Origin of the sequence: Bradyrhizobium sp. CB3481 (genome assembly GCF_029714305.1) — a bacterium.
In the GTDB taxonomy this organism is placed as follows: Bacteria; Pseudomonadota; Alphaproteobacteria; order Rhizobiales; family Xanthobacteraceae; genus Bradyrhizobium.
On sequence record NZ_CP121647.1, the window covers coordinates 1,239,920 to 1,349,449 of the forward strand.

General features: G+C 64.1%; 117 protein-coding genes, 2 pseudogenes and 1 riboswitch (1 of these 120 running past the window's edge). Of the genes and pseudogenes, 49 read left to right on the forward strand and 70 right to left on the reverse strand.

The annotated features are described in order from the left end of the window. The 7 genes from QA643_RS05895 to QA643_RS05925 all read right to left on the reverse strand — a co-directional run. Nucleotides 1–199 carry the beginning of a hypothetical protein gene (locus QA643_RS05895; protein WP_283032260.1) on the reverse strand. It extends 587 nt beyond the left edge of the window, so 199 of the gene's 786 nt are visible here — the first part of the coding sequence; its start codon is at nt 197–199; its stop codon lies off the left edge, out of view. Then, nucleotides 190–1,380, reverse strand: a complete 1,191-nt coding sequence (locus tag QA643_RS05900) for a hypothetical protein (protein WP_283034722.1) — start codon at nt 1,378–1,380, stop codon at nt 190–192. Before QA643_RS05900 ends, QA643_RS05895 begins: the two co-directional genes overlap by 10 nt. Nucleotides 1,381–1,508: 128 nt before the next feature. Further along, on the reverse strand, nt 1,509–1,877 hold the full coding sequence (locus QA643_RS05905; RefSeq protein ID WP_283032261.1) for a hypothetical protein: 369 nt from the start codon (nt 1,875–1,877) through the stop codon (nt 1,509–1,511). 34 nt (nt 1,878–1,911) lie between these two features. Continuing rightward, nucleotides 1,912–2,130, reverse strand: coding sequence for a hypothetical protein (locus QA643_RS05910; RefSeq protein WP_283032262.1), 219 nt, complete (start codon nt 2,128–2,130; stop codon nt 1,912–1,914). Between the two features lie 138 nt (nt 2,131–2,268). After that, complete coding sequence (groL, locus tag QA643_RS05915; RefSeq protein ID WP_283032263.1) at nt 2,269–3,915, reverse strand: chaperonin GroEL; 1,647 nt, start codon at nt 3,913–3,915, stop codon at nt 2,269–2,271. Nucleotides 3,916–4,047: 132 nt separating this feature from the next. Continuing rightward, complete coding sequence (locus tag QA643_RS05920; protein ID WP_283032264.1) at nt 4,048–4,344, reverse strand: co-chaperone GroES; 297 nt, start codon at nt 4,342–4,344, stop codon at nt 4,048–4,050. 175 nt (nt 4,345–4,519) lie between these two features. After that, a complete protein-coding gene (locus QA643_RS05925; RefSeq protein ID WP_283035114.1) occupies nt 4,520–4,792 on the reverse strand; it encodes a hypothetical protein in 273 nt (90 codons plus the stop codon). Here QA643_RS05925 and QA643_RS05930 point away from each other — a divergent pair. After that, complete coding sequence (locus tag QA643_RS05930; RefSeq protein WP_283032265.1) at nt 4,683–5,198, forward strand: hypothetical protein; 516 nt, start codon at nt 4,683–4,685, stop codon at nt 5,196–5,198. The genes QA643_RS05925 and QA643_RS05930 overlap by 110 nt on opposite strands. A 202-nt stretch (nt 5,199–5,400) precedes the next feature. Here QA643_RS05930 and QA643_RS05935 read toward each other — a convergent pair whose 3' ends face one another. Next, complete coding sequence (locus QA643_RS05935; protein WP_283032266.1) at nt 5,401–6,171, reverse strand: protein phosphatase CheZ; 771 nt, start codon at nt 6,169–6,171, stop codon at nt 5,401–5,403. 296 nt (nt 6,172–6,467) lie between these two features. Here QA643_RS05935 and QA643_RS05940 point away from each other — a divergent pair, with 296 nt between their 5' ends. Then, nucleotides 6,468–7,259 (forward strand): L,D-transpeptidase, encoded by a 792-nt coding sequence (locus tag QA643_RS05940; RefSeq protein WP_283032267.1) that lies wholly within the window; start codon nt 6,468–6,470, stop codon nt 7,257–7,259. A 73-nt stretch (nt 7,260–7,332) separates the two neighbouring features. Here the strand turns inward: QA643_RS05940 and QA643_RS05945 are convergent, their stop codons facing one another. The 6 genes from QA643_RS05945 to QA643_RS05970 form a co-directional block, all read right to left on the reverse strand. After that, nucleotides 7,333–8,163, reverse strand: a complete 831-nt coding sequence (locus QA643_RS05945; protein WP_283032268.1) for a DUF2076 domain-containing protein — start codon at nt 8,161–8,163, stop codon at nt 7,333–7,335. Between the two features lie 127 nt (nt 8,164–8,290). Beyond that, a complete protein-coding gene (locus tag QA643_RS05950; RefSeq protein ID WP_283032269.1) occupies nt 8,291–9,133 on the reverse strand; it encodes a ChbG/HpnK family deacetylase in 843 nt (280 codons plus the stop codon). Continuing rightward, nucleotides 9,130–10,170: a glycosyltransferase family 2 protein gene (locus QA643_RS05955; RefSeq protein WP_283032270.1), complete on the reverse strand. Its 1,041-nt coding sequence runs from the start codon at nt 10,168–10,170 to the stop codon at nt 9,130–9,132. The genes QA643_RS05950 and QA643_RS05955 overlap by 4 nt, the downstream gene beginning before the upstream one ends. A 75-nt stretch (nt 10,171–10,245) precedes the next feature. Then, nucleotides 10,246–11,223 (reverse strand): ATP phosphoribosyltransferase, encoded by a 978-nt coding sequence (hisG, locus tag QA643_RS05960; RefSeq protein WP_283032271.1) that lies wholly within the window; start codon nt 11,221–11,223, stop codon nt 10,246–10,248. Beyond that, nucleotides 11,220–12,392, reverse strand: a complete 1,173-nt coding sequence (locus QA643_RS05965) for an ATP phosphoribosyltransferase regulatory subunit (protein ID WP_283032272.1) — start codon at nt 12,390–12,392, stop codon at nt 11,220–11,222. The genes hisG and QA643_RS05965 overlap by 4 nt, the downstream gene beginning before the upstream one ends. Nucleotides 12,393–12,571: 179 nt before the next feature. After that, complete coding sequence (locus QA643_RS05970; RefSeq protein WP_283032273.1) at nt 12,572–13,315, reverse strand: 16S rRNA (uracil(1498)-N(3))-methyltransferase; 744 nt, start codon at nt 13,313–13,315, stop codon at nt 12,572–12,574. Between the two features lie 206 nt (nt 13,316–13,521). Between QA643_RS05970 and QA643_RS05975 the strand changes: the two genes are divergently transcribed. The 3 genes from QA643_RS05975 (at nt 13,522) to QA643_RS05985 (ending at nt 16,543) form a co-directional block, all read left to right on the forward strand. Continuing rightward, entirely contained in the window at nt 13,522–14,166 is a 645-nt protein-coding gene (locus QA643_RS05975; protein ID WP_283032274.1) for a hypothetical protein, read from the forward strand. A gap of 10 nt (nt 14,167–14,176) precedes the next feature. After that, nucleotides 14,177–15,106, forward strand: a complete 930-nt coding sequence (ubiA, locus tag QA643_RS05980) for a 4-hydroxybenzoate octaprenyltransferase (RefSeq protein WP_283032275.1) — start codon at nt 14,177–14,179, stop codon at nt 15,104–15,106. A gap of 324 nt (nt 15,107–15,430) precedes the next feature. Continuing rightward, nucleotides 15,431–16,543, forward strand: a complete 1,113-nt coding sequence (locus QA643_RS05985) for an IS30 family transposase (protein ID WP_283032276.1) — start codon at nt 15,431–15,433, stop codon at nt 16,541–16,543. Between the two features lie 111 nt (nt 16,544–16,654). Here the strand turns inward: QA643_RS05985 and QA643_RS05990 are convergent, their stop codons facing one another. Beyond that, nucleotides 16,655–17,179 carry a DUF6101 family protein gene (locus QA643_RS05990; RefSeq protein ID WP_283032277.1) on the reverse strand — a complete coding sequence of 175 codons (525 nt, stop codon included), beginning with the start codon at nt 17,177–17,179 and terminating at the stop codon, nt 16,655–16,657. A 286-nt stretch (nt 17,180–17,465) separates the two neighbouring features. Here QA643_RS05990 and QA643_RS05995 point away from each other — a divergent pair, with 286 nt between their 5' ends. The 6 genes from QA643_RS05995 (at nt 17,466) to lpxK (ending at nt 23,006) form a co-directional block, all read left to right on the forward strand. Next, entirely contained in the window at nt 17,466–18,866 is a 1,401-nt protein-coding gene (locus QA643_RS05995; protein WP_283032278.1) for a TldD/PmbA family protein, read from the forward strand. Next, complete coding sequence (locus tag QA643_RS06000; RefSeq protein WP_283032279.1) at nt 18,853–19,662, forward strand: 3'(2'),5'-bisphosphate nucleotidase CysQ; 810 nt, start codon at nt 18,853–18,855, stop codon at nt 19,660–19,662. The genes QA643_RS05995 and QA643_RS06000 overlap by 14 nt, the downstream gene beginning before the upstream one ends. Nucleotides 19,663–19,756: 94 nt before the next feature. After that, the gene (locus QA643_RS06005; protein WP_283032280.1) at nt 19,757–19,996 is read left to right on the forward strand and encodes a DUF4170 domain-containing protein; all 240 of its coding nucleotides are present in this window, start codon (nt 19,757–19,759) and stop codon (nt 19,994–19,996) included. Between the two features lie 5 nt (nt 19,997–20,001). Next, nucleotides 20,002–20,715 (forward strand): lysophospholipid acyltransferase family protein, encoded by a 714-nt coding sequence (locus QA643_RS06010; protein WP_283032281.1) that lies wholly within the window; start codon nt 20,002–20,004, stop codon nt 20,713–20,715. Then, nucleotides 20,678–22,012, forward strand: a complete 1,335-nt coding sequence (locus QA643_RS06015) for a 3-deoxy-D-manno-octulosonic acid transferase (protein WP_283032282.1) — start codon at nt 20,678–20,680, stop codon at nt 22,010–22,012. The genes QA643_RS06010 and QA643_RS06015 overlap by 38 nt, the downstream gene beginning before the upstream one ends. Then, nucleotides 22,005–23,006 carry a tetraacyldisaccharide 4'-kinase gene (gene lpxK / locus QA643_RS06020; protein ID WP_283032283.1) on the forward strand — a complete coding sequence of 334 codons (1,002 nt, stop codon included), beginning with the start codon at nt 22,005–22,007 and terminating at the stop codon, nt 23,004–23,006. Before QA643_RS06015 ends, lpxK begins: the two co-directional genes overlap by 8 nt. Here lpxK and QA643_RS06025 read toward each other — a convergent pair. Beyond that, a complete protein-coding gene (locus QA643_RS06025; protein WP_283032284.1) occupies nt 23,003–23,224 on the reverse strand; it encodes a DUF2093 domain-containing protein in 222 nt (73 codons plus the stop codon). The genes lpxK and QA643_RS06025 overlap by 4 nt on opposite strands. Before the next feature lie 187 nt (nt 23,225–23,411). Between QA643_RS06025 and QA643_RS06030 the strand changes: the two genes are divergently transcribed. Next, on the forward strand, nt 23,412–24,251 hold the full coding sequence (locus QA643_RS06030; protein WP_283032285.1) for a dienelactone hydrolase family protein: 840 nt from the start codon (nt 23,412–23,414) through the stop codon (nt 24,249–24,251). Here the strand turns inward: QA643_RS06030 and xseA are convergent, their stop codons facing one another. Continuing rightward, nucleotides 24,252–25,862: an exodeoxyribonuclease VII large subunit gene (xseA, locus tag QA643_RS06035; protein WP_283032286.1), complete on the reverse strand. Its 1,611-nt coding sequence runs from the start codon at nt 25,860–25,862 to the stop codon at nt 24,252–24,254. A 134-nt stretch (nt 25,863–25,996) separates the two neighbouring features. On the opposite strand from xseA, the gene QA643_RS06040 reads away from it, so the two are divergent. The 5 genes from QA643_RS06040 (at nt 25,997) to purD (ending at nt 29,784) form a co-directional block, all read left to right on the forward strand. Then, entirely contained in the window at nt 25,997–27,001 is a 1,005-nt protein-coding gene (locus QA643_RS06040) for an alpha/beta hydrolase (protein ID WP_283032287.1), read from the forward strand. A 2-nt stretch (nt 27,002–27,003) separates the two neighbouring features. Next, on the forward strand, nt 27,004–27,528 hold the full coding sequence (locus tag QA643_RS06045) for a DUF2306 domain-containing protein (protein WP_283032288.1): 525 nt from the start codon (nt 27,004–27,006) through the stop codon (nt 27,526–27,528). Beyond that, nucleotides 27,525–28,076 (forward strand): hypothetical protein, encoded by a 552-nt coding sequence (locus tag QA643_RS06050; RefSeq protein ID WP_283032289.1) that lies wholly within the window; start codon nt 27,525–27,527, stop codon nt 28,074–28,076. The genes QA643_RS06045 and QA643_RS06050 overlap by 4 nt, the downstream gene beginning before the upstream one ends. A gap of 4 nt (nt 28,077–28,080) precedes the next feature. Continuing rightward, the gene (locus tag QA643_RS06055) at nt 28,081–28,383 is read left to right on the forward strand and encodes a transcriptional regulator (protein ID WP_283032290.1); all 303 of its coding nucleotides are present in this window, start codon (nt 28,081–28,083) and stop codon (nt 28,381–28,383) included. A gap of 123 nt (nt 28,384–28,506) precedes the next feature. After that, entirely contained in the window at nt 28,507–29,784 is a 1,278-nt protein-coding gene (gene purD / locus QA643_RS06060; RefSeq protein WP_283032291.1) for a phosphoribosylamine--glycine ligase, read from the forward strand. 126 nt (nt 29,785–29,910) lie between these two features. On the opposite strand, the gene QA643_RS06065 is transcribed toward purD, so the two are convergent. Continuing rightward, nucleotides 29,911–31,143: an acyl-CoA dehydrogenase family protein gene (locus tag QA643_RS06065; protein ID WP_283032292.1), complete on the reverse strand. Its 1,233-nt coding sequence runs from the start codon at nt 31,141–31,143 to the stop codon at nt 29,911–29,913. A gap of 247 nt (nt 31,144–31,390) precedes the next feature. On the opposite strand from QA643_RS06065, the gene QA643_RS06070 reads away from it, so the two are divergent. Next, a complete protein-coding gene (locus QA643_RS06070; RefSeq protein ID WP_283032293.1) occupies nt 31,391–32,296 on the forward strand; it encodes an alpha/beta hydrolase in 906 nt (301 codons plus the stop codon). A 931-nt stretch (nt 32,297–33,227) separates the two neighbouring features. Here the strand turns inward: QA643_RS06070 and QA643_RS06075 are convergent. Continuing rightward, a complete protein-coding gene (locus QA643_RS06075) occupies nt 33,228–33,800 on the reverse strand; it encodes a hypothetical protein (RefSeq protein ID WP_283032294.1) in 573 nt (190 codons plus the stop codon). Nucleotides 33,801–34,077: 277 nt separating this feature from the next. On the opposite strand from QA643_RS06075, the gene QA643_RS06080 reads away from it, so the two are divergent. Then, complete coding sequence (locus QA643_RS06080) at nt 34,078–34,248, forward strand: DUF2934 domain-containing protein (protein WP_283032295.1); 171 nt, start codon at nt 34,078–34,080, stop codon at nt 34,246–34,248. A 215-nt stretch (nt 34,249–34,463) separates the two neighbouring features. Here the strand turns inward: QA643_RS06080 and QA643_RS06085 are convergent, their stop codons facing one another. Continuing rightward, entirely contained in the window at nt 34,464–34,910 is a 447-nt protein-coding gene (locus QA643_RS06085; RefSeq protein ID WP_283032296.1) for a nucleoside deaminase, read from the reverse strand. 165 nt (nt 34,911–35,075) lie between these two features. Here QA643_RS06085 and QA643_RS06090 point away from each other — a divergent pair, with 165 nt between their 5' ends. Both QA643_RS06090 and rsmD read left to right on the forward strand, forming a co-directional pair. Further along, on the forward strand, nt 35,076–37,175 hold the full coding sequence (locus QA643_RS06090) for a pseudouridine synthase (protein ID WP_283032297.1): 2,100 nt from the start codon (nt 35,076–35,078) through the stop codon (nt 37,173–37,175). Nucleotides 37,176–37,182: 7 nt separating this feature from the next. Next, nucleotides 37,183–37,752 (forward strand): 16S rRNA (guanine(966)-N(2))-methyltransferase RsmD, encoded by a 570-nt coding sequence (gene rsmD / locus QA643_RS06095; protein WP_283032298.1) that lies wholly within the window; start codon nt 37,183–37,185, stop codon nt 37,750–37,752. Between the two features lie 132 nt (nt 37,753–37,884). On the opposite strand, the gene mutL is transcribed toward rsmD, so the two are convergent. Then, the gene (gene mutL / locus QA643_RS06100; protein ID WP_283032299.1) at nt 37,885–39,696 is read right to left on the reverse strand and encodes a DNA mismatch repair endonuclease MutL; all 1,812 of its coding nucleotides are present in this window, start codon (nt 39,694–39,696) and stop codon (nt 37,885–37,887) included. Nucleotides 39,697–40,004: 308 nt separating this feature from the next. Between mutL and QA643_RS06105 the strand changes: the two genes are divergently transcribed. From QA643_RS06105 to QA643_RS06115, 3 genes are all read left to right on the forward strand, one after another. Further along, nucleotides 40,005–40,301, forward strand: a complete 297-nt coding sequence (locus QA643_RS06105; protein ID WP_283032300.1) for a hypothetical protein — start codon at nt 40,005–40,007, stop codon at nt 40,299–40,301. Between the two features lie 180 nt (nt 40,302–40,481). After that, complete coding sequence (locus QA643_RS06110) at nt 40,482–40,688, forward strand: DUF2892 domain-containing protein (RefSeq protein WP_283032301.1); 207 nt, start codon at nt 40,482–40,484, stop codon at nt 40,686–40,688. Beyond that, complete coding sequence (locus QA643_RS06115; protein WP_283032302.1) at nt 40,685–41,218, forward strand: RNA polymerase sigma factor; 534 nt, start codon at nt 40,685–40,687, stop codon at nt 41,216–41,218. Before QA643_RS06110 ends, QA643_RS06115 begins: the two co-directional genes overlap by 4 nt. Before the next feature lie 18 nt (nt 41,219–41,236). Here QA643_RS06115 and arfB read toward each other — a convergent pair whose 3' ends face one another. The 3 genes from arfB to QA643_RS06130 form a co-directional block, all read right to left on the reverse strand. Further along, nucleotides 41,237–41,653, reverse strand: a complete 417-nt coding sequence (gene arfB / locus QA643_RS06120) for an alternative ribosome rescue aminoacyl-tRNA hydrolase ArfB (protein ID WP_283032303.1) — start codon at nt 41,651–41,653, stop codon at nt 41,237–41,239. A gap of 140 nt (nt 41,654–41,793) precedes the next feature. Beyond that, nucleotides 41,794–43,098 carry a pitrilysin family protein gene (locus tag QA643_RS06125; RefSeq protein WP_283034723.1) on the reverse strand — a complete coding sequence of 435 codons (1,305 nt, stop codon included), beginning with the start codon at nt 43,096–43,098 and terminating at the stop codon, nt 41,794–41,796. Nucleotides 43,099–43,160: 62 nt separating this feature from the next. Continuing rightward, nucleotides 43,161–44,549, reverse strand: a complete 1,389-nt coding sequence (locus QA643_RS06130) for a pitrilysin family protein (RefSeq protein ID WP_283034724.1) — start codon at nt 44,547–44,549, stop codon at nt 43,161–43,163. Between the two features lies 1 nt (nt 44,550). On the opposite strand from QA643_RS06130, the gene QA643_RS06135 reads away from it, so the two are divergent. Further along, nucleotides 44,551–44,715, forward strand: coding sequence for a hypothetical protein (locus QA643_RS06135; RefSeq protein ID WP_283032304.1), 165 nt, complete (start codon nt 44,551–44,553; stop codon nt 44,713–44,715). Between the two features lie 17 nt (nt 44,716–44,732). Here QA643_RS06135 and QA643_RS06140 read toward each other — a convergent pair whose 3' ends face one another. From QA643_RS06140 to QA643_RS06160, 5 genes and pseudogenes are all read right to left on the reverse strand, one after another. Then, entirely contained in the window at nt 44,733–45,446 is a 714-nt protein-coding gene (locus QA643_RS06140) for a hypothetical protein (RefSeq protein WP_283032305.1), read from the reverse strand. 90 nt (nt 45,447–45,536) lie between these two features. Continuing rightward, nucleotides 45,537–46,055: a signal peptidase II gene (gene lspA, locus QA643_RS06145; RefSeq protein WP_283032306.1), complete on the reverse strand. Its 519-nt coding sequence runs from the start codon at nt 46,053–46,055 to the stop codon at nt 45,537–45,539. Between the two features lie 519 nt (nt 46,056–46,574). Next, nucleotides 46,575–49,559: pseudogene (ileS, locus tag QA643_RS06150) on the reverse strand (isoleucine--tRNA ligase); the annotation flags it as partial. Nucleotides 49,560–49,752: 193 nt separating this feature from the next. Continuing rightward, nucleotides 49,753–50,307: a sugar O-acetyltransferase gene (locus QA643_RS06155; protein WP_283034725.1), complete on the reverse strand. Its 555-nt coding sequence runs from the start codon at nt 50,305–50,307 to the stop codon at nt 49,753–49,755. Beyond that, complete coding sequence (locus QA643_RS06160; protein ID WP_283032307.1) at nt 50,304–51,272, reverse strand: bifunctional riboflavin kinase/FAD synthetase; 969 nt, start codon at nt 51,270–51,272, stop codon at nt 50,304–50,306. The genes QA643_RS06155 and QA643_RS06160 overlap by 4 nt, the downstream gene beginning before the upstream one ends. A 220-nt stretch (nt 51,273–51,492) precedes the next feature. Here QA643_RS06160 and QA643_RS06165 point away from each other — a divergent pair, with 220 nt between their 5' ends. Next, nucleotides 51,493–51,888 (forward strand): response regulator, encoded by a 396-nt coding sequence (locus QA643_RS06165; RefSeq protein ID WP_283032308.1) that lies wholly within the window; start codon nt 51,493–51,495, stop codon nt 51,886–51,888. 151 nt (nt 51,889–52,039) lie between these two features. On the opposite strand, the gene QA643_RS06170 is transcribed toward QA643_RS06165, so the two are convergent. The 8 genes from QA643_RS06170 to uvrC all read right to left on the reverse strand — a co-directional run bounded on the left by QA643_RS06170 (nt 52,040) and on the right by uvrC (nt 60,568). Beyond that, nucleotides 52,040–52,894 carry a TIGR01459 family HAD-type hydrolase gene (locus QA643_RS06170; RefSeq protein ID WP_283032309.1) on the reverse strand — a complete coding sequence of 285 codons (855 nt, stop codon included), beginning with the start codon at nt 52,892–52,894 and terminating at the stop codon, nt 52,040–52,042. Between the two features lie 15 nt (nt 52,895–52,909). After that, nucleotides 52,910–54,349 (reverse strand): EAL domain-containing protein, encoded by a 1,440-nt coding sequence (locus QA643_RS06175; RefSeq protein WP_283032310.1) that lies wholly within the window; start codon nt 54,347–54,349, stop codon nt 52,910–52,912. 258 nt (nt 54,350–54,607) lie between these two features. After that, nucleotides 54,608–55,954, reverse strand: a complete 1,347-nt coding sequence (locus QA643_RS06180) for an aspartate aminotransferase family protein (RefSeq protein ID WP_283032311.1) — start codon at nt 55,952–55,954, stop codon at nt 54,608–54,610. A 108-nt stretch (nt 55,955–56,062) separates the two neighbouring features. After that, nucleotides 56,063–57,028 carry a 50S ribosomal protein L3 N(5)-glutamine methyltransferase gene (gene prmB, locus QA643_RS06185; RefSeq protein ID WP_283032312.1) on the reverse strand — a complete coding sequence of 322 codons (966 nt, stop codon included), beginning with the start codon at nt 57,026–57,028 and terminating at the stop codon, nt 56,063–56,065. Continuing rightward, nucleotides 57,028–57,495, reverse strand: coding sequence for a molybdenum cofactor biosynthesis protein MoaE (locus QA643_RS06190; RefSeq protein ID WP_283032313.1), 468 nt, complete (start codon nt 57,493–57,495; stop codon nt 57,028–57,030). The genes prmB and QA643_RS06190 overlap by 1 nt, the downstream gene beginning before the upstream one ends. A gap of 8 nt (nt 57,496–57,503) precedes the next feature. After that, complete coding sequence (gene moaD, locus QA643_RS06195; protein WP_283032314.1) at nt 57,504–57,755, reverse strand: molybdopterin converting factor subunit 1; 252 nt, start codon at nt 57,753–57,755, stop codon at nt 57,504–57,506. Beyond that, entirely contained in the window at nt 57,752–58,366 is a 615-nt protein-coding gene (gene pgsA, locus QA643_RS06200; protein WP_283032315.1) for a CDP-diacylglycerol--glycerol-3-phosphate 3-phosphatidyltransferase, read from the reverse strand. Before pgsA ends, moaD begins: the two co-directional genes overlap by 4 nt. Before the next feature lie 135 nt (nt 58,367–58,501). Then, on the reverse strand, nt 58,502–60,568 hold the full coding sequence (gene uvrC, locus QA643_RS06205; protein WP_283032316.1) for an excinuclease ABC subunit UvrC: 2,067 nt from the start codon (nt 60,566–60,568) through the stop codon (nt 58,502–58,504). A gap of 228 nt (nt 60,569–60,796) precedes the next feature. On the opposite strand from uvrC, the gene QA643_RS06210 reads away from it, so the two are divergent. Beyond that, nucleotides 60,797–61,420, forward strand: a complete 624-nt coding sequence (locus QA643_RS06210; RefSeq protein ID WP_283032317.1) for an outer membrane protein — start codon at nt 60,797–60,799, stop codon at nt 61,418–61,420. 175 nt (nt 61,421–61,595) lie between these two features. On the opposite strand, the gene QA643_RS06215 is transcribed toward QA643_RS06210, so the two are convergent. The 4 genes from QA643_RS06215 to QA643_RS06230 form a co-directional block, all read right to left on the reverse strand. Beyond that, complete coding sequence (locus QA643_RS06215; RefSeq protein ID WP_028350729.1) at nt 61,596–61,811, reverse strand: cold-shock protein; 216 nt, start codon at nt 61,809–61,811, stop codon at nt 61,596–61,598. A 255-nt stretch (nt 61,812–62,066) separates the two neighbouring features. Next, a complete protein-coding gene (rlmJ, locus tag QA643_RS06220) occupies nt 62,067–62,927 on the reverse strand; it encodes a 23S rRNA (adenine(2030)-N(6))-methyltransferase RlmJ (protein ID WP_283032318.1) in 861 nt (286 codons plus the stop codon). 238 nt (nt 62,928–63,165) lie between these two features. Further along, entirely contained in the window at nt 63,166–63,846 is a 681-nt protein-coding gene (locus QA643_RS06225; RefSeq protein WP_283032319.1) for a ribonuclease T2, read from the reverse strand. 122 nt (nt 63,847–63,968) lie between these two features. Then, complete coding sequence (locus QA643_RS06230) at nt 63,969–64,430, reverse strand: hypothetical protein (RefSeq protein ID WP_283032320.1); 462 nt, start codon at nt 64,428–64,430, stop codon at nt 63,969–63,971. Between the two features lie 167 nt (nt 64,431–64,597). On the opposite strand from QA643_RS06230, the gene QA643_RS06235 reads away from it, so the two are divergent. Then, nucleotides 64,598–64,927 carry a hypothetical protein gene (locus tag QA643_RS06235; RefSeq protein ID WP_283032321.1) on the forward strand — a complete coding sequence of 110 codons (330 nt, stop codon included), beginning with the start codon at nt 64,598–64,600 and terminating at the stop codon, nt 64,925–64,927. Between the two features lie 104 nt (nt 64,928–65,031). Next, complete coding sequence (locus QA643_RS06240) at nt 65,032–65,559, forward strand: DUF3617 family protein (protein ID WP_283032322.1); 528 nt, start codon at nt 65,032–65,034, stop codon at nt 65,557–65,559. 141 nt (nt 65,560–65,700) lie between these two features. On the opposite strand, the gene QA643_RS06245 is transcribed toward QA643_RS06240, so the two are convergent. Genes QA643_RS06245 through QA643_RS06255 form a run of 3 tightly spaced genes read right to left on the reverse strand, consistent with a single transcriptional unit; the run spans nt 65,701 to nt 68,383 of the window. Beyond that, nucleotides 65,701–67,089 (reverse strand): ATP-binding protein, encoded by a 1,389-nt coding sequence (locus QA643_RS06245; RefSeq protein WP_283032323.1) that lies wholly within the window; start codon nt 67,087–67,089, stop codon nt 65,701–65,703. An 8-nt stretch (nt 67,090–67,097) separates the two neighbouring features. Continuing rightward, nucleotides 67,098–67,835: a response regulator transcription factor gene (locus QA643_RS06250; RefSeq protein ID WP_283034726.1), complete on the reverse strand. Its 738-nt coding sequence runs from the start codon at nt 67,833–67,835 to the stop codon at nt 67,098–67,100. Then, nucleotides 67,835–68,383, reverse strand: coding sequence for a MarR family transcriptional regulator (locus tag QA643_RS06255; RefSeq protein WP_283034727.1), 549 nt, complete (start codon nt 68,381–68,383; stop codon nt 67,835–67,837). Before QA643_RS06255 ends, QA643_RS06250 begins: the two co-directional genes overlap by 1 nt. Nucleotides 68,384–68,715: 332 nt before the next feature. Here QA643_RS06255 and QA643_RS06260 point away from each other — a divergent pair, with 332 nt between their 5' ends. The 5 genes from QA643_RS06260 to QA643_RS06280 all read left to right on the forward strand — a co-directional run bounded on the left by QA643_RS06260 (nt 68,716) and on the right by QA643_RS06280 (nt 73,325). Further along, entirely contained in the window at nt 68,716–69,792 is a 1,077-nt protein-coding gene (locus tag QA643_RS06260; RefSeq protein ID WP_283032324.1) for a branched-chain amino acid aminotransferase, read from the forward strand. 121 nt (nt 69,793–69,913) lie between these two features. Next, entirely contained in the window at nt 69,914–70,804 is an 891-nt protein-coding gene (locus QA643_RS06265; RefSeq protein ID WP_283032325.1) for a branched-chain amino acid aminotransferase, read from the forward strand. Between the two features lie 167 nt (nt 70,805–70,971). Further along, a complete protein-coding gene (gene hisS, locus QA643_RS06270) occupies nt 70,972–72,444 on the forward strand; it encodes a histidine--tRNA ligase (RefSeq protein WP_283032326.1) in 1,473 nt (490 codons plus the stop codon). Nucleotides 72,445–72,567: 123 nt separating this feature from the next. Next, nucleotides 72,568–72,771, forward strand: coding sequence for a tautomerase family protein (locus QA643_RS06275; RefSeq protein ID WP_171710092.1), 204 nt, complete (start codon nt 72,568–72,570; stop codon nt 72,769–72,771). Between the two features lie 158 nt (nt 72,772–72,929). Next, the gene (locus QA643_RS06280; protein ID WP_283032327.1) at nt 72,930–73,325 is read left to right on the forward strand and encodes a thioesterase family protein; all 396 of its coding nucleotides are present in this window, start codon (nt 72,930–72,932) and stop codon (nt 73,323–73,325) included. 125 nt (nt 73,326–73,450) lie between these two features. On the opposite strand, the gene proC is transcribed toward QA643_RS06280, so the two are convergent. The 4 genes from proC to QA643_RS06300 all read right to left on the reverse strand — a co-directional run bounded on the left by proC (nt 73,451) and on the right by QA643_RS06300 (nt 78,054). Beyond that, on the reverse strand, nt 73,451–74,272 hold the full coding sequence (gene proC / locus QA643_RS06285; RefSeq protein WP_283032328.1) for a pyrroline-5-carboxylate reductase: 822 nt from the start codon (nt 74,270–74,272) through the stop codon (nt 73,451–73,453). Nucleotides 74,273–74,452: 180 nt separating this feature from the next. Beyond that, nucleotides 74,453–74,953 carry a YbjN domain-containing protein gene (locus QA643_RS06290; protein WP_283032329.1) on the reverse strand — a complete coding sequence of 167 codons (501 nt, stop codon included), beginning with the start codon at nt 74,951–74,953 and terminating at the stop codon, nt 74,453–74,455. A 355-nt stretch (nt 74,954–75,308) separates the two neighbouring features. After that, complete coding sequence (locus tag QA643_RS06295) at nt 75,309–76,856, reverse strand: glycosyltransferase family 87 protein (RefSeq protein WP_283032330.1); 1,548 nt, start codon at nt 76,854–76,856, stop codon at nt 75,309–75,311. Between the two features lie 220 nt (nt 76,857–77,076). Then, the gene (locus tag QA643_RS06300; RefSeq protein WP_283032331.1) at nt 77,077–78,054 is read right to left on the reverse strand and encodes a tripartite tricarboxylate transporter substrate binding protein; all 978 of its coding nucleotides are present in this window, start codon (nt 78,052–78,054) and stop codon (nt 77,077–77,079) included. Nucleotides 78,055–78,239: 185 nt separating this feature from the next. Further along, nucleotides 78,240–78,392: riboswitch (FMN riboswitch) on the forward strand. A gap of 78 nt (nt 78,393–78,470) precedes the next feature. Between QA643_RS06300 and QA643_RS06305 the strand changes: the two genes are divergently transcribed. After that, nucleotides 78,471–79,055: a 6,7-dimethyl-8-ribityllumazine synthase gene (locus tag QA643_RS06305; RefSeq protein WP_283032332.1), complete on the forward strand. Its 585-nt coding sequence runs from the start codon at nt 78,471–78,473 to the stop codon at nt 79,053–79,055. A gap of 121 nt (nt 79,056–79,176) precedes the next feature. Then, entirely contained in the window at nt 79,177–79,992 is an 816-nt protein-coding gene (locus QA643_RS06310; RefSeq protein ID WP_283032333.1) for an SDR family oxidoreductase, read from the forward strand. Nucleotides 79,993–80,115: 123 nt separating this feature from the next. On the opposite strand, the gene QA643_RS06315 is transcribed toward QA643_RS06310, so the two are convergent. From QA643_RS06315 to QA643_RS06340, 6 genes are all read right to left on the reverse strand, one after another. Then, nucleotides 80,116–81,069 carry a ribose-phosphate pyrophosphokinase gene (locus QA643_RS06315; protein ID WP_283032334.1) on the reverse strand — a complete coding sequence of 318 codons (954 nt, stop codon included), beginning with the start codon at nt 81,067–81,069 and terminating at the stop codon, nt 80,116–80,118. A 171-nt stretch (nt 81,070–81,240) separates the two neighbouring features. Continuing rightward, nucleotides 81,241–81,852 (reverse strand): hypothetical protein, encoded by a 612-nt coding sequence (locus QA643_RS06320; protein ID WP_283032335.1) that lies wholly within the window; start codon nt 81,850–81,852, stop codon nt 81,241–81,243. 204 nt (nt 81,853–82,056) lie between these two features. Continuing rightward, nucleotides 82,057–82,824 carry a peptidoglycan editing factor PgeF gene (gene pgeF, locus QA643_RS06325; protein ID WP_283032336.1) on the reverse strand — a complete coding sequence of 256 codons (768 nt, stop codon included), beginning with the start codon at nt 82,822–82,824 and terminating at the stop codon, nt 82,057–82,059. After that, nucleotides 82,821–83,948, reverse strand: a complete 1,128-nt coding sequence (locus QA643_RS06330) for a class I SAM-dependent methyltransferase (RefSeq protein WP_283032337.1) — start codon at nt 83,946–83,948, stop codon at nt 82,821–82,823. Before QA643_RS06330 ends, pgeF begins: the two co-directional genes overlap by 4 nt. Beyond that, complete coding sequence (gene lgt / locus QA643_RS06335; RefSeq protein ID WP_283032338.1) at nt 83,945–84,802, reverse strand: prolipoprotein diacylglyceryl transferase; 858 nt, start codon at nt 84,800–84,802, stop codon at nt 83,945–83,947. The genes QA643_RS06330 and lgt overlap by 4 nt, the downstream gene beginning before the upstream one ends. Nucleotides 84,803–84,809: 7 nt before the next feature. Beyond that, on the reverse strand, nt 84,810–85,544 hold the full coding sequence (locus QA643_RS06340; protein WP_283032339.1) for a dienelactone hydrolase family protein: 735 nt from the start codon (nt 85,542–85,544) through the stop codon (nt 84,810–84,812). Nucleotides 85,545–85,723: 179 nt separating this feature from the next. Here QA643_RS06340 and QA643_RS06345 point away from each other — a divergent pair, with 179 nt between their 5' ends. The 4 genes from QA643_RS06345 (at nt 85,724) to ychF (ending at nt 88,850) form a co-directional block, all read left to right on the forward strand. Next, nucleotides 85,724–86,017 (forward strand): accessory factor UbiK family protein, encoded by a 294-nt coding sequence (locus QA643_RS06345; RefSeq protein ID WP_283032340.1) that lies wholly within the window; start codon nt 85,724–85,726, stop codon nt 86,015–86,017. Nucleotides 86,018–86,363: 346 nt separating this feature from the next. Then, nucleotides 86,364–87,086, forward strand: a complete 723-nt coding sequence (locus QA643_RS06350) for a 50S ribosomal protein L25/general stress protein Ctc (protein WP_283032341.1) — start codon at nt 86,364–86,366, stop codon at nt 87,084–87,086. A 21-nt stretch (nt 87,087–87,107) separates the two neighbouring features. Continuing rightward, nucleotides 87,108–87,713: an aminoacyl-tRNA hydrolase gene (pth, locus tag QA643_RS06355; protein ID WP_283032342.1), complete on the forward strand. Its 606-nt coding sequence runs from the start codon at nt 87,108–87,110 to the stop codon at nt 87,711–87,713. Between the two features lie 39 nt (nt 87,714–87,752). Continuing rightward, nucleotides 87,753–88,850 (forward strand): redox-regulated ATPase YchF, encoded by a 1,098-nt coding sequence (gene ychF / locus QA643_RS06360; protein ID WP_283032343.1) that lies wholly within the window; start codon nt 87,753–87,755, stop codon nt 88,848–88,850. Nucleotides 88,851–88,982: 132 nt separating this feature from the next. On the opposite strand, the gene QA643_RS06365 is transcribed toward ychF, so the two are convergent. Further along, nucleotides 88,983–89,276 (reverse strand): DUF4282 domain-containing protein, encoded by a 294-nt coding sequence (locus QA643_RS06365; RefSeq protein WP_283032344.1) that lies wholly within the window; start codon nt 89,274–89,276, stop codon nt 88,983–88,985. Nucleotides 89,277–89,476: 200 nt separating this feature from the next. Here QA643_RS06365 and QA643_RS06370 point away from each other — a divergent pair, with 200 nt between their 5' ends. The 3 genes from QA643_RS06370 to QA643_RS06380 all read left to right on the forward strand — a co-directional run bounded on the left by QA643_RS06370 (nt 89,477) and on the right by QA643_RS06380 (nt 90,732). Beyond that, the gene (locus tag QA643_RS06370) at nt 89,477–89,938 is read left to right on the forward strand and encodes a MaoC family dehydratase (protein ID WP_283032345.1); all 462 of its coding nucleotides are present in this window, start codon (nt 89,477–89,479) and stop codon (nt 89,936–89,938) included. 2 nt (nt 89,939–89,940) lie between these two features. Then, nucleotides 89,941–90,423, forward strand: coding sequence for a MaoC family dehydratase (locus tag QA643_RS06375; protein ID WP_283032346.1), 483 nt, complete (start codon nt 89,941–89,943; stop codon nt 90,421–90,423). A gap of 165 nt (nt 90,424–90,588) precedes the next feature. Beyond that, a complete protein-coding gene (locus tag QA643_RS06380; protein ID WP_283032347.1) occupies nt 90,589–90,732 on the forward strand; it encodes a hypothetical protein in 144 nt (47 codons plus the stop codon). A 343-nt stretch (nt 90,733–91,075) separates the two neighbouring features. On the opposite strand, the gene QA643_RS06385 is transcribed toward QA643_RS06380, so the two are convergent. The 6 genes from QA643_RS06385 to QA643_RS06410 form a co-directional block, all read right to left on the reverse strand. Further along, nucleotides 91,076–91,492 carry a hypothetical protein gene (locus QA643_RS06385; protein WP_283032348.1) on the reverse strand — a complete coding sequence of 139 codons (417 nt, stop codon included), beginning with the start codon at nt 91,490–91,492 and terminating at the stop codon, nt 91,076–91,078. 190 nt (nt 91,493–91,682) lie between these two features. Continuing rightward, nucleotides 91,683–92,606: a hypothetical protein gene (locus QA643_RS06390; RefSeq protein WP_283032349.1), complete on the reverse strand. Its 924-nt coding sequence runs from the start codon at nt 92,604–92,606 to the stop codon at nt 91,683–91,685. Between the two features lie 242 nt (nt 92,607–92,848). Then, a complete protein-coding gene (locus tag QA643_RS06395; protein WP_283032350.1) occupies nt 92,849–93,283 on the reverse strand; it encodes a nuclear transport factor 2 family protein in 435 nt (144 codons plus the stop codon). A 189-nt stretch (nt 93,284–93,472) separates the two neighbouring features. Further along, entirely contained in the window at nt 93,473–93,739 is a 267-nt protein-coding gene (locus tag QA643_RS06400; RefSeq protein WP_283034728.1) for a hypothetical protein, read from the reverse strand. A gap of 241 nt (nt 93,740–93,980) precedes the next feature. After that, nucleotides 93,981–94,430 carry a nuclear transport factor 2 family protein gene (locus QA643_RS06405; RefSeq protein WP_283032351.1) on the reverse strand — a complete coding sequence of 150 codons (450 nt, stop codon included), beginning with the start codon at nt 94,428–94,430 and terminating at the stop codon, nt 93,981–93,983. Between the two features lie 145 nt (nt 94,431–94,575). Next, the gene (locus QA643_RS06410; RefSeq protein ID WP_283032352.1) at nt 94,576–95,400 is read right to left on the reverse strand and encodes a hypothetical protein; all 825 of its coding nucleotides are present in this window, start codon (nt 95,398–95,400) and stop codon (nt 94,576–94,578) included. Nucleotides 95,401–95,717: 317 nt separating this feature from the next. Between QA643_RS06410 and QA643_RS06415 the strand changes: the two genes are divergently transcribed. Together QA643_RS06415 and QA643_RS06420 are read left to right on the forward strand one after the other, a co-directional pair. Continuing rightward, entirely contained in the window at nt 95,718–96,146 is a 429-nt protein-coding gene (locus QA643_RS06415) for a hypothetical protein (RefSeq protein WP_283034729.1), read from the forward strand. A 366-nt stretch (nt 96,147–96,512) separates the two neighbouring features. Next, nucleotides 96,513–97,484, forward strand: coding sequence for a tripartite tricarboxylate transporter substrate binding protein (locus QA643_RS06420; RefSeq protein ID WP_283032353.1), 972 nt, complete (start codon nt 96,513–96,515; stop codon nt 97,482–97,484). Between the two features lie 9 nt (nt 97,485–97,493). On the opposite strand, the gene QA643_RS06425 is transcribed toward QA643_RS06420, so the two are convergent. Together QA643_RS06425 and QA643_RS06430 are read right to left on the reverse strand one after the other, a co-directional pair. Further along, nucleotides 97,494–98,522, reverse strand: coding sequence for an ATP-grasp domain-containing protein (locus tag QA643_RS06425; protein ID WP_283032354.1), 1,029 nt, complete (start codon nt 98,520–98,522; stop codon nt 97,494–97,496). Then, nucleotides 98,519–99,604 (reverse strand): putative zinc-binding metallopeptidase, encoded by a 1,086-nt coding sequence (locus tag QA643_RS06430; RefSeq protein WP_283032355.1) that lies wholly within the window; start codon nt 99,602–99,604, stop codon nt 98,519–98,521. The genes QA643_RS06425 and QA643_RS06430 overlap by 4 nt, the downstream gene beginning before the upstream one ends. Before the next feature lie 55 nt (nt 99,605–99,659). On the opposite strand from QA643_RS06430, the gene QA643_RS06435 reads away from it, so the two are divergent. After that, nucleotides 99,660–99,905: an SEC-C metal-binding domain-containing protein gene (locus tag QA643_RS06435; protein ID WP_283032356.1), complete on the forward strand. Its 246-nt coding sequence runs from the start codon at nt 99,660–99,662 to the stop codon at nt 99,903–99,905. A 135-nt stretch (nt 99,906–100,040) separates the two neighbouring features. On the opposite strand, the gene QA643_RS06440 is transcribed toward QA643_RS06435, so the two are convergent. The 7 genes from QA643_RS06440 to QA643_RS06470 form a co-directional block, all read right to left on the reverse strand. Further along, complete coding sequence (locus QA643_RS06440) at nt 100,041–100,322, reverse strand: hypothetical protein (RefSeq protein WP_283032357.1); 282 nt, start codon at nt 100,320–100,322, stop codon at nt 100,041–100,043. Between the two features lie 9 nt (nt 100,323–100,331). Further along, entirely contained in the window at nt 100,332–101,099 is a 768-nt protein-coding gene (locus QA643_RS06445; protein ID WP_283032358.1) for a DpnI domain-containing protein, read from the reverse strand. Nucleotides 101,100–101,276: 177 nt separating this feature from the next. Continuing rightward, nucleotides 101,277–104,264, reverse strand: a complete 2,988-nt coding sequence (gene uvrB / locus QA643_RS06450) for an excinuclease ABC subunit UvrB (protein WP_283032359.1) — start codon at nt 104,262–104,264, stop codon at nt 101,277–101,279. Nucleotides 104,265–104,370: 106 nt separating this feature from the next. Continuing rightward, nucleotides 104,371–104,571, reverse strand: coding sequence for a hypothetical protein (locus QA643_RS06455; RefSeq protein WP_283034730.1), 201 nt, complete (start codon nt 104,569–104,571; stop codon nt 104,371–104,373). Nucleotides 104,572–104,603: 32 nt separating this feature from the next. Next, complete coding sequence (locus tag QA643_RS06460; RefSeq protein ID WP_283032360.1) at nt 104,604–104,816, reverse strand: hypothetical protein; 213 nt, start codon at nt 104,814–104,816, stop codon at nt 104,604–104,606. A gap of 299 nt (nt 104,817–105,115) precedes the next feature. Next, on the reverse strand, nt 105,116–106,336 hold the full coding sequence (locus QA643_RS06465; protein ID WP_283032361.1) for an NAD(P)-binding domain-containing protein: 1,221 nt from the start codon (nt 106,334–106,336) through the stop codon (nt 105,116–105,118). A gap of 3 nt (nt 106,337–106,339) precedes the next feature. Beyond that, nucleotides 106,340–107,245 (reverse strand): LysR substrate-binding domain-containing protein, encoded by a 906-nt coding sequence (locus QA643_RS06470; protein ID WP_283032362.1) that lies wholly within the window; start codon nt 107,243–107,245, stop codon nt 106,340–106,342. A gap of 335 nt (nt 107,246–107,580) precedes the next feature. Here QA643_RS06470 and QA643_RS06475 point away from each other — a divergent pair, with 335 nt between their 5' ends. From QA643_RS06475 to QA643_RS06485, 3 genes and pseudogenes are all read left to right on the forward strand, one after another. Beyond that, nucleotides 107,581–108,342: a sulfite exporter TauE/SafE family protein gene (locus QA643_RS06475; RefSeq protein ID WP_283032363.1), complete on the forward strand. Its 762-nt coding sequence runs from the start codon at nt 107,581–107,583 to the stop codon at nt 108,340–108,342. 29 nt (nt 108,343–108,371) lie between these two features. Further along, nucleotides 108,372–108,605 carry a hypothetical protein gene (locus tag QA643_RS06480; RefSeq protein WP_283032364.1) on the forward strand — a complete coding sequence of 78 codons (234 nt, stop codon included), beginning with the start codon at nt 108,372–108,374 and terminating at the stop codon, nt 108,603–108,605. Nucleotides 108,606–108,742: 137 nt separating this feature from the next. Continuing rightward, a pseudogene (locus QA643_RS06485) lies at nt 108,743–109,449 on the forward strand (glutathione S-transferase N-terminal domain-containing protein). Nucleotides 109,450–109,530 lie beyond the last annotated feature (81 nt).

A 109,530-nucleotide genomic window follows, 5' to 3' on the forward strand; every position in this document is an offset into this window, starting at 1 on the left:
GCAGGGCCGCCGGCCCCAGCGCGCTGGACACATTCCCCGACAAGATGCTTTCAACGGTACTCGGCTCACGCTCGTACATCGGCCTAATCCAAATTTTGGTTAGCCAATGATGTTCCTCTAAGCTGAATCGAATCTTAATTTTCGAGGCGAGCGCACGGTAATTGCGTGACGTGCGGTAATTCTGCCGCGCTACTTCCACACACTCCTGTCGGCGTCCCAGCGCTGGCCCTTGAATTCCTTAGCCAGCGCATCGAGCGCGCCATTGTCATCCTTCGGCTCGCCACCTTCCTCGTCGCCGGTCGAGTCTTCCGACACATGCAGTTTTGCACCGGTGCCTTCGTCGGCAGTCGTGATCACCGGGCTCGAGATCCACAGCATCAGGCGATCGGTAGCGCCGGGCTTGTCCGGCGAGACCAGCGCCGTGATCTCGAGCGTTTCGGTGAGCGCGAGCGGCGGATAGATCGGGCTCGGCCGCTTGAAGGTCAGTTTTGCTTTTCCGGTATTGGCGTTCCAGCTGGCCTCCGCCGGCTTCGCGGACAGCGTTTTGGCGAGGACGCCCGAGATTGCGGATGCGATCTTGTCCTTGTTGATCTTTTCGCCGTCGCGCCATTCATTCGCGGCAAAGCGGATGGTGCGGTCCATCTCGATGGCGCCGCTGGTCCATCCCGCCGCGACCACGCCCGGCATCGATTTGGTTTTGGCGATCAGCGCGGCGGCCCGCTCCGGATCGGCCGTGAGGTTGATGGTCTGCTCGCCGGCGCGCAGCGCATCGCAGGAGATCGACAGGCTGGAGAGCCCGACCTCAACGGCCTCACCCTTCAGGCTTTTCAGGAACTCGAGCGCCGCGTCGAGCTTGACCCGCACGCCGATCGCTTCCGGCGAGACCTCGGTAAAATCCTTCGGCGATGGCGTAATGCCGTCATCGCTGGTCTGGTTCTCGAGGAATTCCTTCTCGCTGAGATCGGAATTATCCGTCGAGGTGACTTCAGTGACGGCCTGGCCGATCGAGATCTGGCCGCGGAATTCGAAGGTGTCGCCGGTCGGCTTGCGCGTCAGCTTGATGGTCACCGGCTGCTTGTCACCGACGCTCTGCGTCGTGCCTGTGAGGGTCTGGCCATTCACGGCGAGATTGGCGACAAAACGGTCCTTGCGGTCGGAACCCTTGGCGGCGGGATAGCAGACGTCGAGGGTCGCCGCGGTGACGGTTTTGCCCTGGCGGGTTTCCTTCAGCACGACGTCGGCATTGCCGTCCATCAGGCCGTCGATTGCGGTGAAATAGCGCGTCTCCGCAGCGCCGGGTGCTGTCTTGGAGGGCAGTTTCATTTGGGCGAGGGCGGGAGCCGCAGGGATCACCGTCAAAGCGGCAGTCGGCAGCAGCATCAGCGCGGCACCAAGGAAAAATCGCATGCGGGCGGCCTCGTCGTCGATACAGGATTTGGAGATAGCTTAGGCCACCGTCCAGATGCCAGGAAGAATCGCGACCGGATTATTAGCGCATGCCGGATGGGTCAGCCACCGGGCTTACTGGATGCCGATTTTTCGCCAAAATAGAAGCCCGTGACCGCTCCAACGAGGCCAATCAGCGGCGTGAGGACAAGTTCAATCACGGCCCGGATCGATTTCAGGTCCATAGTTTCCACATTGCAGGCGCCGCCACCGTGACAGGCGTACATCGTGACGAGACCCGTCAAGACCACGGCCCCGATGACCCCAACCAAAGCCCAGACCAGTGCCAGCGCGATAGTGCCACGAATGGTTTCCCGATCGGCCGTCGGATCGTAGGGTTTCTCCACGATTTGACCAGCGGTGGCAGGTATGGCGCCGCCGCCCGCTGTAGTTGTAACGCCTATCGTGGTGAGATCTTGCTCGACCGGCATCGGCATTTCCCCCAAAAGCCGCGTTATGAGGTGGTTATCCGCGAAGGACCTTCTTGAAGGTCTTGTTCTTTTCTTCGATCAGGATCGATGCGCCGCTGGCTTCCTTGTCGGAAAAATACTTTTCGCGAGCGATCGCCTCCTGCAAGACGGTATTCGCCGAGACGCCGCGCTTGTTCGCTAGTTCGACCAGCGCGTCGAACAGCTCTTTGGGAAGATCGGCGGAAATCTTTACGGGCGCGTTTGCATCGGCCATCGGAAAACTCCGGTTTCCTCAAATATAGGCTGCTTGCCGGGAGGCGTGAAGTAGGACGGCAAAATATCGGCACCAATGGAAAGGCCCGCCACCTCGGTGGCGGGCCTCCCGCTGGAAATAATTGTAGGCAGAATAGGCTCAGAAGCCCATGCCGCCCATTCCACCCATGCCGCCGCCACCGCCGGGCATCGCCGGGGCCGGCTCCTTCGGCAGTTCGGCGACCATGGCTTCGGTGGTCACCAAGAGGCCGGCCACGGAGGAGGCGTCCTGCAGGGCGGTGCGCACCACCTTGGCGGGGTCGATGATACCCTTCTCGACCATGTCGACATATTGCTCGGTCTGGGCATCGAAGCCGAAAGTCTCCGACTTGTTCTCGAGGATCTTGCCGACCACGAGCGAGCCTTCGACGCCGGCGTTTTCCGAGATCTGGCGCACCGGAGCTTCCAGCGCCTTCAGCACGATGTTGATACCGGCCTGGACGTCGGAATTGTCGTTGTTGATGCGGCCGACGGCCTTCTTAGCGCGCAGCAGCGCCACGCCGCCGCCCGGCACGATGCCTTCCTGCACGGCCGCGCGGGTCGCGTTGAGGGCGTCCTCGACGCGGTCCTTTTTCTCCTTGACCTCGACCTCGGTCGCGCCGCCGACCTTGATCACCGCAACGCCGCCGGCGAGCTTGGCCAGCCGCTCCTGCAGCTTCTCGCGGTCGTAATCCGAGGTGGTCTCCTCGATCTGCGCCTTGATCTGGGTGACGCGGGCCTCGATGTCCTTCTTCTTGCCGGCGCCCTTGACGATGGTCGTGTTCTCCTTGTCGATCACGACCTTGCCTGCGCGCCCCAGCATGTTGATGGTGACGCTTTCGAGCTTCATGCCGAGTTCCTCGGAGATCAGCTGACCGCCGGTCAGGATCGCGATGTCTTCCAGCATGGCCTTGCGGCGGTCGCCGAAGCCCGGCGCCTTGACGGCGGCGACCTTCAAGCCGCCGCGCAGGCGGTTGACTACCAGCGTCGCCAGCGCCTCGCCCTCGACGTCCTCGGCGATGATCAAGAGCGGACGGCCGGACTGCACCACGGCTTCCAGCACCGGCAGCATCGCCTGCAGGCCGGACAGTTTCTTCTCGTGCAGCAGCACGAAGACGTCTTCCAGCTCGGCGGTCATCTTCTCGGCATTCGTAATGAAGTAGGGCGACAGATAGCCGCGGTCGAACTTCATGCCCTCGACGATGTCGACCTCGGTCTCGAGCGACTTGTTCTCCTCGACGGTGATCACGCCTTCATTGCCGACCTTCTGCATCGCCTGGGCGATCATCTTGCCGATCGCGGTGTCGCCATTGGCCGAGATGGTGCCGACCTGGGCAACCTCGGACGAGGCGGCGACCGGCTTGGCGCGCTTCTCGAGATCCTTGACCACGGCGTGCACCGCGATGTCGATGCCGCGCTTGAGGTCCATCGGGTTCATGCCGGCCGCGACCGCCTTGCCGCCTTCGCGCACGATGGCCTGCGCCAGCACGGTTGCGGTGGTGGTACCGTCGCCGGCGGTGTCGTTGGTCTTGGAGGCGACTTCGCGCAGCATCTGCGCGCCCATGTTCTCGAACTTGTCCTCGAGCTCGATCTCCTTGGCGACGGTGACGCCGTCCTTGGTGATGCGGGGTGCGCCAAAACTCTTCTCGATCACGACGTTGCGGCCCTTGGGACCGAGCGTCACCTTCACCGCGTTGGCGAGAACGTCGACGCCGCGCAGCATGCGGTCGCGGGCGTCGCCGGAAAATTTAACGTCTTTGGCAGCCATTGAATTTGCTCCTGGAATGGTCCTCATCCTGAGGAGCGGCCGTTTTGCCGCGTCTCGAAGGATGAGTTGTGGAACGAAGGGCCCTTCGAGACGGCAGCTTCGCTGTCTCCTCAGGGTGAGGGGGAGCGCGTGTTACGTCAGCACGCCCATGATGTCGGACTCCTTCATGATCAGGAGTTCCTCGCCGTCGAGCTTGACCTCGGTGCCCGACCACTTGCCGAACAGCACACGGTCGCCGACCTTGACGTCGATCGGGATCAGCTTGCCGGTTTCGTCACGGCCGCCCGGGCCGACGGCGGTCACTTCGCCCTGCGACGGCTTTTCCTTGGCGGTGTCGGGAATGATGATGCCACCCTTGGTCTTCTCTTCGGCATCGATGCGCTTGACCACGACACGATCATGCAGCGGGCGGAATTTGGTTTTGGCCATGACGTCTCCTCTTGAAGTTCCTCTGGGAAAGGCTCGGTTTCAGGTCTGCGCCATTGAAAATGGCGGATATGCCGGGTATTCGAAGCCGCCCCCGGGCGGGACAGCGCGCCCTTAGCAATCTTCGCGGTTGAGTGCTAAACGTGGGGCCGGGAAATATGGCTTGGCGCTGATCCTGTCAAGCAAACAAGGGGGTTAAGGCCTTCTTGAGGCCGGTATAGGATGCTCCCACGGAAACCAAATCGGTGCAGCGGCGTAATTCGACCGACGTCATTGCTCCGGCAGGCTTTTTACGGTTGGCTGCTTGACGGGAGCGGCCAAGGAATTGTCGGGGGAATGCGATGATCAGCTCACGTAATGCGCGTACGGTTGCCAATCTGGCGGCCGCGTCGGCGCTGACGGTCTTGCTCGCAGCATGCGGCAGCATGAGCTTGCCTTCGCTGTCGTCCAATCCGGCGCCCGAGGCCGAGCCCGGCGTCGCGCCCGAAATGCCGGCGACTATCCGCGCCGACGAGATCGTCGGCCGGTGGGGTCTTGCCTCGTTCCAGAATCCGAACGATCGCGCCCGCACCGAGGCGGCGGCGCGCGGCCAGTGCAAGCAGCCCTATGTGATCGGCGCCGGCACCTCCGGCGGTGTCGTCATGCATCTGGCCGACCAGGCCACCCCGCAGGAGCTGCGCCTCAAGGGCTCACCGGGCGGCAAGAACTATATCGGCCCGGCCGGTCCCGCCGGGGGGGAACAGGACCGCGAGATCATCTCGTTCGATGGCCGCGTGCTGATCACCCGCTTCATCGACAAGGATGCCGCGGTCCGCTACGGCAACATGGTCTATGTCCGCTGCGCCCCGCGGGCGTGAGGCTGGCGCGACACGGGTGTTTGTCATGCCCGCGAAGGCGGGCATTCAGTACGCTGCGGCCCCTCAGATGAATCGCTGACGTCTCTGCAATACTGGATCGTCCGCCTTCGCCTTCGCGGACGATGATAGCGGGGAAGGGGTCAGAAACAAAAAACGCCGGCATCGCTGCCCGCGTTTTGTTTGGGCTGCGTTAACCAGCCGATCAATTGAACATGGCGTCGATGTCGTCCTGCGAGGCGTGACCGATGTCGCCATCGAGCTTCGGACCGTTGAGCAGCTTGGCATCGCCCTCGCGGGTGTCGACGACCGGAATGGCATGGGCCTTGATCGCGTCGACGCCGCCCCAGATGTCCATCATGGTGTAGATGTGCTGCTCGATGAACTTCATCGTGGTCATCACCTTGCTGATGCGCTGACCGGTGAGGTCCTGGAAGTTGCAGGCCTCGAAGATCGAGACGACGCGTTCCTGGATTTCTTCTGAGAGCAGCTTCTGCTGGTCGGGCGAGATGTTCTTGGAGAGCGCGGTCGCCGCCTGGTCGATCGCTTCGGTAGCTTCCAGAATCTGCTGGGTGGCCTGTTCAGTGCCGCCGACGACGGCGCCGAGTTCGCCGTTGACCTTGGCCATTTCCTGGCCGTCAAAGCTCTTGCCGTGCAGGGTGGCGATTTCGCGCTTGGTGCGGTTGATCGCGTCGTGGATCAGGTCGAGCTCGACCTTCAGCTTCTCGCACTGCTCGATCTGGGCGCGATAGGTTTCAAGCAGCGCATGCGCATCGGCGGTCTCGCGTGCGATTTCCGACTGTACGCTGGTGGGGGCGCCGGCATGGCCGAAGCTTGCCATCTGGGCGCGGATCGCGCGCAGCTCGGCCATGATCTCTTTGTGCATCGGGCCGATCTCGCCGCCTTCTTCATGCATGACAATTGGCGCGTCGCCCAAAATGGATTCGATACGAAAACGTTTGCGATTGACCGACATGAGATTTTCCCGCCCCTTCCAGTTCGAAGGTGTTGTAGACCAAGGCGATTTAACGTGAGGTTCACGCGCGAAACTTGCATATCGGCGCACGAATACCATCGATTAACCATGAGGGCCGTGCGTTCACGCAAAATAAACGCTACCGGGCAAATTCGCGCGCCATTGCCGGGATGGTGAATCGAAACGCCTGTTACGTTTACCAAACCGATTAGGTTTTGATTTGTATTGTTCGCATGCAGCGGCGTTTGTCGCGCCGCCTGCGTTCCCACAAGTGACGAACAGTACAGAGTACGTCGATGTCCGGAAAAATCTCTTTGGCGCTCCTGGCGAGCGCGTCTTGTCTTTGCTTTGCCGGTGAGGCCGCGGCGATCGACGCCTCATCATCACCCGAGCCCACCGTGATCTACGCGCGGCAGCCCGCGCCGCCGCCGGTGCGCGTGGCCGCCGCCGAGCGCTCCAACATGGGCGGCGGCTTCATCGAATTCCTGTTCGGCGACGCGCCGCAGGGCGGGCGCTATCAGCGCGAGCAGGTCTATCAGCAGATGCCGGAATATGGCGGGCGGCGCATGCTGCTGCCTCCGATGGATCCGCAGCAATCGATGCAGCGCGAGGAGCAGGTGCTCGATCCGGCGCAGCACCGGCTCGATCCGAAATATGAAAAGCAGCTGGTCGAGTATCACGGCAAAGAGAGCCCGGGCACCATCGTGATCGATACGCCGAACAAGTTCCTGTTCCTGGTGCAGGGCGACGGCAAGGCGCTGCGCTACGGCGTCGGCGTCGGCCGGCCCGGCTTCACCTGGTCGGGCGTCAAGACGATCTCGGCGAAGAAGGAATGGCCGGCCTGGACACCGCCGCCGGAAATGCTGGCGCGCCGTCCCGACCTGCCGCGGTACATGGAAGGCGGCCCAGACAATCCGCTCGGTGCGCGCGCGATGTATCTCGGCTCCTCGCTCTATCGCATCCACGGCTCCAACGAGCCCTGGACCATCGGCACCAACGTCTCAAGCGGCTGCATCCGGATGCGCAACGAGGACGTGATCGATCTCTACGGCCGCGTCGGTGTCGGCGCCAAGGTGGTGGTGATTTGATCTACGGTGATGTGATTTGAAATGAAACGGCCGCCCAGTGGGGCGGCCGTTTGATTTTCAACTCTCGCAGGCTTTACGCGTAATCGCTGCCGCTGTCGCCATCGTCGCCGTCAAAGCCGTCGCCATCGTGATCCATATCGTCGTCATCGTCATGCGAAGCCTGGTCGAAGAAGCCCTGGCGAGAGCCGTAATCATTGTCGCCGCCGCTATCGGCGCGCCGGCTCGACGAGCCGATGTCGTTGATGCCGGCATCGCGCGCGAGGTCGCCGCCGGACTGATCGCCCCACGGCCTGCGGTCTTCGACGCCGCCGCTATGGCCGGCGGTATCGCCGAACGCCTGGTGATTGCCGCCGCCCATCATCGAGCGGATGCTGCTGGCCAGCAGCGAGCCACCGACCACGCCGGCCGCGGCCGCCGCCGCCGTGCCGAGGAACGAGCCGCCACCGCCGAATGCCGACGGCTGCTGCTGGGCGCCGCCATAGGGCTGGCCGTAAGCCGGCTGATTGTACGGTCCGCCGCCTTGCGTCTGCTGCAGCACCTGGCCACTATTCCATGTCGGCCGGTTGCCCATCTCGGGCGCACGAACGTTCGGCACCGAGCCATGCGAACCTTGCCCCTGGCTCTGTCCGAAGATCGCGTCGCGCATCGAATCGAGGAAGCCGCCAGGTTGGGTTTGCTGGCCTTGCTGGCCCGCCGCCGCTTCCAGTTCCTGGATGCGCATATCGGCGCGCTTCAACGCCTCGTCCTGCACCAGCGTCGTCTGCACCAGCGCATAGACCGCGTTTGGCGCGTTGCGCAGGCCCTGCATGATCGCCGACATCGCCTCGGGATCGCGCTTGGCGCTTTCCAGCTTGGCGAGCCGGTCGAAAAGATCGTCAATCAGTTGGCGTTCTTGCGGTGTCATGGCCCTCTCCCTCGCGTCGTCGTCGACGCGCCGGCAAGATGTAGGGCGGGCTTTATGTCGCAAGTAGTGGGCGGCCGGATTAAATTTTGGTATGCGACAAAACGCCGGGCGCATTTGTCGCGTCTTGTCAGCTCAATGTAACTTTATTCGCCGCCAGCAATGCCGGAAATTGGTCACCGGCGAGATAGGCGTGTTCCGCCTCGCGCTGGGTGGTGAGAGGATCGAGGCTTTGTAGCGTCTCGTCGACAAAGCCGGGATGGCACATCACGAGCCCGTCATCCGGCAGCCCTTCCAGAAACTCGGACATCAGCGCGCCGAAATTGGACTGCTTTGAAAAATCATAAGCCCCGTCGAAAGCGGGATTGAATGCGATGCCGGCATCGGCGGCGCGCTTGCGGAATTGCGCGCTGAGCATGTCGAGCACCAGCGCCTTGGGCGCGCCGAGCCGTTTGGCGAGCGGCCTGCCGCGGCCGCACTGGCGTATCCAGGCGGCGGGCGCCGCCTCTTTCACCGCGCGTAAAAAGCCGTCGCGGACCTGCGGGAAGAGCTGCGCGTGCTGGTGGCCATCGACAAAATCGGGCGCGCGGCCGAACAGCTCCTTGAACGCCGCAAGCTGCGCCAGCACTTCGTCTTCGATCATTTCAGGCTCGAGCCGGCGCAGCAGGCCCGACCGCAACAGGTTCGGAAACGGCAGAAACAGGCCGCCATCGAGCGGGCGGAAATGCATTGTCAGCGGACGAAACGGCGCGGTCAGCGTCGTGTGCAATCCGATGGCGCAGCGCGGGCTCGCCGCCGCCGCCTCCTGCAAGGCCGTGATCTCGGCGCGGCCGATCGCCGGGCCCACCACCATGACAGAGGTGGCGTTGAGGCGGCCTCGCGAAATCAGCTCGCGGATCGCGCGGTTGACGCCCTCGGCCAGCCCGTAATCGTCGGCGCACAGCCAGATCCGGCGCAGTGCGTCGTCCTTCATTCGGCGGCGGTCCGTTCGCTGGCCGCAGCCTCGCCGTCGGCGCGCTTTTCGGTATGCTCGGCGACAAAGTAGATCGGCCGCGCCTTCAATTCGGAGAGGATCTTGCCGATATATTCGCCGACGATGCCGATCATGATGAGCTGCACGCCGCCGATCGTCATCAACCCGATCATCAGCGAGGGATAGCCGGGGACCTGCTTGCCGGTGGTCAAGACCTCCCAGAGAATGGTCAGGCCGAAGATGAAAGCGGTGAGCGCGAGCAGCACGCCGAGCAGGCTGGCAAAGCGCAGCGGCGCCACCGAGAACGACGTCAGTCCCTCGATCGACAGGCCGATCAGCCGGCCCGGGCTGAAGGTGGTGACGCCATGCGCGCGCGGCGCCGGCTCGTAGTCGACGCGGATCTGGCGGAAGCCGATCCAGTTCGACAGGCCCTTGAAGAAGCGGTTGCGCTCGGGAAGCTGGCGCAGCGCGGTCGCCGCGCGCGGCGACAACAGGCGGAAGTCGCCGGCGTCTTCCGGGATCTTCTGCCGTGCGCCCCAGTTGATCAGCGCGTAGAAGCTGTGCACCGCAAGCCGGCGCGTGGCCGATTCATTGTCGCGATGCGCCTTCGCCGTGTAGACGACGTCGTAGCCGTCATCGATCCAGTGCGAGACCAGCTTTTCGACCAGGCTCGGCGGATGCTGGCCGTCGCCGTCCATGAACAGCACCGCGCCGCGGCGGGCGTGGTCGAGCCCGGCCATCAGCGCCGCTTCCTTGCCGAAATTGCGTGACAGCGATACCACCTGGACGTCGAGCCCGTCGGCCTTGAGCGTGCGTGCGATCGCCAGCGTGTTGTCGGCGCTGCCGTCGTCGATATAGACGACCTCGGTCGCAAGCCCGTAGCGCGCCATCAGCGTGCGGGCGAGGCCGATCAGCCGCTCGTGCAGCATGGCGAGGCCCGCCGCCTCATTGTAGACCGGCACGACAATCGACAGGCCTTTCGCCGCGGCGCTGGCTGCGGCCGTCGTGAGGCGGGAAACGTCAGAGCCAAGCGTCATCGAACAGGTCCCAGATTATCCAACCGTATATGCTACCTGCTGGAGGCTGTCGCAACGATGAACGAAACGGCAGCCTTATTGCCGCAAGAACGCCTCGAGCTTGGCAAATAACGGGTTTTCGCGGTCGAACACGTAGTCCAGCGAGGCGATCGAGACCGTGTCGGCGCCGTGCTCGCGCAGGAAGCTGCCGAGCGCGTAGAGGTGCATCGGCGGGCAGTGCAGCGTGAGCATGCCCGACGAGGTCGGCCCGCCGAACGGCGCCACCACGCCGAAGCGGTTGTGCGCCTCCGCCAACAGCTTGTCGTTGCAGCCGGCAAAGCGGGTGCGGACTTCGCGGAATTTGGCGGCGCGAGCCCTTGCTGCGATGTGGTCGAGGATGACGCGCGCGGTCTCGCGCGCCTCCGTCGACCAATCAGCGTCGCGCGAGGCGACGAGGTTGGCCTGGCTGCGCAGGATGACGCCATCGTCGAGCACTTTTAGCCCGTTGGCAGCGAGCGTTGCGCCGGTCGTGGTGATGTCGACGATCAGCTCGGCGGTGCCGACGGCGGGCGCGCCTTCGGTGGCGCCGGCGCTCTCCACGATGCGGTAATCGACCACGCCGTGGGAGGCAAAGAAGCTCCGCGTCAGGTTGATGTATTTGGTCGCGACCCGCATCCGCCGGTTATGCTGGGCGCGGAAGCCGGTGGTGACGTCGTCGAGATCGGCCATGGTGCGGACGTCGATCCAGGCCTGCGGCACCGCGACCACGACATTGGCGCTGCCGAAGCCGAGATTGTCGATCAAGAGCACGCGCTTGTCGGCGTCGACGATGCTTTCGCGCAAGAGATCCTCGCCGGTGACGCCGAGATGCACCATCCCGCGCGCGAGCTGCGAAGCGATCTCGCTCGCCGAGAGATAGGCGATCTCGACATTATCGACGCCGGCAATGGTGCCGCGATAGTCGCGCGCACCGCGCGGCTTGGCCAGCGTGAGCCCGGCGCGGGAGAAGAACGCCTCGGCATTTTCCTGCAGGCGGCCTTTTGAGGGAACGGCGAGAACGAAGGGAGCGGTCATGCGGCGCTCCCTTGCGCGCTGGACTGGCCAAGCTCTGTCAGCGCCTCGATCCACACCGAGAAGCCGACCGCCGGAATCGGCGTCGGCGAGCCGAGCTGCGTCATCAGTCCGTCGTAGCGCCCGCCGCCCATCAGCGGCTCGGCGCCGTTGCCTTTACCCTTGCCATGCAGCTCGAATTCGAAGCCGGTGTAGTAATCGAGGCCGCGGCCGAACGAGGTGGAGAACCGCGTCATCTTGGTGTCGACGCCGCGCGCGGCCATCAAGCCGATGCGGCTTTCGAGCTGATCGATCGCGGCGTCGAGATCGAGCTTGGCGTCGGAAGCCAGCGCGCGCAGTTGTTTGGCCGATTCGTTGGGATCGCCGGCGATGGCGAGGAAGCGCTTGATGATGTCGAGCGCATCGCGCGGCAGCGCGCCCGCCTTCAGCGTCGATTGTTCGAGGAAGCGATCGGCGATTTCGGCAACCGTTCGTCCGCCGACATTGGTGGTGCCGGCGATCGACATCAGGTCGGCGACCAGCGCCAGTGCCGCCTTGCGGTCGGAGCCGGCGAGCGCGGCCAGCACGCCCTCATATTCGTTGCGGCCGGGCGCGGTTGCGAGCGTCAGCCGCTCGATGTCCTCAGTGAGGCTGACCTTGCGGTTGAAATCCTTGATCAGCCGCCGCCGCCATACCGGATAGAGATCGAGCGCATCGATCAGCGCATTGAACAGCGCGACGTCGCCGGTGCGGACTTCGACGTCCCTGACGCCAAAGGCGGCGGTCGCCTCCAGCGCCAACGCCAGCATTTCGGCATCCGCCGCGGCGCGGTCCTGCCGGCCGAACGATTCGATGCCGGCCTGCAAAAATTCGCTGGGGCGGCCGCCGCGATAGCGGAACACCGGCCCGAGATAGGAAAAGCCGGCCGGCTTCCCCGCGCTGGGCGAGGCCAGATAGTCGCGCGCCACCGGAATGGTGAGGTCCGGCCGCAGGCACAGCTCCTCGCCGGAGGCGTCGGTGGTCAGGTAAAGGCTCTTGCGGATGTCCTCGCCGGAGAGATCGAGGAACGGCTCCGCCGGCTGCAGGATGGCCGGGTGCGCCTGCACATAACCGCCTTGGGCAAACGACAATAGCAGCGCGTCCGCCCAGGCGGCGGACCCGGCAGCACCAGGGGAGGCGGCGGTCGCAGTCATCTTTGGTCCAAAATCCGGAAAAACCGGGTTCTTAAGGGTTGGTTTTGGGTTCCCCCGGTAGTTCCGGGGGGCCGCTGGCGCAGCCCTTAGCATGGCCCGGCCAGCGTTTCGACAGGGATCGGGCAACTGAATTAATGGCGGGTGGCCGGGCCCGGACGCCCGGGCGGTCGCTCCGCGCACTACCTACGCCAATCTCCCAGGGCCGCCTGCACCAGCGCCAGCGCGGCGACGCCGGCGGTGTCGGCGCGCAGGATGCGGGGGCCGAGGGACAGCCGCAGCGTGTTCGGCTGTCGCAACAGCAACGCCCGTTCTTCCTCCGCAAACCCGCCTTCCGGGCCGATCAAGACATCGATCCCCGCGGCCGCCTGCGCCGCCTGCAGCGCCGGCACGGGGGCGGCCACGTCGCCCGTCTCGTCGCAGAACACCAGCAGCCGCGCGGCCCCGCGCTGGCCGAGAAAGCGGTCGAGCGCGATCGGCTCATCGACCTCGGCAAGGCTGAGGATGCCGCATTGCTCGGCGGCCTCGATGACATTGGCGCGCATCCGCTCGCTGTTGACCCGCGAGACCTGGGTGTGCCGCGTCAGCACCGGCTGCAGGCGTGAGGCGCCCATCTCGACCGCCTTCTGCACCATGTAGTCGAGCCGGGCGTGCTTCAGCGGCGCGAAGACATAGGCAATGTCGGGCAGGCGATCCTGCGGCCGCGTCTGTGCGATGATCACAAGGCCATCCGCGCGCTTGCGGCCCTCGATCGCCGCGCGCCATTCGCCATCGCGGCCGTTGAACACCAGGACGTGATCGCCGGCCGAGAGCCGCAGCACGTTGCCGAGATAGTTGCTCTGGTTGCGCTCCAGCGCGATTTTCGCTCCCTCGTTCAAGGGGGCATCGACGAACAGGCGAGCGGCGTTAAAATCGAACTCGGGCATGGCTTTAGTTCCGTTTCCGGGGCGCTTTTAGCCTAAAGCGCTCGAATCCGAGCGCTATTTTTGACTTTCCGGGGGCGCTGCGCCGTGCTCCCGCCCCAATCAACGGGTTGTTAACGGGCGGCAGGAATCGTAAAAAGCCCTCCGCAAATCTGCTTCGTTTTTTGAAGACGTTGGGCTTGCCTGGACCTCGCTGGAGAAAACCTTTGATGATCCGCCGCCTGATTGTGCCGCTGACCGCTGCCGCCATGATCGTTTCCGCGGGCCACGTATTTGCACAAGGTGCGTTTCCGGCGCCGTTGCCCAACCAGCAGAGCGCCTCGCCGTTTCCGCCGGTGAATGGCGCAGCGCCGTCGGCCACGGTCGGCGCGCCGTCGGCGTTCCCCTCACAAGGCGCTGCCCCGGTTTCCCAGGGATTCAGCGGACCGCCGCCGCAGGCCAGCGGTGCAGCCGACGCCTGCATGAAGGGCTTCGTCCCGCTGCGCGAGGAAGCCGAAAAACGCGGCAAGCTGATCAAGGCCGCGAGCGATCGCAAGGCGCCGCCGGATGAAGCCTGCAAGCTGATCAAGAATTTCGGCGCGGCCGAAATGAAGATGATCAAATATGTCGAGACCAACTCGGCCAAATGCGGAATTCCGCCACAGATCGCCGACCAGCTCCGGAACGGCCACAAGAACACCGAGAAGATGCAAACCCAGGTGTGTAACGTGGCGCAGCAGGCCGCTGCGCGCGGTCCGGCCGGACCCAGCCTCAGCGAAGTGCTCGGCTCGTCGGCGGCGATGCCCGAGGCGCAGACGGTCAAGAAGGGCGGCAGCACCTTCGATACGCTGAACGGCAACGTTCTCCAGCGATGATCCCCCTCCGATGAGCGACGTGACCGCCCGCGTTGCCGATGCGACCGGCAACTGGGTCGACACGCACGCGCCGGCCTGGTCGCGGCCTTACCTGCGGCTTTCCCGTTTCGATCGCCCGATCGGATCGTGGCTGCTGTTGATGCCGTGCTGGTGGTCGGCGGCGCTGGCCGCCGGTATCGCGCGCGACGTCTCGTCATTGCCGCTCGTCGTCGCGCTGTTCTTCATCGGCGCCTTCGTCATGCGCGGCGCCGGCTGCACCTGGAACGACATCACCGACCGCGATCTCGACGCCAAGGTCGAGCGCACGCGCTCGCGGCCGCTGCCGGCCGGGCAGGTGACCGTAACGCAGGCCTTCGTCTTCCTGGTGCTGCAGGCGCTGATCGGCCTTGCCGTACTCCTGCAGTTCAACCGCTTCGCCATCCTGACCGGCATCGCCTCGCTCGTCATCGTCGCGATCTATCCCTTCATGAAGCGCATCACCTGGTGGCCGCAGGTCGTGCTGGGCCTTGCCTTCTCGTGGGGCGCGCTGATGGGATTTGCCGTCACGCTCGGGCGCATCGACCTGACCGCGCTCGTGCTCTATGCCGGCTCGATCGCCTGGGTCATCGGGTATGATACGATCTACGCGCATCAGGACGCCGAGGACGACGCGCTGATCGGCGTCAAGTCGACCGCGCGCCTGTTCGGCGAGCGTACGCATCTCGCGCTTTCGGTGTTTTATCCGCTCGCGGTGGCGCTGATCGGCGCAGCATTCGTGCTCGGCGGCGTGCGCTGGCCGGCCTGGATCGGGCTGGTGGCGTTCGCCGCGCATCTCGTCTGGCAGATCAAGCGATTGGATATCAGCAATCCCGCGCTGTGCCTGCGCCTGTTCAGGTCCAACCGCGATGCCGGGCTGCTGCTGTTTGCAGGGCTATTGGTTGATGCGGTGATGCGCGCGTAGCTCGCAGGTCTGGTAGGGTGGGCAAAGGAGCGCAAGCGACGTGCCCACCATCGCTCAACGAGCACGAGCCTTGATGGTGGGCACGCTTGCGCTTTGCCCACCCTACAACACCGTCAATGTGACTGCCCGACGGGCAAATCACTTCCGATCTTCGGAAATGCCGTCAAAGCCAATAATTGCTGAAAATCAGAAATATTCCGCTTCCATTCTGAAGAGGGCGGGAAAGTTTCAGCGAGCCTCGGGCAATCCATGTCGCGAGATTGCCGCCTCATACCCAGTTGTCGTCACCCGCGCAGGCGGGTGACCAGTATTCCAGAGACGGCAGTGGTTCAACCGAGAAGCCGCGGCGTACTGGATCCCCTGGGTTCACAGAACAAGTGCAACACCTGCTATGGTGTTGCTGCGATGGGACAATGTTACGGCCAGCTCAGCCTTGAAGAGCGGATCGAGATTTATCGGCTATGTGCAGCCGGAGAATCGATGCAAATGATAGCCCGCACCCTGGGACGGGCCGTGTCGACAATCAGCCGGGAGATCGGGCGTAACAGCTTGGCCACCAAAGCGTGGTCGGGCGGATATGACCCTGTGAGGGCCCAGAAACTGGCCGAACGCCGAAGGCGCTGGGATGGCCGCTTCAAGCTGGCGCGCCAGCCGGCCCTGCAAGATCTGGTGAAAGACCGCCTTGCGATGGGACACTCTCCCGAACAGATCGCTGGCCGGCTGACGCGCCAACACGGTCACACCGTCGTCAGCCACGAGTCAATCTACCGCTTCGTCTATCATCGCTCGGCACAAAAGGATTACTGGCATCGCTTGCTGCCTCAACGCAAATCCCGGCGCGGACGCCTCGGCAAACGCGGCGGCAGCGCCGCCAGTGCCATCAAGTTCCGCCGCTCCATCAGTGAGCGAGCCTGCGATGCCGCCGATCGCGCCACGCCGGGCCATTGGGAAGCCGACTTCATGCTGTTCGCCAAATACGGTCAGGGCCTGCTTGTCACCCACGAGCGTCAGTCACGCTACACCATCCTCGATCACCCACCCGACCGCAAAGCCGAACGGACATCCAAGCGTCTTGCCAAGCTGCTTGAGCCAATCCCCTCGGCGCTGCGCAAAACCCTCACCATCGACAATGGAACGGAGTTTGCGCTCCATTATCGGCTGACCGAGCACCTCGACTTGCAGACCTACTTCTGCGACCCCCACTCACCCTGGCAGAAGGGCGGCGTCGAAAACGCCATCGGCAGACTCAGACGACGATTGCCTCGAAAGACCAACCTTGCCGATCTCTCAAGGCGCCAGATCGCTAGATCGTCCAGGCTTACAATGAAACTCCGCGAAAATGCCTCGACTTCAGAACGCCAGCCGAGGCATTCTCGCTCCTCAAATCAACCGTTGCACTTCAAACGTGAATCCATCTCCCCGCTTTCGCGGGGATGACAATAGAGTGTGCGGCGCTCTCCACGTCATTGCGAGCGCCGCGAAGCAATCCATTCATCCCCGAGCCGAGACGTGGATTTGCTTCGCTGCGCTCGCAATGACGAGGCAAACCTAATCTCGCGCGATGATCTCGCGTTCGTCGCGGTGAACGGTCTCGGTATTGTCGAAATTGCCGAGCCGGCGGCGCATCAGGAATTTCGAGCGGCGGGCGCGGATCGCGTTGTGGCGGCGGCGGCGGGCGGCCGGTTCGTGGTCGTCGCTTTCGGTCAGCAGCGGCAGCGCGAGGATGTCGCTCCACATCTGCCAGGCGGTGGCGATCTCCTCGTGATCGGAGCTCACGCACAGGGGAATGTTCAGCGAGGGGTCGCGATGCGCCAGCACCAGCATCTGCGCCTCGTCGAGACCGCGGAGGGCGACGCCGAGAAAGTCGCTGACGCGGACGTTGATCGCCATCCGCATGCCGAGCACGGCACGGTGCAGCACCACGCGTTCGCGATGAAGCTCGATCTTCCGCACGCCACCGTCTGCGCGGGTGTCGTGCGCATGGAAGCTGAGCGGCAGAGAAAGAGGGTCGAGCCGCAGTGCGCGGCTCGACCCGGCGGGATTGATCCCGCTTGTTGCTGTTTGACGCCTCACGGCTCTCATCTCCCCGCCGGGATTATGTTCCCGGTCGATACGCGAGACCTTAGCGGAAGCGTTTCCGTTCCGCCTTAAAAAGCCTGGTTAAGGAGACGTCACCCGCCCTCCATCTGCCCGCATGATTGACAAGACCTTGGCGCGCATGATTGACGAGACCTTGCGCAAATGCCGAAATTGTTTGGCATTTGGCGGCGCAAAATGCTTGAACTCCCTGTGAATCAGGCACATCTGATGGCCTTGTCGATTTGCGTTCCCGCTCCCCTCAATGTCAGGGACTTTGTTTGTGAACTCTTCACCATCCACGACGTCATCGCCTTCAAAGGCACCTGACACCTCCGCCCTGTTCGATCAATCGGCGCTGTCGACGTTGGCGCAGCGCCTGGTCGAGGCTGCCCGGCGCGCCGGCGCGGATGCCGCCGATGCGGTTGCGGTGCGCGGCGTCTCGCAAGGGGTCGAGGTGCGGGACGGCCGGGTCGAGGAATCCGAGCGATCGGAGGGCGACGATGTCGGCCTGCGGGTGCTGGTCGGCCAGCGCCAGGCGGTGGTCTCGACCAATGACATTTCCGGTGATGGCATCGCCAAGCTCGCCGAGCGGGCAGTCGCGATGGCCCGCGTCGCGCCTGACGACAAATATGTCGGCCTCGCCGATCCATCGCTGCTGGCGCGTGAGTTCGCCGATCTCGACCTGCTCGACCGTACTGTTCCTGATACGGCCGAACTGGAGCGCCGCGCCTGCGAGGCGGAGGCCGCGGGCCTGGCGGTCAAGGGTGTGACCAAGTCGGGCGGCGCGTCCGCATCGAGCGGTATCGGCGGCATGGTGCTGGTGACCTCGACCGGCTTCCATGGTTCCTATCTGCGCTCCAGCCACGGCATCTCGATGACCGCGATATCAGGCGAAGGCACCGGCATGGAGCGCGATTACGATTTCACTTCCGCGCCGCACGCCTCCGACCTCGATTCGCCCGAAAGCGTCGGCCGCCGGGCAGGGGAGCGCACCGTGGCACGCGCCAATCCGCGCAAGGTAGAAACCTGCAAGGTGCCTGTCGTATACGACCCCCGCGTCGCGGGGTCGATCGTCGGCCATCTCGTCGGCGCCATCAACGGCGCCTCGATCGCGCGCAAGACGAGCTTTCTGAAGGACCGGATGGGCGAGCAGCTATTCGCCAAGGACATCCGCATTATCGACGATCCGCTTCGCGTGCGCGGCCTGCGCTCGCAGACCTTCGATGCCGAGGGCGTCAAGGTGAAGAAGCACGCACTGATCGACGAAGGCGTGCTGACCACGTGGCTGCTCGATTGCGCCACCGCGCGCGAGCTCGGGCTGGTCACGACCGGCCACGCCCATCGCGGCGTCTCGTCTTCGCCCTCGCCGGGGTCGTATAATCTGCATCTCGAACCCGGTGCGATGACGCCGAAGGAACTGATCTCCGACATCAAGCAGGGCTTTTACGTCACCGACCTGATCGGTTCCGGTGTTAACGGCGTCACCGGCGACTACAGCCGCGGCGCCTCCGGCTTCTGGATCGAGAATGGCGAGATCACCTATCCCGTCAGCGAGGTGACCATCGCTGGACATTTGCTGGCGATGTTCAAATCGCTGGTTCCTGCCAACGACCTGGAGTTCCGCTACGGCGTCAATGCGCCGACGCTGCGTATCGAGGGCCTAACGCTTGGCGGACGTTAATACTGCCGAAAAGCTCTGGCTGCGCGACGCGGCACTGCTGCGCGATACCGTGCGCGAGGCCGGCGCGCTGGCGCTGTCGCTGTTTCGCACTGACCTAAAGAACTGGACCAAAGGCGCTTCATCGCCGGTCTCCGAGGCCGACATCGCCGTCAACAATCTCGTGGAACGGCGGCTGCGCGCGGCGACGCCGGATTATGGCTGGTTGTCGGAGGAGAGCGTCGACGACGATTCCCGCCTCGGCAAGAAGCTATGCTGGATCGTCGATCCGATCGACGGCACCCGGGCCTATCTCGCCCATCGCGAGGACTGGTGCGTGAGCGTGGCGCTGGTTGCGGGGTCGACGCCGGTGCTCGCGGCCGTGTTCGCCCCGGTCAGCGACGAATTCTTCTTCGCGGTGCGCGGGCAGGGCACCACGCATAACGAAAAGCCGGTGCGTGCCACCGCGGGAACGGAGCTCGATTTTTCCCGCATGGCCGGGCCGAAGCCGCTGGTGCAGCGGCTGAGCACCTCGCCGGGCGACATCACGCTGCATCCGCGAATCGGATCGCTGGCGCTTAGGCTGTGCCGGGTCGCGGATGGCAGCCTCGATGCTGCTTTTGCGGGCGGCCAGAGCCGCGATTGGGATCTTGCCGCGGCGAATTTGATCGTGCAGGAAGCGAATGGTAGAATGACCGCGCTCTCGGGGGATACGATTGAGTACAATCGCCGGGAGGTGATGCACGGGGTACTGGTGGCGGCGGGGCACGATCGGCATGCACGTATTGTCGAGCATTTCCGGGATCATCGGTTGCCCTGATTAGGTCGAAATCCGTGCCACAAATCCATCCCGTTCATACCGCGATTCATCGTATCGCTCCTGCTTGCCGGGCATTTCGTTAGGAAAGACCACCATGCCAGATAATGCCCCGCAGCAATTGCTGCATCTCGTCATCGGCGGCGAGCTGACCGATCTCGAACACGTCACGTTCAAGGACCTCGACCAGGTCGACATCGTCGGCGTCTATCCCAATTACGCATCCGCCCTCGCGGCCTGGAAGGCGAAGGCGCAGCAGACCGTGGACAACGCCCACATGCGCTATTTCGTGGTCCACCTCCACCGGCTGCTCGATCCAGGTCAAGACGCGAAGTAATCCAGTTGAAACGTCTCCTTCGCGATTTGCTGCGCAGCACGTTCGTTCAGCGCGCGCTGGGTGTGCTTGCGGCCGAGTATCTGCGGCTGGTCTGGCTGACCAGTCGCTTCAGCTATGAGCCGGCCGACATCTATGAGCAGGTCGAGCCGGAAATGCCGGCGATCTTCGCGTTCTGGCACGGCCAGCACTTCATGACGCCGTTCATCAAGACCAAGGACAGCTACCGCGCCAAGGTCCTGATATCGCGGCACCGCGACGGCGAATTCAATGCGATTGCCGCCGAGCGGCTTGGCATTGGAACCATCCGAGGCTCCGGCGATCATGGCGGCGCGTTTCACCGCAAGGGCGGCGTCGGCGCCTTCCGCGAGATGGTGCAGGCGCTGGAGGACGGCTGGAACGTCGCGACCACGGCCGACGTGCCGAAGCGCGCGCGGGTGGTGGGGCTCGGCGTCATCATGCTGGCGCGCGAATCAGGCCGGCCGATCATGCCTTTTGCGATGGTCACAAGCCGGTTCATCCGGTTGAAGAACTGGGACTCTACCACCATCAATTTGCCATTTGGGCGCGGTGCGCTGGTTGGCATTGAGCATATATTTGTACCGCCCGACGCCGACGCCGAAACTATGGAAAAGCTGCGGCTTAAGGTAGAAGCTTTACTGAACGAAGCGACTCGCCGCGCCTATGCGGCGGTCGGTCGTCCGGAGGCCGCTCTTGGCTAACACGCTGCCGATGACGCTGCGCGTCTACCGGAAACTGTCGTCCGCGATGGTGCCGTTGTCGCCTGCGGTGATCAGTCGGCGGCTGAAACTCGGCAAGGAAGATCCCGCAAGGATCGGCGAACGCCGCGGCCTGAGCACCGATGCGCGCCCCGCGGGGCCCCTGGTGTGGATCCACGGCGCCAGTGTCGGCGAGGTGCTGGCGGCGGCGGCGCTGATCGAGCGGCTGCGCGCGCTCAATCTGCGCATCCTGTTGACCTCGGGTACGGTGACGTCGGCGGCGATCGTCGCCAAGCGCTTTCCACCTGATGTCATCCATCAATACGTGCCCTACGACTCGCCGCGTTACGTCGCGCGCTTCCTCGATCACTGGCGGCCTTCGCTCGCATTGTTCATCGAATCCGACCTGTGGCCGAACCTGATCCTGTCGAGCGCGGCGCGGCGGCTGCCGATGGTGCTGATCAACGGGCGGATGTCGCAGCGCTCGTTTCCGCGTTGGCAGCGGGTGCAGGGCACCATCTCGGCGCTGCTCGACAAGTTCGACGTTTGCCTGGCGCAGTCGCAGACCGATGCGGACCGCTTCAGGACGCTCGGCTGTGCCAACGTAGTTGTCACGGGAAACCTCAAGCTCGATGTTCCCGCCCCGCCGGCCGACGGCAACAAGCTCGATATGCTGATGTCGATGACGCGCGGCCGTCCGGTCGTGGTCGCGGCCTCGACGCATCCCGGCGAGGAAGAGATCCTGACCGAGACCCACCGGACGCTCTCCGGATTCTTTCCGGGGCTGCTGACCGTGATCGTGCCGCGGCATCCCGACCGCGGCGAGGCCATCGCCCGCATGATCGCCGCCTCCGGCCTTAATCCCAGCCTGCGCTCGCGCGAGGAACTGCCGACCGCCACGACCGACATCTATGTCGCCGACACCATGGGCGAACTCGGGCTGTTCTACCGGCTCGCGCCGATCGTGTTCATGGGCGGCTCGCTGGTCGAGCATGGCGGGCAGAACCCGATCGAGGCGATCAAGCTCGGCGCCTCTGTCGTGCACGGGCCGCACGTTTTCAACTTCACCGACGTCTATGACGCGCTCGACCAGGCCGGCGGCGCGCGGCGGGCCGATACGCCGGACGCGCTGGTGAAGCAGTTTGGGCAGATGCTCGCCGATCCCAGGGCGCGCGAGGCCGTACTCGCCGCCTCCGAACGCGTGGTCGGGCAGCTCGGCGGCGCGCTGGAGCGGACGCTCTCCGCGCTGGAGCCGTATCTGTTGCAATTGCGGATCGAGATGGGAGCCGCCAATGCGTGAGCCGGGCTTCTGGCACGGCCCCGCTTCGCTCAACTCGCATCTATTGAAGCCGCTCGGTGCGCTCTACGGCGTCATCGCCGCGAGACGCCTGCAGCACCGGGGATTGAACGCCGGCATTCCCGTGCTCTGCGTCGGCAATTATCATGTCGGCGGCGCCGGCAAGACCCCGACCGTGCTGGCGCTGGCAAAACTGCTGCGCGAGCTCGGCGAGACGCCGGTCGTGCTGAGCCGTGGCTATGGCGGCGAATTGCGCGGGCCGGTCAGGGTCGATCCGGGCAGGCATAGGGCTTCCGATGTCGGCGATGAACCCTTGATGCTGGCGGTCCATTTGCCGGTGGTCGTCTCGCGCAAGCGCGCGGACGGCGTGCCGCTGGCGCGGTCGCGAGGCGCGACGGTGATCCTGATGGACGATGGCTTCCAGAACCCGTCGATTGTCAAGGACGCCTCCCTGATCGTGATCGACAGCGAGCGCGGCATTGGCAATGGGCAAATATTCCCGGCAGGCCCGCTGCGCGCGCCGCTGCGGCCGCAACTCGCGCGTACCGATGCACTGATCATCGTCGGCGATGGCACCGCCGCCGCCGCGGTGGCGGCCGAGATTGCAGCTCAAGGCAAGCCGGTGCTCCGCGCGCATCTGGTGCCGGATCAGGCCGTGGTGGCGCAGCTTCGCGGCCGGCGTGTGCTCGCCTTCGCCGGCATCGGCGATCCCACACGATTCTTCAATACGCTACGCGCCAGCAAAATCGACGTCGCCAGGGAGCAGGCTTTCGCCGATCATCATCCGTATTCGCAAGTCGAAATCGAAAGCCTGATCGCCGAGGCCAAACGCGACGGACTGACGCTGGTGACGACCGAAAAGGATCTGGCGCGGCTGCGCGATGTGGCGGAGCCAATCGTGCCGTTTGCGGTGACGCTAGAGTTTGACGAGCCAGTGCAGTTACGGAAGTTCGTTGCCGACCGATTGTTCAAGGCGCGCGAGAGGAAGGAGCCCTAGCCCTTCAGCGCACCGGGAAAATGCCGCTGCAGCACCGCGCTCGGGACCGAATAGGCCTCCTGCAGGTCGACGCTCCAGTATTTCAATTCGTCGAGCGGAATCCGCACGTCGGTGATCGCGCAACGCACATAGGTTCCGGGCGAGATCACGCGAAAATCGCCATCGAGATACTGCACCTGCGCTTCGCCATGGCCCGAGGGACCGAACTTGTTGAGCACCGTCAAACTCTCCGATCGGCCGCCCCGCGCGGGTTGGCCTTAAGGTGTATTTTCAAAAATGCGATCTATCATAAATAGGTCGTGCTGTCCGCCCTGGAAACCCACCGACTTGTGATGATTTTGTGCTGGGGTGCATGATAGCCTCAAATTCACTGTGCCCGCGGTGCCACAACAATCCGGCCCAAACATGCGTTTCTCGTCGGTAGCGCTATCCCTGACGCTCCTCGCGGTGCCCTGCACGGCAGGTGCCGCGCCTTTGCCGGCGCCCCAGCAGGTCGATATTCCCGCGGTCAGCCTGACCTTGCACGCGCAGCTCTACAAACCTGACGGCCTGGGACCGTTTCCCACCGTGATCGCGCTCCACGGCTGCGGGGGTCTGGGAGCGCAGTCGGAGCCGGTGCTGCCGCGCTATCGTGACTGGGCGGAGCAGTTGCTAAAGACCGGCCATGCCGTGCTGCTGCCGGACAGCTATGGCTCGCGTGAGCTCGGCCCGCAATGCCGCGTGAACATGAAGGAGCGCCGCGTGCTGGCCCGCCGCGAGCGGGTGGCCGACGTCAATGCGTCGCGGCAATGGCTGCTGCAGCAGCCCTGGGTCGCGCGGGACCGCATCAGCCTGATCGGATGGGCCAATGGCGCCAGCGCGGTGTTGTGGGCGGTGCGCCCGCAGTCGCTGGTGCGCAGCACTGAGCCGGACTTCCGCTCGGCGATCGCATTCTATCCGGATTGCCGGATCTCATCCGGCCTAGGCTGGAGCACGCGCGTGCCGACGCTGCTGCTGATCGGCGCCAAGGACGACGTCAGTTCGCCGTCGGCCTGCCGCCAGGTGGTGGACGGAGCAAGAGGCCGCAGCGCGCTGGCGCGGATCATCGTCTATCCCGGCGCAGCCCATGATTTCGACCGTGCCAACCTTCCGCTGCGGGCGATCGCAGGCGCAGACGCCTCACTGCCCGAACGCGGTCACATCGGCACCGATGCAGAGGCGCGCAAGGACGCGCAGGAGCGCGTCACCGAGTGGCTGGCGCGCTGATCAAAAAAGGCTGCCCTGATCGACCGGCTTCGATACGCGCTTCGGCGCCGCCGGCTTGGCCTCGCGCGTCGCTGATTTGGCGGGACTTGCCGTTGCGGCCGGGCGGTCCGCATCGGCGGTAGCGCCGACATTGCCGTCGGCGAATTCGATCGACAGACGTTCGCTCGGTCCGACCGCGGCGGCGGCATGGACGGCGCGGCCGTGCTCGTCGCGGACCAGCGCAAAGCCGCGGGCTAGCACGCCGCGATAGGACAGCGCCGACAACAACTGGCCGCAATGGGTGACGCGTGCGTCGAACCGCTGCAGGGTGGTCAGAAGCGCGCGGCGGGCACGCTCAGCCAGCCGCTGGGTTCGTTCGCGCTCGCGCGCAATGGTGTTGCGCTGCGCCTGGGCGTTGGAGAGCTTCGAGGCCTTGAGCCTGACCTCGAGCCCCATGAAGCGTTCGCGCCGGTGGCGCAGCAGGGCGCGGGCGGAGAGGCGGATGCGTTCGCCAGCTACGGTGAGGCGGTGGTTGGCCTGCGCGACCTGCCCATGCAGCACCCTCAGCGTCAGCCCGGCGCTTACTTGCGAGAACCGGCGGTGATGGGCGTGGGTATTGGCCTTCAGACCGCGGGGCAGGGCGGCGCCGAGGTGGTCGAGCCGCTGCCGGGGGATCGCGAGCAGTTCGCTCAGGCTCGGCAGCGCACGGGCGGCGGCGCGCAATTCATTGCGACGGCTCTCCTGGCCGCGCTGCCAGCACAGCATCGTGCGTCGTGCGAGGCTCTCGACCTCGGCGAACAATTCGCTGCGCACCGGAACGGCCATTTCGGCGGCGGCCGTCGGCGTCGGCGCGCGCTTGTCGGCGGCGAAATCGATCAACGTGATGTCGGTCTCATGGCCGACGGCGGAGATCAGCGGGATCACGCTGTCCGCGGCAGCGCGAACCACGATTTCCTCGTTGAACGACCATAGATCTTCCAGCGAGCCGCCGCCGCGCGCGACGATCAACAGATCGGGCCGCGGGATGCGCCCGCCTTCCGGCAGCGCATTGAAGCCGCGGATGGCGGCGGCGACCTGCTCGGCCGAGCCTTCGCCCTGCACCTTCACCGGCCACACCAGCACGCGGCGGGGAAACCGGTCCCGCAGGCGGTGCAGGATGTCGCGAATCACCGCGCCGGTCGGCGAGGTAACCACGCCGATCACTTCCGGCAGCCAGGGCAGCAGCTGCTTGCGCGCCTCGTCGAACAGGCCCTCGGCAGCGAGCTTCTTCTTACGCTCCTCCATCAGCGCCATCAGCGCGCCGATGCCGGCCGGCTCGAGCTGGTCGATGACGATCTGGTATTTTGAAGAGTTCGGATAGGTCGTGAGCTTGCCGGTAGCGATGACCTCGAGCCCTTCCTGCGGCTTGAAGCGCATCCGGGCGTGGACGAATTTCCAGACCACCGCCTCGATCTTGGCGCTCTCGTCCTTGAGCGCGAAATAGCAGTGCCCCGAGGAGTGCGGACCCCGGAAGCCGGAGATCTCGCCGCGGACGCGGACATGACCAAAGCGGTCCTCCACCGTCCGCTTCAAGGCGGAGGAGAGCTCCGAGACGGTGAATTCGGGCGCGTTGGCAAGCGGTTCAGCGGGCATCACAAATCGATTCGGGTGTTTGGGCTGTGTTCGCAAATTAAGGATTTCAGCCGCCTGCGCCAGCCCGGCTTGCTTTGCCGAGAACTCTGTATTATAGAGTTCTCTGTGCCGAGGCGAAGCTGAGGGAATTGGCCATGTTGGAACGGCTGGTGCGGGGCGGCCTGAGGGCCCTGAAATGGGCGCTGTGCCTGATCGGCGGGCTGGCGCTGGTCGTGCTCGCGATGCTGGCCTGGCCGCTCCAGCGACCGCCGGAACTGCAGTCAATCTCGCAGACCGTGCGCGCCGTCGACCGCAGCACTATGCCGGCCCTGCAACGCTTCTCCGCCCGCGATGGTACCGAACTCGCCTATCGCCACTATCCGGCGCGCGGGCCGGCCAGCGGGCGTATCGCCATCCTCGTGCACGGCTCGTCCGGGTCGAGCGTCGCGGTCCACGCGCTGGCGGATGCGCTCGCCGCGCGCGGCGTTGCGACCTGGGCACCTGACATTCGCGGCCATGGCGGCTCCGGCACGCGCGGCGATATCGGCTATTTCGGTCAGCTCGACGACGATCTCGCTGACCTTGTGGCGCACGTCCGCAAGACCGCGCCATCAGAGCCGCTGACGCTGCTCGGCCATTCCTCCGGCGGCGCCTTCGCGCTGCGCGCGGCGGGTTCGCCGATGCAGAGTCTGTTCGCGCGCACCGTGCTGATCGCGCCCTATCTCGGCTATGACGCGCCGGTCAATCGTCCGAATGCCGGCGGCTGGGTCAATGTCGACATTCCGCGTCTTATCGCGCTCGCGGCGCTGCGGCGGCTTGGGGTTGATTGCTGCGAGGCCCTGCCGGTACTGGCCTTCGCCGTGCCGCCGAATTCCGAGCGATTCGTGGCGACGACCTATTCGTTCCGCCTGATGCGCAATTTCACGACGCGCGGCTACCGCACCGATCTCGCGACTGCGACGCGGCCGGTCACCATCTTCGCTGGCGCGGACGACGAATTGATGCTCGCGGGCAAATATGCCGAAGCCGTCCACGCGGTGGCGCCCTCGGTCGACGTCAAGTTGATCGACGGCATCAACCACATGGCCATCGTCTCGGCGCCGAAGGCAATCGCAGCGATTGCCGATGATGTCGCCACGCGCGGCGCAGCGGGGAGCTGATCATGATCGGGCATTTGACGCTTCCAGGCGCAATCCACGCCGCACTGGCGCTGCTGTGCATTGCGGCGGGGTTGGTCCAGTTCCTGCGTCCCAAGCGCGGCGCGGGCCACCGGGCGCGCGGCTACTTCTATGTCTACGCCATGCTGGTCGCCGACGGCGCGGCGATGCTGGTCTACCGGTTCAGCGGCCACTTCAGCCCGTTCCACGTCGCCGCGATCGTGAACTTCGTCTTGATCGTGCTGGCGATCGTTCCGCTGTTGCGCACACCGCGCCCGGCGAATTGGCGGATGACCCATTATAATTTCATCGCATGGTCCTATGTTTCGCCGATATCTGCACTGGCGATCAACATCGCGGTGCGGGTGCTGCCGGCGACCACGCGGGAGCAGATCGGATTGACAGCGCTGATCTTGTCGGTTGTGACGATGACGATCGCGTACATTCTGATCGGGAAGTATCGCCCGCTGCCGGAAGCGCCACCGCTTTCCGCTGAACTGGCCGGGCAGAGCGGGGCGCCATCATCATGATCGACAGTAAGCAGGCAAGCGCCGCACTGGACGATATCAACGACGTGGTTCAGCGAGTCCGCCAGTCGCGGATCTATCAGATCGCAAGCCTCATCATTGTCACCTGGGGCGTGGTGCTGTTTGCGGCGTACATCGCCGTCTACACCTGGCCGCGTCAGGGCTACGCGATCTGGACGGTCTTCAATCTCCTGGGTGTCGTGATCACCACCGTCATGGGCATCTTCATCAATCGGCGTTCCGGCACGCCTCGTTTTCCGATCCGTTCATTGGCCACCTTCCTGCTGATCGTCGCATTTGGCGTCTTCTGCTCGATGGTGCTCGGTCATTTCGGCTCGCGCCAAATGACCGTGTTCTGGGCGCTTTATGGGATGCTGTTTTATGCAATCGCTGGCCTATGGTTCGGTTACGCCTTCATCGTGATTGCGATCTGCACGAGCGCGTTGGCATTGCTCGGCTACTACTATGCCGGCGCCGCGTACCTGTTGTGGATGGCAGTAGTGCATGGCGGCGGGTTGATCGCGGGCGGCCTCTGGATGCGTCGGATCTGAAGCGATGGCAGAACTCGACGACATCATTCATCAGCCGCTGCGGCTGAAGATCATGGCGGCGCTCAACGCCCTGCCGGGTACGATCGGGCTGGAATTCGCCCGGCTGAAGAAGCTGACCGGGGCCACCGACGGCAATCTCGGCGCCCATATCGAGACCCTGTCGAAGGCGGGCTATGTTGCCGTGGAAAAGGCCTTTGTCGGCAAGAAGCCGCAGACCACGGTAACCGCGACCGCCGCCGGGCGGGCTGCTTTCGCCCGCCATGTTGCGACGCTGCAGGAGATCATCGCCGCTTCCGGCGCCAAATAGCGACCGCCATTCCGGGGCGATGCGGAGCATCGAACCCGGGATGACGGCTGTTGATATCCCCTTGCGGCGAGGGGGCGTTTTGTGCGACCGAAGCCGAATCTCACCCCACATCTGGCTCCTATCATGAACATTCTCTTGCTCGGTTCCGGCGGCCGCGAACACGCTCTCGCATGGAAGATCGCCGCTTCCCCGCTGCTCACCAAATTGTGGTGCGCCCCCGGCAATGCCGGCATCGCGCGCGAGGCCGAATGCGTCGCGCTCGATGCCGCCGATCATCCTGCGGTGATTGAGTTCTGCAAGAACAACGCCGTCGATCTCGTCGTGGTCGGCCCCGAGACGCCGCTGGTGGCGGGCATTGTCGATGATCTCGCCGCGGCCGGCATCAAGGCATTCGGGCCTCGCAAGGCGGCGGCGCAGCTCGAGGGTTCGAAGGGATTTACCAAGGATCTCTGCAGCGAGTTCAATATTCCGACGGGAGCCTACCGGCGCTTCGATAATGCCGCCGGCGCGCTGGCTTACGTGCGCACGCAGGGCGCGCCGATTGTTGTCAAGGCGGACGGCCTGGCCGCGGGCAAGGGCGTCGTCGTGGCGAATACGCTGGCCGAAGCCGAAGCGGCAATCGCCATGATATTCGACGGCAAGTTCGGCGCGGCGGGCACCGAGGTCGTGATCGAGGAATGTCTCGTCGGCCGCGAGATCAGCTTTTTCGCGTTGTGCGACGGCGAGACGGCGATCCAGCTCGCCACGGCGCAGGACCACAAGCGCGTGTTCGATCATGACGAGGGCCCGAACACCGGCGGTATGGGCGCCTATTCGCCGACGCCGTTCGTGACGCCTGATATTCACGATCAGATCATGTCGCGGATCATCCTGCCGACGGTCGCGGGGATGAAGCAGCGCGGCACGCCGTTCAAGGGCGTGCTCTATGCCGGCGTGATGCTGACGGAGCAGGGGCCAAAACTGTTCGAATACAACGTCCGCTTCGGCGATCCGGAGTGCCAGGTGCACATGCTGCGGATGATGTCGGACATCGTGCCGGCGTTTCTGGCGGCCTGCGACGGGGAGTTGAAGCACTTTGATCTGCGCTGGTTTCCCGACCCGGCGCTGACCGTGGTGATGGCGGCGAAGGGCTATCCCGGCGACTACAACAAGGGCACGCAGATCGAGGGCCTGGATGAAGCTGGAAAGATTGAGGGCGTTGAAATCTTCCATGCCGGCACGGCGGCGAAGGACGGCGGCATCGTCGCCAATGGCGGCCGCGTACTGAACGTCTGCGCGATGGGCAAGACTGTGACGGAAGCGAGAGAGCGGGCCTATCAGGCTGTCGATCGCATTAAGTGGGCCGATGGTTTTTGCCGCCGTGACATCGCCTGGCAGGCGGTGGAGGCGGAGAAGGGTTGACCGTCATTCCGGACGACGCGCCATGCGCGTCGATCCGGAATCTCGATATTGTTTAGCGCCTGCGGGCCTCATATCGAGATTCCGGGTTCGGCGCTTGTGCGCCGCCCCGAAATGACGGGTGTGGACCTACAGCAAATCCCCGCCCGCCGCGCTCGCGGTCGTGCCGTGTTCGCGGAACGCCTTGATGACGTTCTTGCCGATCTTCCACTTGTGCACTTCATCCGGACCGTCGACCAGCCGCTGCGAGCGCACCTGGGTGTACCACTTCGCCAGCGGCGTATCCTGGCTGAAGCCGAGCGCGCCGTGGAGCTGGATCGCAGTGTCGATCACCTTGTGCACCATATGGGCGTGGAAGATCTTGGCGATCGAGTTCTCCTGGCGGATGTCGAGGCCCTTTTCCGCCTTGTAGGCGATGTGCAGCAGCATCAGCCGGCCGATATAGAGTTCGCTGGCGCAATCGGCGAGCATGAACTGCACCGCCTGGCGGTCGGCGAGCAGTTGGCCGAAGGTCGAACGCTTGGTGACATGGGCCGCGGCCATGTCGAGCGCGCGCTGCGCCTTGGCGACGTTGTGCATGCCGTGGCGCAGGCGGCCATAGGCGAGGCGGTGCTGGCCCATCGCAAAGCCGTTGCCTTCGCCGCCGACCAGATTGTCGGCCGGCACGACGAGATCCTTGATCTCGATCTCGGAGTGGCCGCCGTGCAGGACATCGTCATGCGGCCCCTCGATCGCCATGTTGGCGACGTTGCGCTTGATCCTGTAGCCGGGGTTCGGCAGCTCGACGATGAAGGTGGAATACTGCTTGTGGCGCGGCGCGTTGGGATCGGTCTTGGCCATCACCAGCGCCATGTCGGCGACGCTGGCGGAGGAGGAGAACCACTTCTCGCCGTTCAGGACGTAGTTCTCATTGCCGTCTTTCACGGCCGTGGTCTGCATGCCCGTGGCGTCGGCGCCCGCCGCCTTCTCCGTCATCGAGAAGCAGATACGCTTGTCGCCGTTGAGCAGGGGCTTTAGGAACTTCTCCTTCTGATATTCCGTGCCGTGGGCGAGGATCGTCATCATCGAGGCATCGTCCGGCCCCTGTGTATTCATCGAGAGCGCACCCAGCATGCTCTCGCCGAGTTCCATCTGCACCAGCGCGTTGGCGAGCGGGCCAAGGCCCATGCCGCCATACTCCTTCGGCACCCACGGGCACCACAGGCCCCGTGCCCGCGCCTTGGCCCGCAGCGGTCCCAGCACATCCGCGAGCGGCTTGCTATCGAGTTCCTTCTCCGCGGGAATGCATTCCTCATGCACCCATTTGCGGACTTTTTCGCGGATCGCCTTGGCTTCGGCGGGGATTTCGAAATCGATCGGCATCGCTGGCTTCCTCTGGTTCCTGTTGGTCGGACTTGAGGGATGGCATAAACCTGCGGTCTGCTAGCGGCAACGACGAACAAAGTTTGAAGCAAGCAAGACTGTCATACCCCGCGCAGGCGGGGTATCCAGTACGCTGCGGCGGCTGCTGTTGATTGCAGCGCTGGTGTTTACTGCATCATCCGCCGGAGCCTGTCATCGGGCGGCCATTTGGCCGACCCGGTGGCGGATGATGACAAGAGAGGAAACCATGCCCGACCTTGCCGATCTGTTTCCGGGATATGCGTCCGAATGGATCAATACCTCGTCAGGGCGCATCTTCGCGCGCGTCGGCGGCAAGGGACCGCCGCTATTGCTGCTGCACGGCTTCTCCTCGACGCATGTGATGTGGCACCCGGTCGCGCCACAGCTCGCGGACCAGTTCACGCTGATCATTGCCGACCTGCCGGGCTATGGCTGGTCGGACATGCCGCGCAGCGACGACAATCACACGCCCTACACCAAGCGCGCGATGGCGAAAGCGATGGTGGAGGCGATGGAGCGGCTCGGCCATGTGCATTTCGCGCTTGCCGGGCATGATCGCGGCGGCCGCGTGTCCTATCGGCTGGCGCTCGATCATCCCGGCCGGCTGTCAAAACTCGCCGTGCTCGATATCGCGCCGACCTATGATTATTGGGAGAAGCTGAACCGGCTTTCCGCGCTGAAGATCTATCACTGGGCATTCCTGGCGCAGCCGCATCCGCTGCCGGAAACACTGATCGCGAACAATGGTGAATTTTTCCTGCGCTACAAGATGGCGAGCCAGACCAAGTCGAAGACGCTTGACGCCATCGATCCGCGCGCGCTGGAGCACTATCTCGCGCCGTTCCGCGATCCCGCCCGCATCCACGCGATGTGCGAGGACTACCGCGCCGGCGCCTATGCCGATTACGAGATCGATAAGGCCGATTTCGAAGCCGGCAAGAAGATCACGATGCCGATGCTGGCGCTGTGGGGTGATGTAGGCGTCGCCTCCGCCGCAACAACGCCGCTCGATACGTGGAAGAAATGGGCGACGAATGTGCGCGGTGCGCCGGTGGATTCGGGGCACTTTCTCCCGGAGGAGAATCCGGAGGCGACGGCGAAGCTGCTGCGGGAGTTTTTTCTGGCGACGTGAGACGAAATCTCGCCGCATACTCAGCCGTCGTCCCCGCCACCGGGTCGCGCGAACGCGCGCCCGATGACAGGCTCCGGCGGGGATCCAGTACGCCGCGGCCTCTCGGTCGATCACGACCGTCAACACTGCTGGAAGCCTTACAGGGGCGCGCACCCCCTCGTCGGGGATATCCTGACACAAGCGGAGGACAAGGTCGGCTACAACACGGAACGATTCGATTGGTGTGATCTCGGGACAGGGCGATCGAATGGAAGAATGCGCGAGAAAGGCGTGGGTCGTAAGCATCGGCCGGCGCCAAAGAGGTGGTGTATTTTTTGAGTTCTGCTTTTTCTACGTGGGGCATCCGACTAGGCAATCAGCAGTGGACGCAGTGCGCCGCAGCCTGAGCTCGCAAATCGATCTTCGGCGGGTGAAAGCAGAGCGGGAGTTGAGTTCAGACGAAATCGCCAAGGAAGGCCTGCGATACCGGCAAGTGAAGTATGCTGCGAAACGCTCCGCCCCGCGGTGAAGAAGCTTGGAGGATCGATTCCTCTCTTCCGGCCGGAGCGGCCATGGTTCCTCGTTTAGCCCCTTTTTCGGCAGCCGTGGTCGCGTCTGGTCGCGGCTCGCTGCAAGCAGGTCTTATGTGAAAAGAAAAGCGGTACTAAGGATAATCGCGCCGTTCCTCACCCCAACTTCTCCGCAGACTGCGGCCAAGCGATATCGCGATTGTGTCGGCTCTTGATCGTCTCACGCGGGGCGGCCACGCGATGTGATCTCGGCGAAGACGCCCAGAAGGGTGGTGCGACAAATCGCCGGCGGAGCCGTGGGCGGACACCCCGCACGAATTGGACGAAGTGCTGGGCGCATAGGCCAGATTACATCGCGCCATAGACACGAAAGGACATTTTACGCGGACGTGGCGACGGGACGGCGGCTCCCCCGGCAAAGATCACTCGGCCGAGTTCACGCGGATTTCGGATTGGACGAGCCTGCATCCCTTAGCTTCGGCGCAGCTGCCCATGGGAACAACAAGCATCTCCCTCAACCTGCGTTGCTTCTCTCCTTGGGAAAAAGGCGGCGCTAGCTGGTCGGCTCTTCTTCGAATCTCACTTTCCAAAGCGGCTCGCTGGTCGGGAGTAAGAGCCTTCTCAGCAGTCATTAAGAGGAAATCAACCAGGTCATGCCGCCGCAAGTCCAAATCCAGAATGATGAGCCCGAAAAGTCCATCGGGGATACTCACCCGCTTGAAAGTGCAATTATAGCTGTTCTGGCAAAGCGAATATTGCTTCAAGTTCACATATTGCATGCTGCATTCCGGAGGCGTTTCCAAACGAACGACGCAGACCGCCAGATCCGGCGGCGCATTTTTGTTGAGGATGGTCGTTGGACCGCGCCCCCCGCCAAGGCCTCGAATGCCGTCCCAGGGTTCTCCGTTGGCCTTCGTATGGTCGGCCACCACGGTGATGCTGATGGGTTTCCCTTCACCGGCTAAGCAGTAGACGGGGAACAGCGAAATGAACAAAATGGCCCACAAAGTCCGTCGGCTTATGCGCGAATGCCAAGTGGCGACTTTGTAAGAGCGCCTGAAGAAGCACAATTGATGTATTTGCATGTTGCCATCCGACAGGTTTTTCCTGACGCGGGCTCGCGATTTATTGACGATCCTTTTGTGAGATCAACGTATTCTGGCAAGCGGCGTACGGATGCGTCAACGCCCAAACGCCACGCTCTATGGCAGAGCGCCTAACAGCGGTATCCATCTTTCGTTTCTTCACGAGCGCTTCGGAAGGAGAGATAACATGGATGATGGCCAACTAATGAGGATTACACGGCGAGCTTACGAGCTGTGGCAGCAAGCAGGCGAGCCGAAAGGTAGAGACGAAGAGTTTTATCGTCAGGCCTCGCGAGAACTCAACGAAGGTGCCAACAAAGCCAATGAGGGCAACAGCTCAGGTGAAGAAGTTCGCTAACTCTGCGATTTCCGGGCGGCCGTCACTCCGCACGACTCAAACGATCTCGTCGTCCATGCGACGCGCTGGCGGATCAAAGCCGCAGTACCAGCCCCATTGATCGAGGTTCGTCCGCGGACGTCGCCAAAATAGATTCATCCAGCGATCAGGGCTCTGGGATACTGGGTTACCCGCCTTCACGGGTGACGACAACGGTATGTGTGAGGCGTAATGCCCTACCGCCGCTCCCTGAAAAAATCCCGCAGCAGCGTCGCCGCCTTGACCTCGCCGACCGCCGAATAAACCTCCGGCACGTGGTGGCAGGTCGGCTGGGCGAAGAACCGCACGCCGGAATCCACCGCGCCGCCCTTGGGATCGGCGGCGCCGTAATAGAGCCGCCTGATCCGAGCGAACGAGATCGCGCCGGCGCACATGGTGCAGGGCTCAAGCGTGACATAGAGGTCGCAATCGACCAGCCGTTCGGTGCCGATCGCCTCGGCGGCCTGCCGGATCGCCAGGATTTCGGCGTGCGCGGTCGGGTCACGGTCGGTCAGGGTCCGGTTGCCGGCGGTGGCGATCACCTCGTAATCCCTGACGATGACGCAGCCGATCGGAACTTCGCCGGCTTTTCCGGCATTTTCGGCGGTTTTCAGCGCCAAATCCATGAAAGAAGGGGCAGTCATGCCTCGTATCATCAGAATAAACCTGCTATGAGGGCCGCCTTCAGCAAACGTGGATGCCGGTTTTGCGTGAGAATGCGCCCTGCGCGAAGTGCGCGCGCGTTACCGCTTTGACAGCCCATCCTGATCCGCCTGATGGCCATTTTATTCGGACCCAAGAGAACATTCATGCCCCGCGATAACGACAAAAACAACGATTCCCGCGGCCGGCGTGACCGTCCCGGAGGCGGCAAGGGCCGCGCCGGCGGTGGCAAGGGCCGTTCGGGGGCGGCGAGGGGCCCCGAGAAGAAATTCGCCAAGCGGGGATTTGGCACCCGCGATGACAGCGAGCGGCGTCCCTATGCCGGCAAGTCCGAAGGCGCGAAGCCGTTTGGCAAAAAGCCCTACGCCGGCAAGCGCGACAGCGATGATCGTCCGCCGCGCCGGGACTTTGGCGATCGGCCGCAGCGCTTCAACCGGGACGACCGCCCCCGCGGCGACTTCGGGGATCGCAAGCGCGACTCCGGGGATCGCAAGCGCGACTCCGGGGATCGCAAGCGCGATTCCGGAGATCGTGGCCCGCGCAAGGATTTTCGTCCGCGTGAGGATCGCGATGGCGAGAAGCGTTCGTTCAAGCCGCGCAGCGACCGGCCGAACTTTGATCGAGATCGTGACGCGCGCCCGCCGCGACGTGATCGCGACGACGCACGCCCGGCCGGGCGGTTTTCTGAAAAGAAGTTCGGCGACAAGCGCCCCTACGCGCCGCGCGGCGAAGGTTTCCGGAAAGACGGCGACCGTCCGCGCGGCGATCGGCCCTATGGTGATCGCCCGTCGCGCGACGGCGAGAAGCGGTTTTCGCGCGGGCCGCGCAAGGATTATGGCGACCGGCCCGAGCGCGGTGAGGACAAGCCGTGGCAGAAGCGGGACGACCGCGGCGGACGCGATTCCCGTCCCGCGCGCGATGGTGCAGGCAATTTCGACCGGCCGCGCTTTGGCCGCGCGCGTGACGATGGGGCGGGCGAGGAGCGTCCGCGGTTTTCGCGTTCGCGCGAGGATCGTCCGAAATTCGATCGTCCCCGCGAGCGCCGTGATCATGATGGAAGTCGCGGGCGACCTGAGGGGCGCACCGATTGGCAGGAGCATCCGCGCAGCGAGGGTCGCTACGGCGATCGTCCGCGCCGTGACAACGAGAACGACAGCCGAATCTTTGCAAAGCGTCCCGCCTTTGGCGGTCGCGGCGCCTATCGCGAGCGCACGCCGGATGCCGACAGGCGTGCGCCGCGCGCAGAGCCGAAGCCGAAAAAGGCCGGCGAGCGCATCGCCAAGGTGGTGGCGCGCGCAGGCCTTGCCTCGCGCCGCGATGCCGAGGAGCTGATCACGGCGGGCCGCGTCACGGTCAACGGCCGTGTCATCAATTCGCCGGCGCTCGACGTCACCGCCAACGATGTGATCGCCGTCGACGGCAAGGTGCTGCCGCCGCGCGAGCGCACGCGGCTGTTCCTGTATCACAAGCCGCGCGGGCTGATGACGACGCATGACGATCCCGAGGGGCGGCCGACGGTGTTCGACAATCTGCCCGAAGGCCTGCCGCGACTGATCTCGGTCGGCCGGCTCGATTTCAACACGGAAGGGCTGTTGCTCTTGACCAATGACGGTGGGCTCGCCCGGGCGCTCGAACTGCCGGATACCGGCTGGCTGCGACGCTACCGCGTCCGCGCCCATGGCGAGGTCACGCAGGCGCAGCTCGACGAGTTGAAGAAGGGCGTCGAGGTCGACGGCGTCAAATACGGCCCGATCGATGCGCAGCTTGAACGCGACCAGGGCGCCAATGTCTGGGTCGTGTTCGCGATCCGCGAGGGCAAGAACCGCGAGGTGCGCAACGTGATGGCGCATCTCGGCCTCGAGGTGAACCGGCTGATCCGTGTCTCCTACGGGCCGTTCCAGCTCGGTGAGCTTGCGGAAGGGCAGGTCGAGGAGGTCAAGACGCGGGTGCTGCGCGAGCAGCTCGGCGAGAAGATCGCCGCGCTTGCCGGCGCCGATTTCAACCGTCCGGCGCAGGACGACAAATCCGAGGGTGACGACGACGCGCCGCGCGGCAAAAAGTCGTTCAAGCCGGCCGGCAAGAGCGCGCTGATCGCCGATCGCAAGGGCCGTCGCGTGCTGGTGCAGCGGACCGGCAGCGAGGAGGCGCGGGCGCGCAACGAGGACGAAGCCAACGGCTACGGCCCGCCGCGCCGCCCGAAGCGCGGCTATCACGGCAAGCGCGATCTGAAGCCGCGGGACGAGTAGCTCTGCGATGCGCGTCGTCGGCGGAAGACTGAAGGGCCGCAACCTGGCCTCGCCCTCGACGCAGGCGATCCGTCCGACGGCGGACCGCCTGCGCGAGTCCGTGTTCAACATCCTGATCCACGCCTATGACGACCCGATCGAAGGCGCGCGGGTGCTCGACCTGTTCGCCGGCACGGGCGCGCTTGGCATCGAGGCGGTGTCGCGCGGGGCGGCATTCACGCTGTTCGTCGACAATGGCGCGGAAGCGCGCGCCTTGTTGCGGAATAATGTCGAGTCGCTCGGCCTCGGCGGCGTGACAAAAGTCTATCGCCGCGACGCCACCAATCTGGGACCCGCGCATCCGGTCGAGCCGTTTTCGCTGGTGTTCCTCGATCCGCCCTACGGCAAGGGGCTTGCGGAAAAGGCGCTGGCCTCGCTGCGCGACGGCGGCTGGTTGACGCGCGAGGCGCTGGTTGTGGTGGAGGAGGCGAAGGCTGCAGCGTTCGCCGCGCCTGAAGGGTTCGAGGAACTGGAGCGGCGGGCGTATGACGATACGGAGTTCGTGTTTCTGAGATTTGGCAAGCCCGCTGCCAAATAGTGACTCGTCATGCCCCGCGAAGGCGGGGCATCCAGTACGCCGGGACGCCAGCGACTCACTCGAACGCCGCGGCGTACTGGGTCGCCCGGTCAAGCCGGGCGATGACAGCGGAAAAAATGGCGGCACATCGTCCTAACGCCGCCCAAACAGCTTCTCTATATCCGCGAGCTTGAGTTCGACATAGGTCGGGCGGCCGTGGTTGCACTGGCCGGAATTCGGCGTGTCTTCCATCTCGCGCAAGAGCGCGTTCATCTCTTCCGGCTTGAGACGGCGGCCGGCGCGGACCGAGCCGTGGCAGGCCATGGTGGCGGCGACGTGCATCAGGCGGCGCTCCAGCGGCAGCGCCTCATCCCATTCGGCCATGTGTTCGGCGAGGTCGCGCAATAATCCCGCTGCATTGGCCTTGCCGAGCAGCGACGGGGTTTCGCGCACCGCCACCGCGCCGGGGCCGAAGGAGTCGATGGCGAGGCCGAAGGAAGCCAGCTCTTCGGAGCGATCGAGCAGTTTTTCGACGGTGGCTTCGTCGAGTTCGACGATTTCCGGGATCAGAAGAATCTGCCGCTGCACACCGTTCTTCGCCAGCGACGCCTTGAGCCTCTCGTAGACGATGCGCTCATGCGCGGCGTGCTGGTCCACCACGATGAGGCCGTCGCGAGTCTGCGACACGATATAGGTCTCATGAATCTGCGTGCGCGCCGCGCCGAGCGGGCGGTCGAGCAGGTCGGCGGCGGGCTGTGCCTCGAAGCGCACGTCGGCGGTCGGCGCGCCGACATCGAAGGCGGCCTGTCCGGCTTCAGCGAGCGCCGTTGCCGCCGCGCCTTCGAACGACGGTGCAGGCCTGACTGGGTAGGCCGGCGAGCTGCGCCAGTCCCAGTTGATCGGGCGCGGCGCAAAGGAGGGACGGAACGCCGATAGCGCCGCGCCGTCGGTATTGGCCGCGGTGCGCCTTCCCTCGCGGGCGAGGCCCTCCTTCAATGCATGCACGATCAGCGCGCGCACGAGGCCGGCGTTGCGGAAGCGCACCTCGGTCTTGGCCGGATGCACATTGGCGTCGACCTCCTGCGGTGGCAGCGTCACAAACAGCGCCACCACGGGATGACGGTCGCGCGGCAGATAATCCGAATAGGCGGCGCGCACCGCGCCGAGAATCAGCTTGTCGCGAACGGGGCGGCCGTTGACGAACAGATATTGCCCCAGCGCATTGGCGCGCGTCAGCGACGGCGCGGCAGCAAAGCCTTCGACCGCGACGCCCTCGCGCTCGGCGCGCACGTCGATGGCGCAGGCGCGAAAATCGCTGCCCAGGATATCGCCGAGCCGGGTCAGTCGGCCGGGGGCGCCGGGCAGCGCCGCCGCCCAGGTCACCGGCGCGCGCTCCTCGCCGGCGAGGGTGAAGGCGATGTCGGGCCGCGCCATGGCGAGGCGCCGCACCACTTCGCGGATCGCCTCGGCCTCGGTGCGGTCGGTCTTGAGAAATTTCAGCCGGGCGGGTGTGGCGAAGAAGAGATCGCTGACCTCGACGCGGGTGCCCTGCGACAGCGCCGCCGGCATGATCTCTGATTTCACCCCGCCTTCGACCGAGAGCGACCAGGCATGCGGTTCGCTGGCGTGGCGCGTGGTGATGCCGAGCCTGGCCACCGCGCCGATCGAAGGCAGCGCCTCGCCGCGAAACCCCAGCGTGCGAATGCGCAGGAGATCCTCGTCATCGAGCTTGGAGGTCGCATGACGGTCGACGGCAAGCGCGAGGTCGCCATGGGTCATGCCGCTGCCATCGTCGGTGATGCCGATCCGACGCCGGCCGCCGCCATCGCTGAAGATGTCGATCCGGCTCGCGCCGGCGTCGATGGCGTTTTCGACGAGCTCCTTCACCACGCTCGCGGGACGTTCGACCACTTCGCCGGCGGCGATGCGGTTGACGACCTGTTCGGGAAGCTGGCGGACGGGCATGAATTCCTGGGGGCTCGATTCGAAGGGCTGGCGGGTGCGATTTTACGCAACCCACCGGTCAAATGCATGCGTTCAAAATATTTTTACGGAACTTTTCAGGCGCCGCTGAGGCGCCGAATATGCGGTTCGCATGTGGCCAAGGATTCGCAAAATGACCCTGAAATCCCTGCACGATCACCACATCGCGCGGCTTGCATGGCGCGCGCGCCGTTCACCACACGACCGATCCGGCGACGGAACATGTTCGGGCCACGAGCGGCGCCTGAATCACCGAACGGTTCTTCGCCAACCAAACCTGGGAGTAATGGATGAAGCTAGTGAAAACCTCGGCGATCGCGGTTGCAATGTCGGCCCTGCTTGCTGGTCCGGTATTGGCGCAAGGCGCCTCATCCGACACGCAGATCCGCGGCGGTGCAAAGGGCACGACCCAAATGCAAGGTGGAGCGTCGGGCAGCATGGACGAAGATACGCCCGGCGGCGCTGCCGGCCAACGTGCCGGCGCGAAGACCGGCATGAAGGGCACCGTCGGAGCCGGCAGCGGCGCGCCGCACGCCGCGCCCAAGACCACGGGCGGTGCGGCTACCCCTCCCGCCAGCAGCCGATAAGACGCCGGGAGAAACCGGTCTCCTCCGCCGGGTCGTTCTCCAAGCGAACTCCGGCCGCCTCGACGCGGCCGGAGTTTTTTTGTGCTTTGGGCTCCAACCCGCGAACCGAAAGCCTGCCTGCGCGGCTCTATGGGACGAGAACGCACTGAGGTTCTCGCGCTGAAAGCAAAAGGAGCTGCTATGTTCTATCGCAAGAATTTACCGGGCTGGGAGCGGGCGATGCGGACGATCGGGGGCGCTCTGATGATCGCGTACGGGCTTTTCGGCATGCCCGGCACGATGGCCGGCTACCTGATCGCCGGCACCGGGGCGATTGCCATTCTGACCGGCTCTTTCGGCTTTTGCCCGATGTGCGCCATGGTCGGCCGCAGGCTGCCCGCGCCATGACGGCGCTGGCCGGAGCAGGGCGCTGCGATCCCTCGCTGGTCGAGGCAGCCCGCCGCGGCGACACCGAAGCGCTGGTGTCGCTGATCGCAGCCGCCCAGCCGGACGTTCGCCGCTACGCCGCGCGCAATTGCCGCGCCGCCGACATTGACGATGCGGTGCAGGAAACGCTGCTGCTGCTGTACCGACGGGTCGGCACGCTGCGCGCGGTCACGTCGTTTTCGGCGTGGCTGTTTGCGGTGGCTCGCCGCGCCTGCCTGCGTCTGCTGCGCCGGGCGGCGGGCACAGCGGAAGCGCCGGCCGGGGAGGCGGAGGCGCGGCTGGCGCTGCTCGCGCCGGAGGACATCCGCATCGACCTGTCGCGCGCCATCCAGTCGCTGCCCGATCACTATCGCGAAGTGATCCTGCTGCGCGACATCGAGGAATTGTCGATCGACGAGATCGCTGCAGTGCTCGGCCTGACGCGCGAAAGCGTCAAGGCGCGCATTCACCGCGCGCGGCTGATGATCCGGGAATATCTCATCCGCGATTGAGATGTGGCGAGAAGAAGCTCAATCGTCGAAGCGGATGTTGCGCTTGGCCTTGACGTCGCTGCGGCGCTTCTTGCCTTCCAGCCGCCGCTGCTTCGAGCCGAAGGTCGGCTTGGTCGGCCGCCGCGGCGTCGGGCGTATCAAGGCTTCGCGGAGCAGTTCGAGCAGGCGGTCGATCGCGTCGGCCCGGTTGCGTTCCTGGGTGCGGAAGCGCTGGGCGTGGATCACGATCACACCCTCCTTGGTCATGCGCTGGCCGGCAAGCCGCATGAGCCGCGCGGCCGCATCCTCCGGCAGCGCGATCTTGCGCGTGTCGAAGCGGAGCTGGGCTGCGGTGGCGAGCTTGTTGACGTTCTGCCCGCCCGGCCCGGAGGCGCGGACAAAGCCGATCTCGATATCGTTGTCGTCGATCGTGAGATCGCGGGAAACCCGCAGCATGGCGGCACCAAAAGTCGTCATGCCCGGGCAATAGCGCGAAGCGCGTCTTCGCCCCCGATTCCCGAGCATCCACGTCTTATCAGTGTCCACCAGGAAAAACACGTCAAGGCCGCGAGTGGCCATGACGGGAAATCGCAAGCTCAGTTCGCCTTTGGCGCTACCGCGGCGGGCTGGGCGGCGGCCTGCGGGGCGCGGCCGACGATGACCGTGAGCAGGCCCTGCGCCCACAGCTTCTTTGCGGCCTTCCTGGCGTCCTCGAGCGTCACGGCATCGACGATGGCATTGCGCTTTTCGATGTAGTCGATCGGCAGCTTGTCGAGCTGGTATTGCAGCAACGCCTGCGCCAGTTTCGAGGAGGTATCGAGCGCCAGCATCTGCGAGCCCTTCAGATACGACTTGGCCTCGTCGAGCTCCTTCTGGGTCGGGCCTTCCTCGGCGATGCGGCGGATCTCCTTCTCGATCGCATCGACCGTCTCGCCGGCGCGGTCGGCACGGGTGCCGGTGTTGCCGATAAACAGGGCCGAGCGATCCATCCACAGGAGCGATTCGTAGACGGAATAGGCAAGGCCGCGTTTTTCGCGGACCTCCTTGTAGAGCCGCGACGACAGGCCGCCGCCACCGAGGATGTGGTTCACGACATAGGCGGCCATGAAATCCGGATCATGGCGGCGGAAGCCGGGACCGCCAAAAGTCACCACGGTCTGCGGCACGTCGAGCGGCACGAAGGCGCGCTGCGGCGGCTTGGTGGCCTCGACCTCGGCGACCGGCGTCAGGCTGGCCTTGGCCGGAAGGGTGCCGAACGTCTTGTCCAGGAGCTTGCCGAGCGTGTCGGCATCGACGTCGCCGACCACGGCGATGCGAAGCGTATCCTTGGCGATGACGCGGCGGACGTAGTCCTTCATGTCCGATACGTCGATCTTCGGCACGCTCTCGAGCGTTCCATTGCCCGGCCGGCCATAGGGATGATCGCCGAAGGCAACCTCGAGGAATTTGCGGCTCGCCAGCGAGGTCGGATTGGTGGTGTCGCGGCGCAGCCCGGAGAGCACCTGCGCGCGAATGCGCTCGACGTCCGCGGCATCGAAATGCGGCGAGGTCAGCGCCAGATGGAGCAGGCCGAAGGCCTCATCCTTGTTGTCCTTGAGCATGCGCAGCGAGCCACGGAAATAGTCCCGGGTCGAGGAAAAGCTGAGCTCGATTGCGCGCCGCTCCAGGCGCTCGTGGAAGGTCTTGGAGTCGAGATCGCCGGAGCCCTCGTCGAGCAGGCCGGCGACCATGTTGCCGATGCCGGGCTTGCCCTCCGCGTCCTGGGCCGCGCCGCCGGCGAAGGCGTATTCCATGGCGATCAGCGGCACGGTGGCGTCCTGCACGAACCATGCTTCGATGCCGCCGGGGGAGACCAGCCGCTGGATCTTCGCTGCGGCATGCGACGGGCTCACCGCCAGCATCAGCAGCACGGCGCCGGCGATCAGGCCGGTTGCGAGGCGCTGCGCGCCAAACGAAAAACGGGTCACGAGCGCTTCTCCTCGCGTTTTTGCGCGGTATCCTTGATCAGATAACCGGTCACCGAGCGTTTCTTGTCGAGCCATTTCTGCGCGGCGTCGCGCACCTGCTCGGCGGTGACGGCGCGAATCCGGTCCGGCCAGCTCCTGATGTCATCGATCGAGAGTCCTGTCGTCAGCGCACCGCCATACCAGCGCGCCAGCGTGGCTTGATTGTCCTGGGCGTAGATCGCTTCCGCGATCAATTGGGTCTTGACCCGTTCGAGGTCCTCGGCGCGGGCGGGATTCTGGATCACTTCCGCAATCACACCGTCGATCACCTGCTCAATTTGCGAAAATTCGACGCCGGGCTTCGGTGAAACCGAGATCGAGAACTGGGTGGGATCGAGCGCCGTGCCTTGATAGCCGGCGCTGGCGCTGGTCGCGAGCTGGCGGTCGATCACCAGCGCGCGATAGAGATAGGAGTTGGAGCCGCCGCCCATCAGCTGCGCGAGCACGTCGAGCGCCGGGCCTTCGCCGGCCGCCGCGGTCGTAGATGAGGGCACGAGATAAGAGCGCCGCAGGCCGGGCTGTTCGACGCGCGGATCGGCCAGCGTCACCGTCCGCGGCGCCGCCGGCACCGGCTCCTGCGGGCGGACGCGGTGCGCTGATATCGCCGGCTGGGCCGGAATGCCGCCATAGGCCTTTTCCACCAGCGGGCGGATTTCCTTAGGCTCGACGTCGCCTGCAATCACCAGGATGGCGTTGTTCGGCGCGTAGAAGCGTTTGTAGAACGCCAGCGCATCCTCGCGGTCCAGTTTCTCGATCTCCTGGCGCCAGCCGATCACCGGCCGGCCATAGGGATGATTGAGATAGAGCGCGGCCATGATCTGCTCGCTCAGCCGCGCCTCCGGATTATTGGCGACGCGCATGTTGAATTCCTCGAGCACGACATCGCGCTCGGGCAGCACGTTCTCATCCTTGAGGATCAGACCTGTCATGCGGTCGGCCTCGAACTCCATCATCTTCGCCAGTTGTTCGCGCGGCACGCGCTGGAAATAGCCGGTGTAGTCGAGCGAGGTGAAAGCGTTCTCGTTGCCGCCGATCCGCAGCACGGTCTGGGAAAATTCACCTGCGGGGTGCTTTGCCGTGCCCTTGAACATCAGGTGTTCGAGAAAATGCGCGAGGCCCGACTTGCCCGGCGTCTCGTCGGCGGAGCCGACCTTGTACCAGATCATCTGCGTGACGACGGGCGTGCGGTGATCCGGGATCACCACGACTTGCAGGCCGTTGTCGAGGGTGAAGCTGGCGGGTCGTTCCGATGTGACCGTGGTCTGGGCCAATGCGCCGCCGGCGGAGAAAGCGAACGTCGAGATGAAAGCGGCAACGAGAGAAACAGCAAAACGGTGTGAGGACATCATGACCTATCTGGCGCTTGTTCCGCAAAACTGGTTACCAGTCCTGCGGCAGGAATCCGCCCAAATGTTAGAAGCAACAACCCGGCAAAACCGCTCGGGATCAAGCCGCGGCATCGTACACCGCACCGCTACCGGCAATCGTCACGAAGGCGAGAGATCGGCTTAACTATTCGCCATACTTAACTATTCGCCATACTTGCCGGCGGCCGGATTGTATTCCTTGTTCAGCGATTCCTTCGGTCCGGTGCCGTAGGCGAAGTTCGACGACGGCGTCTGATAGCCGGGCGGCGGCTGGGTCAGCGACTCGCGCGTCGGCTCGCCCTTGAACGGCGCCGTCTCGGTCTTGTTGCCGCCGAACAGGCCGCCGAAGCCGCCGCTATAGCCGAGCTGCGACGGGCTCAGGATCGGATTGGGGTTCGTGGTGCCCGGCGTCAATGGATCATTGTTGGTGCGCGAGGGCGCAGCGGTCTTGCCTACCGCGAGCTCGGCCGGCGTCAGGATGCGAGACGCTTCGCGCGGGTCCTTGTTTTCCTTCTTTCGCGCGGCGGCCGCAGCCTTGCGGCGCTGCTCGTCGTGATCCTTTGGCCAGTTCGGCGCCTTGCTTTCGGCCGCGGTCGTGGACGGCGGCGGCAAATCCAGCTTCGGGGGAACCACCAGCGGGGAGCGTTCGCGGTATTCGATGCCGCGGTTTTCCATGTTGGTGCCGCCGATGCCGCGCATGATGCCTTCGATGATCTTTTCCTCGAAGGTCTTGTCGTCCTCGTCTTCGTCGTCGTCGGCGCGTACCGGACCAGCTGCCATCACCAAGCCGATGCCGAGGGCAATGGCGGCCAAGCGCAGCGCTCGGCTCAACGAGGGGATCTGAATCATCCAGAAGCGGGCTTCGGTCTCGCGCATCGCGCTGTTCCCATTCACAATTTCTGCAACATAGGGGGCTGGCCTGAGGGCCGTACTGGCGTCATACCCTAAGGGTCCTTTCGGCCGGGATCAGGGCGCTTTTGCGGCGGGTACCCCCAGGAACGAGTCATACAATAGGCCCGCTACCCCGGCAACAATGGCCACGTCTGCGAGGTTAAACACGTACCAATTGAAGGTTTTTCCCCCGATCTCAATATGGAACAGGGCGAAATCGACCACCGCACCATGCAGGAAGCGATCGATGCCATTGCCCACCGCACCGCCGATGATCAGGCCCAGCGCCAGCGTCGCCAGCAGCGTGCTGGAGCGCGCCATCCAGATCCCCAGCACGATCACGGCGATTGCCTTGATCGCCATCAGCGCGAGCTGGGCGAGCTGATTGTCGCTCTGGAACCAGCCAAAGCTGATCCCGACATTCCAGGCCAGCACGAGGTCGAAGAACGGTGTGACCTTCACCGCGCCGCGCTTGGCGATGTCGAACGCGTAGAGTAGCCATAGCTTCGAGGCCTGGTCGACCACCAGCGTCGCCACCGCCGCAATGGCGCCGGCGCGGAGGTGAGGCGTGCGCGCGTGCTCGAGGCCAGACACTTATCTGGCCTTCTTTTTCTTCTTCTTGGCCTTGGTCGCTGGCAGCTTCTTTGCTGCTTTCTTGGCCGTTTTCTTCTTTGCCTTTTTGGCCGCGGTCTTTGCCGCCGCCTTCTTGGTCCCCTTTGCTACCGAAGAAGCCTTTTTGGATTTCGCTGCTTTCTTGGCCTTGGCTTTCTTCGCTACCGGCTTCTTCGCCTTGGCTTTCTGTGCCTTCGCCTTCTTCGTGCTGGCCTTCGTAGCTTTGGGTTTCCTGGCGTCTTCGGCCTTGTCGGCTTCGATAGCCTTCCTGGCCGCTGCGACCTTCTTGGCCTTCGGTTTGCTCGGCTCCTCGGCCGCCACGCTTGCCGAAGTCTTCTTGGCCCTGGCCTTCTTCTCCGGCTTGGCAGGTGTCACGCTTTCCGGACCGGCTGGCTCCGGCGCTTCCTCAGGCTGCTGCACCTGTTCGACGGCCGTCGTCTCGACCAATGCAATGGGCTTGGCCATTTGTTCGATGGCACCGGCCGGCTGCTCGCCTGCGGCAAGCGCCTTCCATTCCCGCAATGCCTGCGCGTCGCGCGGTGAGACATCGGGATATTCGGCGTCTTCGCCGACCGTGGGGAGAATCTTCCACGACCGCGCGCATTTGGTGCCCACGGCCTTTTCAACGACGACGGCAACGTCAGGCACATCGGCGAGAGTGAATGCGGTCGCTGGTGCGTCATCATTGGTCACCATCGCATTCGAGGTGATGCAGACTTCCGCCATGTCGACATCGAACAGCGTGTCGAAGATGTTCTTGTCCGACACATAGACCAGCGGCGAGGCCTCCAGCGAGGAGCCGATGTTCTTGGCCGCGCGCTCGAGCTCGAGCGCACCGGTGACGACACGGCGGACGTCGCGGATGGTCTCCCACTTGGCGGCGAGGTCGTCGTCGCGGAACTGGTCGAAGCCTTCCGGGAACAGCGTCAGATGCACCGAGGCTTCCGCATTCGGCTTGTACATCCGCCACGCCTCTTCGGTCGTGAAGCTCAGCACCGGCGCCAGCCAGCGCAGGATTGCATCGCAGATGATGTCGATTGCGGTCAACGCTGCCTTGCGCGTCGTCGACGACGGCGGATCGCAGTAGAGCGTGTCCTTGCGGATATCGAAATAGAACGCCGACAATTCGGTGTTCATGAAGGCGGCGAGCGTTGCGACCACCGTCTTGTAGTCGAACTCGGCATAGGCATTGCGCACGATCGTGGCGCGTTTCGCCAGCTCGTGCAGCATCAGCTGCTCCAGCTCGGGCATGTCGCCATGGGCGATCGCGTCGGCGGGATCGAAGTGATGCAGCGTGCCGAGCATCCAGCGGATCGAGTTGCGCAGCTTGCGGTAGGTCTCGATGGTGTTCTTGAGGATCTCGGGCCCGATGCGCTGGTCGTCAGCGTAGTCAGTGGCGCAGACCCAGAGGCGGAGAATATCCGCGCCGGAATCCTTCATCACCTTCTGCGGCTCGACGGTGTTGCCGAGCGACTTCGACATCTTGCGGCCGTTCTCGTCCAGCGTGAAGCCGTGGGTCAGCACGACGTCATATGGCGCGCGGCCGCGGGTGCCGGCGCTTTCCAAGAGCGAGGAGTGAAACCAGCCGCGATGCTGGTCGCTGCCTTCGAGATACATCACGGTATCCTCGCCGCCATCGACTTTGCGGACGATGTTACCGAGATTGGGAAAGTTCTGGCGGTCTTCCAGCACGAAGGCGTGCGTCGAGCCGGAATCGAACCAGACGTCGAGGATGTCGTCGATCTTCTTCCAGTCTTCGCCGGCGCGATCCCCGAGGAAACGTTCGCGCGCGCCGTCCATGTACCAGGCGTCCGCGCCTTCCTCCATGAAGGCTTCGACGATGCGCTGGTTGACGATTTCGTCCTGCAGGATCTCGGCCGAGCCATCGCCGTTCTCGCGGACGAACACGGCGATCGGCACGCCCCAGGCGCGCTGGCGCGAGATCACCCAGTCCGGGCGGCCGGCGATCATGCCGTTGATGCGGTTCTGCCCGGACGGCGGCACCCATTGCGTCACCGAGATCGCATGCAGCGCGCGGGCGCGCAGCGTGTCGCCGGGCTTGGTTTTGCCGTCGACCGCAATGTCCTTGTCCATCGCGATGAACCATTGCGGCGTGTTGCGGAAGATCACCGGCTTCTTGGAACGCCAGGAATGCGGATATTGGTGCTTGAGCCGACCCCGCGCCAGAAGCTTGCCGGCCTCGACCAGCGCCTTGATCACGGCGTCGTTGGCGTCGCCCTTTTCGCCCTTGTCGTTGATCACGCGTTTGCCGGTGAAGCCGGGCGCATGGTCGGTGTAGGCGCCGTTCTCGTCGACAGTGTAGGGGATCACGGGGTGGATGCCGCGGGCCTCCAGCTCGCGCACGTTCGCGATCCAGGCATCGAAGTCTTCGCGGCCGTGACCGGGTGCAGTATGGACGAAGCCGGTGCCGGTGTCGTCGGTGACGTGGTCACCGGGTAACAGCGGCACGGTGAACTCATATCCGCCGCTGAAGCCTCGCAACGGATGGGCACATTCCACTGCGTCGAGCGTATCGCTCGGCAGGTCGCGCACCTTCTCATAGGCGGTGACGCGCGCCTGCTTGAGCACTTCGCCCGCAAGCGCGTCGGCGAGGATCAGCAGATCGCCGGTCTTTGCCCAATTATCAGCCGGCGCGTCGGTGACCTTGTAGAGGCCGTAGGCGATCTTCGGCGAGAACGAGATGGCGCGGTTGCCGGGCAGCGTCCATGGCGTCGTGGTCCAGATCACGACCGACGCCTCGGCGAGCACGCCATGCGCCGGCGAAGTGACCGGAAACTTCACCCACACCATGTCGGAGGTGTAATCCTCGTATTCGACCTCGGCTTCCGCCAGCGCGGTCTTCTCAACCACGCTCCACATGACAGGCTTGGAGCCGCGGTAGAGCGTGCCGTTGGCGGCGAACTTCATCAGTTCGCGCGCGATCTGCGCTTCGGCCGGATAGCTCATGGTGGCGTAGGGGTGATCCCAGTCGCCGATGATGCCGAGCCGCTTGAATTCCTCGCGCTGCACGTTGAGCCAGTGCGTCGCATAGGCGCGGCACTCTTTCCGGAATTCCACCATCGCGGTGGAGTCGCGGAAATCAGGCTTCGGCTTGCCCTTGGAGCGGTAGTTTTCTTCCTCGATCTTCCATTCGATCGGCAGGCCGTGACAGTCCCAGCCCGGCACATAGTTGGAATCGAAGCCGAGCATCTGCTGGCTCTTGGTCACCACGTCCTTGAGGATCTTGTTCAGGGCGTGGCCGATATGGATGTTGCCGTTGGCGTAGGGCGGTCCGTCATGCAGCACGAACTTGGCGCGGCCGCGCCCGTCGTCGCGCAGCTTTCCGTAGAGGTCGATCTCGTTCCAGTATTTGAGGATCTCCGGCTCGCGCTGCGGCAGGCCGGCGCGCATCGGGAATTCCGTCTGCGGCAGGAATAGGGTTTTCGAATAGTCTGTGACGTCGGACTTTTGCGGCTGTTGGGACATGAATGCTCTGGTTTGGCTCGAAGACGGCGCGGAAACGCGGGGAAGGAGCGGCTGAAAGGCGAATCCCGGTCTTGCGCCGAGCGGACGCTCAGGCGGAAGCCGGGCCCCTAATGCTGATGGTGCGCCGCGCAAACATGCGGCATTCCATAGCAGGGGGCCGCGAAAATCGCAAAGGCTGCGGGGAGGCGCGGAATCAGGCCCGACGCGGCCGGGCCGGATTTCCCGCAACCGTGACGCCGGGGGCGACGTCCCGCGTCACCACGCTGCCGGCGCCGATTACGGCGCCGTCGCCGATCGTGACGCCGGGCAGGATGATGGCGGCGCCGCCGATCCAGACATCGCTGCCGATCCGCACCGGGCGGCCGAATTCAAGGCCGGTTCGCCTGATGTCGGCATCGCGCGGGTGGTCGGCGGCGTAGATCTGGGTTGCCGGTCCGATTTGGGTGCGGTCGCCGATCACGACTTCCACCACGTCGAGGATGACGCAGTTGAAGTTGAGAAACACCTCGTCGCCGAGGCGGATATTGTAGCCGTAATCGCAAAAGAACGGCGGACGGATCACGGCGGCCCGGCCGACATGGCCGAAATGGGCCGACAGCAGGGCGTGACGCTCGGCCACGGGCGCCGCGAGCGCCGCGTTATAGCGCGCCAGCCACGCCTTGTTGGCGGCGGCATCCGCCTGCAGTTCGCCATCGCCGGGGCGATAGAGTTCGCCCGCCAGCATTTTTTGCTTTTCAGTCTTACTCAGCCGACCACTCCAAGTTTCGGAAACGCGTCGGGCGCGGCGGCCAGCCGCTCGCGCGCCTTGGCGCTGTCGTCGTCCATCTGCCTGATGAGCGCGTCGATTGAGTCAAACTTAAGTTCGTCGCGGATGAAAGCGATAAAGGCGACGTCGAGCACGCTGCCATAGAGGTCGCCCTTGAAGTCGAACAGGAACACTTCGAGCAGCGGCGCGCCATTGTCGAAGGTCGGACGGCGGCCGAAGCTCGCGACCCCATCGAACCGTTCCGCCCCACGCCCGACCCGCACCGCATAGATGCCGTGCTTGAGGCTGCAATTCTTGTCGAGGCGGATATTGGCGGTGGGATAGCCGAGATTGCGGCCGCGCTTCTCGCCGTGGATCACCTCGCCGCTGACGAACCATGGCCCGCCCAGCATGGCGGCGGCTTCGTCGATCTGGCCCTCCGCCAGCGCCATCCGGATCGCGCTGGAAGACACCGGCCGTTCCTCGATATCGACATGGGCCTGGACGTCGATCTCGATGCCGAGCCGCGGCCCCTCGCTGACCAGAAGGCTCGGCGAGCCGGCGCGGCCCTTGCCGAAGTGAAAGTCGTAGCCAACGGCAATGCCGCTGACGCCGAGCCGTCCGATCAGATCATGGTGAATGAAATCTTGCGCCGAGGTTCCGGCCCGGGACTTGTCGAAGGTCATCACAACAGCGCCGGCAAGCCCGGTACCGGCGAGTAGCCGCAGCTTGTTGGCCTCGTCGGAGAGGCGGAACTGGGGACTGTTCGGGCTGAAAAAGGTGCGCGGATGCGGCTCGAAGGTGAGGGCGAATGCCGGCTTGCCGTGGGCGCGGCCCATTCGCAGGGCGGCATCGATCACGGCCCGGTGGCCGAGATGGACGCCGTCGAAATTGCCCATGGCCACCACCGCCCCGCGGGGGATCTCGGCGGCGGGGGTGGTGTCTCGGATAACGGTGAAACCGGTCATTTCAGGGATTCTTAAGGCTTTCAGCTGGGTGAACGCGGCCGGACCGTGGCGCGGCGCCCCCATCGAAGTCAAGCGGGGAGGGGTGGCCGTAAAACGAATGCAATCCGTCTCGGGCCGTTTACGGGCTGTTTAATGGCTGATGCTAGAGGTTGGAGGGAGGACTGCGGGTCGCGCAGGGCCTGCCGATAGTTTGTGGCGTCAGCGTTGAGTGGGGGAAAAGATGGCGGTTGATTTGTCCATGCCGGTTCTGGTGGTTGATGATTACAGCACCATGATCCGCATCATCCGAAATCTTTTGAAGCAGCTCGGCTTCGACAACATCGATGACGCCAGCGACGGCTCGGCCGCGCTCGACAAGATGCGCAGCAAGAAATACGGGCTCGTGATCTCGGACTGGAACATGGAGCCGATGACCGGCTACGACCTGCTCAAGGAAGTCCGCGCCGACCCCAACCTGGCCACCACGCCCTTCATCATGATCACCGCTGAATCCAAGACCGAGAACGTGATCGCCGCCAAGAAGGCCGGCGTGAACAACTACATCGTCAAGCCGTTCAACGCGGCGACGCTGAAGACCAAGATCGAAGCGGTCTTCCCGGATATGGCAACGGCGTAAGGCGTCTCGTTTTCGACTGGCTCCAATTTTGGGCAAGCCGGGCTCTGACAGTCCAGGCCATACAAGGTCTTGCGTTTCGAAATGACGCAAGGCCTATTCCTACTGTGCATGGGGTTGTTTTCGCAATTTTGAGTCCGGTGCAGCGATGCACCTACCACCGCAGCTCGCGCATCAGCGCGCGGGGCGGATGACCGAACAGCTCCTTCACCGAGGCCGGGTCGAGCTGTTCGATGCCCTCGAATTCCTCGGAATGGATGCCGCGGGTCAGGAAGAGGCAATCGATCCCGAAGCCGTGTGCGCCGGTGAGATCGGTCCGCACCGAATCGCCGATCGCCAGCACGCGGTCGAGCGCGGTGGGCCGGCCGCGGCGTTCGGCGGCAAGCGCCATGGCGCGTTCATAGATCGGCCGGTGCGGCTTGCCGTAGAAGATCGCCTCGCCGCCGAGCTCGCGATAGAGCTCGGCGATCGCGCCCGCGCAATAGATCAGCCGGTCGCCGCGCTCGACGACGATATCGGGGTTGGCGCAGATCAGCGGCAGCTTGTGCTCGCGCGCCTGCAGCATCATGGCGCGATAGTCTTCGGCCGATTCGGTTTCGTCGTCGAACAGCCCGGTGCAGACGATGTAGTCGGCTTGTTCCAGCGGCGCCATCACGGCGTCGAGGCCGCGGTGGATCGAGGAGTCGCGCTCGGGACCGATCCAGAACATCTTCTTGCCGGGGTGGTCGGCGACGAAATTCCGCGTCAGGTCGCCTGAACTGACGATGGCGTCGTAGGTTTCATCGGCGACGCCGAGCTTGCGCAACTGGCGCTGCACGGAATCGGCCGGCCGCGGCGCGTTGGTGATCAGGATGACGGTCGCGCCGCGCTGGCGGCAGGTGTGCAGCGCCTCGCAGGCTTCGGGAAAGGATTCCAGCCCGTTATGCACCACGCCCCAGATGTCGGAGAGGACGACCTCGACGCCATCAACGAGGTCGCGCAGCCGCTCAACGAACCGCAAGGAGGTCATGATTTCCGGAACCCGTTAGCCCGGTCCTGCGGCACGGCGCGCCAGGGCGGCATTGCCGCTCGCCCGCACCGGGGGCTGTGCAGGCTGGCTTGCCATGGAAACGGGGGTACTGGAGGCATTGGGAGTGCCGGGTTCCTTGTTCGCTGTCGCCCCGCCGGTAGCAGATGCCCCTTCCGGCCGCAACGGCCGCGGCGGCGCAAACAGAAAACCCTGGCCGAAGCGTACGTCGTAATCGAGCAGGTCCACCACCGCGCGCTCGCCCTCGATCTTCTCGGCGATCAGGTCGATGCCGAAGCGGCCGAGCAGATCGGAAAGGTCTGAGGGGTGAATGTCCGAGGCCGAGCTCTGCTTGGGATCGAGCAGCAAGGCCGCCGGCACCTTGATGAAACGGACGCCGCGATCGGCCAGCTCGCGCGGCTCGATCCTGAGGTCGGTGACATGATCGATCGAGAAGCGGTAGCCGCGCTGCGACAGGGCGGCGAGGTGCTCGACCTCGATCGGACCGAGCCGGCGGAACATCGCCTGCTTGAATTCGAGCACGAAGGACGGCGCCAGCGCCCGATTGGCTTCGAGGAAGTCCAGGCACTGGGCGAAATTGGCGGGGTTGGCGAGCGTTGCCGCCGAGACGTTGCAGAACACGCCGACATCCTTGTTGCGCACCATCAGGCGGCGCAGCACCTGCACGCAGCGCAGCATCACCGCATGGTCGATCTTGCCGATCAGCCCGCCGGCCTCGGCGGTGGCAATGAAATCGTCGGCGGCGATGATCTGGTCCTTGTCGTCGCGCAGCCGCGTCACCGCCTCATAGAAGCGGACCTTGCGCTGCGGCAGCGTCACCATCGGCTGCAGGTAGATGTCGAGCCGGCTTTCCTCGAGGGCGTTCTTCACGGCGGCGAGCAGTTGGGGCTGGCCCCGTGAAGCGGCTTCCGGGGCAGCCGCTGCCGGGGTCGGCCTGACGGCAGGCGCAGGCTGCACCACGGCTGGGGCAGGCTCGTACTGCGGTTCGGGCTCCGGTTTAGCCGCAGGGGCTGCAGCCGCCGCCGCGGCGCCGGCGGCGATGAGATCCTCGTGGCTCGCCACCGAGACCGCCAGTTGCTTGACCAGCACGCCAAGCTCGCTGATTTCGCCGACAACCGCCTGGATACGATCGGAGCTGGCAGAGTTCGCCGATACAATCCGTCCCTCGACGGCGGCGAGCCGGCGGCCGAACTCGGCGACCTGCCGGGCGAGGTCAGCCGTGCCGCGGGAAAGATCGGCGATCTGGCCGCCGACGTCGGAGCGGTCGCGCAGCCGCATCGACACGGCGTTGTAGAGGATCAGGAAGGTCAGCGCGGTGAGCGCCACGATCGCCGATTCCATGCCGTTGAAGCCCGCCAGCGCATGCAGGGCGAGCCCGAGTGAGGCTGCAACCAGCACCATGCAGATGGCGATGAAAATCGTCGAAATGCGAATCATGTCGCGCGCTACGCCTTGAGGTCCGAACTGTCTTCACCCGGGAAAACACGGAAGTTACAGGCACGGTCCGTCTGCGCTCCCAAGCGCAGCAACCTTAGCATCAATGTTGATTCGCCAAGCAGTGTTCTTTGGACACGGTTGGAACTGGAAATGCGTTCCAACGTGTTCGCGTCCCGGCCTTGAGCCGGGACCCATGTCGAAGCACCGGGACCGTGGAGATGTGGGCCCCGGCTCGAGGCCGGGGCACGGCGGAGGCGTCTACGTGACCGCCCGGATCACCTTGCCGACCTTGTCCACGATCTCGCCGATCTGGTCCTCGGTGACGATCAGCGGCGGGGTCAGCGCCAGCGTGTCGCCGACGGCGCGGAGCATGATGTCGTTGTCGTGGAAGGCGCTGTTGAGCCCGGCAAAGCCGCGCTTGCCCACTCCGTCCGCCGATGGCGCAAGGTCGATACCGGCGGTCAAACCGATGGTACGGATATCGACCACGTTGGGCAGACCCTTCAGCGACATCACGGCGTCGGCGAATTTCGGCTCGAGCTGGTTGGCGCGCTCGAACAGCTTTTCGTCGCGGTAGATGTCGAGCGTGGCAAGGCTGGCGGCGCAGGCCAGCGGATGCGCCGAATAGGTGTAGCCATGGGCGAGCTCGGCCACGTGCTCGGGGCCGGTCATGAAGGCGTCATGGATGGTGTCGCGCACCAGCACGCCGCCCATCGGGGCGGCGCCATTGGTGACGCCCTTGGCAAAGGTGATCATGTCAGGCAGCACGCCGTAGCGCTCGGCGGCAAAGGCAAAGCCGAGCCGGCCGAAGCCGGTGATCACCTCGTCGAAGATCAGGAGGATGCCGTGCTTCTGGGTGATCTCGCGCAGCCGCTTGAGATAGCCCTTCGGCGCAGCCAGCACGCCGGTCGACCCGGCCATCGGCTCGACGATCACGGCGGCGATGGTGTTGGCGCCATGCAGGTTGACGAGATCCTCCAGCGCGTCGGCGAAATGCGCGCCATATTCCGGCTCGTCCTTGGTGAAGGCCTGCTTCTCGCGGTCATAGGTCGCCGGCAGGTGGTCGACGCCCGACAACAGCGAGCCGAAGATCTTGCGGTTGCCGACGATGCCGCCGACCGCCGTGCCGCCGAAGCCGACGCCGTGATAGCCGCGCACCCGGCCGATCAGGCGCGAGCGGCCGCCCTGGCCGCTGATCTGCTGATAAGCGAGCGCGATCTTCAGCGCGGTATCGGCTGCCTCCGAGCCGGAGTTGCAGAAGAAGACGTGGTCGAGGCCTTTCGGTGCCAGCTCGGCGATGCGGCTGGCGAGTTCGAACGCCTGCGGAATGCCGAATTGGAACGGCGGGGCGTAGTCCAGCGTCGCGGCCATCTTGGCAATGGCGTCCGAAATTTGCGTGCGGCCGTGGCCGGCATTGGTGCACCACATCCCGGCGGCGGCATCGATCAGCTTGCGGCCGTCGGCGGTGAAGTAATGCATGTCCTTGGCGCCGGTGAGCAGCCGCGGGTTTTTCTTGAACGCCCGGTTCGCGGTGAACGGCATCCAGTGCGCGGCGAGATCGTTCGGAACATTGACCGGGGTCGGGCGGGGGCTCTTGTCCAGCATGGGGCGGCCTCTTTGATGTTTGGAACGTTGGGTTCGTGCCAAACTACCAGTTTCACCGCTCAACGGGAACGCCGCCGCGCCGTGATATTTCCGCGCAACTTCTACACTTCAGAGATCCGCCCCGGCGATCCAGAATACTTCGCCCTCGGAATCCTCGGTGTCGAGCCAGAGCAGCGGCAGCTGCGGATAGGCGGCATCGATCTGCGGGCGGCAGCGGCCGACTTCGCATAATAGCCCGCCCTGCGGCGTCAAATGCGCGGCGGCCTCGTCGAGGATACGGCGGACAATATCGATCCCGTCGGCGCCGCCGTCGAAGGCCAGCTTCGGCTCGGCGCGGCATTCGCGCGGCAGGCTGGCCATGCCCTCGGCGTCGACATAGGGTGGGTTGGAGATGATCAGGTCGTAGCGCTTGCCATCGAGCGGCTTGAACAGATCGCCGCGATACAGCGTAAGGCGGTCCTGCAGCCCGTAATCCCCGACATTGCGCGCGGCGACCTCGAGCGCATCCTTTGAAATATCGACCGCGTCGATTTCGGCGTTGGGAAAATTCCGGCTCGCCAGAATGGCAAGGCAGCCGGAGCCGGTGCAGAGATCGAGCACGCGCTCCACCGCGTGCGGATCCGAAATCAGCGAGCCGGCCTCATCGTCGCCGTCGCCGCCGAAATGCTGGTCGAGCAATTCGCCGATGAAGGAGCGCGGCACGATGGTACGCTCGTCCACATAGAAGGGCAGGCCGCGCATGTAGATCTTGTTGACGAGATAGGCGGCCGGCTTTCGCGTCGTGACGCGGCGCGCGATCAGGTCGAGAATCTTCTTGCCTTCGGCCGATGTGACGCGCGCGGTCGCAAACGCCTCGAACTGGTCGGGGTGCAGGTGCAGCGCCTCGCAGACGATGAACGCGGCCTCGGCCACCGGATCGGTGGTGCCGTGCGCGAATACCAGCTTGGCCTCGGTGAAGCGGCTGATCGCGTAGCGGACGAAGTCGAGCAGCGTCAGCAATTCGCCCGCGCCGACCTTGGGCAATTTGGCTGGGCTGGCGCCTCGCCTCGCTGCCGCTTTCTTGGGCTTGGCCATCAGGATTTGGCCCAGCGCGCGGCGGCCGCGTCGTCGTGGTCGCGCGCCTCGACCCAGGCCGCGCCGTTCTCGCTTTCCTCGCGCTTCCAGAACGGTGCGCTGGTCTTGAGGTAGTCCATCAGGAATTCCGCGGCTTCAAAGGCGGCCTGACGATGCGCCGACGCGGTCACGACCAGCACGATGTTCTCGCCCGGCGCGATGCGGCCGAACCGGTGAATGACGGTGAGGCCCTGCAACGGCCAGCGCGCCAGCGCCTCCTCGGCGTGTCGGGCGATCTCGGCCTCCACCATGCCGGGATAATGCTCGAGGGTCAATGCCGCGATCGGCGCGCCGTTCTCGCTGCCGCGGCAGATGCCGCTGAAGGTCACGACTGCGCCGATATCGGTGCGGCCACGGGTGAGCGCCGCAATCTCCTGCGCAGGCTCGAAATCGCCTTCCTGAATGCGAATGGTCGCGGTGACGGACATGGTTGAAGTCAACCGCCGGTCATTGGCGGGAAGAACGCAATCTCGCGCGCGCCCGATATCACCGCATCCGGTTTGACATGCGCATGATCGATCGCCGCGCGGATCACCTTCGGCTTCTCGAAAGCGTAGGCGTAGGCGTCGCCGCGGCTGGAGAGCCAGCCGATCAGATCGTTCACCGTGCGCACGTCGGCCGGCGGCTCGATGGTTTCCTCCGCCACGCCGATTCGTTCACGCACCCACGCGAAATATTTGACTTTCATCCCTCATCCTCCTTGATGAGGTGATGGATGCCGGCGCGGAAATAATCCCAGCCGGTATAGATCGTGAAGAGCGCCGACATCCACAGCAGGATGATGCCGATCAGGGTGGTGGCGGGCAGGATCTGCTCGCCGGCCTCGCCCGCGATCAGAAAGCCGATCGCGACCAGCTGGATCGTGGTCTTCCACTTCGCCAGCTTGGTCACGGGCACGCTGACCCGCAGCGCCGCCAGATATTCCCGCAAGCCCGAGACCAGGATTTCGCGGCATAGGATCACGATGGCAGCCCACAGCGTCCAGCCATGGATGCTGCTGTCGGCTGCCAGCATCAAGAGGCAGGACGCGACCAGGAGCTTGTCGGCGATTGGGTCGAGCATCCGGCCAAAGGCAGACTGCTGGTCCCAAATTCGCGCATAGTAACCATCGAGGTAGTCTGTCACTGCGGCGGCAATGAAGACAGCCAGGGCCACCCAGCGCAGCCATAGCGGACCGTCCAGGATGGACTGGGCAAAGACGCAGCCGACTACCACCGGAATGGCGGCAATGCGGGCGTAAGTCAGGATATTCGGTATGGACAGGGTTTTGCCCTGTCCTCTGGTTGTTGCGATGTTCATCCGTCTTACCAATACCGCTGGAACGTGAAGGTCAACCTTGCGGACTTAGATCATCTGTCGCAGGCGACGCCCCAATGACATGCTTTCCGGCTCCAAGGGCTTTTCGGCTCCAAGGCATGCCTTAACAAAGTGCCCTTAACCCGGCTGTGCATGAAAAAACTCGAAGATCTTGCGGGCGCTTTCGGCGCTAACGCCCGGAACCTTGCCGAGGTCCGCGATCGAGGCCCGCTCGATCTCCTTCAGCGTTCCGAAGTGGTGCAGCAAGGCACGTTTGCGTGACGGGCCGATCCCCGGGATTTCCTGTAGGCCGGCCTCCCTTATGTCCTTTTTCCGCAGTTTTCGGTGCGATCCGATTACGAAGCGATGCGCCTCGTCGCGCAGCCGCTGGATGAAATACAGCACGGGATCGCGCGGTTCGAGCTTGATGGCTTCGCGGTCCGGCATGAACAGGGTTTCCCGTCCGGCATCGCGGTCCGGACCCTTCGCCACCGCCATGAGCGAGACCTGGGTGAGTCCGAGGCCGGCGAAAATTTCCCTGATAGCGTTGAGCTGACCGCGGCCGCCGTCGATGATGACGAGGTCCGGCCATTGCGGAAACGAATCATCGTCCGCCTTGGCCTTGGCGGCTTCGCCCTCCGGCGGCTTCAACAGGCGCTTGAAGCGCCGCTCCAGCACCTCGCGCATCATCGCGTAGTCGTCGCCCGGTGTCAGTCCCTCGGACTTGATGTTGAACTTGCGGTACTGGTTCTTGATGAAGCCATCCGGCCCCGCCACGATCATGGCGCCGACCGCGTTGGTGCCCTGGATGTGGCTGTTGTCGTAGACCTCGATGCGCTTGGGCGTTTGCGGCAGGCCGAGCGTCGCGGCCATCGATTCCAGGAGCCGGCTCTGCGTTGCCGTGTCGGCGAGCTTGCGGCCGAGCGCCTCGCGCGCATTGATCAGCGCGTGCGTGACCAATTCCTTTTTCTCGCCGCGCTTCGGCACGGAGATTTCGACCTTGTAGCCGGCCTTCACGCAGAGGGCATCGGCCAGCAGGGCACATTCCTCGATCTCATGCGACAGCAGGATGAGCTTTGGCGGCGGCTTGTCGTCGTAGAATTGCGCGAGGAACGAGGCCAGCACTTCCTCCGGTGTGAATGATTTCTCGGCGCGCGGGAAGTAGGCGCGGTTGCCCCAGTTCTGGCCGGTGCGGAAGAAGAACACTTCCACGCAGGAATAGCCGCCTTCCTGATGGATGGCGAACACGTCGGCCTCTTCGACGGTGCGCGGATTGATGCCCTGTTGCGACTGGATCGCCGACAGCGCGGCGAGGCGGTCGCGGTACAGCGCGGCGGTCTCGAATTCGAGGTCGTTCGAGGCCTTCTCCATCTCGGCGGCGAGCAGCTCCTTCACCGCATGGCTGCGGCCGGAAAGGAAATCCGTCGCCTCGCGCACCAGCTCGGTATAGCCGGGGAAGTCGATCTCGCGGGTGCAGGGGCCCGAGCAGCGGCGGATCTGGTAGAGCAGGCACGGCCGCGTGCGGCTTTCGAAAAAGCCGTCGGTGCAGGAGCGGATCAGGAAGGCGCGCTGCAGGGCCGTGATCGTGCGGTTGACCGCGCCGGCGGATGCGAACGGCCCGAAATATCGCCCGGGCCTGCTCTGCGCGCCGCGATGCTTGAGGATCTGCGGCGCCCAGTGGTCGCCGGTGAGCAGGATATAGGGAAACGACTTGTCGTCGCGCAGTTGCACGTTGAAGCGCGGCCTGAGCTGCTTGATCAGGTTGGCTTCGAGCAGCAGCGCCTCGGTCTCGGTCGAGGTGGAGACGATTTCGACGGTCACGGTCGCCGCGATCATCCGCAGGATGCGCGCCGGCAGCGGGGCGTTGGCGCGGGCGTAGGAGGAGAGCCGCTTGCGGACGCTCTTCGCCTTGCCGACGTAGAGCACGTCGCCGGCGGCATTGAGCATGCGGTAGACGCCGGGCGAGGTCGGGGCCAGCCGCACCGCGTTTTCGATCGCCGCGTGACCGACCGCCAGCGGGCCCTCGGCAATCGCCTCGACGGGCTCCTCGGCGGCTTCCGGGAGGCGTGCCTCCTCATCCTCCTCGGCGGCTGACGTCGCGGGATCGACGTCGGCGGCGGTCAGGTCCTGTGGCGGCACATCCGGCTGGGAACCCTTCCGCTCTTTCCGCGGGGGTTTTGGGTGGTCGGTGGAATCGTGATCCATGGGCCTAAATTAGGCGGTGCAAGGCTGCATCGCCAGCGCCTGGAGCGTACTCCGCGCTGGATGAAGGAAGCCTGCTAACCCGTTGTTAAGAATGATGAGCCGGCAGGTAACCCGGCTTAACAACCCTTTAACTTAAAACTCTCGATAAATCCTATCGAAATAGAGTGGAGTTCCGTAACCAGGCCGGCTTGTTGCCCGGCGGTTGTGGCAGTTGCGTGGAGTTGCGTGATGAGCAGGTTCGCCGTGGCCGCGCTGGCGCTGAGCGCTGCGGGCTTGACGACGTCGGCACAGGCGGCCGACTTCTACGGCTCGGGTGCCCCCCTAACCGTCAACGACACGCTGTACCGTTCCGATAGCTGGGCCCGTCCCTATCTCGGCGTCAACCTCGGCTATGCCTGGGGCTCGGTCGCCAACAATCCGACCAAGCCGTCCGGTTTCGTCGGAGGTGTCCAGGCCGGCTACAACTGGCAGAACGGATCGTTCGTGTTCGGCCTCGAAGGTGACATCCAGGCCACCGCCGCCGAAGAAACCTTCGCGCCGTGGAAATTCTCCAATCCCTGGTTCGGCACGGTCCGCGGCCGGGTCGGCTACGCGTTCAACAATGTCATGTTCTTCGGCACGGGCGGTCTGGCTTTCGGCGAACTGCGCGCCACGACATTCGGCCTGACCGAATCGCACACCAATGCGGGCTGGACGCTCGGCGCCGGCGCCGAGATGGGCCTTGATCGTAACTGGAGCGCCAAGATCGAATATCTCTATGTCGATCTGGCCAACAGCAACTTCGTCATTACAGGTGGGTCGAACGGCTACCGGTTCGGCTTGATCCGGGCCGGCGTGAACTATCGCTTCTGAGAACAAAGAAACTGTCGGTCACAATCTCCCGGCGGCAGTAAGTCGCCGGGATTTTTTTTGCCTCTTGGCTAAACGGGCAGGCGAACGCCGCGTGCCTTTGACGCTCGGGGCGATACCGCGCCCGGCGCAGTCTTTCGCAGCAAGAACTCAGTCGGCGTCCAACGCGAGCATCAACTCACGACGAAATCACGAGGTTGACCGCTTTGGGCCCCTTGCCCTTCTTGTCCGGTTCAACCTCGAACGTGATGCGCTGTCCTTCTGTCAGATCCTTCAATCCGGCCCGCTCGACGGCGGTGATGTGCACGAACACATCGCGGCCGCCATCATCGGGCTTGATGAAGCCGTAGCCGCGTTCTCCGTTGAAGAACTTGACTGTTCCAGTCATGGCCATCGGGAAACTCCTCCCCCGTATTGCTCCGCCGCTCCGCGCAACCCGCGTAGCGGCTGACCGGACATTCGCTGCCGGAAGCTTGGCCACCTCGGCCGATCGGGCTCATGCCGCCGACCAGCCTGGATTTTTTATTCGGCCTTGATCACTCCGCCGCAACCATTCGCGGAAGCGGAACGTAAAGCCAGTCCCAATGGCCTGAGCATAATACGGTTTTGTTCCAGTTGCCTACGGCGATTCGCAATATTCACCGCCTCGTCAGGGCTTGGGTACCTCCAGCCTGAAGCGGCCGGCGCCGCCCTGGCCGAGCGGTTTTTCGAGTTCGGGTAGAATTGTCTTCAATTCACCCGCGAGTGTCCACGGCGGATTGACGATCAGGAGGCCGGTGGAGGCGAGGGGGCCGCCGGCCTCTTGGGGCGCGACGCTGAATTCGAGCCGCAGGCATTTTCCAGCCGGCCGGCTCGCCGCGGCGGCGCCCGCGACGGCGTGCGCCAAGGTGTCGGTGATGCGCCGGCTCTTCACCGGATACCAGATCAGGTAGCTGCCGGTCGGCCATTTCGCATAGGCCTCGGCGAATGTGCCGGCCAGCCGTTCGAATTCGTCTTTTTGTTCGAACGCGGGATCGATCAGCACCAGCCCGCGCCGTTCGTTGGGCGGCACGAAAGCCGGCAATGCCGTCCAGCCGTCGAGATCGACCACCCGCGCCTGACTGTCGCGGCGCAGCGCATCGATCAGTTGCTTGCGGGCGCCCGGCTCGATTTCGCAGGCGGTAAGGCGGTCCTGCGGCCGCAGCAGCGCCCGAGCAATCAGGGGCGAGCCGGGATAGGCCTCGAGCTTGCCCGGTGTGTTGAAGGCCCTGACGATATCGAGATAGGGGCCGACCAGCGGCAGCACGCTGTCCGAAAACCGCGCCTGCATCATCCGGGCGATGCCGGTCAGCCATTCGCCGCCGCGGCGCGCCTCTTCACCCGTGAGATCGTAGCGCCCGGCGCCGGCATGGGTATCGATGACGCGAAATGCGGCCGGCTTTTCCTGCAGATAGGTCAGCATGCGCACCAGCACGATGTGCTTGATGACATCGGCAAAGCCGCCGGCGTGAAAGGCGTGTCGGTAGTTCATGGCAGTGGCGACCAATCGGAAAAAACTTAACCCGTCTTCTACCCGTCGCCGGCAGCCTTGTCCTCTCTGTCAACGCAAACGCGATCGTGGCACCGATGAAGCTGGAACGCGCTTCGCAGAGGTAGATCCCGGCCATCCACGTGTCTTGCAGATGACGATAAAGGCGTGAATGGCCGGGAACGCAGACGAGTTGTCTGCGCAAAGAAGCCGCCATGCGCCGGCATGGCGAAAGGGATAACTAACCGCCTCGCACCGGCGGCATCACGACCTCGTCACGCCGGCAGGCGCGGCGGTCGATTTCCTCGCAGGTGTGGAATTGCATGTCCTTGCTCAGGCAGATCCGCACCTCGCTGAGGCGCCGGCTCGAGCAGGTCACCGAAATCGCCGCAGGGCTAAGGCCCGGGTTGATCTTGATGAAGGCGGCCTCGAGATCGCCGGGGGCGATGGTCTTCTCTTCGGATAGTTGCAGGAATTCCTCGGGGATCTTCACCGCCGCGCGCGCTTTGCGGATGTTTTCGAAGTACCCGCGTGCGCCAAGGCCTGAACAGGTGCCGTGCTTGTCCCACTCGTTGAAGATCAGGCCGGGTGCCGGCATCAGGTCCAGCATCGAGGTCATGATGTTGCGGTCGAGCCGCGGCGCGGGCCGCTGGCAATATTCCGGAAAGCCGCGCTCATATTGCGGCCAGAGGCCATGGACCACGAAGGAATACGGGCGGCTGCACTGGACCTGCGAGCGCCCGCTATTGCCGCGCTCGGCCGCCGCCTCACAGAACGAGGGCGACCAGGAAAGAGCCAGGACGTAAAAATCGAACTCACCCGGCGTGTTCTGCCGGCTATCCTGGGCGGCCGCCATCCCGACCGAGACGACGACGAGCGCCAATGAAATCAGAAATCGTGAAATGATACCGGATCGGTGCATCGGGCGCCCCTCTACTCGACTACCGGGAGCCTAGCAGGGAACCGGAACATTTCAAGAACAAAATTTGGGAATTCGTCCGCTCGCTCCGCAAGCGGAGCCGTTCAAAGGTGGCGAACCAGCAATCAGGGTCGGGCGGCGCGGCAGCCGGGGCCGTAGGCCCAGTTGCGGTCGAGACCGGTCACGCACCATTCGACACCCTGGCCATAGCCGGCAAAGCCGCCGTCCTCGATGATCGAGTAGTGCACGGTGCGCATCTTGCCGTCGCTCAGCATCACGTCGCCGCTGCAATAACGGCGCGGAACGTTGTCGGACTGCCAGGGCCGGAATGCGGTCTCATGGATCCGGCCGAAGCCGGTGATGACAAGCGCCGAATTCCAGAACTTGCCTTCCTTCTCGCGAAATTGCGTCGCGATGGTCGGCAGCGCCCGCTCGCATTCGGCGACCCGGCCCTCATAGTCCGGCCCGAACAGGCCGAAATTCAGCTGCAGCGGATTGGCGGCCTGTGCAGCATGGCTGGAAACAAAGAGGGCAAGCGCCGCCGTGATCGGGCCGAGAGCTCGCAAGGATGTGAACAGGTTGCGCATGGGAATCCGTCGCTAAAGCCAACGCACGGGACGGTGCCGCGAAGGCCTGACAAGGTCAAGTGCAGCGAGGCAACACCTGACGGCCAAGTCCGCCCCGTGCTCCAACCCATTCTTTTCACGGCCATCGGCGCACACTATGGTGGGCTTCGAGCGAAATGGAGTCTGCGATGCGAAGAATTCTGGCCGCGAGCCTGATTGCCATGGGTGGGGTCTTGGGCGGAGTCTTGGGCGGAATGCTGGCCAGCGCGCCGGCGCAGGCGCAGTGGATCGATATCGACACGGTGCCGCCGATGAAGGGCAACGACACCGGCGGCATCATCGCCTATTCGCTCGCGACGCAGGCCGATGCCCGCCAGCTCGCCGTCGACCACTGCGCCCGCTACGGCAAGGTGGTGAAATTCCTCGGCGTGCAGCCCAATTACGGCGGCTACGTTTCCTTTGCTTGCCGCTGGGTGCCCTATGGCGCCGCCGAGCGGCCGCTGCGCACGCTCTACTGAGCTCGGCCCGCCAGCTTTCCCCGGCCGGACATGTTTTCGCCACGCAAAGCGTGTGTTCACTTTCGCGCGCACGATAGCGTTGAAGACTTCAGGGGAATACACGCATGAGACGATTCCTTGTTGCGGCTGGTTCGGCCGCTATTTTGCTTGCCCTAGCGCCAATGGGCGCCGGTGCGGTGGAGCTGCCGGTACGCAAAGCCGGCCTGTGGGAGATGAAGGTGCTGAGCGGCGGATCTGTGCCGGAGATGACCATGCAGCAGTGCACTGACGAGACCACCGACAAGGACATGAGCACCGCCATGTCGCCGGTGGCCAAGGACATCTGCTCCAAGCAGGACATCCAGAAGACGGCGACCGGCTATGTCACCGATTCCGTTTGCGGCGTCGCCGGGGTGACGGTGAAGTCGCACGCCGAGATCACCGGCGACTTCAATTCCGCCTATACCGTGAAATCGACCTCGCATAGCGAGGGCGGGCGGGTCGGCCCGCACGATTCCACCACCACGATCGAGGCCAAATGGCTCGGCGCCTGCAAGACCGACCAGAAGGCCGGTGACATCATGATGCCCGGCGGCATGAAGATGAACATCAAGGACATGGAAAAGCTGAAGGCGCTGATCCCGAAGAAGTAGGGGGGCGCGATTGCAGTCGGTGGCCTCATGGTTCGAGACGCGCGGCATAGCCGCGCTCCTCACCATGAGGAGATAGATCGTCGTCCTGAGGAACGCGGCTTCGCGCGTCTCGAAGGATGAAGGCCCGGATATCTCGAGAAGCTACACCGGCACCCTGACCGCCGCCCGCAATCCGCCCATCGGGCTGTCGCTGAGCGTGATGTCGCCGCCATGCGACCGGGCGATGTCGCGGGCGATCGCGAGCCCGAGGCCGGTGCCGCCCTCATCCTGGTTGCGGGCATCGTCGAGCCGCAGGAACGGCTTGAACACTTCCTCGCGCATGTTGACGGGAATGCCCGGCCCGTCGTCGTCGACCGTCACCGTCAGATAGCGGTGGTCGCGGTGTCCGGTGATCGCGACCGTCTTGGCGTAGCGCGCCGCGTTGGAGACGAGATTGGCGATGCAGCGCTTGAACGAGGCTGGTTTCACCGTCACGACGGGCAGGCCGTGGAACGTTACCGTCGCGGTATGGCCGTGGCGTTCGGCGTCGCTGCGCAGCTCTTCCAGTGCCATCGCCATGTCGGTCGGCTGCGCGACCTCGCCGCTGTCGCCGCGGGCGAAAGCGAGATAGGCCTCCAGCATCCCCGACATCTCGTCGACATCCTTGCGCATGCCGTCGACTTCGGGGCTGTCGCCGATCAGCGCCAGCTCAAGCTTGAAGCGGGTCAGGATGGTGCGCAGGTCATGGCTGACGCCGGCCAGCATCGCGGTGCGCTGGTCGATCGAGCGCTCGACGCGGGCTTTCATTTCCAGGAAGGCCTGCGCCGCCTGCCGCACCTCCCGCGCGCCGCGCGCGCGGAAATTCGGCACCTCGCGGCCCTTGCCGAAGCTTTCGGCGGCCTCTGCCAGCCGCAGGATCGGCCTGATCTGGTTGCGCAGGAACAACACCGCGACGATCAGGAGGATCGAGGAAGTGCCGAGCATCCAGAAGATGAAGATTTCCGAATTGGAGGCGTAGGCCCGGCTTCGCTGCGCGAACACCCGCATCACGGCATCATCGAGCTGGATGCGGATCTCGACCAGGTTGGAATTGCCGACAGTGTCGATCCAGAACGGGCGGCTGATCTGGCGGCTGATCTGCCCCGAGAGCGACTGGTCGAGCAGCGAGAAGAACGGCTTTGGCCCCGGCGTGGGCATGTCGCCCCTGGGAAGGAAATCGACCACCAATCCCAGCCGTTCTTGCGCGATGCGCTTGAGTTGCGCGCGATCCTTGTCCTGAGGATAGGTCTTGTAAATGTCGATCAGGCCCGCGATGTCCTGCACCACGGCGGCCGACAGATGCCGTGTCACCGTGTTCCAGTGGCGCTCCATGAACACGAATGCGACCACCGTCTGCAGCATCACCATCGGCACGATCATGATCAGCAACGCGCGGGCGTAGAGGCCGGTCGGCATCCAGCCCTTGAACGCGTTGCCCATCCAGCCATTGGCCTTGGAGACGCGCTGCGAGGCATTGCGGATGAATGTCAGGCCGGTGTCGAGCGTGCTCATGAGCTGGCTCAGGGCGACGCGACCAGGCGGTAGCCGATGCCACGCACCGCCTGCAGGAACAGCGGATTGGCGGGATCCTGTTCGATCTTGCGGCGCAGGCGGTTGATCTGCACGTCGACCGCGCGCTCGTTCACCGTGCCGCCGCTGGTCAGCGCTGCACGCGGCACGGTTTCACCGGGGCTGGCGGCGAGAATGCGCAGCATTTCACGCTCGCGATCGGTCAGGTGAATGATCTCCTCGCCCTGGCGCAGCTCGCCGCGATCGAGATGAAAGACGTAAGGGCCGAACGCGATCTGCTCCAGCGCCTCTACCGGCGGCGGCGCGGAGCGCTTGAGGATGTTGCCGATCCGCAAGACCAGCTCGCGCGGCTCGAACGGTTTTGCGACGTAATCGTCGGCGCCAATCTGCAGCCCCTCGATCCGCGCCTCCGCCTCGTGGCGCGCCGTCAGCATGATGATCGGCACCGAGGAGGAGGTGCGGATGAACCGCGCCAGGTCGAAGCCGGTTTCGCCAGGCATCATGACGTCGAGGATCAGGAGATCGAAATGCAGGCCGAGCAGCTTTGCCCGCGCATCGGTCGCGCTCGAGGCGGTGGTGACGCGATAGCCTTCGCCGGACAGGAACCGCGACAACAGATCGCGAATGCGGCGATCGTCGTCGACCAGGAGCAGATGCGGGGCGTCGTCGGCCAGTTGCCGCGGCGCGCGCGCGGTGGCCGTCGCGATGGTTGCTGCTTGCGCCACGATCACTCCCTTGGCTTCTTGCTGCCGGTCCCGAAGATCGCTTCTAACACCTTGTCGGGGTCGTCGCGATCGATCATCGCGCGCAGGAACTGGTTGATAACAGCGGCGCCTTCGGGGTTGATGTCCCGCAGCGCGCGGGTGATGCGGTCGGTCTGCAACCCTGCGAGCTTTGCCACCAAGGCTTCGCCCTTCGGGGTGGCGTAAAGAAGGCGCTGCCGGCGGTCGTTATTGCCGGTCTTCTGGATGATGTAGCCCTCGTCGAGCAGCTGCTTGAGCACCCGCCCGAGCGACTGCTTGGTGATCCGCAGGACGTCCAGCAGGTCGGCGACCTTGAGGCCGGGGTAGCGGTAGACGAAATGCATCACCCGGTGATGGGCACGGCCGAATCCGAACGCCTCGAGCTCATGGTCGGCGTCGCCGACAAAGTCGCGATAGGCGAAAAAAAGCAGCTCGATAATGTCCCAGCGCATTTCGCCCAGGCGTGGGGATGTGCCCGCGCTTGCTTGCGAATCGGGGCTGGCAGGGCCCCTTGAGAAATTTATGTCAGTCATGTTGACATATCTTGGGTTCAATGTTACAAAACTGCCAGCCACGACGAAACTTTAAGTCGTTTCGAACTTGGTGACGTGTCAGGCATCCGGAAAAGGCCAACGATGGCGGCAACGGCGGCAAATTGAACTACCGTGCGATTGTCGAGCGGCATTTCGGCAAACATACTGGACTTCAGCATCCCGCAAAAGCATGTCCTGACGGACATGACGGCGCAGGAAACCGCCCGCAAGGCCGGCGGTGGCGAAGTCCAGACCTGTTAAGGCCGATAGGCCCGGGCGCGGCATGCCGGGAGCCAGAAATTGCGCCGGGTTCGGCAACGGGAAGCAAGAAAATGAGTTTGAATTTCGAAATCCAGCCTGCGGCCAACCCGACCCCGGAAAAGGAGCGCGCGGCAAAGCTCGCCGATCCCGGTTTCGGCCGGGTCTTCACCGATCACATGGCGATTATCCGCTATAGCCAGGCCAAGGGCTGGCATGATGCGCGCATCGAAGCCCGCGCCAATTTCGCGCTCGATCCGGCCACGGCCGTGCTGCACTACGCCCAGGAGATTTTCGAAGGCCTCAAGGCCTACAAACGCGACAATGGCGTGAACCTGTTCCGCCCCGATGCCAATGCCCGCCGCTTCAAGGATTCGGCCGAGCGCATGGCGATGGCGCCGCTGCCCGAGGCGCTGTTCATCGAGGCGGTCGAGCAGGTCGTGCGGATCGACAGCGCCTGGATTCCGGGCGGCGAGGGCAGTCTTTACCTGCGGCCCTTCATGATCGCGAACGAGGTGTTTCTCGGCGTCAAGCCTTCGGCCGAATACATCTTCGCGGTGATCGCTTCCCCCGTCGGCTCCTATTTCAAGGGCGGACCGGCGCCGGTCTCGATCTGGGTGTCGGAGAAGTACACGCGCGCCGCGGTCGGCGGCACTGGTGCGGTGAAATGCGGCGGCAATTACGCCGCGAGCCTGCGCGCGCAGGCCGAGGCCATCGAGCGCGGCTGCGATCAGGTCGTGTTCCTCGATGCGATCGAGCGCCGCTATATCGAGGAGCTCGGCGGCATGAACGTGTTCTTCGTGTTCGACGACGGCTCGCTCTCGACACCGCCGCTCGGCACGATCCTGCCGGGGATCACCCGCGATTCGATCATCGCGCTGGCGAAGGATGCCGGCACGGTCGTGCGCGAGGAGCCCTATACGATCGAGCAGTGGCGCAAGGATGCCGCCAGCGGAAAACTGAAAGAGGCGTTCGCCTGCGGCACGGCAGCCGTCATCTCGCCGATCGGCAAGGTGTGCTCGGCGAGCGGCGATTTCCAGATCAGTGGCGGCGTCGCCGGCCCTGTCGCCATGGGGCTGCGCAAGAAGCTCGTCGACATCCAGTATGGCCGCGCGGAAGACCCGCACGACTGGATTCGAAAAGTCATGTGACCGGCGGCGGATAGTCCCGCCGCTCAAGCGATAGATCACCTCAAGCGCTCGGTAGCGCGCGCCTCGTCTGGGCGCGCGAGGCTGGCGCGCGGCTCATTGCAATCAAGTCGGGAGAGAAGCCATGGGAGTTTCGTTCGACAAGATCGATGGCGTCATCTGGTATGACGGCAGGCTGGTGCCGTGGGCCGACGCCAGTGTCCACGTCCTGACCCACGGGCTGCATTATGCGAGCTGCGTGTTCGAGGGCGAGCGCGCCTATGGCGGCAAAGTCTTCAAGAGCACCGCGCATTCCGAACGGCTGAAGGCCTCGGCCAACATCCTCGATTTCGAGATTCCCTGGTCGGTCGCCGAGATCGACGCGGCAAAGCAGCTCGTGATCGACAACAACAACCTGCCCGATGCCTATCTGCGCCCGATCGCCTGGCGCGGCTCGGAGATGATGGGCGTCTCGGCGCCGTCAAATACCATCCATCTCGCCATCGCCGCCTGGAACTGGCCGAGCTATTTCGATCCGGCCGAGAAGCTGAAGGGCATCCGCATGTGCATGGCCGAATACCGGCGGCCTGATCCGGCGACAATCCCCGCGCTGGCGAAGGCGTCCGGCCTCTACATGATCTGCACCATCAGTAAGCATAAGGCGGAACGTCAGGGTTATGCGGATGCGATGATGCTGGACTGGCAGGGCCGCGTCGCCGAATGTACCGGCGCCAACATCTTCTTCGTCAAGAGCGGCAAGATCCATACACCGATCGCCGACTGCTTCCTTGCCGGCATCACCCGCGCCACCGTGATCGACCTCGCGCAGCGCCGCGGCATCGAGGTGATCGAGCGCCGCATCATGCCCGAGGAGCTCGCCGGCTTCACCGAGTGCTTCATTACCGGCACCGCGGCAGAGGTGACCCCGGTCGCCGAGATCGCGGAATGGAAGTTCACGCCCGGCAGGATCTGTGAGCAGTTGATGGCAGACTATGCGGCGGAAGTGCAGCCGAAGGGCACGGCGGCTGCGGCGTAAGGCCGGGCAGGGATAATCGCCGTTTCTTCGTCATGCCCGGGCTTGTCCGGGGCATCCACGTCTTGGCGACAAAGAAAAGTCGTGGATGGCCGGGCCAAGCCCGGCCATGACGACCTGATTGCGTGACACGGTTGCCCTGCCGCGCCCCGGCTGGTACCTAGCCGCCCATGGCCGAGAAACCCAAAAAACCCCAGAAGTTGAAGGCGCGGCTGCCCCGCGGCTTGGAAGATCGTGGCCCGGCCGCGATCGCGGCCACGCGCCAGATGGTCGAGAAGATCCGCGAAGTCTATGAGCGCTACGGCTTCGAGCCGGTGGAAACCCCGGCGATGGAGTTCACCGATGCGCTCGGCAAATTCCTGCCCGACCAGGACCGACCGAACGAGGGCGTGTTCTCGTTCCAGGACGACGATGAACAGTGGATTTCGCTGCGCTACGACCTGACCGCGCCGCTGGCGCGCTATGTCGCGGAAAATTTCGACGCGCTGCCAAAACCCTATCGCAGCTACCGTTTCGGCTACGTGTTCCGCAACGAGAAGCCTGGCCCCGGCCGCTTTCGCCAGTTCATGCAGTTCGACGCCGACACGGTAGGCTCGGCCTCGCCGGCCGCCGACGCCGAGATGTGCATGATGGCGGCGGACACGATGGAAGCGCTCGGCATTCCCCGCGGCGCCTATGTGGTGAAGGTGAATAACCGCAAGGTGCTGGATGGCGTGCGCGATGCGCTCGGCATTGCTGATGACGGGCAATGGCTGACGGTGATGCGCGCGATCGACAAGCTCGATCGGCTCGGCATTTCCGGCGTGCAGCAACTGCTCGGCGAGGGCCGCAAGGATGAGTCGGGCGACTTCACCAAGGGCGCCGGCCTGAAGCCAGATGACATCGCGTTGGTCCTGAGCGCGATCGAACAGGGCGCGCAGCTCGATGCGCGGCTGCGCGACAGCAAGATCGGTCAGGAAGGCCGTGACGAACTCGATGCGATCAGCAAGCTGGTCGCCGCATCAGGCTACGGATCGGATCGAATTGCGATCGACCCGTCCGTCGTGCGCGGTCTCGAATATTACACGGGCCCTGTCTACGAGGTCGAACTCCTGCTCGAGACCAAGGACGAAAAGGGCCGCCCCGTGCGCTTCGGCTCGGTCGGCGGCGGTGGCCGTTACGACGGCCTTGTCTCGCGTTTCCGCGGCGAGCCGGTGCCGGCGACCGGGTTTTCGATCGGCGTGTCGCGCCTGCAGGCCGCGCTGACCATGATCGGCAAGCTCGACACGCGCGCCGATTTCGGCCCCGTCGTGGTCACCGTGTTCGACCGCGACCGTGTCGCCGATTATCAGAAGATGGTCGCGGAGCTCCGTAACGCGAATATCCGCGCCGAACTCTATCTCGGCAATCCCAAGAACATGGGCAACCAGCTCAAATATGCCGACCGCCGTAATTCGCCGTGCGTGATCATCCAGGGATCGGATGAAAAGGCGCGCGGCGAGATTCAAATCAAGGATCTGATCGAGGGCGCGAAAGCTGCCGCCGCCATCGCCTCGAACCAAGAATGGCGCGAGACCCGCCCGGCGCAGTTCTCCTGCGCCGAGGGCGAGATCGTTGCAAAGGTGCGCGAAGTGCTGGCACGCCATGACGTGAAGTGGGGATAGCCATTCGCTCCAGGCGTCATGCCCGGGCTTGTCCCGGGCATCCACGTCTTGTTTGATAGAAGAAGTCGTGCATGGCCGGAACAAGTCCGGCCATGACGAAAAGCAAAAAAGGGAGAGACGAGAATGCCCGAGATCACCATCAGCATGGCCGCCGGCCGTACCGAGGAACAGAAAGTCGGCATGATGCGCGACATCACCCAGGCGCTGGTGAAAAATCTTGGCGTCGATGCGGAAGCGGTGGTGATCCAGATCAACGAGGCGCCGCTCACCCACAAGATGAAGGGCGGCAAGACGTTCGTCGAACGCGCGGCCGCGGCGAAGAAGTAAGCTCCTCGTCGTCCCTGCGAACGCAGGGACCCATAACCACCGATGTTAGTTGTTGGACAAAGCTGGGGCTCCGGCGTGCTGCAACAATCGCGATTTGTGGTTATGGGTCCCGGCTCAAGGCCGGGACGACGCTGAGGCATTGTGCCTCGAGACATTCCATGGACGCACGCGATTTCATCAAGATCGGTATGAGTGCCGAGCGCACGCTGGTGGTGCCGGCGGAGCGCACGGTCGGGCATTTCGTGCCTGATATGCCGATGGTCTATGCGACACCGATGATGATCCTGGAAATGGAGATGGCTTCGAGCGACGCCATCAGACCCTATCTCCAACCGGGCTGGATCACCGTTGGCACCGAGGTCGATATCCGCCATCTCGGCGCGTCGCTGGTCGGCGCGACGGTGCGCGTTACGGGAAAAGTGATCGCCGTCGCGCGCCGCGTGATCCGCTTCGAGGTCGAAGCCTTCGAGGGTGAGCGCAAGATCGGCGACGGCCGCCATGCCCGTGGCCTTGTCAATGCCGAGAGTTTTGCCAAGCGGCTTGCGGGGAAGTAGCGGCGTTGCCGGTGCCGTAGGGTGGGCAGAGCGCAGCGTGCCCACCACTCATGTTGCCAATGCGGATAGATGGTGGGCACAGCGCTAGCGCGCCTTTGCCCACCCTACGGCACCTGCGATTCGTTTTACTTCGCCAGTTCCTTCGAGCGCTTCGTCGCCGCGGCGATGGCGCGGATCATCAGTGGTTGCAGGCCGTCGTTCGCCATCAGCACTTCCAGCGCTGCGGCCGTGGTGCCGCCGGGCGAGGTGACGTTCTGGCGCAGCGTTGCCGAAGCAAGCTCGGAGCGATGCAGCAATTCGCCGGAGCCGGCGACGGTTTCGCGCGCGAGCTTCGTCGCCAGTTCCGCCGGCAGGCCGGCCTCGACACCGGCGCGGGCAAGCTCTTCGGCGAGCAGGAACACATAGGCGGGGCCCGAGCCGGACACAGCTGTCACCGCATCCATCAGCGCTTCGTCGTCGACCCATTCGACCGAGCCGGTGGCGCGCAGCAGCGCATCGGCGGTGGCGCGTTGCGCCGCGCTGACATTCTTTGCGGGCACCGCCACGGTGATGCCGCGGCCAATCGCGGCTGGCGTGTTCGGCATGGCGCGAACCACCATGCCGCCGCAGACTTCTTCGAGCGCCGCGATCGTCGTGCCCGCCATGATCGAGACGACGAGCGTCGACGGCCCCACCAGACGCTTCAGCGCTGGGCCCGCCTCGCGGAAGGTCTGCGGCTTCACCGCCACCACCAGCGTGTCGGCCGTGGCCGCGTCGTTCGGATTGAGACGAATGCCCCTGGCGGCGAGCGCCTTGATTTCGTCTGACAGGGACGGTTCGACCACGGTCACGCGGCTTGCGTCGAGGCCGCCGGCCAGCCATCCCGTCAGCATCGCGCCACCCATCTTGCCGGCGCCGGCCAGTGCGATGGTGCCCTGGAGGTTTTGAAGTGCGTTATTGCTTGCCATAGGTGCCGCCACAAATGCATCCGTCGTCCCCGCGAACGCGGGGACCCATAACCACAGGCGGTTCTAGTGAAGCACGAGACCGGCCACAAGCAGTTTGCTTGAGCCCAGAGGTCACGGAGTATGGATCCCTGCGTTCGCAGGGACGACGCTGATGGTGTGGAAGCGCTGCAGCGAACTAACTTACGCCTCGCCCTCGGTATCGAACATCGCCGCGGCCATCGCCTCGCTGGCGCTCTTGCCGGCCCAGACCACGAACTGGAACGCGGGGTAGTAGCGCTCGCAGGCATGGATGGCGCCGGCCAGCATGACCTCGCATTGCGAGGTCGAGGCGGTCAGCCCGCCCGGCAGCACCAGCGCCTGCCGGTACATGATCATGCCGGTATGGGTCCAGATGTCGAAATGGCCGACCCACAATTGCTCGTTGATCGCAGCGATCAGCCGCTGCACTTCCGCGCGCCGCGCCGGCGGAATTTTCATGTCGAAGGCGGAGGCCAGGTGCAGCGCCTCGATCCCCGGCATCCAGGTGAAGGAGAGCTGATAGTCGGTCCAGTTGCCCTTGGAGACAATGGTGACCTCGTCCTCGCCGGAGCGCTCGAACGGCCAGTTGTTCTCAGCGGCTATGTCCTCGACCGCCGCGAGCGGGTTGTTGTGGGAATCGAAAATGCCTTCGAGGAGGGACATGCCGTCTCGACCCTTGTTTTTGAATTCTCTTGATACGCACGCGGAGCACGGCGCGCGTCGAACTCAGGGGGCGCCGCCGACTGCAGTCCCCGATCGCTGCTCGTTCTCGGGGCCTGCTGACGCTCAAGTGATGTGATTTGCGGAATCCGCGCAACTCGCCCCTGAGTCCGTCCACAGGCCAAAGCGGCGTCGTCCACAGCAGATCGCGGCCACAGTTATTAATTTGAGAACAAACCGGAATCGGATTCGAGCGCGACGGAGTCCATGGCGCCCGGGAAATTGGGCGGGTCCGCCATAATAGTTAATGGATGGTTAATTTTGCCAGACCGTGACGGCTTCACGCCCGGAGCAGCAGCTAGTTCTCGCGCGCGGCCAACGGGCACGCCTCGATCGCCGTTCCGAGTTGCGCGCCTTCGATTTCGACGCACGGCCTCGAAGCATCGATGCGCAGGCCGTATCGCTCGAGCAAGGATTCGCGAACCGGTTTGCCCCGCATGTGCAGTTCCCATGTGCCACCCGGCAGTGGCGATTTCAGGGCGGCACGGATACGGCGGTCGAATCTACCATCAGCCTTGATGGGCAGCGCAATGTCGGCGATCTGATGGAAGCGCGACTGTGGCGGCAGCAGCGGAGCGATGTAGGCGATCGGCTTGTCGAGAAGGAAATAGTCCGCCGGCTGGTGAAGCGGTTCCGCAATGGCAGGATTAAATGGATTGGACCAGGGACGGCGGAACCAGTCTCCGGGCTGCGACCACAATGCGATCGACACCGCTATGGCCGCCGTGATGGCATTGACGCGCAGCGACGACACGCCCAATGCCGAGCCTGCCGCACAGCGGGCGATCAACAGCACGATCAGCGGCGCGCACAATAGCTCGAGCACAATGGCGTAGCGCTGAATCGAAAATACCGCGAGCCAGGCCGCGTAGGAAACGATGCAGAACAGCAGGAACTGGATATCGCGTTGCGTGAAGATCTTCACGCGGGCGAGGAGAGACCTGCTTGCGCCGAGCAGGAGCAGCAGGGTTGCCACCGCAAACCGCGCATCGCGGAACGGATATTCCGAGCTCCTGTTGTCGCCAACCAGCCAATAGAAAGGATAGGCAAGCGCATCGAGGAACCCCCTCGGCATGAACTGCCAGTCCATGATGTTGATCGGGACCAGTTCGGGCGATTGGAAGACTGCGTTGAACAGCGGAAAAATAGGATTGCCCATCTCGCGCCAGAGCATGACGCTCCATGCGCCGCCGGTCACGATCGCACCGACCGCGCCGCCGAGGCCGAGACATAGCGTGGCCAGCAATGGCCGGTTGGCGGCGAGCACGGCGGCCGCGGCGCCGAGCGCATAGACCATATTGGTCAGCTTCAGCCCGACGGCCGCGCCGATCAAAAGCCCTGCGAGCACATAACGTCCGTGATGCTTTTCATCCGCCGACACGATCAGGATGCAGCCTGCAACGATCGGCAGCGCGGTGAGGATATCGGAGAAGCTCGTGCCGACTTCCGAAAGCGTCATCGGTCCGACCGCTGCGATCAGGATCGACGCCCCGATTGCGGTCGCCGTCGCCGCTTGGCGCAGCAGCACGCGGATCAGGAAATAGATCAGCAGCAGATTGAGACCGTGCACCGCGCCGATGATCATCAGCCCGTAGGGCAGCGGCAGCAGGTGGCGCAGGTAGTAGATCGGGAAATAGACCGTCGGATTGAAATAGGTCTGGAAGCCGGCGGGCAGGGCGTCGATGCCATAGCGGCCGGTGACGACGGCCCAGACGTTGTACTCGTGATAGTTCTGCCAATCCCAGTTGACGTCCTCGCCGGCGAACCAGGTATAGGCCGCGCCGGCCAGCAGCGAGCCGAGTGCGATGGCGATCGGCACCAGGACGCTGGTGCGAAGCTGGGGCATCGGCCAGGTTCGATCCGCAGGCCTTCCCGTATCCGTGCCGGCAACGTCAGCGGCCTGTGTCACGCTGGCTCCATGTGCGTCGCCCGGGCGATCCGGGGAGCAACAGTCACCTCTAGGCCGCCGGCTTTAAGGATTGGTGAACGTTTTCAGCCGGCATCGAATGGCCCCGAGACCGTTCGAAGATCTTGCGTCCCGCCCGCAAAGGCCAGGCTGCGCGCTGTTACTCCGGTTTGAGGCCGCCGGCGCGGACCACCTTGCTCCACTTCTCGGTTTCGTCCGCGATCAGTCTGCCAAAGTCAGCCGGCGTGCCCGGCATCGGATCGCCGCCGATGGCGGCAAGCCGCGCCTTCATGCCGGGATCGGCGATTGCCGCGTTGATCTCCTTGTTGAGCTTATCGACGATCTCGGTTGGCGTGTTCTTCGGCGCGGCGAAGCCGTACCACTGGCTGGCCTCATAGCCCGTCACGACGTCGCCGACGGTCGGAACCTCCGGCATTTCAGGCATGCGTGTCGCCGTCGTCACCGCGAGCGCGCGCAGCTTGCCGGTCTTGATGTGATCGGCGGTGCCGGGCGCAGCCGCGAACAGGATCTGCACCTGGCCGCCGATCAGGTCGGTCATCGCCGGGCCCTGGCCGCGATAGGGGACATGCACCATGTCGACGCCGCTCATCATCTTGAAGAGCTCGCCCGCCATGTGCGGCGCGCTGCCGCTGCCGGCCGAGGCCATGTTGACCTTGCCCGGATTAGCCTTGGCGTAGGCGATGAATTCGGCGAGCGTCTGCGCCGGCACCGAAGGGTGGACCAGCACCACCATCGGCACGCGAATGACGCCGGCAACCGGCGCGATATCGCGCACGAAATTGAAGTTGAGCTTTTCGTAGAGCGACGCGTTCACCGCATTCGGTACCGTCGCCAGTAGCAGCGTGTAGCCATCGGGCGCCGCATTCACGACGGCCTCGGTGCCGATATTGCCGCCGGCGCCGGTCCGATTCTCGACCACAAAGGGTTGTCCGAGATGGTCGGCCAGCCACTGGCCGATCAGGCGCGCGGTGATATCGACGCCGCCGCCGGCGGCAAAGCCGGCCACGATTTTCGTCGGCCGCGTCGGATAATCGAGCGCGGACGCCAGGCGTGGCATCATCGGGGCAGCGATGAGCGCGCCGGTTAGCCTGAGAAAATGACGGCGAAGAAGGTTCATGCTGAGCGTCCCCCTGTTTCGGCAAACTTATCCCAACTGAAGGTGCCCGCGTAAGCCGCGTCCGCGGTGACGCTCATGCGCCCTGTTCGGGCAGCATGGGGACATGCTGTTTCCCCATGTCAAAGGCGCTTGCTGCCGCCCCGGCCTTGGTCATATTCTTTGGCAGGTCGTCCATTCCGGGCGGCCGATGTTCTCAGGGCGGGGTGAAAATCCCCACCGGCGGTAAGGGTGACGTAGCCCAAGCCCGCGAGCGCCTTCCTCTCTCCCGAGAAGAAGGGTCAGCAGATTCGGTGTGAATCCGAAGCCGACGGTTACAGTCCGGATGAAAGAGAACGGTTTGCGGTGGTCTTCGCACGCTTGTGCGCGGGCCGACGTCGTTCCGTATGCCCTGATTCTGGTCCTGAAAGAGGAAAGCCATGAATCAGACGTTGCTAGAACCTGAAGTCCAATCCCACTCCCAGACAGCCGAAACCAGTGGCGCTCCTGACGTGCCCGAGCGTCCGCCGGCGCCGGTGCATCCGCGCTTCGTCAAGCCACAGCGCGTCGCCTTCGTGCAGTCGTCCTGGCACCGCGACGTCGTCGAGGAATGCCGCATCGCGTTTCTCGAAGAGATCGAGGCGCGCCACATCACGCGGGCGCAGGTCGATCTGTTCGAGGTGCCGGGCTCGTTCGAGATCCCGCTGCATGCGCAGCTGCTCGCCAAGACGCGGCGCTACACCGCGATCGTGGCCGCAGGCCTCGTGGTCGACGGCGGCATCTACCGCCACGAATTCGTCGCCGACACCGTGATCAAAGCGTTGATGGACGTGCAGCTCAAAACCGAGGTGCCGGTATTCTCCGCGGTGTTGACGCCGCAGCAATTCCATGAGAGCGCCGTGCACCACGAATTCTTCCGCAAGCACTTCGTCATCAAGGGCATCGAGGTCGCGGAAGCCTGCGCCAACACGCTGCACAGCCTGGAACGGCTGCGCGGACAGGTGGCGGCGGGGATTGTGGGGTAGAGGTAGCCAGTCGTCATTGCGAGCGAAGCGACCTAATGCATGCCTCGGTTAGCGGAAGATGGATTGCTTCGTCGCTTCGCTTCTCGCAATGACGGCAAACCTCGTCAAAACGGAGTCGTGAATGGCCAAAACCGAACAAGACTCTCCCGATTGGCTCGGCCTGTCGGGCCGCGTTTGCGTCGTGACGGGTGGCGGCGGCGGGATCGGCCGCTCAACGGCCCTCAGTTTTGCCCAAGCCGGCGCCCGCGTCGCCGCCATCGATCTCGATGAGCGCGGTCTCGAGTTGACGCGCGTCGAACTCGATAAGCTCGGCGCCGGTCACGTCGTCGCACGCTGCGATACGACCGACGTTGCAAGCGTCACCGCAGCGGCCGCGACCATCGAGAAATCCCTGGGACCATGCGACGTGCTGGTCAACACCGCGGCCATCCTGCGTCCCGGCGCGCTCGATACGTTGACGCTTGCCGAATGGAATGCGGTTCTCTCCGTCAACCTGACCGGCTATTTCGTCTGCGCGCAGGTGTTCGGCAAGCAGATGCGCACGCTTGGCCGCGGCAGCCTGATCCACGTGGCCTCGATCGCCGGCAGCAATGCGCAGGGGCAGAGCGGCGCCTACAGCGCCAGCAAGGCCGGTGCGATCATGCTGTCGCGCCAACTCGCCAACGAATGGGGGCCGCACGGTATCCGCAGCAATGTCGTCAGTCCCGGCATGGTGATTACGCCGATGAGCCAGGCCTTCTACGATACGCCGGGAGTGACCGAGCGGCGCTCCGCCGTGGTGCCGCTGCGCCGCGTCGGCATGCCCCAGGATATGGCCGATGCGATCCTGTTCCTGGCGAGCGACCGCGCGGCCTACATCAATGATGAGGAGATATTGGTCGACGGCGGCTATGCCAATATGCTGATGAACCTGGTGCCGCGGCCGGGATTTGAATGAGGCGCGGTGTAAGTGAGATGCCGTAGGGGGGCAAAGCGAAGCGTGCCCACCGCTTAAGACCTTGCTCGTGGAGAGGCGGTGGGCGCGGCGCAAGCGCGCCTTTGCCCACCCTACGTGACTGTCCTAATCGAACAGGCTCGACACCGATTCTTCGGCGGCGGTGCGGCTGATCGCTTCTGCGATCAGCGGCGCGATCGACAGCGTGCGGATGTTGGGGGTCTTGATGATCGCGTCGGTCGGCAGGATCGAGTCGGTGATGACGAGCTCTTTCAGCCTCGAGCCGCCGATGCGCGCCGCGGCGCCGCCGGACAGCACGCCGTGCGAGATATAGGCGTAGACGTCCTTGGCGCCGTTGGCGAGCAGCGCGTCGGCCGCGTTCACCAGCGTACCGCCGGAATCGACGATGTCGTCGACCAGGATGCAGGTGAATCCGGCGACATCGCCGATCACGTTCATGACCTCGGATTCGCCGGCGCGCTCACGGCGCTTGTCGATGATGGCGAGCGAGGTGTTGATGCGTTTCGCCAGCCCGCGCGCGCGCACCACACCGCCGACGTCGGGTGACACCACCATGACGTTGGCGAGGTCGAAGCGCTCCTTGATGTCGCGTACCATCACCGGCGAGGCGAAGAGGTTGTCGGTCGGAATGTCGAAGAAGCCCTGGATCTGGGCGGCGTGCAAATCGAGCGTCATGACGCGGTCGATGCCGGCATGGGTGATCAGGTTGGCCACCAGCTTGGCCGATATCGGCGCGCGCGAGCCGACCTTGCGGTCTTGCCGGGCGTAGCCGAAATAGGGGATGACAGCGGTGATGCGGCGCGCGGACGATCGGCGCAGCGCATCGGTGATGATCAAGAGTTCCATCAGGTGGTCGTTGGCCGGAAACGACGTCGACTGGATGATGTAGACGTCCGAGCCGCGCACGTTCTCCAAAACTTCAACGAAAATCTCGTTGTCGGCAAACCGGCGGACGCTGGCCTTGGTCAACGGCATATGCAGCCAGCTCGCGATTGCCTGGGCCAGCGCGGGGTTGGAATTGCCGGCGACCAGCTTGATTGAGCCGTTCTTGGCCGCCATTAATTCTTCTCCTCGCGCCTTGCTGGATACGACGTTCAGCATATCGAGAAATCCTCGGGAACCGGCGCTTTTCGATGAGCGAGGGAATATCAGGCAGGCGGCTCGGCTGGCAACCCGCCTGCGTCGTTTTCCCGGTCAAAAATCGGCCAATACGGGACTTTCCCGAGCCCTTTATTGGGCGCTGAAGCCCAGCGCGGTGACGGTGGCCGCATCCTGAGCGGGTACCGTCGTTTCCACACTCGCCACCGCGGGGCCGCGCCGCTCGGGGACCGGCGCAGGGGCCGCATCCGGCGTGCCGTTAATCATACTCGAAAGACCGCTGAGCCCGGCCTGCGCGATTTTCCGCAACACGAGGTCGTCGGCCGCCGTCCAGGCGTCGCGTCCGGCTTTGCCGGCGGGCTCTTCGCCGGAAAGCCGCAGGGCGCGCTGCTGGTTGTTGTCATAGACGTCCCAGACCCAGGCGATCACGGTCTTGCCGCGCACCACCTGCGCCGAGAGGTAGCTGCGGACGCGGTAGGAGGCGCCGCCCTCGCGCGAGACGATCGACAGGTTGCGCAGCTTGGATTCGCTGTCGAGCACGCTGACCATGCGGTCGAACACCTGCGGCGGCGGGCCGTCGATCGATTCGAACGTTACGGTCTGGCCACCGCCGGCGCTCGGTGCCATGGCGTATGAGTTGCTGCCCGTCGCGCAGCCGCCAAGCGCCGAGGCGACAACAAGCAGCGCCGCCGCAATCATGGCGCGGGGCGCCTGCAGGCGCGAAGCGGTCAGGGTATTCCTCATGGTTCCCTGCGATATCGTTAAAATGTGTTAAGGTCTAGGGCAGCGGACCAGCCTGCTCACCAAAAAGATTGCGTGGCGCTCGCCCCGCTTCACCTTGTTGTTGCCAGAATTCTGCAACCCCGCCCCTTCGAGCAGTTGCCGGCGCTCGGCCGCCTCGAAACGGGAAGGGCGCGGCAAGGTGGTGCTGAAGGTGAGGTAGCGCGCTTACTCGCTCGCCAGCGCGATCGCGTGGACGTGGCGGCCGTAGTCGGGCTCCTTGCGGTGCACCGAGCGGCGGTAGCTGTAGAAGCGCTCGTCGGAATAGGTGTCGATGCCGATGTCGTCGATCATCAGGATGCCGGCGTTCTCCAGCCGCATGCGGATGAAGCCGGGGAGATCGAACATCGAATGACCTGCGCGCTCCGACGGAATGAAGAACACGCCATTCTCTGCGTCGGCATCCATGAAGCGCTCGACGAATTCGCTGCTCACTTCGTAGGAGTGCTGGCGGATCAAGGGGCCGATCGCGGCGACGATGCCGCTGCGCTCGGCGCCGAGCTTTTCCATCGCCTCGATGGTGGATTCCAGCACGCCGGTCAGTGCGCCTTTCCAGCCGGCATGCGCCGCTCCGATCACGCGCGCGGCGGGATCGGCGAACAGGACCGGGCCGCAATCGGCGGCCGTGACGCCGATCGCGATGCCTTCGGTGCGGGTCACGAGCGCGTCGGCGCGCGGTTTGTCGCCTTGCCAAGGTCCGGTCACCACCACCGCGTCGGGCGAATGGATCTGGTGCGCGCTGAGAAGACATTCGGGTGCGACGCCCATCTGTTCGGCCATCCGACGGCGGTTTTCCGTGACGCTGGCCGGATCGTCCTTCGATCCGAGCCCGCCATTCAGGCCTTCATAGATTCCACTCGACACCCCGCCCTCGCGGGTGAAGAAGGCGTGGCGCAGCCCGGGAATGGCTGCGAGCAGCGACGATCCGAACGTCATTCTGTTTCCTCTTCCGCCGTCGGCGGTTCGTCGCTGAGCCCGGCGACCATCGTGAGATCCGGTTTGGTGACCGCAAGCACCTTGAACATCGATCCCATGCCGCCGCGGCCGCTATCGGTCAGGCGTTTCAGCGCCGCGGAAATATCGGCGGACACTTCCGGCGAGGCCTTGCCCATCAGCGTGACTGCCCGCGTTTCGATGCCGAGCCGCTTGAGGAATTCGCCCTGCGTCACCGGGCCGTGAACGCGCGCGCCGACGTCTTCCGCCGCGCGCGCCAGCGCCTGGAAGTCGACATGGGCAGTGACATCGGCCTGTCCCGGATTTTTCAGCGGATCGGCAAAGCTGTGGCGGGCGATCGCCTGGAAGGTGTCGCCGGCGTCGCTGCGCAGATGGCCGTAGTCGATGATCAGCGCCGCGCCGTCCTGGTCGCGCACCCGTGCGGCGATCTTCATCATCTCGTTGTCCGGCCGCCATTCGAATACGGCCCCGACGGGGGCGGCGCGCACCAGCGGCGGCAGCAATACTTCGAAGCGCGGTATCGGCTCGTCGGCGGCGGCGAATACCAGCTTGCCATTGGCGTCGAGGTCGACGACGCGCTCGTGCCAGCCGGTCTCGCGCTTGACCACCTGGTGGATCGGCAGCACGTCGAAATATTCGTTGGCGAGAATGACCGCCGGGCCCTCGGGCACGTCGTCGATGTTGTCATGCCAGGTGATGTTGCGGGCGCCTGACAGCGTCGCCTGCTGCTTCTCGCGCAGCACCGGATTGATCTCGACGAGATGGATCTGGATCGACTGATAAAGCGGCGGCAGCACCCTGACCGCGCGGAGCGCGTCCGCCATCATGGTGCCGCGGCCCGGGCCGAGTTCGACCAGGTGCAGCATCGGCGGCGAACCGATCGACTTCCATACCGAGGCCGTCCACAGGCCGAGCAGCTCGCCGAACATCTGGCTGACTTCGGGCGCGGTGGTGAAATCACCCTCGCGGCCGAGTGGATCGCGCGACACGTAATAGCCGTGCTGCGGATGAATCAGGCACAGCTCCATGTACCGCCAGACCGGCATCGGTCCTGACGATTTGATCAGCTTGTGGATCTCCGCAAGTAACGGCGAGTATTCGGTCACGGCCTGCCTTGAATCGACTTCTGCATGGGATCGGGCACCTTGCGGCGCCATGCCATCACAATAAGGATGGCCCCGGCAATGATCATCGGTACCGACAAAAGCATACCCATGGTCAGGCCGCCCCACAAAAATCCGAGCTGCGGGTCCGGTTCGCGGAAAAACTCGCTGGTAATGCGCGCAAGGCCGTAGATCGCGATGAAGCTGCCCAGGATCAGGCCCGGCCGTTTGAAGGCGCCCATCCGGACCATGATGGCCAGGACCGTAAACAGCAGGACGCCCTCGAGCGCCGCCTCATAGAGCTGGCTTGGGTGCCGGAAAAGATGGAGCGGGTCGTCGGGAAAGATCATTCTCCAGGGCACGCTGGCATCCGCCTCGCGCCCCCACAATTCGCCCTTGATGAAGTTGGCGAGCCTCCCGAAGAATATGCCCATCGGCGCGACGGCAGTCGTGATGTCGCCGAGCGACAGGATGGAAATGTTGTTCTTGAGCGCGAACAGCATCACGGCGGCGACGCAGCCGAGAAAGCCGCCGTGGAACGACATGCCGCCCTCCCACAGCTTGAAAATGGCGACCGGGTTCTGGATGAAAAAGCCGGGATTGTAGAACAGCACATAGCCGGTGCGGCCGCCGAGGATGATGCCGAGCGTGACCCAGAGAATGAAGTCGTCGAGTTGCACGGGGGCGATCGGCGCTGGCCCACCCCACAATTTCTCGCTTCGGATCAGCACGCGCGCATAGATCCATCCGAGCACGATGCCGCCGATATAGGCGAGCGCGTACCATCGGATCGCGAACGGTCCGATCGAGATGGCCACGGGATCGATGGCCGGAAAGGAAATGGTGAGAAAGGGCATCGGACAGCTAGGACGTGAGATTGCGGCGATAGAGCGCCAACAGTCGCTCCCAGTGCCGCTCGGCGGCGTCGCGGTTGTACACCGGCCGCTTCGGGAAGGCGAAGCCGTGATGGGTGCCGGGATAGATCTCGACCTCGTTGTTCGTTCCCTTCATGCCGGCGATCACCTTGTCGATGATCTCCTGCGGCGCATAGATGTCGGTCTCGGCGCAGGCGAAATAGAGTTCGGCCTTGGTCTTGCCTGCAGCGAGATGTGGACTGTCCGGCTGGTCGGTCGCGAGATGCGTGCCGTAGATGGAGGCGGCCGCCTTCACGCGATCCGGAAAATGCGTCGCCGCGTTCACCGCGTAACGCCCGCTCATGCAATAGCCGACCGTGCCGACGATCTTCGTGTTGGCTGCTCCTTGCGTCTCGGCGTAGGCGAACAGCGCCTTGGTGTCATCCATCACCATGGGAATGTTGATGGAGTTCATGTAGCCGAACATCCGCTTGCGTTCGGGCGCCTCGGGATCCGGCGGGATCGGTCCCAGCTCCATGACGCCGGAGCGGTAATACATGTTGGGCAGCATCACGTAATAGCCTGACGTGCCGAGCCGGCGCGCCATGTCGCGCAGTTCCTCGCGAATGGCCGGTGCGTCCATGTAAAACATGATGACCGGGAAGGGGCCGCCGCGCTCGGGATGGGTGATGAAGGTCGTGGTCTTGCCGTCCTTGGTCGGAATATCGATCTGCTGGTCGATCATGGGCGCTTCTTATTGTTTGTGATTCTGCTGTCTGGCGGGGTGCTTTATACGATTGCAAGGAACGGCTGACATGACAAGGTAAACGGCCGTGACGAAGGCCTTGAACCCGGACTTGAACGTTTCTCCCGGGATTGCCATTGTCTTGTCGTGACGAACAATTGGCGACCGGAGCGTTCCAGATGACCCAGACCAGCAATCGGTTTTTCGACGAGATCGGCCGTTTGATGAATGACGCCGCCGGCGCCGCCCAGGGCGTCAAGCGCGAGGTCGACACGGTCATGCGCAACCAGGCCGAACGCATCCTGCGCGACCTCGACGTCGTCAAGCGCGAGGAGTTCGACGCCATCAAGGACATGGCCCGCCTGGCCCGTGAGGAAAACGAGGCGCTCAAGAGCCGGATCGCCGTCCTGGAGGCCAAACTCGGCATTTCGCCGGCCGCGCCGGATGCCGGCGGCCCGAAGGCGGATGGGTAGGGTTACCCTCCCTTGGAGGGGGAGGGTCGGCTCGCATAAGCGAAGCGAAATGCGAGACGGGGTGGGGTGATCTCTCCACTCGGGCACCGTTGGATGTCGAGAGACCGTCACCCCACCCCGCCGCTCATTTCATGAGCGTCGACCCACGAGCGAGCTTCGCTCGTCTCGGACCCCTCCAGGGGAGGGTGAACGAACAAGAAAAATCCCTTCATTTCCTTGTCATTTCACCCCTTTGGGGCTAAAAGCCCGCCACGTCCGCAGCCCCCGCACCCCTGGAGGCTTGCTGTGGGACGCCAACGGGCCGCGATGCGGCCTTTAACTTTTTAGAAAACAAGGACTTAGCACGATGGCGACCGTCAAGGAATTGAAGGCGACCGCGCGTCCGAACGGCGGCAAGGGGGCCGCACGGGCAGAGCGTCGCGCCGGGAGAGTGCCCGGAGTGATCTACGGCAACAACCAGCCCCCCGTCACCATTTCGGTCGACGACAAGGAACTGCGCCAGCGCATCCTGGCCGGCCGCTTCCTGACCACGCTGTTCGACGTTGATCTCGACGGCAAGAAGCACCGCGTGATTCCGCGCGACTTCCAGCTCGATCCGGTGAAGGATTTTCCGCTCCATGTCGACTTCCTGCGGCTCGGCGAAGGCGCGACCATTCGCGTCAGCGTGCCGCTGCACGTCGTGAACGGCGAAACCTCGCCCGGCGTCAAGCGTGGCGGCACCGTCAACATCGTGACCCACACCATCGAGCTCGAATGCTCGGTCGACAACATTCCGCAATACATCGAAGCCGATGCCGGCGCGCTGGAAATCAGCCACTCGCTGCATCTGTCGGAGATCAAGCTGCCGACCGGCGTGAAGTCGCTGTCGCGTGAGGACGCGACGCTGGTGACCATCGTGCCGCCGTCCGGCTACGCCGAAGAGCAGAAGGCTGCCGCTGCTGCGGCGGCTGCGGGCACCGCTGCTCCGGCCGCGGGTGCTGCGGCTCCGGCTGCTGCTGCCGCGCCTGCGGCCGGTGCTGCCGCGCCGGCGGCCGCCAAGGCGCCGGCGGGCGGCGACAAGAAGAAGTAAGCGAACGCGGGATGCCGCGTCATGCGCCTGTTTGTTGGACTCGGTAACCCCGGTTCGAAATACGCGAACAACCGGCACAACATCGGGTTCATGGCCGTCGATGAAATTGCGCGACGCCACGGTTTCGCACCGTGGCGTCGCCGTTTTCAGGGCGAGACATCCGAAGGCACGCTCGATCGCGAGAAGGTCGTTCTGCTTCGGCCGGCCACCTACATGAACGAATCCGGGCGCGCGGTTCAGGAAGCGGCGAACTTCTTCAAGCTCGCCGTCTCCGACATCACGGTGTTTCAGGACGAGCTCGAACTGCCGCCGGCGAAAGTCCGGGTCAAGGTCGGCGGCGGCATCGCCGGCCACAACGGGCTGCGCTCGATCTCCTCGCATATCGGCAACGACTATCGCCGGGTGCGGCTCGGGATCGGTCATCCCGGCGTCAAGGAGCTGGTGCACAGCCACGTGCTGTCGGATTTCGCCAAGAGCGACCGGGTCTGGGTAGAGGCGCTGTGCGCGGCGGTGGCTGACAATGCCGGCTTGCTGGCGGCAGGGCAGGACTCCTCGTTCCAGAACAAGGTGCATCTGGCGCTGCAGGCCAAGGGAATTTTTGACAAGGATGATGATGGCGCGGCGTAACGCGTCGTTGACCGTCAACAAGGAACTTCAGGACAAGTTATGGGATTCAAATGCGGTATCGTCGGCCTGCCCAATGTCGGCAAGTCGACGCTGTTCAACGCGCTGACCGAGACGGCCGCGGCGCAGGCGGCGAATTATCCGTTCTGCACGATCGAGCCGAATGTCGGCGAGGTCGCGGTACCGGATCCCCGCCTCGATAAACTGTCAGCCATCGCCGGATCGGCGCAGATTATCCCGACGCGGCTGACCTTCGTTGATATCGCGGGCCTCGTTCGCGGCGCCTCGAAGGGCGAGGGCCTCGGCAACCAGTTCCTGGCCACCATCCGCGAGGTCGACGCGGTGGCGCATGTCGTGCGGTGTTTTGAAGACTCCGATATTACGCATGTCGAAGGCAAGATCGCGCCGCTCGCCGACATCGAGACCATCGAAACCGAGCTGATGCTCGCCGATCTCGATAGCCTGGAGAAGCGGGTCGACAATCTGGCCAAGAAGGCCAAGGGCAACGACAAGGACGCCAAGGAAACGCTCGATCTCGTCAATCGCGCCCTGGTGCTGCTGCGCGAGGGCAAGCCAGCGCGCTTTCTCGAGCGCAAGGCCGAGGAAGAGCGCGCCTTCGGCATGCTGGGCCTGCTGACCTCCAAGCCGGTGCTCTATGTCTGCAATGTCGAGGAAGGCTCGGCCAAGGAAGGCAACAGCTTTTCGAAGCAGGTATTCGAGCACGCCAGGAAGGAGGGCGCGGTTGCGGTAGTGATCTCGGCCAAGATCGAATCCGAGATCGCGACCCTGTCACGCGAGGAGCGCGCCGAATTTCTCGAGACGCTCGGCCTGGAAGAGGCCGGCCTCGACCGCCTGATTCGCGCCGGCTACCAGCTGCTCGACCTCATCACCTATTTTACCGTCGGCCCGAAGGAAGCCCGCGCCTGGACCATCCACCGCGGCACCAAGGCGCCGGCGTCGGCCGGCGTCATCCACACCGATTTCGAAAAGGGCTTTATCCGGGCCGAGACCATCGCCTATGCCGATTACGTCGCGCTGAACGGCGAAGCCGGCGCCCGCGATGCCGGCAAGCTCCGGCTCGAAGGCAAGGAATATGTCGTCGCCGACGGCGACGTGATGCATTTCCGGTTTAATACTTGAGATAGTCGATCCCGGAATGCGGTCTTCGTAGGGTGGGCAAAGGCGCGAACGCGCCGTGCCCACCATCCATCCGCAACCATGTCCTGATTGGTGGGCACGCTACGCTTTGCCCACCCTACGATACCGGTGTGATTAGCGCATCCCGCCCTGGTCGCGGATCGCGCCGAGATGTTCGTTGATGCGGAAGACGATCAGGACGAACTCCGCGGCGATGCGCGAAAACACCACGCCGACCACGATGCTGGCGATCGAGGATAACAACAGAATGAAGCCGCCGAACGGGCTGATCGCCATCGCGGCGAGCGCCGAGAAGATTCCGGATAGGCCGAACAGCACGATCAAGCCGATGACCAGCCAGTAAAAGGTCTTGATGATCGTGGGTGTGATAAAACGGTCCCACTGAAACAGATCCTGAAAATCGAACATCGCTGGCCCTCCCCGGCGGGTCAAATAACCTGGTCCCCAGATAGCACAGGGCTAACCCCGAAAACTGCTTCGGGCAAGCCAAGCTGGAGTACCGCGGACGGCACCCTCCTGGCGAACGAGCCATGCGAGTGGGTGGGTTGAGATTGCCGCAAATAACGGCCACATTCGGGCTTGCCAGCAGCAATCCTCAATTCAAATCCATGACAACGCTGACCTTTGAAGACTTCACGCCCGGCCATTTCGGCACGTTCGGACCGCGCCACGTCACGCGCGAGGAGATTTTGGCGTTCGCCGCCGAATATGACCCGCAGCCGATGCATCTCGACGAAGCTGCCGCCAACGCGTCGATGCTGAAGGGGCTGTCCGGTTCGGGCTGGCATCTCAGCTCGCTCGCGATGCGGATGCTGTTCGACGGCTTCATCGGCCGCACGGCCTCGCTCGGCTCGCCCGGTGTCAACGAAATGCGCTGGCTGTCGCCGCTCCGCCCGGGTGACGACCTGACGCTGGATGTCGACGTCGCCGAGGCGCGGGTCTCGAACAGCCGTCCCGACACGGGCATCGTGACCTTCAAGAGCACGATCCGCAACGCGGCTGGCGTGGTGCTGTGCGAGATGGAGTCGCCGGTCATCGTGCGCCGGCGCGAAGGGGCTGGTAGGGACTAGCAATGCGTTTCTTCGACGACATCGAGATCGGCGCTGAGCGCGCGTTCGGCGCGTTCACCTTTACGGCCGACGACATCAAGCGGTTTGCCGCGCAATTCGATCCGCAGCGCTTTCACCTCGACGAGGAAGAGGGGCGCAAATCCCTGTTCGGGGGACTGGCGGCATCGGGCTGGCACGTCGCCGCGGTCTGTATGAAGCTGCTGGTCGCCGACGGCAAGCGCCTGACCGCCGAGGCCCTGGCGCGCGGCGAGGAGGTCGCGGTATGGGGGCCCTCGCCGGGCTTTCGCGAACTGCGCTGGATCAAGCCGGTACTGGCCGGGGACACCATCAGCTTTTCCAACCGGGTCGAAACCAAGCGGACGTCGGAGAAGCGCCCCCAATGGGGCATTGTGCAGGCCCGCAATACCGGTGTTAACCAGCGCGGCGAGGTGGTGTTCTCGTTCCTGGCCACCGCCTTCGTGCCGCGGCGGAGCGGGGGTGCCTGAGGATCGCGCCCACCGGGCAGCCTCAGCCCGTCCAAGCCACGTGGTTAGCGAAATGTTTCGTTAGTGTTTCGTAATCCATGCCGCCGCGAAACCGAATATTTGCTAACGCATTTTGAACTTTCTGCCTGCCATAAGCGTCTCAGGGGAAGTACCGAGGGGATGAAAATGGCAGACCGCAATAGCCTGAAATTCGTCGGCTTTATCTTCGCAACCGTCACGCTGGCGGTGATGCTGACTGCCGGCATGGTGGTGAAGTCCTACGCGGACGGCGTCTACACGATTGAAGATACCGCGTTCGTCCGCCAGTAATCCGCGGATCGGTTAACGGGCGCGCTGGATCGGACAGGATTCAGCGGCTCCAGATCAGCGCCATCGCCACGACCGCGAGCGTCAACAGGCCGACGAAGCGGATCGCGATCGTGCCCACGCTGTGCGACGATTGCCGCAGCGGCATTGAATCCAACTTGTCTGATTGAACGTTCTGAACGTTTTGCATCGCCGGTGTGTTCCTTGAACAAGGTGCCCGCCGTCGCGTGACGACATCCGTCTTTGGACGTGACCCTGCTTATAAGATTCAGATCAAGCACAGCCAAACAAAACCGCCGCGCTCCATGCGGAACGCGGCGGAGTGTCAGATTTTTGCAACGATCGATTAGCCGTTGCGCAGGCCGTCGGCAGCGCGCTTCCACTGCGTGACGTTGTCGGCGATCATGCGCGTCGACTTCATCGCGGCCTGGCTGAGCTGCGCATAGCCCGAGATCTCGCGCTGAACGCGCTGACCTTCGGCATGGAGGAGATCGCGAAGGCTCTCGAGTTCGGAAATCAGCTTCTCGATTTCCGCCAGCGAAGTTCCGGCGACGCGCTGGATCAGCGAATTGACGTTGTTGACGGTCGCTTCCGCGTTGGCGTCGAGCGGCACGGTGTCCGCACCAACTGCAGGCCGGCGCAGATAGGCAATGTCGTTACGAACGAAATCGCGTATACCGGCCTCGACCTCGGATACGGCGGCGAGATCGGTATCGGTCTCCGTGTCTGATTCAACCTGTTCGGAACGATTGATGACGTTCATCGGCTATTCCTCTGTTTCGCTTTCAGGCGAGCGCGGAAGTCCCCCGCACGACGAAGTGGATCGTATGGATCGTTTCCATCTGTCCTGCCGATTTTGACCGCATCTGGGCCAATCTGCGGCAATGGTCGTTCATTTCGGGCGCCGGCGCCTTGGCGCCCGAAAATCGTGCCAAATCAAGACGGTTTTGCCCCTACCAGCTCCGCTTGAAGCCCGCGCTGAGGCTCTTGCTGGCGGTGCCGGAAGGGGTCTCCCCGATCGAGCCGGAGATGGTGACGCCGTCGAACAGCTTCTGCTCGGCGCCGACCTTGCGCAGCCATTTGTCGTCGGACGCCGACAGCGTCTGGCCGGCCATGAAGCTGGTGCCGGTATCGGCGATGCTGAGCCGTGCCGACTGATCGGTCTCATGGCTGCGCGCCGGATGGCTGACGATGCCGGGCACCGGCACGATGCCTTGCTGGATCAGATTGTAGTCGTTCTTCAGCGTGACCGAATAATGCTCACTGATCGGCAGCGACTTGCTCAAGGAGGTGCCGAGCTTGCTCTGTTCGGAGGAGGGATCGACCCGGGCCTCGACCGCGGTCGTATCCCAGATCGAGGCAACGCCGGGCGCGGTGATCGCCGCCCAGGCAGTGCCCGACGATTGCGGCAGGCTGCCGCCATTGGCGAGCTTTTCCGAGAGCTGCTCGGAGGTCGTCGCGACGCCTTGCCGGGCGACGGTCATGTCGGCGCCGATGCGCGTATCCCAGAACGGCGAGATCGATTGCTTGACCGACACCGCGGAGGTGCCGTTCGACCTTTCATTGGCCGACCATGCGGTTGCCGCGGCGCCCGGGGCTTTCGGCCCGCCGCCGCCCTTGGCGGCGAGGTCCGCGAGCGTCGAGGCGTCGACATTGAGCAGGCTCCAGTCGAGCTTGGAGACGTCGATGTCCTTCATGACGTCGGTATCGTTGACGCTGGGCGCCGTCTCAGTGGGAGCGGCTTCGACCTCCTCGGTCTCCTGCTCCTGCATGCCAGGCTCTTCGGACGCCGGCGGCGTTTGTGCCGCTGCCGCCAGTAGCGAAGCCAAACTCACGGCGGCCACCAGCATTGGCAGCCGCGCCCAGCCACGTCGCATTTTCGGAATCATTGCCCCGCCCGCATTCCAACTCGCGCCCAGATTGCGTTCGCTTTAGTGCAAAATTATGACCGCATCTTCATTCGAGGAGGCCGTCATGGCCGGGCATAGGCGCGAAGAGCTGCAAAAGCGCGAAGCGCGTCTTCGAGCCAGATGTCCCGGCCACCCACGCCTTGTCGGGGCTGGTGGACAAAGGCCGTGGATGCCCGGTTAAAGCCGGGCATGACGAACCGGAAAAGACGTTAGACAGCGATCCGCGGCAGATGGATCGGATAGCCGACGGTCTGCTCGACCAGATCGAAGGTGTCGACCAGCACGCGCAGATTGGTCAGGCGGCCGGCCCTGAACTGGGCGAAATGGGCAACGCGCAGGCTGATCGGCTTGTTGGAATCCAGCGCGGTCAGCGAATAGCGCATCATCGAGGAAGCCGAATCCACCCCCAGCATGATCGATTCGCGGTCGAAGCGGTGGACGCGGAAATTGTCAGCGATCTGCCTGACCACATCCATCACGGCCGCCTTGCCGCGGCGCGAGCCGAAGAACGGATACAGGTCGATCGGCCCATAGATCGACCAGTCGACATCCTCGTCGAGCAGTGTTTCCAGATCGGCGGGCTGGCGCTCATTGATCGCGCGATGCAACGCGCGCGAAAAACGCCAGAGACTATGCTCTGTCATTTTGATGTGGTCCTTGGGAAGCTGGATTTCAAAAACGGCAACGCGCCCAAAACCGGGCGTCTTCATCGACGCCGGGCGATCATTGCCGACATTCACTGTTGCAGCCAGAAATAGAGCAGTTCCGTCAAAAAACAACTGTCGCTTTTGCATTGCACAAATGCAGCCGTTACGGCGGTATTCGCGGCTGAATCAGCGGTCCTGGCGACGCACCGGCTCGCGCTCGATGGCGATCTCGGCATCGCGAATGGCGAGGATGCCGAACAGCAGGGCGCCGCCAATACCGCCGATCGCGGCGCCGGCCGGCATGAAGGTAAAGAACACCAGCATCCCGCTATCGCCTTCAAAACTCGTGGTTTTGAAGATTTCGACCCAGGCGAGGCCAGCCCCGATGCCAAGCGCCGCGCCTCCCAATGTCCCCAATGCCAAACCCAGCAAAGCCAGCAACGCGATCTTCATAGGTTCATCTTGCCCGCAAACAGCCTTGTGGTCTGTCACGCGCAAGGCGATCAGGTTCAATGGGCCCGGTAAATGAGCAGCGCGGAGGATTGCTGTGCGGATATGCAAATGGGTGGGCGAGAAAAGTAGCGAGTCATTCCGGGGCGCATCGAAGATGCGAACCTGGAATCTCGAGATTCTCAGGTGCGCAATTGCGCACCATAGTTCGATGCTTCGCATCGCCCCGGAATGACGACCTCAGCTAAATCGGATCCGGCCGTCGCCCCGTCAGGATCGCCGCGACGTCGCGCTCCAGCAGCTGCTGGACCAGATCGAAAGTATCGATGACTTCCCGGATATGGCTGATCTTGCCGTCGCGCAGCGTGTAGAAGCCGGCGATGTCGAACTGCACCATGCGCTGGTTGATGTTCTTGCGGAAGAACACGCGGATGAGGGCGGCGGCCTTGTCGCCCTGGGTGACCAGGATCGGCACCTCGCAGCGCAGCTCGGAATAGCGGGCGCGCACCGCATCCCACATCTCGCGCAGCTCGGCCTTGCCGCGGCGGTGGCCCATATGCGGCAGGATGTCGATCGGGGCATTGGCGAGAGATTCGACGTCGTCGGTGCAGCGCTCCAGCGCGGCCTCGACATCGCCGGAGTACAGGACGTTGAGAAAGTCCAGCACGCGCTGGCGGTTCGATCCCTCGGTCATTCGCCCACCCTTGTTCGATCGGCTCTTGCGGCTTGATCCATTGTGAACGGCACGGCAGCACTATCAATCAGCAAAAGGACTTAAGGTTTTCTGAAACTACTCTGACACCGCTGGCGGCAGAAAGGTTCAATACCGGCGGCCGTGGTTATGGCTTTGTGAAGTCCGCTTCCGGCACCGCCTTGCTGGATGTGAGATCGATGACGATCCGCGTCTTCTTCTCAAAGCCCTGCGGCACATAGGCCTCGCCGTCGCCGAGTTCGCCGAACGTCTCCTTCGGCTTGGGAAAGCCTTTCCCGCACGCGGTCCCGATCGTCTCCTTGTCGGCATGGGCGATCTCGACGGTGACGGTATCGCGCGCCAGCCCGGCGCCGAGCTTGGCGAAGCCGAAATATTTCGAGGTCTCCTTGCACTCGACGACGTTGGCGCCGTAGGCGCCGACCGCGTCCTCGCCGGTGACGAAATAGTTGAGGGACACGTCGATCGTCCCTGAGAAGTCGCGGGTGAACACCATTTCGGCGACGCCGGATTCCAGATGGCCCTGTCCGATATGGCCGGTGATGCAGATTAGCCGGTCCTGCTTCTCGTTCCGCGCCACGGTGATGCAGTCGTTGACCTGAAGGCCCGGCTGATAGCCCTTGAAGGTGGTGTTGCCATCCTTCTGCTCGAAGACGACCGAGCCGCCGAAATCCGTGGCATGGGGCTCGCAATTGCTCTCGTAGTTGACGGCCAGCAGCGTCGTGCCGTCGGCAAGGAATTTGCCGCTATGGCGATCCGGCTGCAGCCTGACGTCGCAGCGCTTGCCGCTGCGGTAGTTCTTGGCGCGTGTGCAGGCCGAGCCCTTGATGTTGCCGGCATCGCAGAACGTCGCGAGCAAGGGCCGGTCGGCGCTCGGCGCCTTGTCCCTGGCTTGCGCGAAGGCCGCGCCGGAAAGGGCCTGCGCCAGCAGGATTGCCGCGCTGATCGCTTTCAAGAGAGCCTCCCGCAATGGCCGCCGCGCGCACTGAACCGCGTTCGCAGCCACCGACAGCGCACGCCATGGTCACGCGGATGCGTCGTCCGGGCATGCCTCCAGGTTCAAATGTCAGACAGCGCCAGGATCGGTGGCGATTCGTCCCGCCATAGCTCCAAGCGCGAGGCGTGCTCAGTTCCAGGGGTTGTGGGCAGGGAACCTGGGTGCCGTTCCGCTGTCTGCGCCCAGACAATGCCATGAACCTGCATAAGCCTGTCGCAGCTTCGCGCATCACGCAAAGCGATCCAGATCGATTTGCTCGAACCCAGGGGTGGGACATGAGGTATGTGACAGGACTACTTGTGGCAATTCTGCTGACCCTGAATGTGTCAGAGGCAAATTCTGCAGTACGCATAACAAACGATCGAGGGGGGTTGATCGCAACTTACATCGTCAAATATCAGCGCCTGGCCTCATCGGGCCAATCCGTGATCATCGATGGTCTCTGCGCGTCGGCGTGCACGATGGTTCTCAGCGCGCTTCCTCGCGACAAAATCTGCGTAACTTCGCGCGCGACGCTCGGCTTCCATGCTGCCTGGAATTACGGAGCCAATGGTCGCGCCTTCGCCGATCCCGAAGCAACCTTGATGCTGTACTCGACCTATCCGAGGCCGGTGCGCCGCTGGATCGCTCTCAGGGGCGGTCTGACGCCTCGAACTATCTTCCTGAGCGGAAGGCCGCTGCAGGAAATGTATCGACCGTGCTGATCAGGCACGCGATACAAACGAGCCTCAATCAAAATACCCTTGCTCTCCCGGAATCATCGCCGGGGGTCCCGCGACGGCTTGGGAACCAAGTTCATGTCAGATGCGGCCGTCGCGATGGCCACTCATGTCATCTTCCGTACCTTGTGATAGTTGCATGAGATTCAACACAGCTCATATTTCATCCTTCCGCCGGTGGCACACCTGATGTAGCCTGATCGCGAGCTGCCGAGCGGGACGTGCCGAAGTCCTTTTGCTGGCAGCGCTCATGCCGTCGGCAGGCGCACATCAAATTCAAATTGACATCTGATTGTATGCGGGTCCCTGCGGCTCCGCAGGCTTCGCATCCCAACATTTGGGGAGGCCGCAATGAAAATTCCGCGTCGTCAATTTCTGCAGCTGTCAGTGGCCGCTTCCACGCTCCCAATATCATCCCGGTTCGCCAGCGCGCAGAGTTACCCGACCCGACCGGTGCACCTGCTCGAAGGTTTTGGCGCCGGCGGAGCGCCCGACGTCGTCGCGCGATTGATCGGTCAATCGCTGTCGGAGCGCCTAGGAAATTCATTTGTCATCGAGAATCGCAGCGGCGCCACCGGCAACATCGCGACCGAGGCCGTCGTGCGGGCGCCTGCGGACGGCTACACGCTGCTGTTGGTCAGCGCGGGCAATGCGATAAATGCGACAATGTTCAAGCTTAGCTTCGACATCCTCCGAGACCTCGCGCCGGTTGCTGGCATCGTTCGTGTGCCGCTGGTCATGGAGGTCCACCCGTCGATTGCAGCCAAGTCGGTCGCGGAGTTCATCGCGTACGCGAAGGCCAATCCGGGCAAGGTCAACATGGCGTCCGCGGGGATCGGATCTTTGCCGCATGTGGCCGGCGAAATGTTCAAGACAATGGCTGGCGTCGATCTCTTTCACGTGCCCTATCGGGGCGCGCAGGTATTTCCTGCACTCTTAGCTGGCGAAGCTCAGGTCTATTTCGGCCCGATGCTCTCATCGATCGAGTATGTCAGGGCCGGCAGTTTTCGCGCGCTGGCGGTAACGACAGCGGCGCGTTCGCCAATATTGCCGGACGTTCCGGCTCTGGGCGAAATCTTGTCCGGTTACGAAGCAAGTGCATGGTACGGCATTGGCGCTCCAAGACACACGCCGGAAGAAGTCATCGAGAAGCTGAACAAGGCTGTCAATGTCAGCATCGCTGATCCGAAATTCCAGGCTCGGCTTGCCCATCTGGGCGGCACGCCCCTGGGCGGGTCGCCCGCGGATTTCGGCAAGCTGATCTCCGACGAGGTGAAGAAGTGGGGCAGGGTGATTATGGCGGCCAATATGAAACGGGAGTGAGGGCGCCTTTCAGCCGACGGATACACCCGCCTTTGCCCGGCTGATTCCGAGCGCCAGAATGCGATTCAGAAGGCCTGGGTAATCGAGCCCGTCGTGCTGAGCCGCGGTCGCGAACTCCTGGCTCTTCGCGATTTCGGGATTGGGGTTCGCCTCGATGAAATAGAGGGTGCCGTCGGCGGCAAGGCGAAAGTCGATGCGCCCGTATCCGTCGAGCCCCAGGGTTCGGTAGATGCGTTTCGCCGTGCGCTGAATCCGGGCCTGCACTTCCGGCGCAAGGTCGTCGGCCGGCCCGTCTACAATTCCAACCCGCTCCTGATAATCGGTATCATGCTTGACCTTCTCGGTGGCAATGTGCCGGGCGCCGCCCATGGTGCCGAACTTCAATTCCCAAACCGGCAGTACCCGCAGCCGATTGTTGCCGAGCACGCCGACATAGAGCTCGCGTCCCTCGATATATTGCTCGGCGATGGCGGCTGTCCCGACCCGCTCGTGAACGAAGGCGACGCGCTCGGCCAGCTTCTCGTCGGTATCGACGATGGAGGCTTGCGAGATGCCGAAGGATCCATCCTCGTTCAGGCTCTTGACGATCAGCGGCAGCGCAAGACGCGCTGGCCGTTTGACTTTATGGCGCATCGGAAACACGGCGAACGCCGGCACCGCGATCCGGCGGAAGTGCACCAGCGTCTTGGACAAATCCTTGCCACGCGCCAGGATCAGGCCGCGCGGGTTGCACCCGGTATAGGGCACCTGCATCAGCTCGAGTAAGCTCGGGATGTGCTGGTCATAGACGGGCTCGTGGTGAAACTGCTCGAGCAGGTTGAATACGACATGCGGCTTGAACTCTTCGATCGCTTCGCGAACCGGCTTGATTTCCTCCTGCACGCCGAGCGGGCGGACGTTATGGCCTGACGCGCGCAAGGTGCTTACGACGTCGTATTCCGTCTTCAATTCGTTGATTTGCCGCGCGGTATAGCCCTCGGTGGACTCCGGCGGTACGAAGTCCGGATGCATGAGCACGAGAACGCGCAGGCGTCTCATAGCGCGATCCATTTGCGCCGCGACGGGCCGAATAGCGCGTGCATGGTCTTGGCGGTCAGCAGGACGGTGAAATCCATCACAAGCTTCCGTTCGGCGCCGACGGCCCGCAGATCGAGCTCGCGGCAGCGGGAGATCATATCATCAAGCACGGCATCGAGCGTAAGCTGATTCTCGCCCGTCCACCGCGCCACCAGTTGCCTGATCTGGGCGCGGTGCCGCCTGATGAAGGACGAAGCCGGTCGCCCGCGGCGGTGCCGCGGATCGGCGGAAAACAGCCGGGAGAGGTCGCGGTCATAGGTTTTCGGCGGCGTGAAGGCGTAGAACGCCTGCTTCTTCTTGTAGTGCTCGCCGAGCGTCTCGCTGAGCTCATGCAGCGGATCGACGCGCTCCCGCGTCGTGATCGGCGGCCGCTTGCCGGCGATTTCAGCCATCAGCTCGTCGACATATTCGAGCTTCTTCAGCGCCGGCCAGCCGGCATAGCGCGTCCGCCAGTTCGAACGCGGCCGCAGCCAGACTGCGAAGGTTTCGGCAAAATCCTCGTCCGGGTGGCTCTGCGCGTACCAGAGCCGCAGATGCTGGACATAACGCCGGCTCGCTGGATTGGGCCGGTAGTAGCGCGGGTAGCGTTTCGAGGATGGGCCGAACAGCTGCTGCCAGCGCCGGCGGCGTTGCAACTGGTAGCCGTGCTGCATGGCATGCCCCGCCTCATGGCGGAGAATGGCCATGCACTCCGACCAGGTGCCGCCCTCGACATCGAGCATCATTTTCTTCTCGAGCTTCATCAGGCGGGGATGGGCGAGATAAAATGGAACGGCGATGCCGGGCACCTGTCCCGGACTGAACCATTCGCTCGATATCCATGTATGCGGCCGCAGCCGGATGCCCCGCTCTTCGAGCTCTTCATGGAGAGTGCTGACGCAATCTTCGAGCCAGGTGCCTTCGACCGTAACCCTCAGGCTGCTGAGGCGTTGCTTGAGCAACTGCTCGTCCGACAGCTTCTCCCAAGCATATTTCCGGCGCGGCATAGGCTTCCAGTTGGCGTGACTCGGCAGCCGGATGGTGTCATAGGATGCAGCTGCCATCAACCCGCCGGGGCTGGCGGGGTGGCGCAACGTGTGGTAGCTACGCCGCGCGGCAATGGGCCGCGTCTTGAACTATGGAGGTGTGCCATGCGCAAGCATCGCGATTTCGAAAACCTCCCCTGCTTTCAGCATCACGCGTAAGCGGCGGAAGTCCTTCCCATCCGAAACCCATGTCAAGCGTGGACGGCGGTTCGTTCATGGCGATGTCGAGCTGACCGAAAAGCTTGGCCGCAACGATCTGTGCCCATGCAGCTCCGGACGCAGGTTTCAAAGCCTGCTGCATGCAGTCCGGCGCCTATGACGGGTCGAACCGGAATTACTACTTTCAGGGAGTAGCTGCCGCGAGGCGGTGATCGAAGCATGCGTCATTCCGGGGCGCCGCGAACGCGGCGTGCCCGGAATTCGGGTGACGATCGGGTGGCGCATTCCGAAACTCCTAGCCGGGATCATAGGATTCCAGGAACGCCTCAGCGCCTGCTCGCGTAGGAAAGCGACCGAGCTCTCGATAATCGGGATCGTGCTCTGCCGTATCAGGCGAACGCAGCACGATAAATTCCCCGCCTTCCTGCTCGATCAGTTCGGTCAGGTCTTCACTTTTGTAAGGCGTCATGTCCCGGAAACCGCAACTCGGGCACTGATCGTCACACGTGCACGACCATTCATCGGTCCATCGGCGCCGGCACTGTGCGCACTTGTAGAAATTCAGAAACCAGGCCATGCGCGCCTCCTAGCGTCGCAAGCGATAACTTCCGCGCGAAACGAATTCGATGAATCCGCGGTCGCGCAGATATTGGAGCTGTTGGCGTATTTTCGGCCTGACGTTCTGATTGCCGGGATAGAGGTCGCCGAGGTGTCGTTCAAAGGCGTAGACTTCATCAAGCGTGAAATCGCGCTTGCCGAGTGACTCCACGCATTTCATGACGTCGAGCAGCCAGCCGCGTGTCTCCGGCGATTCGTTCCGGAGAAAGAGCGTCTTCTGCCACTCTTCGAGAACAATGTCCTTCGGACGGACGATGCCGTCCTTCACGATGTGAATCTTGCCGGAATCGGGCACGCGGGAAAGGATGATGTTCGACCCAATCCAGCCAGCGCGCCTCGCTGTTGCAGCAAGAGGCTTTCGCTCTTCGATGATCTCGCGGACAAAGAAGTGTTTTGGTACGATCAGGAGATTGACGACCGATAATGATTTGGCATCGTAGTTCATCAGCAATAGGTTCGGGTTATTGCTGGCCGCGAGCCGCTCGCATTTGGTCTTGTAGGCGCCGTCGGCAACCTTCGCGCCGAACTTTCCCTTCTGGCTCTTAAGCTCGAACTCCTCGCTACACGATCCGCAAAGGAAATCGGCGAGCGGGCTGTTATTCGGATATTGCGACATCTTCGCATTGCCGCAGTGCGGGCAGTACGCCCATGCGCTGACCCAGGCTTCGGTCCACGCGCGCGCCTTCTGGGTGCCGCTGGTGTAGAGGGATTGGGATTCTTCGAAGCCTAGTTTCATGCGCGTAGGGTAGCGCAATGGCTTTGAATTGCCAGAGGATGTCGATCTAAGATTGAATCCGGAATGTTGCTGTCCGTCATTGCGAGGAGCGAAGCAACGAAGCAATCCATTAGCTCCGAACGCCCCGGAAACATGGATTGCTTCGCTGCGCTCGCAATGACGGCGGGGAGGAAGCACCTACCTCTTCTTCCACCCACCCCGATGGCCCGGCGCACCGCCGCTTGAGCGCGGCGCGGGGCCGAACTCCGGGCCTGACTGGCGCGAGTCCGTCGGCTGGAAGATTTTGCTGCCGCTGCCGAACTCGGGCTTGCGCGGCTTTGCGGCTTCGGGGCGGTAGGGCAGGGATTCCGGGCCGTGCATTTCGTCGAGATGGGGTTTGTGGACTTTTGAGGCACTGCCGCCGCGGCTCACCCCACCTCGACCGCCTGCGGCGGTCGATCCTCCCCCTCCAGGGGAGGATGAAGAGGCGCCGCCGCGGCTGGATTTTAGGGATACCTGCACGCCTTTCTTCTTCATCGCGCTGACCGGCAGATTCGCTGATTCGCCGTACTTCTTCGTGCCCGCATAGGCACCGGCCTGTTTCTGCACGTTGCGCTGCTTGGCGGTGGGATCGTCCACCACCGCCATCTCCGTGGCGCGGAGGCGTTTGACTTCGTCGCGCAATCTTGCGGCTTCCTCGAAATTCAGGTCGGCAGCGGCTTCGCGCATCCTCGTTTCGAGGTCGGACAATACGGCTTCGAAGTTATGGCCGATCGAGATCACGTCATCCGCCATGCCGCCGTCGCCGATCTCGACCAGCACGTGGTCGCGCTCGTAGACGGAGTTGAGGATGTCGCCGATCGATTTCTTCACGCTCTCCGGCGTGATGCCGTGGGCCTGATTGTATTCGACCTGCTTCTCGCGGCGGCGGTTAGTTTCGGCGATGGCGCGCTCCATCGAACCGGTCATTTGATCGGCATAGAGGATCACCTTGCCGTCGACGTTGCGCGCGGCGCGGCCGATGGTCTGGATCAGCGAGGTCTCGCTGCGCAAAAAGCCTTCCTTGTCGGCGTCGAGGATCGCAACCAGCGCGCATTCGGGAATGTCGAGGCCTTCGCGCAACAGGTTGATGCCGACCAGCGCGTCGAACGCGCCGAGGCGAAGATCCCGGATGATCTCGATGCGCTCGATGGTGTCGATGTCAGAGTGCATGTAGCGGACGCGGATGCCCTGCTCGTGCAGATATTCGGTGAGGTCCTCCGCCATGCGCTTTGTCAGCACCGTGATCAGCGAGCGGTAGCCGGCCGCGGCGGTGGCGCGGACCTCGCCAACGAGATCGTCGACCTGCGTGCGCGCGGGGCGGATGTCCACGGGCGGATCGATCAGCCCGGTCGGACGGATCACCTGCTCGACGAATACGCCGCCGCTCTCGTTCAGCTCCCAGCCGGAAGGCGTCGCCGACACCGCGATCGATTGCGGGCGCATCATGTCCCATTCCTCGAAGCGCAGCGGCCTGTTGTCCATGCAAGAGGGCAGGCGGAAGCCATATTCGGCGAGCGTCGCCTTGCGGCGGAAGTCGCCGCGGAACATGGCGCCGATCTGCGGAATGCTGACATGGCTTTCGTCGGCGAACACCAGCGCGTTGTCGGGGACGTATTCGAACAGCGTCGGCGGCGGCTCGCCGGGGCGGCGGCCGGTGAGGTAACGCGAATAGTTCTCGATGCCGGCGCAGCTTCCCGTCGCCTCCATCATCTCCAGGTCGAAGGTGGTGCGCTGCTCCAGCCGCTGCGCTTCCAACAGGCGCCCCTGGTTGTTGAGCTCGTCGAGCCGCTGCTTCAACTCGGACTTGATCGACTTGATCGCCTGCACCAGTGTCGGGCGCGGCGTCACATAGTGCGAGTTGGCGTAGATCTTGATGAATTCAAGGTCGTCCTGCTTGTGGCCGGTGAGCGGATCGAACTCCTCGATGTTTTCCACGGTGTCGCCGAACAGGTTCACGCGCCAGGCGCGATCCTCATAGTGCGCCGGGAAGATGTCGATGACGTCGCCGCGGACGCGGAAGGTGCCGCGCGTGAAATCGTGCTGGGTGCGCTTGTACTGCAGCGCGACGAGGTCGGCAATCAACTGCCGCTGGTCGATGCGCTCGCCCTTCTTCAGCGCAAACGTCATCGCGGTATAGGTCTCGACCGAGCCGATACCGTAGATGCACGACACCGACGCGACGATGATGACGTCGTCGCGCTCCAGCAGGGCGCGGGTTGCCGCGTGGCGCATGCGGTCGATCTGCTCGTTGATGGACGAGTCCTTTTCGATGTAGGTGTCGGTGCGCGGGACGTAGGCTTCGGGCTGATAGTAGTCGTAGTACGAGACGAAATATTCCACCGCGTTGTCGGGGAAGAAATTCTTGAACTCGCCATAGAGCTGGGCGGCCAGTGTCTTGTTCGGCGCGAGAATCAGGGCCGGGCGCTGCGTCGCCTCGATCACCTTGGCCATGGTGTAGGTCTTGCCCGAGCCGGTGACGCCGAGCAGCACCTGCGTGCGGTCGTTGCGGTTGATACCTTCGACCAGCTCGGCGATCGCGGTCGGCTGGTCGCCTTTCGGTTGATACTCCGACTTGATCTCGAAGCGCACGCCGCCTTCGGATTTTTCCGGGCGCGGCGGCCGGTGCGGCGTCCACACCTTCAGCGAGCCATCGTCCTTGCGGAATTCGGGACGGCCGTCGCGGATCAGATGTTCCAGCGCCTCGGCGGTCGCCTTGACGCCGAGCGATTCCATCTTGCTGCGCGGCGGGCGGGCGAGGGCCTCCTCGTCGTCCTCCGCCGTCGGCAGGCCGAGCTGGCGCGCCAGTTCAGGATCGAGCGTCGGGATGGTGGCCGAGGTGCCGTAATTGGCCTGCGGGGCCTCTTCGAGGCCGTGTCCGGCGTCGCGTTTCGCGACGTCATCGCCCATCCCCTTGGTCGAAGCGCGCGCGCGATGCGCCGCGGCCTCGCCGCCGGCGCGGCGGTCCCAGGAATTGTCCGGCGGCGGCTGCAGGCCGGTGCCCGAGCCCATGCCGGCATCGCCGCGGTTGAGCGCGGGATTGAGCAGTTCCGCGAGCGCGGGCCCGATCGGCTGAACGTCGGGCCGGTGCGCCTTGGATTTCGGGGTTTTGACGGATTTTTGGGGAGTGTCGGGTTTCTTCGCCATCCGGCGAATATGGGATGAGTCAGCCAGCGAGAAAAGGGCAAATGGCCTCGTCCGCCATGCCGCACGCGGCCGTGTCAGCAGTTGTCAGTAAGGAACCGGCGCGCGCTCACGCGTGAAGATCGTCCGCTCTGGCGGATGCAGGCTTGACGATATCCAGATGAATCCCGCCGCAACGCGTGCAGCGCATGGTCCAGTATTCGGCGCCGGCGCGGCCCGGGATGACGCGCAGCACCGCGAGCGCGGCACTGCAGTCCGGGCAGTTCTCCAGCACCGGCGTCGCCAGCAGGATCTGTTCGGGATGCGGCAGCGGGAAGCCGCCGGGCCGAGCGCAGGCGCCGCTTACGGGTTGGTGAAGCGCGGGCTGAAGCGGTCGATATGGGCTTTCGCATCCGCGATCGCTGCTTCCGGATCCGACCACGCGAAACCGACTTCGAGCGTCGGGAACGCCATGCCGTCGATCACCACCGGCGCCTGGTCGGTCCGTTGAATCCTCGCGTGCCACAGCCCTCTCCCTGCTTCGAACGACTGAATTTCAAAGCCGCCGTAAATCATGGCGCATCCCCCGGAATTGCCCATGTGGCGACATCAGCACGGCGTGGTGAAGGCAAATGTGAACCGGTTCACATGTGGCGAATTTTTTGCGGTTCCGCGCCCTCCACTCCCTCTCCCCGCCCTTTGCGGGGAGAGGGGCTGCCTCAGCGAGTCGTTCTCTCTCGATGGACCTGTACTCCTCACCCGGATCGCATCTTTCGATGCGATCCGACCTCTCCCCGCAGGCGGGGAGAGGTTGGGGGTCTCGAGCATGCACCGCGTCACTGCGCACTGCGACGCGTCAAGGGGCTAGCCGCGAACTAGCGCCGCGTGCGGATGTGGTCGGCGAGCACGGCGGCGTCGTCGCCGACGCCTGACAGGAACGAGGAGTTCATCTTCGACAGCCATTGCAGGCCGAGGAAATACAGCCCCGGCACTTCCGAGATGCCGTTGTGGTGAACCGCCTCGCCGCGCTCGTCCAGCACGGGGACGTCGATCCAGCCGAAATCGACGCCGTAGCCGGTGGCCCAGATCACTGACGTGATACCCTCGGCAGCGAGGTCGAGGCGCGTCAGCGGGGTGGTGACGCAAGGCGGGTCGGCGACGGTCGTGCGGGCGTCCGGGTCCTCGGGCAGGTCGAGCCCGCGCCGCTTCACATAGGCGTCCACGGTGTCGAGGAAGGTGGAGTAGACGAGGTCGCCATCGACGAGGCTTTCGGCAAGGCCGGGCGCGATCTCGATGACGCCGTCCTGCGCCGCCTCGATGCGTCCGACCAGAACCATGCCCTCGGCGGCGAAGTTGCGGAAGTCGATGGTGCGGCCGCCATAGGCGCCGGAAATGACCGGGCCCAATCGCGCCGAGCCGCGCTCCTCCGGCGTCATCTGGTCGAGCCGCATGTCGGCCAGCCACCAGATCAAGTCGCGGCCCCGATAGCGCCGCGGCAGGCGGCGATGCCGTGCGATCGAGAGATAGACGCGGCGGCCGGCGTGCTGCAATTCCTCCGCGATCTGCGCCCCCGACGCGCCGGCGCCGGCGACCAGCACGGCGCCCGGCGGAAGCTGCGCCGGATTCTTGTAATCGCTGGCGTGGACCTGAAAAATTGGATGATCGCCCAGCACGTCGGGGATGACCTTGCGCTGATAGGGGCCGGTGGCGACGACGACGTTTTCGGCTGATATCGTGCCATCCGTGGTCTCGGCGATGAAACCTCCGCCGCCGCGCTGCGCGAGCCGCGTGACCGCAACGCCGCAACGGATCGGCGGCGCGACGAGTTCGGCATAGGCCTCGATATATCTGATAATGGTGCCAGTGTCGGAAAACGCATCGGGATCATCGTGCGGAAACGGAAAGTCCGGCAGCCGCACCGACCAGTTCGGAAACTGGAATTTCAGCCCGTCCCAGCGCTCGCTGCGCCAGCGCTCCGCGATGCGATGGCGCTCCAGCACCAGATGCGGCAGGCTGCGCTGCTTCAGCTGGTGGCTCATGGTGAGGCCGGCCTGGCCGCCGCCGATCACGAGCGTTTCGATCTTTTCATCCGGCATTTCTTATCCAACCTGGCGTTGGCTCTTGCGGCGTTGGGCGGGCTCCGCCGCGGCGCGGATGATCCAGCGCCGGAAGGCAGTGAAATCGCGTTGGGCGGTGCTGAAGCCGCGATAGACCAGGTACCAGCGCATGCCCTTCGGAACGCTTAACGCGAAGGGTGCGACCAGTCGCCCGGCGGCGAGGTCGTCGTCGATATAAGGACGGATTCCCATGGCGATGCCAAGCCCGTCGACCGCGGCCTGCAGGGCCTGGCCGTAATGGTCGAACTGGAGGCCGCGGGCGGTGATGCGACCCGCGCCGGCGGCTTCCAGCCATGACGGCCAGTCGTCCGGCGAATGCGCCACGCGCAGCAGAGTCGGGCCCTTCAGATCGGCGGGGCGCTTGAGCTGATTGGCAAGGCGCGGCGCGCAGACCGGCAGCAGATCGGCGGCAAACAGCGGCTCGGCGATCAGGCCGGGCCATTCGCCGCTCCCGAGCTTGATGCCGCAGCTCCAGTCATCGCCGAACGGCACCGCCGCGCCGCCCGTGGTGATGCGGACGTCGATGTCGGGCTCTTCTTTCCGGAACTCGGCCAGCCGCGGGATCAGCCATTTCATCGCAAAGGTCGGCCCGACGCCGATGGTCAGCACGCGGACGCTGGATGGCGCGGTAACCTGCGCGGTCAGGCTCGCCAGCGCATCGAAGATCGGGGTCAGCCCGCCTTGATAGGCGCGCCCCGCTGCCGTGGTGACGAGGCGGTTGGCCTTGCGCTCGAACAGCGCCACCCCGAGCCGCTCTTCCAAAAGGTGCACCATCCGGCTGACCGCGGCGGCGGAGACGTTGAGCTCGGCCCCGGCGGCGGCGAAGCTACCAGTCCGCGCCGCCGCTTCGAACGCCTTGATGCCGTTGAGAAAGAGCAGCCGCCGCACTTAACCCTCAGGAAAACTGATGCCAGAGCAAGATAACTCAGTTTGCAGGCGTCGTCCAAGCGGGGCACAACAATAGCTGTGATATCCTTTGGTTGAATCAGTGTGGCTTGCTCGTTTCAACCTCGCCCCGCACTTCGCGGGGAGAGGTCGGCGCGAAGCGCCGGGTGAGGGGCTTTCTCCGCGAGTCCGGCTGTGAGTGAATTCGCGGAGGCAGCCCCTCATCCCGACCCTCTAAGAGCGAGCTTCGCTCGTCTCGACCCCGTGAAGGACGGGGAGAGGGGGAAGAGGTCAGCGCTCGCAACTCAACCTGGCAGCGCTTACGCAGGAGACTTTTCGTGACGCCCCTGATGATCGCAGCGCTCGGTGCCCTCATGGTCGCGACGGCGTTTCTGTCGGGCCTGTTCGGCATGGCCGGCGGCATGATCCTGATCGGCGTACTGCTGGTGCTGATGCCGCTGCCGACCGCGATGGTGCTGCACGCGATCACGCAGATGGCTTCGAACGGTTGGCGCGCCTTTCTCTGGCGGGCGCATATCCGCTGGCGGCCGGTGTTCATCTATCTGATTGGCTGCGGGCTCGCGCTCGGCCTGTGGTCGCTGACCCGCTACGTGCCGGACAAGCCGGTCGCGCTGCTGCTGCTCGGCGCGACGCCGTTCATGGCGCGGCTGATGCCGAAGAACCTCAAGCCCAATCCGGACAGCATCTGGCAGGGAAGCTTTTACGGCTTCATCTGCATGGGGCTGATGCTGATGACCGGCGTCTCCGGCCCCCTAATGGACACGTTCTTTCTCGGCGGCAATTTCGGCCGGCGCGAAGTGGTGGCGACGAAGGCGACCTGCCAGGTGGCGAGCCATCTGACAAAGCTGGTCTATTTCGGCGGCATCATCGACCAGGCCGCGACGCTCGATCCGGTGCTGGCCGCGGTTGCGATCGCTGCCTCGATGCTCGGCACCACGCTGGCGCGGCGCATTCTGGAAGCGATGAGCGACGCGCAGTTTCGCACCTGGGCGAACCGGCTGATCACGACGGTCGCCGGCTACTACATCCTCTATGGAAGCTGGCTATTGTTCACGCGCAACAGCGCGCTGGCGTTTTGAGTTGGATCGCTTCTGATGCGGAGGCGCCGATGACCGAGACAGCGGACGCACTGGTGCTCGATCTCGTCGAATGGATCGCGCGCGAGCCACGGCTCTATGCCGAGGTGATCGAAACGTGGCGCACCTCATGCCCGCGGCTGGCGATCTGGGAGGATGCGGTCGATCGCGGCTATGTCGCGCGCGAGCCAGCGGCGGGCGGCGTGCGCGTCGCGATCACCGAAGGCGGCGCAAAGTTCCTGCGCGAGCATGGCCGCCGCGCATGATCCATTCATCACATTCGCGCGTGCAGCGCTCTTGCCGCTCGATCGCCGGTTGACTTGGGGCGGCGATCTGCCCAAATTCATGCAATCGCATCTTTTTGGCGAAAACAAGAAAATCAACGCATAGCGGGAATCGCCCCATGATCGATCTTCACTACTGGACCACGCCGAACGGCCACAAGATCACGATGTTCCTTGAAGAGACCGGGCTGCCGTACAAGATCATTCCGGTGAATATCGGCAAGGGCGAGCAATTCAAGCCGGAGTTTCTGGCGATCGCGCCGAACAATCGCATCCCTGCGATGGTCGATCATGAACCGAAGGGCGGGGGAAAGCCGATCTCGATCTTCGAGTCCGGCGCGATGCTGCTCTATCTCGCCGAGAAGACCGGAAAATTCCTCCCCGCCGATCTCTATGGCCGCTATGACGCGATCCAGTGGACGTTCTGGCAGATGGGTGGGCTCGGCCCGATGGCCGGACAGAACCATCACTTCAATGTCTATGCGCAGGAAAAGATCAAATACGCGATCGACCGCTATGTGAACGAGACCAACCGCCTCTATGGCGTGCTCAACAAGCGCCTCGCCGACCGCGAGTTCATCGCCGGCGACTATTCGATCGCCGACATGGCCTCCTATCCCTGGGTCGTGCCGTGGAAGAACCAGAGCCAGAACATCGACGACTTCCCGCATCTCAAGCGCTGGCTGGAGGCGATCCGCGCCCGCCCCGCTACCGAGCGCGCCTACGCCAAGCAAAGGAAGTCAATCCGAATTTCGGCCAACCGGTCAACCGCACCGAGGAGGAGCGGAAGATCCTGTTCGGCCAGACCGCCGCGGTGGTGCGGTAGAAATGGCCGGCCTCCCACCGTCATTGCGAGCGTTAGCGAAGCAATCCACGTTACCGCATAACGGATAGATGGATTGCTTCG

Excerpts from the sequence above, each read along its gene's own strand:
- QA643_RS05900 (WP_283034722.1), bottom strand. The coding sequence starts at position 1,380 with ATGCTGCTGCCGACTGCCGCTTTGACGGTGATCCCTGCGGCTCCCGCC.
- QA643_RS05905 (WP_283032261.1), bottom strand. The coding sequence starts at position 1,877 with ATGCCGGTCGAGCAAGATCTCACCACGATAGGCGTTACAACTACAGCG.
- QA643_RS05910 (WP_283032262.1), bottom strand. The coding sequence starts at position 2,130 with ATGGCCGATGCAAACGCGCCCGTAAAGATTTCCGCCGATCTTCCCAAA.
- groL (WP_283032263.1), bottom strand. The coding sequence starts at position 3,915 with ATGGCTGCCAAAGACGTTAAATTTTCCGGCGACGCCCGCGACCGCATG.
- QA643_RS05920 (WP_283032264.1), bottom strand. The coding sequence starts at position 4,344 with ATGGCCAAAACCAAATTCCGCCCGCTGCATGATCGTGTCGTGGTCAAG.
- QA643_RS05930 (WP_283032265.1), top strand. The coding sequence starts at position 4,683 with ATGATCAGCTCACGTAATGCGCGTACGGTTGCCAATCTGGCGGCCGCG.
- QA643_RS05935 (WP_283032266.1), bottom strand. The coding sequence starts at position 6,171 with ATGTCGGTCAATCGCAAACGTTTTCGTATCGAATCCATTTTGGGCGAC.
- QA643_RS05940 (WP_283032267.1), top strand. The coding sequence starts at position 6,468 with ATGTCCGGAAAAATCTCTTTGGCGCTCCTGGCGAGCGCGTCTTGTCTT.
- QA643_RS05945 (WP_283032268.1), bottom strand. The coding sequence starts at position 8,163 with ATGACACCGCAAGAACGCCAACTGATTGACGATCTTTTCGACCGGCTC.
- QA643_RS05950 (WP_283032269.1), bottom strand. The coding sequence starts at position 9,133 with ATGAAGGACGACGCACTGCGCCGGATCTGGCTGTGCGCCGACGATTAC.
- QA643_RS05955 (WP_283032270.1), bottom strand. The coding sequence starts at position 10,170 with ATGACGCTTGGCTCTGACGTTTCCCGCCTCACGACGGCCGCAGCCAGC.
- hisG (WP_283032271.1), bottom strand. The coding sequence starts at position 11,223 with ATGACCGCTCCCTTCGTTCTCGCCGTTCCCTCAAAAGGCCGCCTGCAG.
- QA643_RS05965 (WP_283032272.1), bottom strand. The coding sequence starts at position 12,392 with ATGACTGCGACCGCCGCCTCCCCTGGTGCTGCCGGGTCCGCCGCCTGG.
- QA643_RS05970 (WP_283032273.1), bottom strand. The coding sequence starts at position 13,315 with ATGCCCGAGTTCGATTTTAACGCCGCTCGCCTGTTCGTCGATGCCCCC.
- QA643_RS05975 (WP_283032274.1), top strand. The coding sequence starts at position 13,522 with ATGATCCGCCGCCTGATTGTGCCGCTGACCGCTGCCGCCATGATCGTT.
- ubiA (WP_283032275.1), top strand. The coding sequence starts at position 14,177 with ATGAGCGACGTGACCGCCCGCGTTGCCGATGCGACCGGCAACTGGGTC.
- QA643_RS06005 (WP_283032280.1), top strand. The coding sequence starts at position 19,757 with ATGCCAGATAATGCCCCGCAGCAATTGCTGCATCTCGTCATCGGCGGC.
- QA643_RS06015 (WP_283032282.1), top strand. The coding sequence starts at position 20,678 with ATGCGGCGGTCGGTCGTCCGGAGGCCGCTCTTGGCTAACACGCTGCCG.
- lpxK (WP_283032283.1), top strand. The coding sequence starts at position 22,005 with ATGCGTGAGCCGGGCTTCTGGCACGGCCCCGCTTCGCTCAACTCGCAT.
- QA643_RS06030 (WP_283032285.1), top strand. The coding sequence starts at position 23,412 with ATGCGTTTCTCGTCGGTAGCGCTATCCCTGACGCTCCTCGCGGTGCCC.
- xseA (WP_283032286.1), bottom strand. The coding sequence starts at position 25,862 with ATGCCCGCTGAACCGCTTGCCAACGCGCCCGAATTCACCGTCTCGGAG.
- QA643_RS06040 (WP_283032287.1), top strand. The coding sequence starts at position 25,997 with ATGTTGGAACGGCTGGTGCGGGGCGGCCTGAGGGCCCTGAAATGGGCG.
- QA643_RS06045 (WP_283032288.1), top strand. The coding sequence starts at position 27,004 with ATGATCGGGCATTTGACGCTTCCAGGCGCAATCCACGCCGCACTGGCG.
- QA643_RS06050 (WP_283032289.1), top strand. The coding sequence starts at position 27,525 with ATGATCGACAGTAAGCAGGCAAGCGCCGCACTGGACGATATCAACGAC.
- QA643_RS06055 (WP_283032290.1), top strand. The coding sequence starts at position 28,081 with ATGGCAGAACTCGACGACATCATTCATCAGCCGCTGCGGCTGAAGATC.
- purD (WP_283032291.1), top strand. The coding sequence starts at position 28,507 with ATGAACATTCTCTTGCTCGGTTCCGGCGGCCGCGAACACGCTCTCGCA.
- QA643_RS06065 (WP_283032292.1), bottom strand. The coding sequence starts at position 31,143 with ATGCCGATCGATTTCGAAATCCCCGCCGAAGCCAAGGCGATCCGCGAA.
- QA643_RS06070 (WP_283032293.1), top strand. The coding sequence starts at position 31,391 with ATGCCCGACCTTGCCGATCTGTTTCCGGGATATGCGTCCGAATGGATC.
- QA643_RS06080 (WP_283032295.1), top strand. The coding sequence starts at position 34,078 with ATGGATGATGGCCAACTAATGAGGATTACACGGCGAGCTTACGAGCTG.
- QA643_RS06085 (WP_283032296.1), bottom strand. The coding sequence starts at position 34,910 with ATGACTGCCCCTTCTTTCATGGATTTGGCGCTGAAAACCGCCGAAAAT.
- QA643_RS06090 (WP_283032297.1), top strand. The coding sequence starts at position 35,076 with ATGCCCCGCGATAACGACAAAAACAACGATTCCCGCGGCCGGCGTGAC.
- rsmD (WP_283032298.1), top strand. The coding sequence starts at position 37,183 with ATGCGCGTCGTCGGCGGAAGACTGAAGGGCCGCAACCTGGCCTCGCCC.
- mutL (WP_283032299.1), bottom strand. The coding sequence starts at position 39,696 with ATGCCCGTCCGCCAGCTTCCCGAACAGGTCGTCAACCGCATCGCCGCC.
- QA643_RS06105 (WP_283032300.1), top strand. The coding sequence starts at position 40,005 with ATGAAGCTAGTGAAAACCTCGGCGATCGCGGTTGCAATGTCGGCCCTG.
- QA643_RS06110 (WP_283032301.1), top strand. The coding sequence starts at position 40,482 with ATGTTCTATCGCAAGAATTTACCGGGCTGGGAGCGGGCGATGCGGACG.
- QA643_RS06115 (WP_283032302.1), top strand. The coding sequence starts at position 40,685 with ATGACGGCGCTGGCCGGAGCAGGGCGCTGCGATCCCTCGCTGGTCGAG.
- arfB (WP_283032303.1), bottom strand. The coding sequence starts at position 41,653 with ATGCTGCGGGTTTCCCGCGATCTCACGATCGACGACAACGATATCGAG.
- QA643_RS06125 (WP_283034723.1), bottom strand. The coding sequence starts at position 43,098 with ATGCTGGCGGTGAGCCCGTCGCATGCCGCAGCGAAGATCCAGCGGCTG.
- QA643_RS06130 (WP_283034724.1), bottom strand. The coding sequence starts at position 44,549 with ATGTCCTCACACCGTTTTGCTGTTTCTCTCGTTGCCGCTTTCATCTCG.
- QA643_RS06135 (WP_283032304.1), top strand. The coding sequence starts at position 44,551 with ATGACCTATCTGGCGCTTGTTCCGCAAAACTGGTTACCAGTCCTGCGG.
- QA643_RS06140 (WP_283032305.1), bottom strand. The coding sequence starts at position 45,446 with ATGCGCGAGACCGAAGCCCGCTTCTGGATGATTCAGATCCCCTCGTTG.
- QA643_RS06160 (WP_283032307.1), bottom strand. The coding sequence starts at position 51,272 with ATGACCGGTTTCACCGTTATCCGAGACACCACCCCCGCCGCCGAGATC.
- QA643_RS06165 (WP_283032308.1), top strand. The coding sequence starts at position 51,493 with ATGGCGGTTGATTTGTCCATGCCGGTTCTGGTGGTTGATGATTACAGC.
- QA643_RS06170 (WP_283032309.1), bottom strand. The coding sequence starts at position 52,894 with ATGACCTCCTTGCGGTTCGTTGAGCGGCTGCGCGACCTCGTTGATGGC.
- QA643_RS06175 (WP_283032310.1), bottom strand. The coding sequence starts at position 54,349 with ATGATTCGCATTTCGACGATTTTCATCGCCATCTGCATGGTGCTGGTT.
- QA643_RS06180 (WP_283032311.1), bottom strand. The coding sequence starts at position 55,954 with ATGCTGGACAAGAGCCCCCGCCCGACCCCGGTCAATGTTCCGAACGAT.
- prmB (WP_283032312.1), bottom strand. The coding sequence starts at position 57,028 with ATGGCCAAGCCCAAGAAAGCGGCAGCGAGGCGAGGCGCCAGCCCAGCC.
- QA643_RS06190 (WP_283032313.1), bottom strand. The coding sequence starts at position 57,495 with ATGTCCGTCACCGCGACCATTCGCATTCAGGAAGGCGATTTCGAGCCT.
- moaD (WP_283032314.1), bottom strand. The coding sequence starts at position 57,755 with ATGAAAGTCAAATATTTCGCGTGGGTGCGTGAACGAATCGGCGTGGCG.
- pgsA (WP_283032315.1), bottom strand. The coding sequence starts at position 58,366 with ATGAACATCGCAACAACCAGAGGACAGGGCAAAACCCTGTCCATACCG.
- uvrC (WP_283032316.1), bottom strand. The coding sequence starts at position 60,568 with ATGGATCACGATTCCACCGACCACCCAAAACCCCCGCGGAAAGAGCGG.
- QA643_RS06210 (WP_283032317.1), top strand. The coding sequence starts at position 60,797 with ATGAGCAGGTTCGCCGTGGCCGCGCTGGCGCTGAGCGCTGCGGGCTTG.
- QA643_RS06215 (WP_028350729.1), bottom strand. The coding sequence starts at position 61,811 with ATGGCCATGACTGGAACAGTCAAGTTCTTCAACGGAGAACGCGGCTAC.
- rlmJ (WP_283032318.1), bottom strand. The coding sequence starts at position 62,927 with ATGAACTACCGACACGCCTTTCACGCCGGCGGCTTTGCCGATGTCATC.
- QA643_RS06225 (WP_283032319.1), bottom strand. The coding sequence starts at position 63,846 with ATGCACCGATCCGGTATCATTTCACGATTTCTGATTTCATTGGCGCTC.
- QA643_RS06230 (WP_283032320.1), bottom strand. The coding sequence starts at position 64,430 with ATGCGCAACCTGTTCACATCCTTGCGAGCTCTCGGCCCGATCACGGCG.
- QA643_RS06235 (WP_283032321.1), top strand. The coding sequence starts at position 64,598 with ATGCGAAGAATTCTGGCCGCGAGCCTGATTGCCATGGGTGGGGTCTTG.
- QA643_RS06240 (WP_283032322.1), top strand. The coding sequence starts at position 65,032 with ATGAGACGATTCCTTGTTGCGGCTGGTTCGGCCGCTATTTTGCTTGCC.
- QA643_RS06245 (WP_283032323.1), bottom strand. The coding sequence starts at position 67,089 with ATGAGCACGCTCGACACCGGCCTGACATTCATCCGCAATGCCTCGCAG.
- QA643_RS06255 (WP_283034727.1), bottom strand. The coding sequence starts at position 68,383 with ATGACTGACATAAATTTCTCAAGGGGCCCTGCCAGCCCCGATTCGCAA.
- QA643_RS06260 (WP_283032324.1), top strand. The coding sequence starts at position 68,716 with ATGAGTTTGAATTTCGAAATCCAGCCTGCGGCCAACCCGACCCCGGAA.
- QA643_RS06265 (WP_283032325.1), top strand. The coding sequence starts at position 69,914 with ATGGGAGTTTCGTTCGACAAGATCGATGGCGTCATCTGGTATGACGGC.
- hisS (WP_283032326.1), top strand. The coding sequence starts at position 70,972 with ATGGCCGAGAAACCCAAAAAACCCCAGAAGTTGAAGGCGCGGCTGCCC.
- QA643_RS06275 (WP_171710092.1), top strand. The coding sequence starts at position 72,568 with ATGCCCGAGATCACCATCAGCATGGCCGCCGGCCGTACCGAGGAACAG.
- QA643_RS06280 (WP_283032327.1), top strand. The coding sequence starts at position 72,930 with ATGGACGCACGCGATTTCATCAAGATCGGTATGAGTGCCGAGCGCACG.
- proC (WP_283032328.1), bottom strand. The coding sequence starts at position 74,272 with ATGGCAAGCAATAACGCACTTCAAAACCTCCAGGGCACCATCGCACTG.
- QA643_RS06290 (WP_283032329.1), bottom strand. The coding sequence starts at position 74,953 with ATGTCCCTCCTCGAAGGCATTTTCGATTCCCACAACAACCCGCTCGCG.
- QA643_RS06295 (WP_283032330.1), bottom strand. The coding sequence starts at position 76,856 with ATGCCCCAGCTTCGCACCAGCGTCCTGGTGCCGATCGCCATCGCACTC.
- QA643_RS06300 (WP_283032331.1), bottom strand. The coding sequence starts at position 78,054 with ATGAACCTTCTTCGCCGTCATTTTCTCAGGCTAACCGGCGCGCTCATC.
- QA643_RS06305 (WP_283032332.1), top strand. The coding sequence starts at position 78,471 with ATGAATCAGACGTTGCTAGAACCTGAAGTCCAATCCCACTCCCAGACA.
- QA643_RS06310 (WP_283032333.1), top strand. The coding sequence starts at position 79,177 with ATGGCCAAAACCGAACAAGACTCTCCCGATTGGCTCGGCCTGTCGGGC.
- QA643_RS06315 (WP_283032334.1), bottom strand. The coding sequence starts at position 81,069 with ATGGCGGCCAAGAACGGCTCAATCAAGCTGGTCGCCGGCAATTCCAAC.
- QA643_RS06320 (WP_283032335.1), bottom strand. The coding sequence starts at position 81,852 with ATGAGGAATACCCTGACCGCTTCGCGCCTGCAGGCGCCCCGCGCCATG.
- pgeF (WP_283032336.1), bottom strand. The coding sequence starts at position 82,824 with ATGACGTTCGGATCGTCGCTGCTCGCAGCCATTCCCGGGCTGCGCCAC.
- lgt (WP_283032338.1), bottom strand. The coding sequence starts at position 84,802 with ATGCCCTTTCTCACCATTTCCTTTCCGGCCATCGATCCCGTGGCCATC.
- QA643_RS06340 (WP_283032339.1), bottom strand. The coding sequence starts at position 85,544 with ATGATCGACCAGCAGATCGATATTCCGACCAAGGACGGCAAGACCACG.
- QA643_RS06345 (WP_283032340.1), top strand. The coding sequence starts at position 85,724 with ATGACCCAGACCAGCAATCGGTTTTTCGACGAGATCGGCCGTTTGATG.
- QA643_RS06350 (WP_283032341.1), top strand. The coding sequence starts at position 86,364 with ATGGCGACCGTCAAGGAATTGAAGGCGACCGCGCGTCCGAACGGCGGC.
- pth (WP_283032342.1), top strand. The coding sequence starts at position 87,108 with ATGCGCCTGTTTGTTGGACTCGGTAACCCCGGTTCGAAATACGCGAAC.
- ychF (WP_283032343.1), top strand. The coding sequence starts at position 87,753 with ATGGGATTCAAATGCGGTATCGTCGGCCTGCCCAATGTCGGCAAGTCG.
- QA643_RS06365 (WP_283032344.1), bottom strand. The coding sequence starts at position 89,276 with ATGTTCGATTTTCAGGATCTGTTTCAGTGGGACCGTTTTATCACACCC.
- QA643_RS06370 (WP_283032345.1), top strand. The coding sequence starts at position 89,477 with ATGACAACGCTGACCTTTGAAGACTTCACGCCCGGCCATTTCGGCACG.
- QA643_RS06375 (WP_283032346.1), top strand. The coding sequence starts at position 89,941 with ATGCGTTTCTTCGACGACATCGAGATCGGCGCTGAGCGCGCGTTCGGC.
- QA643_RS06380 (WP_283032347.1), top strand. The coding sequence starts at position 90,589 with ATGGCAGACCGCAATAGCCTGAAATTCGTCGGCTTTATCTTCGCAACC.
- QA643_RS06385 (WP_283032348.1), bottom strand. The coding sequence starts at position 91,492 with ATGAACGTCATCAATCGTTCCGAACAGGTTGAATCAGACACGGAGACC.
- QA643_RS06390 (WP_283032349.1), bottom strand. The coding sequence starts at position 92,606 with ATGCGACGTGGCTGGGCGCGGCTGCCAATGCTGGTGGCCGCCGTGAGT.
- QA643_RS06395 (WP_283032350.1), bottom strand. The coding sequence starts at position 93,283 with ATGACAGAGCATAGTCTCTGGCGTTTTTCGCGCGCGTTGCATCGCGCG.
- QA643_RS06400 (WP_283034728.1), bottom strand. The coding sequence starts at position 93,739 with ATGAAGATCGCGTTGCTGGCTTTGCTGGGTTTGGCATTGGGGACATTG.
- QA643_RS06405 (WP_283032351.1), bottom strand. The coding sequence starts at position 94,430 with ATGACCGAGGGATCGAACCGCCAGCGCGTGCTGGACTTTCTCAACGTC.
- QA643_RS06415 (WP_283034729.1), top strand. The coding sequence starts at position 95,718 with ATGAGGTATGTGACAGGACTACTTGTGGCAATTCTGCTGACCCTGAAT.
- QA643_RS06420 (WP_283032353.1), top strand. The coding sequence starts at position 96,513 with ATGAAAATTCCGCGTCGTCAATTTCTGCAGCTGTCAGTGGCCGCTTCC.
- QA643_RS06425 (WP_283032354.1), bottom strand. The coding sequence starts at position 98,522 with ATGAGACGCCTGCGCGTTCTCGTGCTCATGCATCCGGACTTCGTACCG.
- QA643_RS06430 (WP_283032355.1), bottom strand. The coding sequence starts at position 99,604 with ATGGCAGCTGCATCCTATGACACCATCCGGCTGCCGAGTCACGCCAAC.
- QA643_RS06435 (WP_283032356.1), top strand. The coding sequence starts at position 99,660 with ATGGGCCGCGTCTTGAACTATGGAGGTGTGCCATGCGCAAGCATCGCG.
- QA643_RS06440 (WP_283032357.1), bottom strand. The coding sequence starts at position 100,322 with ATGGCCTGGTTTCTGAATTTCTACAAGTGCGCACAGTGCCGGCGCCGA.
- QA643_RS06445 (WP_283032358.1), bottom strand. The coding sequence starts at position 101,099 with ATGAAACTAGGCTTCGAAGAATCCCAATCCCTCTACACCAGCGGCACC.
- uvrB (WP_283032359.1), bottom strand. The coding sequence starts at position 104,264 with ATGGCGAAGAAACCCGACACTCCCCAAAAATCCGTCAAAACCCCGAAA.
- QA643_RS06460 (WP_283032360.1), bottom strand. The coding sequence starts at position 104,816 with ATGATTTACGGCGGCTTTGAAATTCAGTCGTTCGAAGCAGGGAGAGGG.
- QA643_RS06465 (WP_283032361.1), bottom strand. The coding sequence starts at position 106,336 with ATGCCGGATGAAAAGATCGAAACGCTCGTGATCGGCGGCGGCCAGGCC.
- QA643_RS06480 (WP_283032364.1), top strand. The coding sequence starts at position 108,372 with ATGACCGAGACAGCGGACGCACTGGTGCTCGATCTCGTCGAATGGATC.